At 69.2% G+C, this 109,844-nt stretch carries 116 protein-coding genes, 2 tRNA genes and 1 pseudogene (2 of these 119 only partly in view); 46 read left to right on the top strand and 73 right to left on the bottom strand.

The annotated features are described in order from the left end of the window. The 4 genes and pseudogenes from AB0O65_RS07485 to AB0O65_RS07500 form a co-directional block, all read left to right on the top strand. Positions 1–8, top strand: a pseudogene (locus tag AB0O65_RS07485) (sulfite exporter TauE/SafE family protein) (its annotated part extends 298 nt beyond the left edge of the window); the annotation flags it as partial. Between the two features lie 125 nt (positions 9–133). Continuing rightward, positions 134–388, top strand: a complete 255-nt coding sequence (locus AB0O65_RS07490; protein ID WP_363384052.1) for a rhodanese-like domain-containing protein — start codon at positions 134–136, stop codon at positions 386–388. Positions 389–433: 45 nt separating this feature from the next. Beyond that, complete coding sequence (locus tag AB0O65_RS07495) at positions 434–811, top strand: thioredoxin domain-containing protein (RefSeq protein ID WP_016465083.1); 378 nt, start codon at positions 434–436, stop codon at positions 809–811. After that, entirely contained in the window at positions 808–1,089 is a 282-nt protein-coding gene (locus tag AB0O65_RS07500; protein WP_071644393.1) for a YgaP-like transmembrane domain, read from the top strand. Before AB0O65_RS07495 ends, AB0O65_RS07500 begins: the two co-directional genes overlap by 4 nt. 331 nt (positions 1,090–1,420) lie before the next feature. Here AB0O65_RS07500 and AB0O65_RS07505 read toward each other — a convergent pair whose 3' ends face one another. Together AB0O65_RS07505 and AB0O65_RS07510 are read right to left on the bottom strand one after the other, a co-directional pair. Beyond that, a complete protein-coding gene (locus AB0O65_RS07505; protein ID WP_363383894.1) occupies positions 1,421–1,648 on the bottom strand; it encodes a hypothetical protein in 228 nt (75 codons plus the stop codon). A 76-nt stretch (positions 1,649–1,724) separates the two neighbouring features. Further along, on the bottom strand, positions 1,725–2,348 hold the full coding sequence (locus AB0O65_RS07510; protein WP_083428857.1) for a cytochrome c oxidase assembly protein: 624 nt from the start codon (positions 2,346–2,348) through the stop codon (positions 1,725–1,727). 150 nt (positions 2,349–2,498) lie between these two features. Between AB0O65_RS07510 and AB0O65_RS07515 the strand changes: the two genes are divergently transcribed. Genes AB0O65_RS07515 through AB0O65_RS07525 form a run of 3 tightly spaced genes read left to right on the top strand, consistent with a single transcriptional unit; the run spans position 2,499 to position 4,730 of the window. Continuing rightward, entirely contained in the window at positions 2,499–2,900 is a 402-nt protein-coding gene (locus AB0O65_RS07515; RefSeq protein WP_016465080.1) for a DUF302 domain-containing protein, read from the top strand. A gap of 49 nt (positions 2,901–2,949) precedes the next feature. Next, entirely contained in the window at positions 2,950–3,270 is a 321-nt protein-coding gene (locus AB0O65_RS07520; RefSeq protein WP_363383896.1) for an SHOCT domain-containing protein, read from the top strand. After that, on the top strand, positions 3,270–4,730 hold the full coding sequence (locus AB0O65_RS07525) for a multicopper oxidase family protein (RefSeq protein ID WP_071645090.1): 1,461 nt from the start codon (positions 3,270–3,272) through the stop codon (positions 4,728–4,730). The genes AB0O65_RS07520 and AB0O65_RS07525 overlap by 1 nt, the downstream gene beginning before the upstream one ends. Before the next feature lie 394 nt (positions 4,731–5,124). Here the strand turns inward: AB0O65_RS07525 and AB0O65_RS07530 are convergent, their stop codons facing one another. Further along, entirely contained in the window at positions 5,125–5,955 is an 831-nt protein-coding gene (locus AB0O65_RS07530) for a phosphatase PAP2 family protein (RefSeq protein ID WP_033107199.1), read from the bottom strand. A gap of 197 nt (positions 5,956–6,152) precedes the next feature. On the opposite strand from AB0O65_RS07530, the gene AB0O65_RS07535 reads away from it, so the two are divergent. From AB0O65_RS07535 to AB0O65_RS07545, 3 genes are all read left to right on the top strand, one after another. Continuing rightward, on the top strand, positions 6,153–6,671 hold the full coding sequence (locus AB0O65_RS07535) for a PepSY domain-containing protein (RefSeq protein WP_016465076.1): 519 nt from the start codon (positions 6,153–6,155) through the stop codon (positions 6,669–6,671). Positions 6,672–6,756: 85 nt separating this feature from the next. Further along, positions 6,757–7,389 (top strand): VTT domain-containing protein, encoded by a 633-nt coding sequence (locus AB0O65_RS07540; protein WP_016465075.1) that lies wholly within the window; start codon positions 6,757–6,759, stop codon positions 7,387–7,389. A gap of 40 nt (positions 7,390–7,429) precedes the next feature. Beyond that, positions 7,430–8,104, top strand: a complete 675-nt coding sequence (locus AB0O65_RS07545) for a response regulator transcription factor (protein ID WP_071645095.1) — start codon at positions 7,430–7,432, stop codon at positions 8,102–8,104. A 40-nt stretch (positions 8,105–8,144) separates the two neighbouring features. Here AB0O65_RS07545 and AB0O65_RS07550 read toward each other — a convergent pair whose 3' ends face one another. From AB0O65_RS07550 to AB0O65_RS07560, 3 genes are all read right to left on the bottom strand, one after another. Then, positions 8,145–9,575, bottom strand: coding sequence for an ATP-binding protein (locus AB0O65_RS07550; protein ID WP_363383899.1), 1,431 nt, complete (start codon positions 9,573–9,575; stop codon positions 8,145–8,147). Between the two features lie 154 nt (positions 9,576–9,729). Then, the gene (locus tag AB0O65_RS07555; RefSeq protein WP_200881029.1) at positions 9,730–9,975 is read right to left on the bottom strand and encodes a hypothetical protein; all 246 of its coding nucleotides are present in this window, start codon (positions 9,973–9,975) and stop codon (positions 9,730–9,732) included. Positions 9,976–10,106: 131 nt separating this feature from the next. Then, entirely contained in the window at positions 10,107–10,379 is a 273-nt protein-coding gene (locus tag AB0O65_RS07560; RefSeq protein ID WP_363383901.1) for a hypothetical protein, read from the bottom strand. A 374-nt stretch (positions 10,380–10,753) separates the two neighbouring features. Between AB0O65_RS07560 and AB0O65_RS07565 the strand changes: the two genes are divergently transcribed. From AB0O65_RS07565 to AB0O65_RS07575, 3 genes are read left to right on the top strand one after another with little or no spacing between them, the layout of a single operon-like run. Further along, on the top strand, positions 10,754–11,098 hold the full coding sequence (locus AB0O65_RS07565; protein WP_071644113.1) for a metallopeptidase family protein: 345 nt from the start codon (positions 10,754–10,756) through the stop codon (positions 11,096–11,098). Then, positions 11,095–11,385: an ATP-dependent Clp protease adapter ClpS gene (clpS, locus tag AB0O65_RS07570; protein WP_071644112.1), complete on the top strand. Its 291-nt coding sequence runs from the start codon at positions 11,095–11,097 to the stop codon at positions 11,383–11,385. The genes AB0O65_RS07565 and clpS overlap by 4 nt, the downstream gene beginning before the upstream one ends. Next, positions 11,382–11,864: a DUF2017 family protein gene (locus tag AB0O65_RS07575; protein ID WP_363383903.1), complete on the top strand. Its 483-nt coding sequence runs from the start codon at positions 11,382–11,384 to the stop codon at positions 11,862–11,864. Before clpS ends, AB0O65_RS07575 begins: the two co-directional genes overlap by 4 nt. Here AB0O65_RS07575 and AB0O65_RS07580 read toward each other — a convergent pair. Genes AB0O65_RS07580 through gatC form a run of 5 tightly spaced genes read right to left on the bottom strand, consistent with a single transcriptional unit; the run spans position 11,854 to position 17,107 of the window. Continuing rightward, positions 11,854–12,438: a hypothetical protein gene (locus tag AB0O65_RS07580; RefSeq protein WP_071644096.1), complete on the bottom strand. Its 585-nt coding sequence runs from the start codon at positions 12,436–12,438 to the stop codon at positions 11,854–11,856. The two genes, AB0O65_RS07575 and AB0O65_RS07580, sit on opposite strands and share 11 nt — an antisense overlap. 30 nt (positions 12,439–12,468) lie before the next feature. Further along, positions 12,469–13,728: a DNA polymerase IV gene (gene dinB, locus AB0O65_RS07585; protein ID WP_071644098.1), complete on the bottom strand. Its 1,260-nt coding sequence runs from the start codon at positions 13,726–13,728 to the stop codon at positions 12,469–12,471. 51 nt (positions 13,729–13,779) lie between these two features. Continuing rightward, positions 13,780–15,294, bottom strand: a complete 1,515-nt coding sequence (gene gatB / locus AB0O65_RS07590; RefSeq protein ID WP_313480900.1) for an Asp-tRNA(Asn)/Glu-tRNA(Gln) amidotransferase subunit GatB — start codon at positions 15,292–15,294, stop codon at positions 13,780–13,782. Then, complete coding sequence (gene gatA / locus AB0O65_RS07595; protein WP_071644102.1) at positions 15,294–16,811, bottom strand: Asp-tRNA(Asn)/Glu-tRNA(Gln) amidotransferase subunit GatA; 1,518 nt, start codon at positions 16,809–16,811, stop codon at positions 15,294–15,296. The genes gatB and gatA overlap by 1 nt, the downstream gene beginning before the upstream one ends. Continuing rightward, a complete protein-coding gene (gatC, locus tag AB0O65_RS07600) occupies positions 16,808–17,107 on the bottom strand; it encodes an Asp-tRNA(Asn)/Glu-tRNA(Gln) amidotransferase subunit GatC (RefSeq protein ID WP_071644104.1) in 300 nt (99 codons plus the stop codon). Before gatC ends, gatA begins: the two co-directional genes overlap by 4 nt. A gap of 48 nt (positions 17,108–17,155) precedes the next feature. On the opposite strand from gatC, the gene AB0O65_RS07605 reads away from it, so the two are divergent. Beyond that, positions 17,156–18,856: a long-chain-fatty-acid--CoA ligase gene (locus AB0O65_RS07605; protein WP_363383907.1), complete on the top strand. Its 1,701-nt coding sequence runs from the start codon at positions 17,156–17,158 to the stop codon at positions 18,854–18,856. A gap of 122 nt (positions 18,857–18,978) precedes the next feature. Next, entirely contained in the window at positions 18,979–20,742 is a 1,764-nt protein-coding gene (locus AB0O65_RS07610) for a DEAD/DEAH box helicase (RefSeq protein ID WP_256221116.1), read from the top strand. 61 nt (positions 20,743–20,803) lie between these two features. Here AB0O65_RS07610 and AB0O65_RS07615 read toward each other — a convergent pair whose 3' ends face one another. From AB0O65_RS07615 to AB0O65_RS07630, 4 genes are read right to left on the bottom strand one after another with little or no spacing between them, the layout of a single operon-like run. Beyond that, a complete protein-coding gene (locus AB0O65_RS07615) occupies positions 20,804–21,250 on the bottom strand; it encodes a GNAT family N-acetyltransferase (protein ID WP_225211370.1) in 447 nt (148 codons plus the stop codon). Continuing rightward, positions 21,247–23,562, bottom strand: a complete 2,316-nt coding sequence (gene ligA / locus AB0O65_RS07620; RefSeq protein ID WP_363383910.1) for an NAD-dependent DNA ligase LigA — start codon at positions 23,560–23,562, stop codon at positions 21,247–21,249. Before ligA ends, AB0O65_RS07615 begins: the two co-directional genes overlap by 4 nt. Before the next feature lie 59 nt (positions 23,563–23,621). Continuing rightward, positions 23,622–24,719 (bottom strand): tRNA 2-thiouridine(34) synthase MnmA, encoded by a 1,098-nt coding sequence (mnmA, locus tag AB0O65_RS07625; protein WP_071644110.1) that lies wholly within the window; start codon positions 24,717–24,719, stop codon positions 23,622–23,624. 38 nt (positions 24,720–24,757) lie between these two features. Then, complete coding sequence (locus AB0O65_RS07630; protein WP_363383912.1) at positions 24,758–25,912, bottom strand: cysteine desulfurase family protein; 1,155 nt, start codon at positions 25,910–25,912, stop codon at positions 24,758–24,760. 98 nt (positions 25,913–26,010) lie between these two features. Here AB0O65_RS07630 and glgX point away from each other — a divergent pair, with 98 nt between their 5' ends. The 3 genes from glgX to glgB are packed head-to-tail and all read left to right on the top strand — an operon-like array spanning position 26,011 to position 32,400. Continuing rightward, positions 26,011–28,080, top strand: coding sequence for a glycogen debranching protein GlgX (glgX, locus tag AB0O65_RS07635; protein WP_363383914.1), 2,070 nt, complete (start codon positions 26,011–26,013; stop codon positions 28,078–28,080). A gap of 31 nt (positions 28,081–28,111) precedes the next feature. Continuing rightward, positions 28,112–30,196, top strand: coding sequence for a maltotransferase domain-containing protein (locus tag AB0O65_RS07640; protein ID WP_363383916.1), 2,085 nt, complete (start codon positions 28,112–28,114; stop codon positions 30,194–30,196). Beyond that, positions 30,193–32,400: a 1,4-alpha-glucan branching protein GlgB gene (gene glgB, locus AB0O65_RS07645; RefSeq protein ID WP_071644738.1), complete on the top strand. Its 2,208-nt coding sequence runs from the start codon at positions 30,193–30,195 to the stop codon at positions 32,398–32,400. Before AB0O65_RS07640 ends, glgB begins: the two co-directional genes overlap by 4 nt. Positions 32,401–32,457: 57 nt before the next feature. Here the strand turns inward: glgB and AB0O65_RS07650 are convergent, their stop codons facing one another. Then, entirely contained in the window at positions 32,458–33,402 is a 945-nt protein-coding gene (locus AB0O65_RS07650; RefSeq protein WP_071644737.1) for a tetratricopeptide repeat protein, read from the bottom strand. Next, positions 33,399–35,282, bottom strand: a complete 1,884-nt coding sequence (locus AB0O65_RS07655) for a glycosyl transferase (protein WP_363383919.1) — start codon at positions 35,280–35,282, stop codon at positions 33,399–33,401. Before AB0O65_RS07655 ends, AB0O65_RS07650 begins: the two co-directional genes overlap by 4 nt. A 182-nt stretch (positions 35,283–35,464) precedes the next feature. Between AB0O65_RS07655 and AB0O65_RS07660 the strand changes: the two genes are divergently transcribed. Beyond that, complete coding sequence (locus tag AB0O65_RS07660) at positions 35,465–36,544, top strand: AI-2E family transporter (protein ID WP_363383921.1); 1,080 nt, start codon at positions 35,465–35,467, stop codon at positions 36,542–36,544. A gap of 16 nt (positions 36,545–36,560) precedes the next feature. On the opposite strand, the gene AB0O65_RS07665 is transcribed toward AB0O65_RS07660, so the two are convergent. The 8 genes from AB0O65_RS07665 to rpsB all read right to left on the bottom strand — a co-directional run bounded on the left by AB0O65_RS07665 (position 36,561) and on the right by rpsB (position 42,544). Continuing rightward, positions 36,561–36,848 carry a hypothetical protein gene (locus tag AB0O65_RS07665; RefSeq protein WP_071644734.1) on the bottom strand — a complete coding sequence of 96 codons (288 nt, stop codon included), beginning with the start codon at positions 36,846–36,848 and terminating at the stop codon, positions 36,561–36,563. 9 nt (positions 36,849–36,857) lie between these two features. Then, positions 36,858–37,469, bottom strand: a complete 612-nt coding sequence (locus AB0O65_RS07670; protein ID WP_363383923.1) for a transglycosylase SLT domain-containing protein — start codon at positions 37,467–37,469, stop codon at positions 36,858–36,860. A gap of 114 nt (positions 37,470–37,583) precedes the next feature. After that, positions 37,584–38,171: a DivIVA domain-containing protein gene (locus AB0O65_RS07675; RefSeq protein WP_363383925.1), complete on the bottom strand. Its 588-nt coding sequence runs from the start codon at positions 38,169–38,171 to the stop codon at positions 37,584–37,586. Continuing rightward, positions 38,171–39,334: a phosphatidate cytidylyltransferase gene (locus AB0O65_RS07680; RefSeq protein ID WP_083428808.1), complete on the bottom strand. Its 1,164-nt coding sequence runs from the start codon at positions 39,332–39,334 to the stop codon at positions 38,171–38,173. The genes AB0O65_RS07675 and AB0O65_RS07680 overlap by 1 nt, the downstream gene beginning before the upstream one ends. Positions 39,335–39,338: 4 nt before the next feature. After that, complete coding sequence (frr, locus tag AB0O65_RS07685; protein ID WP_071644732.1) at positions 39,339–39,893, bottom strand: ribosome recycling factor; 555 nt, start codon at positions 39,891–39,893, stop codon at positions 39,339–39,341. A gap of 74 nt (positions 39,894–39,967) precedes the next feature. Next, positions 39,968–40,684, bottom strand: a complete 717-nt coding sequence (gene pyrH / locus AB0O65_RS07690) for a UMP kinase (RefSeq protein ID WP_191713071.1) — start codon at positions 40,682–40,684, stop codon at positions 39,968–39,970. 90 nt (positions 40,685–40,774) lie between these two features. Beyond that, positions 40,775–41,602, bottom strand: coding sequence for a translation elongation factor Ts (gene tsf / locus AB0O65_RS07695; protein WP_071644730.1), 828 nt, complete (start codon positions 41,600–41,602; stop codon positions 40,775–40,777). Between the two features lie 42 nt (positions 41,603–41,644). After that, entirely contained in the window at positions 41,645–42,544 is a 900-nt protein-coding gene (gene rpsB / locus AB0O65_RS07700; RefSeq protein WP_071644729.1) for a 30S ribosomal protein S2, read from the bottom strand. A 295-nt stretch (positions 42,545–42,839) separates the two neighbouring features. Here rpsB and AB0O65_RS07705 point away from each other — a divergent pair, with 295 nt between their 5' ends. Next, positions 42,840–43,331, top strand: a complete 492-nt coding sequence (locus AB0O65_RS07705) for a M23 family metallopeptidase (protein ID WP_083428809.1) — start codon at positions 42,840–42,842, stop codon at positions 43,329–43,331. 30 nt (positions 43,332–43,361) lie between these two features. On the opposite strand, the gene AB0O65_RS07710 is transcribed toward AB0O65_RS07705, so the two are convergent. The 9 genes from AB0O65_RS07710 to AB0O65_RS07750 all read right to left on the bottom strand — a co-directional run bounded on the left by AB0O65_RS07710 (position 43,362) and on the right by AB0O65_RS07750 (position 50,364). Continuing rightward, on the bottom strand, positions 43,362–44,264 hold the full coding sequence (locus AB0O65_RS07710) for a tyrosine recombinase XerC (RefSeq protein WP_363383929.1): 903 nt from the start codon (positions 44,262–44,264) through the stop codon (positions 43,362–43,364). A gap of 54 nt (positions 44,265–44,318) precedes the next feature. Beyond that, a complete protein-coding gene (dprA, locus tag AB0O65_RS07715) occupies positions 44,319–45,494 on the bottom strand; it encodes a DNA-processing protein DprA (RefSeq protein ID WP_363383931.1) in 1,176 nt (391 codons plus the stop codon). Beyond that, positions 45,491–47,020: a YifB family Mg chelatase-like AAA ATPase gene (locus AB0O65_RS07720; RefSeq protein WP_071644725.1), complete on the bottom strand. Its 1,530-nt coding sequence runs from the start codon at positions 47,018–47,020 to the stop codon at positions 45,491–45,493. The genes dprA and AB0O65_RS07720 overlap by 4 nt, the downstream gene beginning before the upstream one ends. Further along, positions 47,017–47,379 (bottom strand): YraN family protein, encoded by a 363-nt coding sequence (locus AB0O65_RS07725; RefSeq protein WP_363383933.1) that lies wholly within the window; start codon positions 47,377–47,379, stop codon positions 47,017–47,019. The genes AB0O65_RS07720 and AB0O65_RS07725 overlap by 4 nt, the downstream gene beginning before the upstream one ends. Positions 47,380–47,471: 92 nt before the next feature. Further along, entirely contained in the window at positions 47,472–47,798 is a 327-nt protein-coding gene (locus AB0O65_RS07730; protein ID WP_071644723.1) for a DUF2469 family protein, read from the bottom strand. A 43-nt stretch (positions 47,799–47,841) separates the two neighbouring features. Continuing rightward, positions 47,842–48,501, bottom strand: a complete 660-nt coding sequence (locus tag AB0O65_RS07735) for a ribonuclease HII (protein ID WP_313480877.1) — start codon at positions 48,499–48,501, stop codon at positions 47,842–47,844. Further along, positions 48,498–49,229, bottom strand: a complete 732-nt coding sequence (gene lepB / locus AB0O65_RS07740) for a signal peptidase I (protein WP_313480876.1) — start codon at positions 49,227–49,229, stop codon at positions 48,498–48,500. The genes AB0O65_RS07735 and lepB overlap by 4 nt, the downstream gene beginning before the upstream one ends. A gap of 117 nt (positions 49,230–49,346) precedes the next feature. Next, positions 49,347–49,694 (bottom strand): 50S ribosomal protein L19, encoded by a 348-nt coding sequence (rplS, locus tag AB0O65_RS07745; protein ID WP_071644740.1) that lies wholly within the window; start codon positions 49,692–49,694, stop codon positions 49,347–49,349. A gap of 175 nt (positions 49,695–49,869) precedes the next feature. Then, the gene (locus tag AB0O65_RS07750; RefSeq protein ID WP_191711678.1) at positions 49,870–50,364 is read right to left on the bottom strand and encodes an MFS transporter permease; all 495 of its coding nucleotides are present in this window, start codon (positions 50,362–50,364) and stop codon (positions 49,870–49,872) included. A 102-nt stretch (positions 50,365–50,466) separates the two neighbouring features. Between AB0O65_RS07750 and map the strand changes: the two genes are divergently transcribed. Further along, positions 50,467–51,249, top strand: coding sequence for a type I methionyl aminopeptidase (map, locus tag AB0O65_RS07755; RefSeq protein ID WP_313480873.1), 783 nt, complete (start codon positions 50,467–50,469; stop codon positions 51,247–51,249). Between the two features lie 141 nt (positions 51,250–51,390). Beyond that, a complete protein-coding gene (locus AB0O65_RS07760) occupies positions 51,391–52,098 on the top strand; it encodes a DedA family protein (RefSeq protein ID WP_313480871.1) in 708 nt (235 codons plus the stop codon). Positions 52,099–52,110: 12 nt separating this feature from the next. On the opposite strand, the gene trmD is transcribed toward AB0O65_RS07760, so the two are convergent. The 4 genes from trmD to rpsP are packed head-to-tail and all read right to left on the bottom strand — an operon-like array spanning position 52,111 to position 54,050. Further along, the gene (gene trmD / locus AB0O65_RS07765) at positions 52,111–52,803 is read right to left on the bottom strand and encodes a tRNA (guanosine(37)-N1)-methyltransferase TrmD (protein ID WP_313480869.1); all 693 of its coding nucleotides are present in this window, start codon (positions 52,801–52,803) and stop codon (positions 52,111–52,113) included. Between the two features lie 16 nt (positions 52,804–52,819). Further along, complete coding sequence (gene rimM, locus AB0O65_RS07770; protein ID WP_071644716.1) at positions 52,820–53,383, bottom strand: ribosome maturation factor RimM; 564 nt, start codon at positions 53,381–53,383, stop codon at positions 52,820–52,822. 1 nt (position 53,384) lies between these two features. Beyond that, positions 53,385–53,615, bottom strand: coding sequence for an RNA-binding protein (locus AB0O65_RS07775; RefSeq protein ID WP_071644715.1), 231 nt, complete (start codon positions 53,613–53,615; stop codon positions 53,385–53,387). A gap of 6 nt (positions 53,616–53,621) precedes the next feature. Beyond that, the gene (rpsP, locus tag AB0O65_RS07780; protein ID WP_071644714.1) at positions 53,622–54,050 is read right to left on the bottom strand and encodes a 30S ribosomal protein S16; all 429 of its coding nucleotides are present in this window, start codon (positions 54,048–54,050) and stop codon (positions 53,622–53,624) included. Positions 54,051–54,259: 209 nt separating this feature from the next. On the opposite strand from rpsP, the gene AB0O65_RS07785 reads away from it, so the two are divergent. Then, positions 54,260–55,408 (top strand): glutamate--cysteine ligase, encoded by a 1,149-nt coding sequence (locus tag AB0O65_RS07785; RefSeq protein ID WP_363383938.1) that lies wholly within the window; start codon positions 54,260–54,262, stop codon positions 55,406–55,408. Between the two features lie 41 nt (positions 55,409–55,449). Here the strand turns inward: AB0O65_RS07785 and AB0O65_RS07790 are convergent, their stop codons facing one another. After that, positions 55,450–56,418, bottom strand: coding sequence for a sugar-binding domain-containing protein (locus AB0O65_RS07790; protein WP_313480865.1), 969 nt, complete (start codon positions 56,416–56,418; stop codon positions 55,450–55,452). Positions 56,419–56,518: 100 nt separating this feature from the next. Here AB0O65_RS07790 and AB0O65_RS07795 point away from each other — a divergent pair, with 100 nt between their 5' ends. From AB0O65_RS07795 to glpK, 3 genes are all read left to right on the top strand, one after another. Next, positions 56,519–58,237: a glycerol-3-phosphate dehydrogenase/oxidase gene (locus AB0O65_RS07795; protein ID WP_313480863.1), complete on the top strand. Its 1,719-nt coding sequence runs from the start codon at positions 56,519–56,521 to the stop codon at positions 58,235–58,237. Between the two features lie 87 nt (positions 58,238–58,324). Beyond that, positions 58,325–59,077 carry an MIP/aquaporin family protein gene (locus tag AB0O65_RS07800; protein ID WP_071644710.1) on the top strand — a complete coding sequence of 251 codons (753 nt, stop codon included), beginning with the start codon at positions 58,325–58,327 and terminating at the stop codon, positions 59,075–59,077. A 28-nt stretch (positions 59,078–59,105) separates the two neighbouring features. Then, positions 59,106–60,620, top strand: coding sequence for a glycerol kinase GlpK (glpK, locus tag AB0O65_RS07805; RefSeq protein WP_313480861.1), 1,515 nt, complete (start codon positions 59,106–59,108; stop codon positions 60,618–60,620). Positions 60,621–60,683: 63 nt separating this feature from the next. On the opposite strand, the gene ffh is transcribed toward glpK, so the two are convergent. Both ffh and AB0O65_RS07815 read right to left on the bottom strand, forming a co-directional pair. After that, a complete protein-coding gene (ffh, locus tag AB0O65_RS07810; RefSeq protein WP_071644708.1) occupies positions 60,684–62,237 on the bottom strand; it encodes a signal recognition particle protein in 1,554 nt (517 codons plus the stop codon). A 39-nt stretch (positions 62,238–62,276) separates the two neighbouring features. After that, positions 62,277–62,861, bottom strand: coding sequence for a TetR/AcrR family transcriptional regulator (locus AB0O65_RS07815; protein ID WP_363383942.1), 585 nt, complete (start codon positions 62,859–62,861; stop codon positions 62,277–62,279). A 103-nt stretch (positions 62,862–62,964) separates the two neighbouring features. Between AB0O65_RS07815 and lipB the strand changes: the two genes are divergently transcribed. Together lipB and lipA are read left to right on the top strand one after the other, a co-directional pair. Further along, positions 62,965–63,615, top strand: a complete 651-nt coding sequence (lipB, locus tag AB0O65_RS07820; RefSeq protein WP_363383944.1) for a lipoyl(octanoyl) transferase LipB — start codon at positions 62,965–62,967, stop codon at positions 63,613–63,615. Continuing rightward, positions 63,612–64,604 (top strand): lipoyl synthase, encoded by a 993-nt coding sequence (gene lipA, locus AB0O65_RS07825; RefSeq protein ID WP_363383946.1) that lies wholly within the window; start codon positions 63,612–63,614, stop codon positions 64,602–64,604. Before lipB ends, lipA begins: the two co-directional genes overlap by 4 nt. 3 nt (positions 64,605–64,607) lie before the next feature. Here lipA and AB0O65_RS07830 read toward each other — a convergent pair whose 3' ends face one another. From AB0O65_RS07830 to smc, 3 genes are read right to left on the bottom strand one after another with little or no spacing between them, the layout of a single operon-like run. Continuing rightward, on the bottom strand, positions 64,608–65,108 hold the full coding sequence (locus tag AB0O65_RS07830; protein WP_071644704.1) for a DUF2004 domain-containing protein: 501 nt from the start codon (positions 65,106–65,108) through the stop codon (positions 64,608–64,610). A 48-nt stretch (positions 65,109–65,156) separates the two neighbouring features. Next, the gene (gene ftsY, locus AB0O65_RS07835) at positions 65,157–66,032 is read right to left on the bottom strand and encodes a signal recognition particle-docking protein FtsY (protein WP_363383948.1); all 876 of its coding nucleotides are present in this window, start codon (positions 66,030–66,032) and stop codon (positions 65,157–65,159) included. Positions 66,033–66,067: 35 nt separating this feature from the next. Continuing rightward, a complete protein-coding gene (smc, locus tag AB0O65_RS07840; RefSeq protein WP_363383950.1) occupies positions 66,068–69,592 on the bottom strand; it encodes a chromosome segregation protein SMC in 3,525 nt (1,174 codons plus the stop codon). 535 nt (positions 69,593–70,127) lie between these two features. Here smc and AB0O65_RS07845 point away from each other — a divergent pair. Genes AB0O65_RS07845 through AB0O65_RS07860 form a run of 4 tightly spaced genes read left to right on the top strand, consistent with a single transcriptional unit; the run spans position 70,128 to position 73,126 of the window. Next, positions 70,128–70,409, top strand: coding sequence for a hypothetical protein (locus AB0O65_RS07845; RefSeq protein WP_363383952.1), 282 nt, complete (start codon positions 70,128–70,130; stop codon positions 70,407–70,409). A gap of 10 nt (positions 70,410–70,419) precedes the next feature. After that, entirely contained in the window at positions 70,420–71,514 is a 1,095-nt protein-coding gene (locus AB0O65_RS07850; RefSeq protein WP_363383954.1) for a GNAT family N-acetyltransferase, read from the top strand. Then, positions 71,511–72,608: a GNAT family N-acetyltransferase gene (locus AB0O65_RS07855; RefSeq protein WP_363383956.1), complete on the top strand. Its 1,098-nt coding sequence runs from the start codon at positions 71,511–71,513 to the stop codon at positions 72,606–72,608. The genes AB0O65_RS07850 and AB0O65_RS07855 overlap by 4 nt, the downstream gene beginning before the upstream one ends. After that, positions 72,608–73,126, top strand: a complete 519-nt coding sequence (locus AB0O65_RS07860) for a GNAT family N-acetyltransferase (RefSeq protein WP_313480848.1) — start codon at positions 72,608–72,610, stop codon at positions 73,124–73,126. Before AB0O65_RS07855 ends, AB0O65_RS07860 begins: the two co-directional genes overlap by 1 nt. Positions 73,127–73,135: 9 nt before the next feature. On the opposite strand, the gene mutM is transcribed toward AB0O65_RS07860, so the two are convergent. The 6 genes from mutM to AB0O65_RS07890 form a co-directional block, all read right to left on the bottom strand. Then, on the bottom strand, positions 73,136–74,038 hold the full coding sequence (mutM, locus tag AB0O65_RS07865) for a bifunctional DNA-formamidopyrimidine glycosylase/DNA-(apurinic or apyrimidinic site) lyase (RefSeq protein WP_313480846.1): 903 nt from the start codon (positions 74,036–74,038) through the stop codon (positions 73,136–73,138). Between the two features lie 6 nt (positions 74,039–74,044). After that, positions 74,045–74,737, bottom strand: coding sequence for a ribonuclease III (rnc, locus tag AB0O65_RS07870; protein ID WP_313480844.1), 693 nt, complete (start codon positions 74,735–74,737; stop codon positions 74,045–74,047). An 11-nt stretch (positions 74,738–74,748) separates the two neighbouring features. Next, positions 74,749–74,958, bottom strand: a complete 210-nt coding sequence (rpmF, locus tag AB0O65_RS07875; protein ID WP_040165203.1) for a 50S ribosomal protein L32 — start codon at positions 74,956–74,958, stop codon at positions 74,749–74,751. Positions 74,959–74,960: 2 nt separating this feature from the next. Continuing rightward, positions 74,961–75,455: a DUF177 domain-containing protein gene (locus AB0O65_RS07880; RefSeq protein ID WP_191712871.1), complete on the bottom strand. Its 495-nt coding sequence runs from the start codon at positions 75,453–75,455 to the stop codon at positions 74,961–74,963. Positions 75,456–75,564: 109 nt separating this feature from the next. Further along, the gene (gene coaD / locus AB0O65_RS07885) at positions 75,565–76,062 is read right to left on the bottom strand and encodes a pantetheine-phosphate adenylyltransferase (RefSeq protein ID WP_191711693.1); all 498 of its coding nucleotides are present in this window, start codon (positions 76,060–76,062) and stop codon (positions 75,565–75,567) included. 89 nt (positions 76,063–76,151) lie between these two features. Further along, positions 76,152–78,323, bottom strand: coding sequence for an ATP-dependent DNA helicase RecG (locus AB0O65_RS07890; RefSeq protein WP_363383959.1), 2,172 nt, complete (start codon positions 78,321–78,323; stop codon positions 76,152–76,154). A 55-nt stretch (positions 78,324–78,378) separates the two neighbouring features. On the opposite strand from AB0O65_RS07890, the gene rsmD reads away from it, so the two are divergent. Further along, on the top strand, positions 78,379–78,954 hold the full coding sequence (rsmD, locus tag AB0O65_RS07895; protein ID WP_191711695.1) for a 16S rRNA (guanine(966)-N(2))-methyltransferase RsmD: 576 nt from the start codon (positions 78,379–78,381) through the stop codon (positions 78,952–78,954). Between the two features lie 18 nt (positions 78,955–78,972). Here the strand turns inward: rsmD and thiL are convergent, their stop codons facing one another. Next, a complete protein-coding gene (gene thiL, locus AB0O65_RS07900) occupies positions 78,973–79,977 on the bottom strand; it encodes a thiamine-phosphate kinase (RefSeq protein ID WP_363383961.1) in 1,005 nt (334 codons plus the stop codon). Between the two features lie 23 nt (positions 79,978–80,000). Between thiL and AB0O65_RS07905 the strand changes: the two genes are divergently transcribed. Continuing rightward, on the top strand, positions 80,001–80,480 hold the full coding sequence (locus AB0O65_RS07905; RefSeq protein ID WP_363383963.1) for a DUF3515 family protein: 480 nt from the start codon (positions 80,001–80,003) through the stop codon (positions 80,478–80,480). A gap of 12 nt (positions 80,481–80,492) precedes the next feature. Here AB0O65_RS07905 and AB0O65_RS07910 read toward each other — a convergent pair whose 3' ends face one another. From AB0O65_RS07910 to AB0O65_RS07940, 7 genes are all read right to left on the bottom strand, one after another. Beyond that, entirely contained in the window at positions 80,493–81,575 is a 1,083-nt protein-coding gene (locus tag AB0O65_RS07910) for a D-alanine--D-alanine ligase family protein (protein WP_191711698.1), read from the bottom strand. Beyond that, a complete protein-coding gene (locus tag AB0O65_RS07915) occupies positions 81,481–82,617 on the bottom strand; it encodes an NAD(P)H-dependent glycerol-3-phosphate dehydrogenase (protein ID WP_363383965.1) in 1,137 nt (378 codons plus the stop codon). The genes AB0O65_RS07910 and AB0O65_RS07915 overlap by 95 nt, the downstream gene beginning before the upstream one ends. After that, complete coding sequence (locus AB0O65_RS07920; protein ID WP_071644360.1) at positions 82,607–83,356, bottom strand: lysophospholipid acyltransferase family protein; 750 nt, start codon at positions 83,354–83,356, stop codon at positions 82,607–82,609. Before AB0O65_RS07920 ends, AB0O65_RS07915 begins: the two co-directional genes overlap by 11 nt. A 4-nt stretch (positions 83,357–83,360) precedes the next feature. After that, the gene (gene murA / locus AB0O65_RS07925) at positions 83,361–84,725 is read right to left on the bottom strand and encodes a UDP-N-acetylglucosamine 1-carboxyvinyltransferase (protein WP_071644358.1); all 1,365 of its coding nucleotides are present in this window, start codon (positions 84,723–84,725) and stop codon (positions 83,361–83,363) included. A 104-nt stretch (positions 84,726–84,829) separates the two neighbouring features. Then, entirely contained in the window at positions 84,830–85,450 is a 621-nt protein-coding gene (gene leuD, locus AB0O65_RS07930) for a 3-isopropylmalate dehydratase small subunit (RefSeq protein WP_363383968.1), read from the bottom strand. Next, positions 85,450–86,880: a 3-isopropylmalate dehydratase large subunit gene (gene leuC, locus AB0O65_RS07935; RefSeq protein ID WP_071644354.1), complete on the bottom strand. Its 1,431-nt coding sequence runs from the start codon at positions 86,878–86,880 to the stop codon at positions 85,450–85,452. Before leuC ends, leuD begins: the two co-directional genes overlap by 1 nt. A gap of 182 nt (positions 86,881–87,062) precedes the next feature. Then, the gene (locus AB0O65_RS07940; protein WP_071644352.1) at positions 87,063–88,049 is read right to left on the bottom strand and encodes a TerC/Alx family metal homeostasis membrane protein; all 987 of its coding nucleotides are present in this window, start codon (positions 88,047–88,049) and stop codon (positions 87,063–87,065) included. 229 nt (positions 88,050–88,278) lie between these two features. On the opposite strand from AB0O65_RS07940, the gene AB0O65_RS07945 reads away from it, so the two are divergent. The 3 genes from AB0O65_RS07945 (at position 88,279) to AB0O65_RS07955 (ending at position 90,814) form a co-directional block, all read left to right on the top strand. Continuing rightward, complete coding sequence (locus AB0O65_RS07945; RefSeq protein WP_071644350.1) at positions 88,279–88,836, top strand: sigma-70 family RNA polymerase sigma factor; 558 nt, start codon at positions 88,279–88,281, stop codon at positions 88,834–88,836. Continuing rightward, a complete protein-coding gene (locus AB0O65_RS07950) occupies positions 88,833–89,942 on the top strand; it encodes a DUF4349 domain-containing protein (RefSeq protein WP_191711701.1) in 1,110 nt (369 codons plus the stop codon). The genes AB0O65_RS07945 and AB0O65_RS07950 overlap by 4 nt, the downstream gene beginning before the upstream one ends. A 65-nt stretch (positions 89,943–90,007) precedes the next feature. After that, complete coding sequence (locus tag AB0O65_RS07955; protein ID WP_071642829.1) at positions 90,008–90,814, top strand: SDR family oxidoreductase; 807 nt, start codon at positions 90,008–90,010, stop codon at positions 90,812–90,814. Positions 90,815–90,872: 58 nt separating this feature from the next. Here the strand turns inward: AB0O65_RS07955 and AB0O65_RS07960 are convergent. The 3 genes from AB0O65_RS07960 to AB0O65_RS07970 form a co-directional block, all read right to left on the bottom strand. Further along, positions 90,873–90,945, bottom strand: a tRNA-Glu gene (locus AB0O65_RS07960). Between the two features lie 62 nt (positions 90,946–91,007). Next, positions 91,008–92,033, bottom strand: a complete 1,026-nt coding sequence (locus tag AB0O65_RS07965) for an LLM class flavin-dependent oxidoreductase (RefSeq protein WP_071642831.1) — start codon at positions 92,031–92,033, stop codon at positions 91,008–91,010. A gap of 114 nt (positions 92,034–92,147) precedes the next feature. Further along, positions 92,148–92,220: transfer RNA gene (locus tag AB0O65_RS07970), tRNA-Glu, on the bottom strand. A 146-nt stretch (positions 92,221–92,366) separates the two neighbouring features. Here AB0O65_RS07970 and AB0O65_RS07975 point away from each other — a divergent pair. Then, complete coding sequence (locus AB0O65_RS07975; RefSeq protein WP_071642833.1) at positions 92,367–93,005, top strand: MBL fold metallo-hydrolase; 639 nt, start codon at positions 92,367–92,369, stop codon at positions 93,003–93,005. 157 nt (positions 93,006–93,162) lie between these two features. Here AB0O65_RS07975 and pepN read toward each other — a convergent pair whose 3' ends face one another. Both pepN and AB0O65_RS07985 read right to left on the bottom strand, forming a co-directional pair. Continuing rightward, the gene (pepN, locus tag AB0O65_RS07980) at positions 93,163–95,667 is read right to left on the bottom strand and encodes an aminopeptidase N (protein WP_363383972.1); all 2,505 of its coding nucleotides are present in this window, start codon (positions 95,665–95,667) and stop codon (positions 93,163–93,165) included. A gap of 27 nt (positions 95,668–95,694) precedes the next feature. Then, positions 95,695–96,885: a PLP-dependent aspartate aminotransferase family protein gene (locus tag AB0O65_RS07985; RefSeq protein WP_313480824.1), complete on the bottom strand. Its 1,191-nt coding sequence runs from the start codon at positions 96,883–96,885 to the stop codon at positions 95,695–95,697. A gap of 114 nt (positions 96,886–96,999) precedes the next feature. On the opposite strand from AB0O65_RS07985, the gene AB0O65_RS07990 reads away from it, so the two are divergent. Then, positions 97,000–97,479: an Lrp/AsnC family transcriptional regulator gene (locus AB0O65_RS07990; RefSeq protein ID WP_225211015.1), complete on the top strand. Its 480-nt coding sequence runs from the start codon at positions 97,000–97,002 to the stop codon at positions 97,477–97,479. A gap of 3 nt (positions 97,480–97,482) precedes the next feature. Here the strand turns inward: AB0O65_RS07990 and AB0O65_RS07995 are convergent, their stop codons facing one another. Beyond that, a complete protein-coding gene (locus tag AB0O65_RS07995; protein WP_363383975.1) occupies positions 97,483–98,823 on the bottom strand; it encodes an APC family permease in 1,341 nt (446 codons plus the stop codon). Positions 98,824–98,909: 86 nt separating this feature from the next. Beyond that, the gene (gene msrA, locus AB0O65_RS08000) at positions 98,910–99,467 is read right to left on the bottom strand and encodes a peptide-methionine (S)-S-oxide reductase MsrA (RefSeq protein WP_363383977.1); all 558 of its coding nucleotides are present in this window, start codon (positions 99,465–99,467) and stop codon (positions 98,910–98,912) included. A 175-nt stretch (positions 99,468–99,642) separates the two neighbouring features. Here msrA and AB0O65_RS08005 point away from each other — a divergent pair, with 175 nt between their 5' ends. Continuing rightward, complete coding sequence (locus AB0O65_RS08005) at positions 99,643–100,116, top strand: carboxymuconolactone decarboxylase family protein (protein WP_071642843.1); 474 nt, start codon at positions 99,643–99,645, stop codon at positions 100,114–100,116. Then, positions 100,113–100,463, top strand: coding sequence for a GNAT family N-acetyltransferase (locus tag AB0O65_RS08010; protein WP_071642845.1), 351 nt, complete (start codon positions 100,113–100,115; stop codon positions 100,461–100,463). Before AB0O65_RS08005 ends, AB0O65_RS08010 begins: the two co-directional genes overlap by 4 nt. Position 100,464: 1 nt before the next feature. Here the strand turns inward: AB0O65_RS08010 and AB0O65_RS08015 are convergent, their stop codons facing one another. Next, positions 100,465–101,460, bottom strand: a complete 996-nt coding sequence (locus AB0O65_RS08015) for a pirin family protein (protein WP_071642847.1) — start codon at positions 101,458–101,460, stop codon at positions 100,465–100,467. 211 nt (positions 101,461–101,671) lie between these two features. Between AB0O65_RS08015 and AB0O65_RS08020 the strand changes: the two genes are divergently transcribed. Together AB0O65_RS08020 and AB0O65_RS08025 are read left to right on the top strand one after the other, a co-directional pair. Next, the gene (locus AB0O65_RS08020) at positions 101,672–102,307 is read left to right on the top strand and encodes a hypothetical protein (protein WP_313480814.1); all 636 of its coding nucleotides are present in this window, start codon (positions 101,672–101,674) and stop codon (positions 102,305–102,307) included. Positions 102,308–102,365: 58 nt separating this feature from the next. Next, positions 102,366–102,974 (top strand): PRC-barrel domain-containing protein, encoded by a 609-nt coding sequence (locus tag AB0O65_RS08025; RefSeq protein WP_363383981.1) that lies wholly within the window; start codon positions 102,366–102,368, stop codon positions 102,972–102,974. Here the strand turns inward: AB0O65_RS08025 and AB0O65_RS08030 are convergent. After that, complete coding sequence (locus tag AB0O65_RS08030; RefSeq protein WP_363383983.1) at positions 102,898–103,620, bottom strand: AmiS/UreI family transporter; 723 nt, start codon at positions 103,618–103,620, stop codon at positions 102,898–102,900. The genes AB0O65_RS08025 and AB0O65_RS08030 overlap by 77 nt on opposite strands. A gap of 251 nt (positions 103,621–103,871) precedes the next feature. Between AB0O65_RS08030 and AB0O65_RS08035 the strand changes: the two genes are divergently transcribed. Further along, on the top strand, positions 103,872–105,464 hold the full coding sequence (locus tag AB0O65_RS08035; protein ID WP_363383985.1) for a molybdopterin-dependent oxidoreductase: 1,593 nt from the start codon (positions 103,872–103,874) through the stop codon (positions 105,462–105,464). 17 nt (positions 105,465–105,481) lie between these two features. After that, the gene (locus AB0O65_RS08040) at positions 105,482–105,991 is read left to right on the top strand and encodes a hypothetical protein (RefSeq protein ID WP_363383987.1); all 510 of its coding nucleotides are present in this window, start codon (positions 105,482–105,484) and stop codon (positions 105,989–105,991) included. Positions 105,992–106,060: 69 nt separating this feature from the next. On the opposite strand, the gene AB0O65_RS08045 is transcribed toward AB0O65_RS08040, so the two are convergent. The 5 genes from AB0O65_RS08045 to AB0O65_RS08065 all read right to left on the bottom strand — a co-directional run bounded on the left by AB0O65_RS08045 (position 106,061) and on the right by AB0O65_RS08065 (position 108,822). Then, positions 106,061–106,321 carry a DUF3892 domain-containing protein gene (locus tag AB0O65_RS08045; protein WP_363383989.1) on the bottom strand — a complete coding sequence of 87 codons (261 nt, stop codon included), beginning with the start codon at positions 106,319–106,321 and terminating at the stop codon, positions 106,061–106,063. Positions 106,322–106,405: 84 nt separating this feature from the next. Further along, positions 106,406–106,561 carry a hypothetical protein gene (locus AB0O65_RS08050; protein WP_363383991.1) on the bottom strand — a complete coding sequence of 52 codons (156 nt, stop codon included), beginning with the start codon at positions 106,559–106,561 and terminating at the stop codon, positions 106,406–106,408. Between the two features lie 67 nt (positions 106,562–106,628). Further along, positions 106,629–107,642 (bottom strand): ImmA/IrrE family metallo-endopeptidase, encoded by a 1,014-nt coding sequence (locus tag AB0O65_RS08055; RefSeq protein WP_363383993.1) that lies wholly within the window; start codon positions 107,640–107,642, stop codon positions 106,629–106,631. Continuing rightward, positions 107,642–108,304, bottom strand: a complete 663-nt coding sequence (locus tag AB0O65_RS08060) for a hypothetical protein (protein ID WP_363383995.1) — start codon at positions 108,302–108,304, stop codon at positions 107,642–107,644. Before AB0O65_RS08060 ends, AB0O65_RS08055 begins: the two co-directional genes overlap by 1 nt. Before the next feature lie 2 nt (positions 108,305–108,306). Beyond that, a complete protein-coding gene (locus tag AB0O65_RS08065) occupies positions 108,307–108,822 on the bottom strand; it encodes a sigma-70 family RNA polymerase sigma factor (protein WP_363383997.1) in 516 nt (171 codons plus the stop codon). 350 nt (positions 108,823–109,172) lie between these two features. Here AB0O65_RS08065 and AB0O65_RS08070 point away from each other — a divergent pair, with 350 nt between their 5' ends. Continuing rightward, positions 109,173–109,676 (top strand): hypothetical protein, encoded by a 504-nt coding sequence (locus tag AB0O65_RS08070; protein WP_363383999.1) that lies wholly within the window; start codon positions 109,173–109,175, stop codon positions 109,674–109,676. Positions 109,677–109,684: 8 nt separating this feature from the next. On the opposite strand, the gene AB0O65_RS08075 is transcribed toward AB0O65_RS08070, so the two are convergent. Then, positions 109,685–109,844 carry the 3' portion of a hypothetical protein gene (locus AB0O65_RS08075; protein ID WP_363384001.1) on the bottom strand. The gene runs 173 nt beyond the window's last position, so the window shows 160 of its 333 coding nt (coding positions 174–333); the start codon falls outside the window, past its right edge — the gene reads right to left on this strand; its stop codon occupies positions 109,685–109,687.

Genomic DNA, 109,844 nt, shown 5'->3' on the forward strand with positions numbered 1-109,844 from the left:
TCACCTGAACGACACCGCTCACCGGAGAACACCATGGCTCGCCGGCCTCGCCGGCCTCGCGCTCGCCGCCGTCACGACAGGCTGCGCATCGACGCCCCCTGGCAGCGTCGCAGCTCCAGCGGACGCCGTCGTCATCGACGTGCGCACCGCGCCCGAGTTGGCATCCGGTCACCTCGACGGCGCGGTCCTCCTCGACGTGTCGAACGGCGACCTCGCCGCGGCACTGCCCTCGCTCGACCCTGATGCGCCCTACTTCGTCCACTGCAGGTCCGGCAGCCGGTCAGCACAGGCGGTCGCGCTCATGCGCGAGGCCGGCTTCGCGGACGTCACCGACCTCGGCGCGCTCAAGAGCGCGTCAGCGGCGACCGGCCTCGCAATCGGGCGCTGACGCCGGCCCATCCGACCATCACCGATCCAGGGAGCAACCCCGAACATGACCACGCGTGACATCACCATCGAAACGATCGACTCGACCATCGCCGGCGACGGCATGGTGCTCCTCGACTTCTGGGCGGCATGGTGCGGCCCCTGCCGCAGCTTCGCGCCCGTCTTCGACCGAGCTGCCGCGTCGAACACCGACATCGTGTTCGGTAAGGTCGACACCGAGGACCAGCAGCAGCTGGCCGCGGCGTTCCGCATCACGTCCATCCCGACGCTCATGGCCTTCCGCGACGGGATCCTCGTCTTCTCGCAGCCCGGCGCGCTGGGCCAGGCCCAGCTCGACAGCCTCATCGCCGGCGTCCGCGCGCTCGACATGGACGACGTGCGCCGCCAGGTCGCCGAGCAGCGCGCAGCCGCCGAGGCGCCGTGACTTCCCGCCGCCGCGCCCCGGTCTGCGCTCCGGGAAGCATCGAACGCGTCGTGCGGGCCGCTGTCGGCGCGCTGACCGGCGCGTTCGCGCTCAGCAACCTGCACGACGCGCCGCTCGCCATCGCCGCCACGCTCGGCGCTGCGCTCCTCCTCACCGGCGCAGTCCGCGGCTGGTGCCCGGCATCGCTGCTCGCGCGAGTCAGTGCCACCGCCGCAGAGCACAACACGCTTGGCATCCCCGAAGCCCGCCAGCCGCTCGACCAGCGAGGCCCCCGCTAGAGCGCAGGCTTCAGCCGCCCCCTCGTGCTGCCTCGCCGATTGCTAGGTGCGTGGGTCAGTAATGGAGTCGAGACAAGAATGCTGCATCGCTACCGCGGCTAAGCGCGGTTCATGCACGAAAACGGGTCGCAACACAGGCATCTCAAGCGCGGTTCAAGATTCCTGCGCGCGCGTCGAATACTGACCCACGCACCTAGTCGTCGAGGACGTGTCGTGGGCCGTCGGTTCCGATGACGAGGGCTCCGGCGCAGTGCGCCGAGACGCACTCGCGCCAACGCCGCGGCGAGCTCGCGTGCAGATCGGCCCGCCAGCGCGGCCGAGCAGGATCAGTTCATCGGCCACGATCCGATGCCGTCACCGCATCCGCTCCGGCTGGCGGTGCGGATGCTGCGCGGTGTCCGTGGCGCGCCAGCGCGATCGTCCAGGCGACGCCGGCGAGGAGCAGTAGCCCGCCGGCGGCATTCCACGCGACGTCATACGGCAGCAGCTCCCCCGCCTCGGCTCGCGCGGCGCGCGGCATGCAATGGGGGACGGCATCGACATGCGCCCAGGGTTGCACGGGTACGGATCCTGGCTATCGGCGGACGCTCAGATCCCCATGGCGCCCGAGGCATTCTGCGCTCGTCCGGACGTCCTTAACACTCCCGGCTCCGACACCACGTCCAAGACGCTCCACCGCGAATCGGAGAGCGATGGCGCGGCATGCGCCGGTACGACGCGGTCTCTTTGAAGCGACTCGATCGCCGGTCCGGGCCGCGGCGTCCTGCCGCTCCGGTGACGGCTCCCTCCGCCGGGGAGCTCAGCGCACTTGGCTTACCGCCACGCCGCCGGGCCGCCGGCGGGACGCATGACGTCCGGCTTCTCGGTACCAGCGCGCGCAGAAGAGCGCCACGATCGCGGCCTCGATCAGCTGCCCGCGTAGTACGTGAGCTGCGCGCCGGCTGCACGTCACCGACGGCATACAGGTCGGGAGGAGTGGCGAAGAGCGTCTTGGCGAGGATGCTGTGCGACGCCATCGTGGCGAGGGGTGCGACTGCGGTGATGAGGTGAGGCGCTCGATGCGGTGTCGAGTCGAGGCCGATGGCCGCGGTCGTCAGGAGGTAGCCCGCGAGGAGCAGGTGGGCGTGGACCGCCACGTGCACCAGCGAACCGGACTGCATCCAGCCGACCAGGGGTGTCGAATAGATCTGCCACAGTCCGCCGGCATTGAGACACGCTGCGGTGACGGCTCGCGTGTCGCCTCTCGCCTGGATGGACAGACGCGGGTCGGCGGGCGCCGCCCTCGCTCATCCACTCTTGTTCTCGAATACTCCTGGGGGTATAGTTGGATGCATCAGCGGGGACCGCGGATCGTGCCGGCACAAGCCTTCGGCCGACTGCCGCCCGCCCCGAGTCGCTTGGAGCAAGTCATGAGCTACGGCATCACCACGACAGTCGCCCTCCCCTTCGACGAAACGGTCACCGCGATCCGCGCGGCGCTCGCCACGCAGGGATTCGGCGTGCTGACCGAGATCGACATGGCGGCGACGCTCAAGGCGAAGCTCGATGTCGACATGCCCCCGCAGGTGATCCTGGGCGCGTGCAATCCTCCGCTCGCGCTCCGCGCGCTCCAGGCGGAGGAGTCCATCGGACTGCTACTCCCCTGCAACGTCACGGTGCGCGACGCCGGCGACGGTACGTCGGTCGTCGAGGCGCTCGACCCGAAGGTCATGGTCGGCGTCACCGGGAACGAGGCGCTGCGAGCGGTCGCAGACGAAGCGGCGGACCGCCTGGGCGCAGCGCTGGCCGAAGTCGGCAGCGGCAACGAGTGACGGCGCGACTGCGCCTTAAGCACGAGAACGGGGAGGTCGAAGCATGTTGATGGGCAACTGGAGCGGCATGGGCAACTGGAGCGGCATGGGCAACTGGAGCGGCATGGGCAACTGGGGCGGCATGGGCAACTGGGGCGGCATGGGCCCCGGAATGGGGTGGGTGTTCCTGCTCTTGATGATCGCGGGCATCGCGGCGCTCGTCGTCCTGACGGTGCGGCTCGCGACCGGCGGTCTGAACCGCGGAGGCCACCGGCCACCGGAGCCGCGAGGCGGATCGGCGCGCGCCATTCTCGACGAGCGCTACGCGCGTGGCGAGATCGACCACGCTGAGTACGACGAGCGAGTCGCACGCCTGCGCGACGCTCCTTGATGGAGCCGATCACCCGCCGCCAGGCTCTGCTGCTGGGCGCCTGCGGCGCCGCGGGCGTGGTACTCGGTGGGCTCGGGCTCAGCAGCACGGGTCTGCCCTGGACCTCGCCCGATGCAACGCCCTCCGGGCCGCTGGCCGAGCCGAGCTCGCTGCGAAGCCGCGGGGGCGTGCTCCGCACCGAGCTGGTCGCCGCGGAGCACGAGAACGAGATAGCCGGCCGCAGGGCGCTCGTGCTCGGCTACAACGGCAGCGTCCCGGCCTCGACGTGGCGCGTGCGCCCGGGCGACCGCATCGAGGTCCGCCTCGAGAACCGTCTTCGCGAGCCGACCAATCTCCACACGCATGGGCTCCACGTCTCCCCGACAGGGAACGGAGACAATCCCCTCATCAGCCTCGCACCCGGCGAGGTGTTCGACTACCGCTTCGACCTTCCTCCCGACCACCCCAGCGGCGTGTTCTGGTATCACCCCCACCACCACGGCAACGTCGCCGATCAGATCTTCGGCGGCCTCTTCGGTGCCATCGTGGTCGAAGGCGACGCGCTCCCGGTCGCCCGCGAGCGGGTGCTCGTGATCTCGGACATCTCGTTCGCCGGCGGAGCCGTCGCTGCCGCTTCGGAGGCAGATCGCATGATGGGCCGGGAGGGCGACTTCCTGATGGTCAACGGTCAACTGCTGCCCGAGATCGTCGCGCGGCCGCGGGAGCGGGAGCGCTGGCGGATCGTCAATGCCTGCACGGCGCGCTACCTCCGACTCGCGCTGCCTGGTCAGCGGCTGGAGCTCCTGGGCATCGACTCCGGGCACGAACCGCGGCCCCGCGCCGTCGATGAGGTCCTGCTGGCTCCCGGCAACAGGGCGGATCTCCTGGTGACGATGCAGGCCGGAAGTGCCCAGCTGCGCACACTCGGCTACGACCGGGGCGCCGCCATGATGGGCGGGATGATGGCCGGCGGGGGCAGCTCCTCCGGCCCGGCGCTGCTCGCCTTCGTCGAAGTTCGCGGGCCCGACGCCGCGGTGCTGCCCGCCGTGCCCCCGCGCGCGCCCGACGCCGACCTGCGCTCCCGCACTCCCGACGCGCTGCGCGAGATCTCCTTCACCATGACCATGGGGATGGGCATGCCGCAGCAGGGCGGGATGATGGCCCTGGGTTTCGACGGGCGCGCATTCGACGCGGGGCGCATCGATCAGCGCGTCGGCGCGGAGACCGTGGAGGAGTGGACGATCCGCAACCCCACGCCGATGGATCATCCGTTCCACCTGCACGTCTGGCCGATGCAGCTGATCCAGGTGAACGGATCGGCGATCGACGGCACCCAGTGGCGGGACGTCGTGAACGTCCCGGCTCAGGGCTCGGTCGTGGTGCGCATCGACTTCGCACGGTTCACGGGCCTCACGGTCTACCACTGCCACATCCTCGATCACGAGGACCTAGGGATGATGGGAACGGTCAAGGCTGCATGAGCGGCGGCCAGCTGCTGGACACCGAGGTTCGCTACCTCACCGAAGACGACGAGTCGATCGATAGCCGGAGCGTTCGACCAGTTCAAGTCCGGTGGGCGACGGACCTATTTCCGTCCCCACTCTCCAATCAGTCACTTGCGTGGGCTCCCTCATCAGCGCCTGCCCAGCACGCTTACAGGACACCGAGGCCAGCTCTCGAGCGTGCAGCCCTTCGCGGGGTACCCTCAGCGCATGCCATGCCCATGACCCCCCGCCGAACTGGCTGCACAACTCGGCCACGATGCCGACGGGCGCGCAATCCGCGCCTTCTTCGTTACCCGACGACGGACGCGGGCACTTCAGCACACATCCCCTGCAAGCTGACGCCCGAGCAGGCCGAACGGGTGCGCGAGCGCTACGTCGCAAGGGCTGTCTGCTGTCGATGCCGCGCGGTGAGATAGAGCCGGTGCGCGGTGATGACGACCGCGAGCCAGCCCACTCCCAACATCCATGCGACGAGCACGTCGGTGAACCAGTGGTGGCCGAGGTAGATGCGGCTGATGCCGATGCTGACGGCGAACACCACGGCCACGGCGATGGTCGCGACCTGGACGACACGGCTCGACTGCCGCAGGAGCAGCATGTAGGCGATCGCGCCCGCAATCGCTGTGGCGTTGAGCGTGTGCCCACTTGGGAACGAGGGCGAATGCTCGAACGGTGGCACGGCGTCGTTGAACCCCGGCCGCACCCGCGCGACGAGTCCCTTGCCGACGACCGTCATCAGCAGCGATCCCACGCCCGCGGCCCCGATGATCAGAACCGGCGCCCAGTTGCGGCGACGCAGCGTCAGCACGACGATGGCGAGCACGGCGATGATCGGCATCACGATCACGCCGCCGATGTTCGTGTACCACGTCACCGCCGTATCGAGCCACGGCGACCTAACCGTCACGAACGCCGCGAGCACCGGACGGTCCAAGCCTGCGACGCCGTCGGATTCTGTCACCGCGTCGTAGACCCAGGCCGCCGCGAGCGTCGCGAGCGCTGCGACCACCGCGCCGACCGCCAGGATGAGGACGAGAGCCGCGTGAGGCCCGAGCAGCTCGCTCAGGCGGTGGACCATCAAAGCGCCGACCCGGCCGGCGCGCGACGGCCAACGGGTCAGATCCTTCGTGCCCAGGTGGCGCTCGACCTCGACTTCCGCGTCGGGACCCGTCTGCTTCGGGTCCTCGCGATCCCGCTGCATCGATGCTCCTGTCCGCCGGCCTGGAGCGATCCTGGCACGGCGTTCCCGATCGAGCACGCCTGCGGCGCTCGCACCTGAGAGCGCTCTCAGGTGGTCTCAGAGTCGCCACAGTGCCGGACCGGGAGTCTCATCACATCGACTCGATCACCGGGTCGGCCCGGACCGGCAAGGGTTCGGAAACCGAACAGGAGCACACCATGAAGAACCTCAAGAAGAAGGCAGCCGTGACCGGCATCATCGCCACGACGCTCGCCTTCGGTGGAGCCGGCCTCGCCATGGCGGCGAACCCCGACAGCACGCAGCCGTCGTCCTCGGCGACCGACGAGCAGGAACCGTCGTACACGGGCACCGTGCAGGCGCCGCAGGACGCGACCTCCCCCGACGGCACCGACACGGAGCTGTCCGAGGCCGACGAGGCCGCGAGCCTGCAGAGCCTCGCCACGGTCACGCCCGAGGAGGCGACGGCAGCAGCGCTCGCAGCGGTGCCCGGCACCGCCGGCGACGCGACGCTCGAGGACGAGAACGGCTACGTCGTCTACGAGGTCCAGGTGACCGCGGCCGACGGCTCCGTGATCGAGGTCAAGGTCGACGCCGGCGACGCGAGCGTGCTCGCGCAGGAGGCTGACGAGCCCGAGTGCACCGACGAGGCCACCGAGAACGGCACCGAGCAGCAGGACGAGACGGGCGAGAACGGCGCCGAAGACCCCAACACCTGACCCCCGACCACCGCCGGCGGAGCAACGCGCTCCGTCGGCGCTGTCGCACGCTCAGCGTCAGTCCGATGAATCAGGAGAATCACACGTGCCCGACGTCTTCCTCGCAGGCCTGCTCGACCCGGTCTCGCTCCTCACCGGAGCAGGGCCGTGGGTGCTGCTCGCCCTCGCCGCCATCATCTTCGTCGAGACGGGACTGCTGTTCCCCTTCCTGCCGGGCGACAGCCTGCTGTTCGCCGCCGGACTGCTGAGCCCGCAGCTCGGCCTTCCCATCCCGCTCGTGCTGGTCGTCGCGGCGGCCGCAGCCATTGCCGGCGATCAGATCGGCTACCTGCTGGGTCGGCGCTACGGTCGGCGGCTGTTCTCGCCTGACGCGAGGATCCTCAAGTCCTCATATCTCGAGCAGGCGGACGCGTTCTTCCTCAAGCACGGCGCGAGAGCGCTCGTGCTGGCTCGCTTCGTGCCGATCGCGCGCACCTTCGTTCCACCGGTCGTGGGAATGTCCCGCCTGCCGTACCGCACCTTCGTCCTCTGGAACGTGCTCGGGGCGGTCGCGTGGGTCGCGATCGCCGTGCTCGCCGGGCGGTGGCTCGGCGGCGTGCCGCGGGTCGCGCACAACGTCGACGCCATCGCCCTTGCGGTCGTCGCGATCTCTGTCGTCCCGCTGGTGATCGAGGTGGTGCGCGCTCGCCGAGCGGCACGCCTGCGCGACGCGGACTGAACGACCACGGGAGTGGAGCGCGGCAGTCACAATGGAACGCATGCGGGTGCTGCTTGTGGAGGACGAACGACGGCTGGCCGAGGCGGTCCGACACGGGCTGATCGCCGAGGCGTTCAGCGTCGACTGGGCCGACAACGGCATCGACGGACTGTGGAAGGCCAAGGAGCAGCAGTACGACGTCGTGGTGCTGGACATCATGCTGCCGGGCCTCAACGGCTACAAGGTGTGCGAGGGCATGCGCGCAGCCGGCATCTGGACGCCCGTGCTGATGCTGACGGCGAAGGACGGAGAATACGACCAGGCGGATGCCTTCGACCTGGGTGCCGACGACTGCCTGATCAAGCCGTGCTCGTTCATCGTGCTCGTCGCGAGGCTGCGAGCGCTCGTGCGCCGCGGCGCGCCGGAGCGGCCGGTCGCGCTCAGCGTGGGCGACCTTTCGCTGGATCCGGTGCGCCACCGCGTCGAGCGCGGCGGGACGGAGATCGCGCTCACGCCGCGGGAGTTCGGGCTGCTCGAGTTCTTGATGCGGCACCCCGGCGAGGTCGCCACGAAGACGCAGATCGTGGAGGCGGTCTGGGACGCGGCCTACGAGGGCGACCACAACGTGGTGGAGGTCTACATCGGCTACCTGAGGAAGAAGATTGACCAGCCGTTCGGACGCACATCGATCAGGACGGTGCGCGGTGTCGGCTATCGACTCATTGCTCGGGACTGACCTCTCGAGTCCGGGTCCGTCCGCGTCGTCACGCCCGGCGTCACGCCTCGCACTGCCGCGGCAGCGTGACGCGCAGCGCAGCTCCGGTGCCGCTGTCGACGACCTCGACCTTGCCGCCGTGAGCGAGCACGATCTCCTTGACGATCGCGAGGCCGAGTCCGGTGCCGCCCTCGTCGCGGGCCCTGCTCTCGTCCAGCCGCACGAAGCGGTCGAACACGCGCTCCCGGTCGGCGGCGGGGATGCCCGGCCCGTCGTCGCGCACTTCGATGACGGCAATGCCGTCCTCGGCTCGCACACTCAGCGCCACCACCTCGCGCGCGTGCCGCACGGCATTGTCGACGAGGTTCCGGACGGCCTGGGCCAGCTGAGGCGACGACCCAGAGACGCGCACCGCCTCGATCCTCGCCTCGACCGTCAAGGCGGTGGTGGAGCGGATGCGGTCGCGCTCGGCCGCGAGCAGATCGTCGAGGTCGACGTCATGCTGCTCTCGGGCGAGCCCCCGCTCGTCAGCTCGGGCGAGCAGCAGCAGCCCGTTCACGAGCCGCTCCATCCGTGTCGCCTCCTCGACGAAAGCCTCCGCGGCGGTCCCAGAGAGCGCCCCGTCGGGATGGGCGACGACCGTCTCCCCCATCGCCTTGATCGTGGCGATCGGGCTGCGCAGCTCGTGGCTGGCGTCGGCGACGAACCGCCGCTGCGAGAGCTGAGCCGCCTCCAGCCGCCCCAGCATCCCATTCATCGTCACGGCCAGCCGGCCGATCTCGTCCTGCGCCGCGGGGACGGGCACGCGCTCGGTCAACTGCCGTCCGCCGATCGCGGCCACCTTCGCACGGATGGCCTCCACCGGCTGCAGCGAGCGACCAACGAGCCAGTACGTCGAGACAGCGACGACGAGCACAAGGATGGGGTAGCCGATCGCCAGCAGCGGCAGCACTGCGGCCGTGCTCTCGTCCACCGACTCGAGCGACTGCGCGACGAGGACGGTGTACGTCCCGGTCGGCGTCCCGATGGCGGCGCGCGCGACTCGGTACGCCTCTTCCTCCTCCACCGGCAGCGTCGCATCGTCCCAGACGATCCCGTCGGCGGGGTCGAGGGGCTGGCCGAGCGCAGGCTCACCTTCCAGGTCGGCCGACTGGCTCGCCACGTCGCCGTCGGCGGTGAGGATCTGCACGACCGTGCCCTGGCGCGACGCGCTCCGCGCGGTCGACCCTAGCGACCGCGCCAGCGCGTCGGCGCTCGTTCCAGCCGGGATCGCCTCGAGCTCGACGAAGACCTCCTCGACGCGGTCCTGCACCGACGCCTCGACACTCGCGCTCAACGAGCGCCGCAGCAGCAGTACGAGCGCCGCCGAACCCAGCGCGAGCGCGACGGCGACGATGATGGTGGCGGCCAGCGCTGCTCGGGCTCGAACCCCGATGACGCCGCGCAGCGGCTCCGGCGCGCGAGACGAGCTCGTGCTGGTGCCGTGATTCATCGCTCCGCCCTTGCCATGGCCGAACGATATCCCAGCCGATTCAGCGGTGTGCTCGCGCCTGAGAGCGCTCTCAGGTGGCCAGGTCGGCCCGGATCGGCAGCGGTCCGCCGTGCCGCTCAGCCAATGGACGCGGGCACCTCGTAGTCGGTTGCGGCTAGGTCCAGCTCATCCGGTCCCGAATCGGCGTCGACGATCGAGACGGCGCTCGGACGTCAGACTGCTGAACCTGGGCGATGCTCATAGCCACGTCCTTCGCCTCCGGTGCGCTGAAACGGGCGCGCCAGACCTGCGCATCCACGGCGAGGCGCACCACCGCTCCATCGCGTTCGGCGAGCGGCTCAACAGCTCCGAGGCGAGCCAGGATGCGGCCCATCACCGGATCGTTGGGTTCGACGAGCATAGACCGCGCCATTCGCGCCGTTCGTTCGTCGGTCGCCAGTTCACTCAAGCTCGGCATCGTCGGTTCCTCTCGGCGTTCGTCACCGACGACGTGCGCCGACAGCCCTGGGGGATCAGCGGCGCGGAGGTGCGTTATGAACCGTCGCTGGCGTCGTCCATGATGAGCCCAGCCTCGACCAGCGCCGCTCGCACGGCCGTGCGGTGGACACCCATCCGGCGACCGATCGCCCGCATCGAGACTCCCGCTCGCGCAAGGCGCACGGCCTCCGCTTTCTCATCAATGCCGAGCCCGGGCCGACGGCTCGGTACGTTGCGACGACGGAGGTGGGAGAACACCGTGGCACGATGGATTCCGTACCGCTCCGCGAGGTGCTTGACGCCCATCCCGGCCAGGTAGTCGCCCACGAGAGCGTCCACCTCAGCAGCGGTCAGAAAAGTTTGAGCCGTCTCGACAGTCCTTACGACTGGCCCCCGATCGTCCCTCGGAGCGCTACTCAGGGGACGCCGCGAGACCTCGTACACACCACGATTCATGCGGTTGACTAGGGTCTTCGTCTTCGGGGAGGAGTTGCCGAACGTGCTACCCAGGCACCCCAGAGAAGCCCCCGGGTTCGTCATGATCCCGGGGGCTTCGTCGCGTCAGCCGTGCTTCTTCAGCGGCAGCATGGTGATGCAGGTCGGGTCATGGCAGGACCGCCCGGCACGGGGCACGCCCCGGCTAGCATCGAAGCATGTCCTCCTCACTCGATCACGACTCGCCGGCTCCGTCCGCCGGCGGCATGGACATGACGGCCGAGGAGTTCGAGGCGCTCGTCGTGGACGAGCTCGACAGGCTGCCGGACGACATGGTCGACGGACTCGACAACGTCGTGTTCGTGGTCGAGGACGAGCCCGAGGACGGCAGCGACCTCTTCGGCCTGTACGAGGGGGTCGCCCTCACCGAGCGGGGCCAGTACGGCACCGGCGAGCTGCCCGACCGCATCGTCGTGTACCGGCACGCGCACCTCGTTGCCTGCGAGGACGAGGCCGGGCTGCGTGACGAGATCCACACAACGCTGGTCCACGAGATCGCGCATTTCTACGGCATCGACGACGAGCAGCTGCACGAACTGGGGTGGGCATGAGCATCCCGGCATCCACACCGCTGCTCGACGATCAGCTCACGGTCGCCCCGCTCGTGCCCTGGCAGCTGGTCGTGTGGGACGACCCGGTCAATCTCATGAGCTACGTCGTGCGCGTGTTCCGCCGCTACTTCGGCTACCCCGAAGAGCACGCGACGGCCCTCATGCTCGCGGTGCACCACGAAGGACACGCCGTCGTCGCCACCGGGCCGCGGGAGACGATGGAGGTGCACGCCCAGGCGATGCACGACTTCGGGCTGTGGGCCACCATCCGACGGGTTCCGCAGTGAGCGTCTCGATTTCGATCGCCCGGATCGAAGGACGCAACCTGCTGCACCTGATCGACGAGTTCCTCGAGCTCGTCGGCGGCCCGCGCACCAGCGCCGACCCCGCGCTGGCGAGACTCGCGCCGACGGCGTACCCCGACGACGACGCCGCCGCAGCGGAGTTCCGCCGCGGCACCAGGGACGAGCTGTTCGACCGCCGGCGCAAGGACGCCCTCGTCATGCGCGAGGACCTCGTCGAATTCGACACCGCCGGCGATGGGGACCCCCTCGCCCCACACGACGTCGTCATCCCCGACGCGCGCATCGACGCCTGGATGCGCACGCTCGCCGCCATCCGGCTGGTGGTCGCGTCGCGCCTCGGCGTCGACCACGACGACCATCACGACCCTGAGGACGCGCGGTTCCACGTGTACGACTGGCTCGGGTATCGGCTGGATGACCTGATCCAGCGCGCTGACGATGCGGACGCCGCTACGGCGTAGCGACCCGCACGTGCGCGAGTGTCTGCGGCTCGTGCCGTGCGATGTGGGCGTCCTCCTGGTCCGCCCACATGTCCCAGTGGTTGCGGAAGCCGTCGCCGTCGCGTTCGAGCGCGCGTCGACGCCGTGAATCCTTCGGGCCGTCGACCCAGACGGTGACGTCCGCGAGGGCCGCAGCGGCGCGCGTCAGCGCACCGCATCCCTCGACGATCAGGCCCAGCGCCGGGTCGACGGCGTGGGCCTCCGCCTCTTCCTGCAGCTCCCAGTCCCACCGGCGCCAGATGCCGATCAGGCCACGACCGTGCGGACGCAGCACCTGCTCCCGGGCGATCTCCGCACCACGCTCGAGTCCGCTCCATCCGGGGTACACCGAATCGAGCGCGAGCAGCTGCACGGGCGTGCTCAGCGGCCACGCCCTGGCGACGCGAGCGGCGAGACTGCTCTTGCCCGCCCCGCTGCGGCCGTCGATGACCACGACCGGGTTCGATGCCGACACCGCGGTGACCGCGTCGCAGATGCGCAGCGTCGCGGCGCTGAGGCGCTCTCCGAAGGGATCAGGGGCGGCGGATGACGGCATGACCCCACGCTATCGAACCGGCGACGCCGGTCACTCGCGACCGAACGGCCGTGGCTCGACGCCGCCACCGGACCGCCGTTCGGTCGCACCGACGTGGCGCGCGCGGGTGATCATGCCGACGCCGAACCGCGCCCGCGCGTCATCGAGCGTGCCCTCGAGCCGTCGCTGGTCTTCGTCGTCGTCCCACAGCGCCATCGCCGATGCGCCTGCCGGACGCAGCTTCTCGGCCCGCACGCCGACCAGGCGCACGGGGTCGCGGCGCTCGATCTGCGCGAACAGTGCGATGGCGGTCTCGCCGATGCGCTGGCCGACATCGGTCGGCTCGGGCAGCGATACGGTGCGGCTCAGCGTGGTGAAGTCGGCGAAGCGGACCTTGATCGCCACCGCGCCCGCATGCCATCCCGAGGTGCGCAGCCGTGCACCGACGCGGTCGGCGAGGCGCAGCAGCTCCGAGCGGAGCAGGTCGCGATCCTCGATGTCACGGTCGAAGGTCTCCTCGTGACCGATGCTCTTCTCCGCGCGCTCCGTCTCGATCTGGCGGGCATCGAGCCCGCGGGCGAGATCCTGGATCCGCTGCCCGAGCGCAGGGCCGACAGCGCGCTCCAGCGCCTCGGGCGACGCCTCGCGCACATCGCGGATCAGACGGATGCCGCGGCGTTCGAGGGCTTCGGCCGCCTTCGGCCCGACGCCCCACATGGCGCCGACCGGACGCGGATCGAGGAACTCCTGTGTCCGCATCGCAGGCACCACGAGCATCCCGTCGGGTTTCGACACGGTGGATGCCATCTTCGCGACGTGCTTCGTGGCCGCGACCCCGACGCTGCACGTGATCCCGACCTCGTCGCGCACCCGCCGCCGGATGAGGGCCGCGATCTCACCGGGGCTCCCCCACAGACGGCGCACTCCGCGCACATCGAGGAACGCCTCGTCGATCGAGAGCTGCTCGACGAGCGGCGTGATGCTCTGGAAGACCGCCATGACCTGCGCCGAGACCGCCCGGTAGCGCGTGAAATCCGGCGACACCACGCGGGCGGTGGGACAGAGCCGGAGCGCGTGGGCGACCGGCATCGCGCTGCGCACCCCGAAGCGACGCGCCTCGTACGACGCGCTCGACACGACCGAGCGCCCCTCGCGGCCGCCGATGATCAGCGGCAGCCCCTTCAGCGAGGGGTCGTAGAGCACCTCGACGGCCGCGTAGAAGGCATCCATGTCGACGTGCAGGATGCCCGTGCCGGTGTCGTCCGCGCCCGCGGGCGAGACGATGCGGCCCGATCCGTCACCGCGTCCCATGCATCCATCCTGACCGGTGCCACCGACATCGCGTCGGTGGCACCGAAGCGGTCACTGCGCGGCGCGCTCGAGGACCAGCTCGCGTACGCGCGCGGCGTCGGCCTGGCCCTTCATCGCCTTCATCACGGCGCCGATCACCGCGCCTGCCGCCTGCACCTTGCCGTCCTTGATCTTCGCCAGCACATCGGGCTGAGCGGCCAGGGCGTCGTCGATCGCGGCGATCAGCGCGCCGTCGTCAGAGACGACCGCCAGGCCGCGGGAGTCGACCACCTGCTGCGGCGAGCCCTCACCGGCGATGACTCCCTCGAGCACCTGACGGGCGAGCTTGTCGGTCAGGGTTCCGGCATCCACCAGGCCCTGCAGCGCCGCGACGTCGGAGGGTGAGACCAGACCGGCGGCGTCGCGATCCTGAGCGTTGGCGATTCGGGTGATCTCCCCCGTCCACCACTTGCGCGCCGCGGCCGGTGCGGCACCGGCCGCGATCGTGGCCTCGACCTCGTCGATCAGCCCGCCGTTGCGCACGTCCTGGAACTCCAGGTCGGTGAAGCCCCAGTCGGCCTTCAGACGACGCCGACGCGCCACGGGCTGCTCGGGCAGCGCGGCGCGCAGCTCCTCCACGAGCTCGCGCGACGGCTGCACGGGCAGCAGATCGGGCTCGGGGAAGTAGCGGTAGTCGTCGGCATCCGACTTCGGACGGCCCGGCGAGGTGGTGCCGGTGTCTTCGTGCCAGTGGCGCGTCTCCTGGATGATCGTGCCGCCGTCGGCGAGGATCGCGGCCTGACGCTGGATCTCGTAGCGCACGGCCCGCTCGACGGACCGCATCGAGTTGACGTTCTTCGTCTCGGTGCGGGTGCCCAGCTTCTCCTGGCCACGGGGACGCAGCGACACGTTTGCGTCGCAGCGCAGGTTGCCCCGCTCGAGACGCGCCTCCGAGATGCCCAGTCCGCGGACGATGTCGCGGATCGCGGCGATGTACGCCTTCGCGTACTCGGGAGCTCGGTGCTCGGCGCCGAAGATCGGCTTCGTGACGATCTCGACCAGCGGGACACCCGCGCGGTTGTAGTCCACCAGCGAGTACTCGGCACCCTGGATGCGGCCGGTCGCGCCGCCCATGTGGGTCAGCTTGCCGGCATCCTCCTCCATGTGCGCCCGCTCGACCGGGATCGTCACGAGCGTGCCGTCCTCGAGCTCGACCTCGACCGACCCCTCGAACGCGATCGGCTCGTCGTACTGCGAGATCTGGTAGTTCTTGCCGAGGTCGGGGTAGAAGTAGTTCTTCCGCGCGAAGCGGCTGGACTCGGCGATCGAGCAGCCGAGCGCGAGGCCCAGGCTGATCGACGAGCGCACCGCCGTGGCGTTGACGACGGGGAGGGAACCGGGCAGGCCGAGGTCGACAGGGGCGATGAGCGTGTTCGGCTCGGCACCGTGGAACTCGTCGTTCGCCGGGTTCGGGGCATCCGAGAACATCTTCGTGCGGGTGTTCAGCTCGACGTGCACCTCGAATCCGAGCACGGGCTCGAACATCTCGAGAGCCTTGTCGAAGTCCATGAGCTTGGCGGTGGCCATCAGCGGGTTCCTCCCAGCAGCTGCGGAGCGCGGGCGAGCAGCGGCTCACCCCACGAGTCGAGCAGCGCGGCTTCGAGAGCCGCGCCGACGCGGTACAGACGAGCATCCTCGTGCGCGGGGGCGAGGAACTGGATGCCGACGGGCAGGCCGTCTTCTGCCGCCACGCCCGACGGGATCGAGATGCCGGGCACCCCCGCCAGGTTCGCCGGGATCGTCGTCAGGTCGTTCAGGTACATCTGCAGCGGGTCGTCGATCTTCTCGCCGATCTTGAACGCGGTCGTCGGCGCCGAGGGCGTCGCGATGACGTCGACCTGCCCGAAGGCGCGGGCGAAGTCCTGCTGGATGAGCGTGCGCACCTTCTGCGCGCTGCCGTAGTAGGCGTCGTAGTAGCCGGCAGACAGGGCGTAGGTGCCGAGGATGATGCGGCGCTTGACCTCGGGGCCGAAGCCGGCTTCGCGGGTCGCCGACATGACGTCCTCCACCGTCGGGTTGCCGTCGGGGGTGACGCGCAGGCCGAAGCGCACCGAGTCGAACTTCGCGAGGTTGCTCGACGCCTCCGCGGGCAGGATCAGGTAATACGCGGCGACACCGTATTCGAAGTGCGGAGCGGAGATCTCGACGATCTCGGCGCCCTGCGCCTCCATCAGTGCGAGCGAGGCGCGGAAGGATGCGGCGACGCCGGCCTGGAAGCCGGAGTCGGGCAGCTCGGTGATGACGCCGACCTTCAGTCCCTTGAGCACCTGACCCGACGCGCCCTCGCGGGCGGCTGCGGCGAATGACGGCCACTCCTGCGGAAGCGAGGTGGAGTCCTTCGGATCGTGACCGCCGATCACATCGTGCAGCAGACCGGCGTCGAGCACGGTGCGGGTGACCGGGCCGACCTGGTCGAGGCTGGATGCCAGCGCGATCGCGCCGTAGCGGCTGACGCCGCCGTAGGTCGGCTTGATGCCGACGGTGCCGGTGACGTGCGCGGGCTGGCGGATCGATCCGCCGGTGTCGGAGCCGAGCGCGAGCGGGGCCTCGAAGGCCGCGACGGCCGCGGCGGAGCCGCCACCCGAACCGCCGGGGATGCGGTCGAGGTCCCACGGGTTGCGGGTCGGACCGTAGGCGGAGAACTCCGTCGACGAGCCCATCGCGAACTCGTCCATGTTCGTCTTGCCCAGCGGCACGAGGCCTGCGGCGCGCGAACGAGCAACGACCGTGGCATCGAACGGCGACATGTAGCCCTCGAGGATCTTCGAGCCGCTCGTGGAGGGCATGTCGGTCGTGACGAGCACGTCCTTGACCGCGAGCGGCACACCGGCGATCGGGCCGAGCTGCTCGCCCGCGGCACGGCGCGCGTCGACCTCGGCGGCCGCAGCGAGGGCGTGCTCGTTGACGTGCAGGAAAGCGTGCACGTCACCGTCGACCGCGGCGATGCGGTCGAGGTGGGCCTGCGTCGCCTCGACGCTGGAGATCTCGCCGGCGGAGATCTTCTCGCCGAGTTCCGCGGCGGTCAGCCGGATGATGTCGCTCACTGCTCTTCTCCCAGGATCGCGGTCACACGGAAGCGGCCATCGGCGGCATCCGGGGCGTTCTTCAGCGTCTGCTCGAGGGTGAGCGTCTCGCCGACCTCGTCGGGACGGAAGACGTTGCTCATCGCGATCGGGTGGCTGGTGGCGACGACGTCTGGCGTGGCCACCTCCGACACCTTCGCAATGTTGTCGACGATGGCGTCGAGCTGACCGGTCAGCTGAGTCACCTCGTCGTCGGAGAGCTGGATGCGCGCGAGCACGCCGAGATGGCGTACGAGATCAGGGGTGATTTCAGACACCACCCCAGTCTACGAGAGCGCGAGGTGCGCAGACGTAAGCTGGAACTCGTGACCGAGTTCGTTCCCCCGCGCCCATGGACCGCAAGCTACGCCGAAGGTGTCCCGCAGGACCTGCCGCCGGTGACCGGTTCGCTGATCGACATCGTCGAGGCGTCGGTGCGCGACTATCCGGATGCCCCGGCGCTGCAGTTCTTCGGCCGCGAGACGACCTACCGCGAGATGCAGGATGCCATCGAGCGGGCAGCCGCCGGCCTGCGCGACCTCGGTGTCGGCCCGGGCGATCCGGTGGCGATCGTGCTGCCGAACTGCCCCCAGCACATCATCGCGTTCTACGCCGTGCTGCGTCTCGGCGCCGTGGCGATCGAGCACAACCCGCTGTACACCCCGCGTGAGCTGCGCAAGCAGTTCGAAGACCACGGCGCCCGCCACGCGATCGTGTGGAGCAAGGTGGTCGAGACCGTGCAGGAGTTCCCCGCCGATCTCGCGGTCGCGAGCCTGGTCTCGGTCGACGTGACGACGGCGATGCCGCGCAGGATGCAGCTGATGCTGAAGCTGCCGATCGCGAAGGCCCGCGAGTCGCGTGCGGCGCTCACCTCGAAGGTGCGCGGCGCGATCAGCTGGGACTCGCTGGTGCAGTCCGCACCGCTCCCGGCCACGCACCCGCGTCCCGCAACCGACGACCTCGCGATCATCCAGTACACCTCAGGCACCACGGGCACGCCCAAGGGTGCGGCCCTCACCCACCGCAACCTGCTCGCCAACGCTGCGCAGGCTCAGGCGTGGGTGCCGTCGATCACGCGCGGCGACGGCTGCGTCGTCTACGCGGTGCTGCCCATGTTCCACGCGTACGGGCTCACGCTGTGCCTCACCTTCGCGATGTCGATGGGCGCGCGGCTCGTGCTGTTCCCGAAGTTCGAGCCCGACCTCGTGCTGCAGGTGACGAAGAAGCATCCGGCCACCTTCCTGCCGCTCGTGCCGCCGATCGCCGAACGGCTGCTGGCCGTGGCGAAGGAGAAGGGCGTGTCGCTCGCCGGCACCGAGATCGCGATCTCGGGGGCGATGGCGCTGTCTCACGATCTCGTCGTGCCGTTCGAAGAGGCCAGCGGCGGCTATCTCGTCGAGGGCTACGGGCTGAGCGAGTGCTCGCCCGTGCTGATGGCCAACCCCGTCGCCGAGAACCGGGTGGCCGGAACCGTCGGCCTGCCGCTTCCCGGTACCGAGTGCCGCGTGGTCGACCCCGAGAATCCGACCGTCGACGTGCCGGCAGGCTCTGCCGGCGAGCTGATCGTGCGCGGTCCGCAGGTGTTCTCCGGCTACTACGGCAAGCCCGAGGAGACCGAGGCGGTGTTCGTCGACGGCTGGTTCCGCACCGGCGACATCGTCACGATCGACGAGGCCGGCTTCGTGCGCATCGTCGACCGCATCAAGGAGCTCATCATCACGGGCGGCTTCAACGTGGCGCCCACCGAGGTCGAGGTGGCCCTGCGCCAGCATCCGGATGTCGTCGACGCGGCCGTCGTGGGACTGCCGAGCGACCGCTCCGGCGAGGAGGTCGTCGCCGCGATCGTCGTGGAGGATGGCAAGGACGTCGATGTCGAGGCCATCCGCGCGTTCGCGCGCAGCATCCTGACCCCGTACAAGGTGCCGCGTCGCGTCTTCGTCGTCGACGAGCTGCCGAAGTCGCTGATCGGCAAGGTGCTGCGCCGGCAGGTGAAGGAGCGCCTGCTGGCGCTGACCTCGGGCAACTGAACGGCCAGCACTCTCCCATCCGCACCCACTATCGTTGACAGGTGACTGCCGACGACATCGCCCCTGCCCCTGACGCGCCCGAGACCCCTGACGAGGGCGCGACCGCTCCCGGATTCGAGGAGCTGGGCATCACCGGCTCGCTGCTCAGGGCGATCAAGGATCTCGGCTACGAGACCCCGTCGCCCATCCAGGCGGCGACGATCCCGCTGCTGCTGCAGGGGCGCGATGTGCTGGGGACGGCGCAGACCGGCACCGGCAAGACCGCCGCATTCGCGCTGCCCGTGCTCGAGAACCTCGACCTCGGTCAGAAGACGCCGCAGGTGCTCGTGCTCGCCCCCACACGCGAGCTCGCCCTGCAGGTGTGCGAGGCGTTCGAGGCGTACTCGGCCCGGATGAAGGACGTGCGCGTGCTTCCCGTGTACGGCGGCCAGGCGTACGGCGTGCAGCTGTCGGCGCTGCGCCGTGGCGTGCACATCGTCGTCGGGACGCCGGGCCGCATCATGGATCACCAGGCGAAGGGCACGCTCGACCTCTCGGAGCTGAAGTATCTCGTGCTGGATGAGGCCGACGAGATGCTGAAGATGGGCTTCGCCGAGGATGTCGAGCAGATCCTCGCCCAGACCCCCGAGGACAAGCAGGTCGCGCTGTTCTCGGCGACGATGCCCGCGACGATCCGTCGGCTCGCTCAGCAGTACCTGAACGAGCCCGAAGAGGTCGCCATCAAGGGCAAGACGACCACCAATCAGAACATCACCCAGCGCTACCTGGTCGTCTCGTACGCGCAGAAGGTGGATGCCCTCACCCGCATTCTCGAGATCGAGAACTTCGACGGCATGATCGTGTTCGTCCGCACGAAGAACGAGACCGAGACCCTCGCCGAGAAGCTGCGCGCCCGCGGCTACTCCGCCGCGGCCATCAACGGCGACGTGCCGCAGGTGCAGCGCGAGCGCAGCGTGAACCAGCTCAAGGACGGCAAGCTCGACATCCTGGTCGCCACCGACGTCGCCGCGCGCGGTCTCGACGTCGAGCGGATCAGCCACGTGATCAACTTCGACATCCCCACCGACACCGAGTCGTACGTGCACCGCATCGGACGCACCGGACGCGCCGGTCGCACCGGGGATGCGATCAGCTTCATCACCCCCCGCGAGCGCTATCTTCTCAAGCACATCGAGAAGGCGACCCGCCAGGCTCCGGCCCAGATGCAGCTGCCGACCACCGAAGACGTGAACACCACGCGCCTCGCCCGCTTCGACGACGCGATCACGTCCGCTCTCGAGGAGACCCGTCGCATCGAGGCGTTCCGCGACATCATCGCCCACTACGTGCGCAACCACGACGTGCCCGAGGCCGACGTCGCCGCAGCTCTGGCCGTCGTCGCCCAGGGCGATACCCCGCTGCTGCTGGACCCGGAGAACGACGAGCTGTCTCGGGCGGTGGAGCGGGACAGCCGTCCCCCGCGCGAGCGTCAGGACCGCACGTCGGACCGTGCCGATCGCGGCCCCCGTGAGCGCCGCGGTCGCGGCGACTACGCGCCGTACCGCATCGAGGTCGGGCGTCGCCACCGTGTCGAGCCGCGTCAGATCGTGGGCGCCCTGGCGAACGAGGGCGGGCTCGGACGCGACGACTTCGGCGCGATCGCCATCAAGCCGGACTTCTCGATCGTCGAGCTGCCCGTGAACATGGACCCGTCGGTGCTGGACAGGCTGCGTGACACCCGCATCTCGGGCAGGCTCATCGAGATCCGGCCCGACCGTGGCGTGCCGAACCGTCGCACGCCGCGCGACCGCGATGATCGGGGCGGCTACGACCGCGGCGGACGCGACGACCGCGGCGGATATGCGCGTGACGACCGCCCCGCGCGCAAGCCGCGGCACAAGGACTGACGCCGCAGACACCAGACGCCGTGCGGGACGCGAAAATCCGTCGTCGAGCGTCCCGCCGGCGTCAGCCGAGACGTTGCGCGAAGTGGTGCGAGACGATGTCCATTCGCTCGCGCAGGTAGAAGCGGTGCGCGGCGAAGCGCTGCACCCCGGAGTCCAGGTCGAGCACGTGGCATCCCGCGTCGATCGCCCGCTCCCGCAGATGGTCGAGCAGCATCCGCCCGTATCCGCGGGATCGCTCGGATGCCGAGGTCGACAGATCGTCCACATGCAGCTTGCGGATCGCACTCGTGTTCGCGATGATCCGCCAGCCCGCGACCGCCACGCACCGCTCCCCCTCGAAGACCGCGGTGAACGTGAGCCCCTGCGGGGCTCCCTCGTGGAGCACCTGGTCGAGCAGTTCCGCGGAGAGATGCGGGCGCAGCTCCTGCAGAACCGGCAGCGCCTGACTCCAGCGGTCGTCGGCGGCAGCGAGATCGACGCAGACCGCACTCCTCATCTCGTCGCTCATCCGAGCGCCTCCGGCCCCTCCGTGACGAGCAGGTGGAACTGTGCGGCGTCGATGATCCGCACGCCGAGCGCCTCGGCCTTGGCGAGCTTCGACCCGGCACCGGGGCCGGCCGCGACGAAATCCGTCTTCTTCGAGACGGAGGATGCCGCCTTGCCCCCGGCCTTCATGATCGCCTCCTGAGCGCCCTCGCGCGAATAGCCCTCGAGGCTTCCTGTGGCGACGACGGTGAGCCCGTCGAGCACTCCGCCCTCGGTCGCCGCGGCTCCCGGCCCGGGATGCCCTGGTGTGGACCACTGCACACCGGCATCCGCCCACTGCCGCACGATGTCCTGGTGCCAGTCGACCTCGAACCAGCTCAGCAGCGAGTCCGCGATGATCCCGCCGACGCCTTCGACGGCGGCGAGCTCGTCTCTGCTCGCGGCGCGGATGGCGTCGAGTGAGCCGAACCACTGGGCGAGGGCCCGGGCGGCGACCGGACCGACGTGGCGGATGTTCAGCGAGACGAGAAGCCGCCAGAGCTCCTTGGTCTTCGCCTTCTCGAGTTCGGCCAGCAGCTTCACCGCCTGCGACGAGGGCTGCGGACCCTCGAGTCCGTTCTTCTTCTCCGCCGCGGTGGGATTGCGGCGGAACGGCGCACGGGTCTTGACGACCCCGTCGTCGTCCTCCTTGGGCAGCCCCGTCTCGGAGTCGCGCACGATCACCTCGATCGGCACGATCTGCTCGAGGGTGAGATCGAAGAGTCCCGCCTCGGTCTCCAGCGGCGCGAGGGCCGGGCGGTTCGGCTGAGTGAGCGCCGCGGCGGTCACCTCGCCGAGGGCCTCGACATCCAGCGAGCCACGAGAGCCGATGTGCTCGACCCGGCCGCGCACCTGGGCAGGGCACGAGCGCGCGTTCGGGCAGCGCAGATCGATGTCGCCCTCCTTCATCGGGCGCAGCGGCGTACCGCACTCGGGGCACGCCTGCGGCATGACGAACTCGCGCTCGGTGCCGTCGCGCCTGTCGACCACCGGCCCGAGCACCTCGGGGATCACGTCCCCCGCCTTGCGCAGCACGACGGTGTCGCCGATCAGCACGCCCTTCGCCTTGACCACGTCCTTGTTGTGCAGCGTCGCCTGACGCACGACCGACCCGGCCACGTGCGCCGGCTCCATCACCGCGAACGGGGTCGCGCGTCCGGTGCGGCCGACCGAGACGACGATGTCGAGCAGCCGGGTCTGCACCTCCTCCGGCGGGTACTTGTACGCGATCGCCCATCGCGGCGCGCGGCTGGTGATGCCGAGCTCGTCGTGCAGCGCCAGCTCGTCGACCTTGACGACGATGCCGTCGAGTTCGTGCTCGACGTCGTGCCGGTGCTCACCGAAGTACGCAACGAACTCCTCGACCTCGTCGATGCCGCGGCACACCTTCGTGTGCGGACTGGTCGGCAGGCCCCACTCGGCGAGCAGCTCGTACACCTCGCTCTGCGCGGCGACCGGCGGCCGCGTCCATGCGCCGATGCCGTGCACGTACAGCGACAGAGACGCGATGCGAAGCAGGCCGGCTTCGAGCTCGAGACCGCTCTTCTTGTCGATCTGCTGGCGCAGTCCGCCGCTGGCGGCGTTGCGCGGGTTCGCGAACGCGGGGAATCGGCGCGCGGCGGCGGTGCGCGCCTTCTCGTCATCGAACGGCTTCTTGGCCCCCGGTCGCGCCTCCCACCGATCGCGTGCGTCGGCGTGCGCCCGCTCGCGGAACGACGCCTGGGCGGCGTTGAGCCGCTCGAAGGCCGCGACGGGGATGAACACCTCGCCGCGCACCTCGACGATATCCGGGTGCCCCTCACCGCGCAGACGCTCGGGGATGTCGGCGAGACGCAGGGCGTTCTCGGTCACGATCTCCCCCACCCGCCCGTCACCGCGGGTGGCGGCCGAGGTGAGCACGCCGTTCTCGTACCGGAGGTTGATGGCCAGCCCGTCGATCTTCAGCTCGGTGAGCCAGGCGATCTCCCGCCCGGCGGATGCCGTGGCCTTCGCCGCCCATTCGCGCAGCTCGTCGACGGAGAACACGTTGTCGAGGCTCAGCATCCGCTCGGCGTGCTCGATCGTCGCCAACCCGGTCGACTCCGCTGCTCCGACCATCTGCGTGGGCGAATCCTGGCCCTGCAGCTCGGGATGCAGTCGTTCGAGCTCTTCGAGTCGCCGCATCCACCCGTCGTAGGTCGTGTCGTCGACGAGCGACGTGTCGCGGCCGTAATAGGCGTCCTTCGCCTCGAGGATGCGAGTCGTGAGCTCTTCGGCTTCGGCGCGGGCGTCGGTCAGCGAGATGTTCTCAGGCACCCGGCAAGTCTACGAGCGAGCACCGACAGGCCACGGGACGCGCGTCCGGCGGCGGATGCTCAGGCGTCGACGGGGACGGCCGACACGGTCGTGTCGATCGTGAACTGCCCGAGTACGCGGGTGCCGACGTAGATGACGGCACTCTGGCCCGGCGCCACGCCGTCGAGCGGCACGTCCGGCACCACGCGCACACCGCCATCGCTCACGTGCGCACGGGCGGGTACGGGATCGGCGTGCGCGCGGATCTGCACCTCGCACGCGAAGTCGGATGCCTCGGGGGCGGCCCCCGCCCAGGAAAAGCGCTCCCCGGCGATCTCGGCGATCGCCAGCGCCTCCTTCGGACCGACGACCACCGTGTTCGACACCGGCCGCACCTCGAGCACGAAGCGCGGCTTGCCGTCGGGGGCGGGCACTCCCAGTCGCAGACCGCGGCGCTGCCCCACGGTGAACGCGTGCGCGCCCTCGTGCGTGCCGACGACATCGCCGTTGCGGTCGACGACGTCACCCACGGCGGTCCCGACCTTCTCGGCCAGCCAGCCGCGGGTGTCTCCATCGGGGATGAAGCAGATGTCGTGGCTGTCCGGCTTCTGCGCGACGGTGATGCCGCGTTCAGCCGCCTCGGCGCGCACCAGTGCCTTCGAGGGCGTGTCACCGAGGGGGAAATAGGTGTGCGCGAGCTGCTCGGCGTTCAGCACACCGAGCACGTAGGACTGGTCCTTCGCGGAGTCCGACGCGCGGTGCAGCTCGAGCCCTCCGGCGCCGTCGACGAGACTCGCGTAGTGACCGGTGCAGACCGCGTCGAAGCCGAGTTCGATCGCTCGCTCCAGCAGAGCCGCGAACTTGATCTTCTCGTTGCAGCGCAGACACGGGTTGGGGGTGCGGCCCGCCCTGTACTCCGAGATGAAGTCCTCGATGACGTCGTCGCGGAACCGCTCCGAGAAGTCCCACACGTAGAAGGGTATGCCGAGCAGATCCGCCACGCGCCGGGCATCCAGGGCGTCCTCGACGGTGCAGCAGCCGCGGCTGCCGGTGCGCAGCGTGCCGCCGGCGCGGGACAGCGCGAGGTGCACGCCGACCACCTCGTGTCCGGCGTCGACGGCGCGCGCGGCCGCCACCGCCGAATCGACACCGCCGCTCATGGCCGCCAGAACTCGCATGGGCTCCAGTCTACGAGCGCCCGGCTGGACGGCTCCCGTCAGCGCGAGGCACGCGCCACGGCATCCGGGATCGCGACGAGAACGGCGTCGACGTCCGCCTCCGTCGACGTCGCCCCGAGGGTTAACCGCAGCACGCTTCGGGCGTCCTGCTCGCTGCGCCCCATCGCCAGCACCACGTGGGAGGGCTCGGCGACGCCGGCCTGGCAGGCGGATCCGGTGGATGCCGAGATGCCGGCCATGTCGAGCAGGAACAGCAGGATCTCCCCCACCGCTCCCGGGAACAGCAGGTGCGCATTGCCGGGCAGGCGATCGAGCGGATCGCCGAGCAGCGCCGCGGAGGGGACCGCGGCCAGGACGCCGGCGATGAGCCGGTCGCGCAGCGCGGCGAGCCGGGTGCTCTCGCGCTCGCGTTCGGCCTCGGCCTCCTCCAGCGCGACGGCGAGGGCCGCCGCCCCCGGCACGTCCTGCGTCCCGGCGCGGAGACCGCGCTGCTGCGACCCGCCGTGCAGCAGCGGTGCGATCCGGGCGCTGCGGGACACCACCAGCATCCCCGTTCCGACGGGGGCCCCGATCTTGTGGCCGGCGATGCTGATCGCCACGAGACCCGTGCCGGCGGACGCGTCGCCCCGCAGATCGCGGAAGACGAGGGGCACGTGGCCGCAGGCTGAGACCGCGTCGAGATGCAGCGGAACCCCGGCCGCCGCAGCCGACAGGCTGAGCGCCCGCGCATCGTTGACCGTGCCGACCTCGTTGTTCGCGACGAGCGCGGTGGCGACAGCGGCACCGTCCAGCGCGGCGGCGAACATCGCCGTGTCGATCCGCCCGAGGGCGTCCACCGGCACCGGGCGCACCACGGCTCCCTCCCGCGCCAGGGCCGCGACCGTGTCCGTCGTGGCGTGATGCTCGGCATCCGGCAGCACGATCGCCGCAGCCTCTGCGGTGCGGGCACCCCACAGACCGCGCAGGGCGGTGTTGATCGACTCCGTGCCGCCGGACGTGAACACGACCTCGATCGGATCGCAGCCGACGACCGCGGCAGCGCGCTCCCGCGAGTCCTCGAGCAGACGACGCGCGGCCTGGCCGGCGCCGTGGGTCGACGAGGCGTTGCCGACGATCTCGGACGCCGCGAGCCAAGCGTCGCGTGCACCGGGGCGCAGCGGGGTCGTCGCCGCGTGATCGAGGTAGTGCCGCATCACCCCATCCTCCCACCGCGCCGGCGGCGGGACTGAGGATCACGGCCTCGGAGACGCAGATTCACCGCCGGGAGGTCTGCACGCCTAGGCTGGTGCGCATGCCCGCTCTGCCCGCATCACCCCTCGGCGGCGACGCTCTCGACCACCTCGGCGTGCGCCTGCACGAGGGCGGCGGGACGCTGCGCGTCTGGTCTCGGAACGCGTCGTCCGTCGAGCTCGTCGTCTTCGACGAGGACGACCTCGACTGGGAGACGGCCACGCTGCCGCTCGAGCGGCAGACCGCCGGGATCTGGGAGGTGACGAGTGAGCTGCTGCGGCCGGGAACGCGCTACGCCCTGCGCGTGGACGGCCCGCTCGGCCCTGGCAACGTGTTCAACTCCGAGACCCTGCTGCTCGACCCGTACTCGCGCGGACTCGCGCAGGGCGGCGGCTATCAGGAGTGGCGCTCGGTGGTCATCGCCGACGGCTTCGACTGGGGAGACGTGCGCAAGCCCGCCGTGCCGATGGACGAGACCGTCATCTACGAGGGCCACATCAAGGGCCTCACCAAGCGCCACCCCGGCGTGCCCGCCGCGCTGCACGGCACGTACGCCGGCCTCGCGCATCCGGCGATGACCGACTACCTGACGCAGCTGGGCGTCACGAGCGTCGAGCTGCTGCCGGTGCACGCGTTCGTTCCCGAACCGCGACTGCTCGAGCGCGGCCTGACCAACTACTGGGGATACAACACCCTCAACTTCTTCACCCCGCACGCCGCCTACGCGACCGAGGCCGCCCGCCGCGGCGGGCCCGAGGCCGTGCTCGCCGAGTTCAAGGGCATGGTCAAGCTGCTGCACCAGGCCGGTCTCGAGGTGATCCTCGACGTCGTGTACAACCACACCAGCGAGGAGGGCCTCGGCGGGCCTCGCTCCAGCTTCCGCGGCATCGACAACGCGCTCTACTACCGCCAGCTCGAAGACGGTGCGTACGTCGACACCACCGGCTGCGGGAACACGCTCGACACGTCGGCCGACGCCCCGGCGCGGCTCGTGCTCGACTCGCTGCGGTACTGGGCCACCGAGATGCAGATCGACGGCTTCCGGTTCGATCTCGCGACATCCCTCGCCCGCGACGGCGGCCACGAGTACGACCCCGAGCATCCGCTGCTGCGCGCCATCGCCGAGGATCCGGCGCTGGCGGACGTGAAGATCATCGCCGAGCCGTGGGATGTCGGACTGGGAGGCTGGCAGACGGGCAACTTCCCCGCCGGCTGGAGCGAGTGGAACGATCGCTACCGCGACCGTGCCCGCAACTTCTGGCTGAGCGACATCGACTACGCCCGGCGCGCGTCTGCACCGGTCGGCGTCGGCGGATTCGCCAACCGCCTCGCCGGCTCCGCCAACACCTACTCGCCCGAGCGCGGCCCCCTGGCCAGCGTCAACTTCATCACCGCGCACGACGGCTTCACGCTGCACGACCTCGTCAGCTACGACGTCAAGCACAACGAGGCCAACGGCGAGCACAACCGCGACGGCGCCGACGTGAACCGGTCGTTCAACCACGGGGTCGAGGGCGAGACCGACAGCCCCGGGATCCTCGCCACACGACGCAGGGCCATGCGCAACCTGATGGGCACCCTGCTGCTCTCCGCCGGCATCCCGATGATCACCGCCGGCGACGAGTTCGGCCGCACCCAGAAGGGCAACAACAACGCCTACTGTCACGACTCCCCCCTCACCTGGCTGAACTGGTCGCACGAGCCGTGGCAGCGGGATCTGCTCGCGCATGTCACGCTGCTCACGCGTCTGCGAGCGGAGAACCGCGCGCTGCGACCTGCGCGATACGCCGTGCTCGGCGAGCACGTCCCCGAGGCCTCGGAGATGGAGTGGTTCGATCAGAACGGCGAGACGATGGCCGCCGAGCAGTGGAACGACCCCCGTCACCGCACCCTGCAGTACGTCGCGACGAGCGATCCGCGCGACGGCGAGAGCAACCGCATCCTGCTGATCGTGCACGGCACCGAGGCTCCGATCGACGTCCGGCTGCCCGAGGGGCTCGACGGCGCCACCGTCTTCACGTCGCTGTGGTCGAGCGCCGACGAGGCACCGCGTGCAGAACAGCGGCGATACGCACCGGGCGAGGTGCTGCCGATCGCGGGCACCTCGATGCAGCTCTTCCGGGTCGAGTGACGCGCACCAGCCGGCACGGTACATTCGAGGTGTGGCAGCACCGACAGCACGTGACTCTGCGGGTCTGAGAAGCCCCGCCCAGATCCCTCTGCGCCCTGCCGCCGAGACGACACACCTCGCCGGTCTCAGAGCCGGGCGGATCCCGGTGTTCTCGCCGACGCCGCATGTGCCGCAGGGATACCCCGCGAAGGCCTTCGTCGGAGAGGCCGTGCCCTTCGACGTCGTGGCCTTCCGCGAGGGGCATGATCTCATCGGCGTGCATCTGCGCCTGGCCTCTCCGGATGGGCGCGAGACGCTGCACCGGCTCAGCCCGCTCGAGGACGGCACCGATCGCTGGCGCACGACCGTCGCGCTCGACCTGCCAGGCGACTGGCGCTACCGCTTCGAGGCGTTCTCAGACGACTTCGGCACCTGGGCGCACGCCGCCGACGTGAAAGCGGTGGCCGGCGTCGACGTGCCGGTGATGTGCGCTCTGGGCGTGCAGCTGCTCGCGGCGGCCGCCCGGCAGGCCGACCGGCCCGCCGCAGAGATCCGCATCCTGAAGGCCGCCGCGACGACCCTGCGGAAGGCGCAGAAGACGGCGGATGCCGTGTCGCTGCGCGCCGTGGCCGTCGACGCGGCGCTGGCCGAAGCGTTCACCGCTCGCCCGCTCGCCTCGCTCGGATCGGTGATCGACTGGCTGCCGCTGCGCGTGGAGCGTCACCGGGCGGGCGTCGGCGCCTGGTACGAGTTCTTCCCCCGCTCCGAGGGCGCGGTGCGTCGCAAGGACGGCACGGTGAAGAGCGGAACGTTCCGCACCGCAGCCAGGCGTCTGCCTGGCGTCGCCGGCATGGGCTTCGACGTCGTCTACCTCGTGCCGATCCATCCGATCGGCACGACCAACCGCAAGGGTCGCAACAACACCCTCACCACCGAACCCGGCGATCCGGGCTCGCCGTACGCGATCGGCTCCCCCGACGGCGGACACGACGCGATCCACCCCGAGCTCGGCACCGAGAAGGACCTGCGCGCCTTCATCCGCGCCGCCGCGAAGGAGGGCCTCGAGGTGGCCCTGGATCTCGCGCTGCAGGCGTCTCCCGATCACCCCTGGGTGACCGAGCATCCGGAATGGTTCACCACCCTCCCCGACGGAACCATCGCGTACGCCGAGAACCCGCCGAAGAAGTATCAGGACATCTACCCGATCAACTTCGACAACGACCCGGCGGGCAGCTACGCCGAGATGCTGCGCGTGGTCATGCACTGGGTGCGGCTCGGAGTGAAGATCTTCCGGGTCGACAACCCGCACACGAAGCCGCTGCAGTTCTGGGAGTGGCTGATCGCCGAGGTCAACGCCCAGGATCCCGACGTCATCTTCCTGGCCGAGGCGTTCACCCGCCCCGCGGTGATGCGCGCGCTCGCCGCGGTGGGCTTCCAGCAGAGCTACTCGTACTTCACCTGGCGCAACACCAAGGCCGAGCTCGAGGAGTTCCTCACCTCGGTGTCGCACGAGACGAGCGACTACATGCGCCCGAACCTGTTCGTGAACACGCACGACATCCTCACCGAGTACCTGCAGTACGGCGGACGGGCCGCCTACCGCATCCGCGCCTGCATCGCCGCCACCGCGGCGCCGATCTGGGGTGTGTACGCGGGTTACGAGCTGATCGAGAACGTGGCCAGGCCCGGCTCCGAGGAGAACATCGACAACGAGAAGTACGAGTACAAGTTCCGGGACTGGGAGGGTGCCGAGCAGCGCGGCGAATCCCTCGCGCCGCTGCTGCGACGCCTGAACGAGATCCGGCGCGAGCATCCGGCGCTGGGTCAGCTCCGCAGCTTCGCCGCGCACTGGAGCGACGACGACGCCGTGCTGGTGTACTCCAAGCATCTGGATGCCGCATTCACCGGCACCGGACGGGCCGACACCATCATCGTGGTGGCGAACGTCGACCCCCACTCGGTGCGCGAGACGACGGTGCACCTGGACACCACGGTCTGGGGTGTCGAACCCGGTGACGAGTTCGAGGTCGAGGATCTGCTCACCGGAGCGGTCTGGATCTGGCGCGATCACAACTACGTGCGACTCGACGCGTTCGCCGAGCCGGTGCACATCCTGAAGGTGAAGGAGCGATCATGAGCTATCTCGAAGACGTCTCTGCATCGGCGGAGTGGATCGCGGTGGCGCAATCCACCCATCACGATCCGCACGCTGTGCTGGGGGCGCATCCGCGCACCGACTCCGTGGGGCGCACCACCACGGCGATCCGTGCACGTCGGCCGTTCGCCGAGGCCGTTCAGGCGGTCTTCGACGACGGGTCGCGGCTGGACCTGGCGCATGTCGCGCACGGGATCTGGGAGGGCAGCCACAGCGGGCCGCCGGTGCCGTACCGCATCGCGACGACCTACGAGGGCGGTCACGAGGACATCGTCGGCGACCCGTACCGACACCTCAGTGCGGTCGGGGAGCTCGACATCCACCTCATCGCGGAGGGGCGCCACGAGCGACTCTGGGAGGTACTCGGATCGCACCCGCGCGCTCTGGACGGGGAGCAGGGGGTCGACTTCGCGGTGTGGGCTCCGAACGCCAGGTCGATGCGCGTGGTCGGCGACTTCAACGGCTGGAACGGCGAAGGCCACAGCATGCGCTCGATGGGTGGCAGCGGCGTGTGGGAGCTGTTCGTCCCCGGCGTCGCGGTGGGCGCGCGCTACAAGTACGAGATCCTCGGCGCCGACGGGCACTGGCGGCTGAAGGCCGACCCGATGGCGCAGGAGGCTGAGCTGCCGCCGGCCACCGCCTCCGTCGTCACGCTGAGCGCCTACCGCTGGAACGACGACGCCTGGCTCACCCGGCGGGCCGCCGGCCACGCCGTCGCCCAGCCGATGTCGGTGTACGAGGTGCACCTCGGTTCGTGGCGTGCGGGTCTGACCTACCGCGATGCGGCCGACCCGCTCATCGAGCACGTGCTGGCCACCGGCTTCACGCACGTCGAGTTCATGCCCCTCGCCGAGCACCCGTTCGGCGGATCGTGGGGATATCAGGTGAGCGGCTACTATGCCGCGACGAGCCGATTCGGCACACCCGACGACCTGAGGTATCTGGTCGACCGGCTGCACCAGGCCGGTATCGGCGTGATCATGGACTGGGTGCCGGGCCACTTCCCGAAGGACGCGTTCGCGCTGGCGCGCTTCGACGGCACCGCACTGTACGAGCATGCCGATCCGCGACGTGGCGAGCACCAGGACTGGGGCACCCTGGTCTTCGACTACGGCCGCAGCGAGGTGCGCAACTTCCTCGTGGCGAACGCCCTGTTCTGGCTCAGCGAGTTCCACATCGACGGCCTGCGCGTCGACGCCGTCGCGTCGATGCTGTACCTCGACTACTCACGCAGGGCCGGCGAGTGGGAGCCGAACATCCACGGCGGGCGCGAGAACCTCGAGGCGATCCACTTCCTGCAGGAGGTGAACGCCACCGCCTACCGCACGCACAAGGGCATCGTGATGATCGCCGAGGAGTCCACCGCCTTCCCCGGCGTGACCGCCCCCACCGACCACGCCGGACTCGGCTTCGGGTTCAAGTGGAATATGGGCTGGATGAACGACTCGCTGGAGTACATGAAGCGCGATCCACTGCACCGATCGCACCACGAGGGCGAGATGACGTTCTCGTTCGTCTACGGCTTCGGCGAGAACTACATGCTGCCGATCAGCCACGACGAGGTCGTGCACGGCAAGGGCAGCCTCGTCTCGCGCATGCCGGGTGACCACGCGCAGAGGCTCGCGAACCTGCGCGCGTATCTCGGCTTCATGTGGGGGCACCCCGGCAAGAAGCTGCTGTTCATGGGCCAGGAGTTCGGTCAGATCGGCGAGTGGTCGGTCGACCGGGAGCTGGACTGGTGGCTGCTCGATCAGCCGTCGCACGCTCAGCTGCAGCAGCTGGTGGGCTCACTGAACGCCGTGTACCGCGCGCAGGCGCCGCTCTGGGAGCGCGACAACGACAGCTCGTCGTTCTCGCGACTGGGGGCGCCCAGCTGGGATCCCAGCGTGATCGCGTTCGAACGCCGGGATGCCCACGGCGGCCGTCTGGTGGTCATCTCGAACTTCGCGGGCGTGACCCGCACCGGATACCGCCTCGCGCTGCCGGTCGAGGGATCGTGGCAGGAGATCCTGAACACGGATGCCGCTGCCTTCGGCGGAGGCGACGCGGGCAACCTCGGCATGATCAGCGCGCACCGGGAGGACGACGACGCTCCGGCGATCGCCACCGTCACGCTTCCGGCGCTGTCGACCCTGTGGTTCCGGTATCAGCCCGACCCGCACCTGCCGACACCGAGCCGCTGGTGAACGACGAGCGCCCGGCCCCTGAGGGGCCGGGCGCGGTCGTTCGGGCACGGCGTGCGGTCAGAACAGCAGCGAGGTGAGCCTGGTGCGCGCGGATGTCACGCGCGGGTCGGCGGGGCCGATCAGCTCGAACAGCTCGACCAGCCGCTCGCGGATGCGCGTGCGGCTGTCGGCGTCGACGGCGGTGAACAGGTCAAGCAGTCGGTCGAACGCGTCATCGACATGCCCGCCGGCGAGGTCGAGGTCGGCGACCTGGAACTGCGCGTCGACATCCGTCGGCGCGGCAGCCGCGGCTGCGCGGACCTGCTGCAGGTCGAGGCCCTGCACACGGTGCAGCAGGCGCACCTGGCCGAGACCCGCCTTCGCATCCTCGTCACGCGGGTTCTCCGCCAGGGCCTTCTCGTACGCGCCGATGGCGCGCGCGTAGTCGCCCGCTTCGATGGCCTCGAACGCCTCCGCGTGCAGAGGCGGCAGCGGCGCCGGCTCATCGTCCTCCGCCGCGGGTGCCTCGTCGCCGAACGGGACCGACCCGGTGACGCCGTTCTGCGCGGCCACCTCGAGCAGGCGTGCGAAGACCTCGCGCACCTGCTCCTCGGGGACCGCTCCGGTGAACATCGGCACGGGCTGTCCGCCGATCAGTGCGACGACCATCGGGATGGACTGCGCCCGGAAGGCCTGAGCGATCTGCGGGTTCGCGTCGACATCGACCTTCGCGAGCACGACGCGTCCGCGCTGCTCGCGCGCCACCTTCTCGATGATCGGGCTCAGCTGCTTGCACGGCCCGCACCACTCCGCCCAGAGATCGACGACGACGGGAACCGAGCGGGACAGCTCGAGGATCTCGCCGAACGACTGGTCCGTCACATCGACGACGACATCCGGCCGGCCGTCACCCGGCGAAGCCGGGGCTGGTGCGCCCGCCGGTGCCTGGTCGGCGGCCGGACGGCTGCGCAGAGAGGACAGGTCGACTGCGCCGCGGAGCGCGGCAGCGGAGATCTCGGTCACTTGTTCACCTTCACGCTGAGGAGGTCCTGATGGTACGCGAGGAGACGGATCTGCTCCTTGGAGCCCTGCGCGGGCACCGAGAAGAAGAGCTGGATGCCGTAGGTCGTCGTGAAGCCCTTCGCGGACTCCTTCACTCCCGTCAGCACACTCGCCTCCTGATTCTCGCCGATGCGGATCACCGCATCGGATGAGGTCGGGGTGATCGTCTCGGTGTCGTCGACCCGCACGGCCACGACCGCACCGCTGCCCAGAGTGGCGAGGGAGAGCGGCGTCTCCTCCGGTGCGGTCATGTCGAACGCGACCGACGACGTGGTGTCGGCCTTCTTCTCCTTGAGCCCGGTGAGGATGGCCGTGCGGCTGTCGCGGATGCTCTGGGCCAGCTTCTCGGCCGTGGCGTCGAAGCGACCGGCGAACTCGCTCTTGTCGCCGCTGTCGACGAAGTCGGAGAACGCCTCGGCCAGCTGCTCCGGTGCGAGCGCGAGGAACGGCGACTCGGCCGGGATCCGCGTGGTGCCGAGCCACGCCGGGGCGACGTCGGGGAACTCGGCAGCCGCCGGCATGTCGGCCATCTCGGTGATGCGGTAGTTCGACCACGGGTCGTCCTGCGTCATCGTCAGCAGCACGGGCGCTGCGGTGTCGTCCTTCTCGGAGACGGTCAGGGCCAGCACGGCGCGCGGCCAGCTGTCCGTCGCCTCAGGCAGCACGATCTTGACCTTGTCACGCGGTGCCGTCAGCGGCTCCGTGCGCTCGGCGATCTTCGCGCGGAGGGCGTACTCGGTGCGCCGGCCTTCGAGCACGGCGCCGGCGAGGCGGGTCTCCGCGCGCGCGATGTCGAGCTCCGCGTCTGCCTGCTGCACGACTTCGGTGATCTCGGACACGATGCGCTGGCCCTGCTTCTTCGTCACGACCGGCGGCTTCTGGTCTTCGGGGGTCACCACCGTCGGCGTGGGGGTCGGCGTGGGCGTCTGCGCGCCGAACTCGGGCCAGGACTCCGCTGAGCAGCCCGTCGCGAGCACTGCGGTCAGCGTCAGAGCCGGCAGCCCCAGAGCCAGACGACGGCGCAGCGCGGTGCGCGGCGCACGCCCGGATGACTGTTCCTCGCCTTCGGAGGTCGGGGCGGGTGGGTCCGTTCGACCGGTCGCCGCGCCGTCGGGATCGGCGGCGGTGCCGTCACCGGCCTCGATGGGTTCTCTGCGCGGGCCGCTCTGCATCTCGATGGGCTGCGTCTCCGGCAGCGGCCCTGGGCCCTTGCGCAGCGGACCGCGTCCGCGACGCTGGTGGCGGATGGCCAGGATGTAGAGCACCAGGCCGGCGAGCAGCAGCACTCCCCCCGCGGTCATCAGCGGACCCGCGAGCGGTGTGCGCGTGTCCAGAGCCCAGCTCACGGCGATGTCCTCGGGCGCGGGCTCGACGCCGTCGCGCGCGATGAGCACGCTGTGTCCAGGGGTCAGCTGCATCTCGGTCACGAGATAGTCGTCTTCGACGAACGAGTCCAGCCAGAGATCGGATCCTGCCGGGTTGCGCCCCGACGTCTCCCCGCCGCCGGCCGGTGCCTGCTGCGCGTCGACGGTCTCGCTGACCGGCTCATCGCCCTTGCCGAGCGTGACCTTCGTGTAGCTCGTGTCGGACAGCCACGCCTCGGCATCGCCGGTACGGGCGTAGGCGACGAAGATCTGGCCCTCACCGCGCACGAGCAGCGTCTGCAGTCCCGGGTGCGCATTGAGCACCTCGGCGTCGACGAGCACATAGGGCTGCGCCTCGTCGGCTGACAGCTCCATCGTCTGCTCTGTGGGGCCCATGAAGATGGTGCGCTGAGCAATTCCGGCTCCGATGAGAACCGTGGCCAGCACGAAGGCCACGACGGCCCATACGAAACGCACGAATCAACTCCTTACGTGACCGGGCATCCGCCGCCGGTCCGCTCGACGTTTCAGACTAGCGAAACCACCTGGGCATTGCCCACGAAGCCCACCGTCTGCGCTGCGCCGGATGCGCTTCGGCCCGTCGCGCCGCCGCCGCACCGTGCAGCAACTAGGATCTTCGCAGATCGACCGGGAGAGCCATGAAGATCCACAGTCCCTTTCGCACCGCGCTGGTGGCGACACTCGGCGTGGGTCTGGGCCTTCTGCTGCTCACCGGCGTGCAGACGCTGTCGACCGTCATCCTCTACATCGGCACGGCTCTGTTCCTGAGTCTCGGACTCGACCCGCTCGTCACGTTCCTCGAGCGCCGCGGACTGCCGCGATGGGCCGCTGTGCTCTTGACCATCCTCGCCGTGCTGAGCGTGTTCGCCGCCGTCATCCTGATCGTGCTGCCCGTCTTCACCGATCAGATCACGCAGCTGGTGGCGCGCACCACGCCGCTGTTCGTCAACGGCGAGCAGACCGTGAGCGACATCAAGGCCTGGCTCACCGACGCCTTCCCCAATCTCGAGGTCAACCTCGTCTTCGACTACATCGACAGCTGGATCACCTCCGATCAGTGGACCAACAGCGTGACCGAGTGGAGCACGACGATCGGCGAGGGTGTGTGGGTCGTCGGCGGTGCGGTGCTGGCCGGGGCGTTCGGCGCCTTCATCGTGCTGATCCTCACGATCTACATGACGGCCTCGACGCCTTCCCTCAAGCGGGCCGTGTACCAGCTGGTGCCGGCATCGCGGCGCGAGCGCTTCATCGACATCGCCGACCAGATCACCGATTCGGTCGGCCACTACGTGATGGGCCAGGTCACGCTCGGTGTGATCAACGGATTGCTGAGCATGGTGTACCTGTCGATCATCGACGCGCCGTTCACCGCGGTGCTCGCCGTCGTCGCCTTCTTCTTCTCGCTCATCCCCCTGGTCGGAACCCTGACCGGGTCGACGATCATCGTGCTGGCCTGTCTGCTGCCCGGGGTCGGCTCGCCGGGGACGGCGCTGGCCGCGGCGATCTACTACCTCATCTACATGCAGGTCGAGGCGTACTTCATCGCCCCGCGCATCATGAGCCGAGCGGTCTCGGTGCCCGGGGCGGTGGTCGTCATCGCGGCGCTGTCCGGCGGCGCCCTGCTCGGGCTCCTCGGTGCGCTGATCGCGATCCCGGTCGCGGCGAGCGTGCTGATCATCTACCGCCAGGTGCTGATCCCTCGGATGAACGAACGCTGAGCCGGGGCAGCCGCTCTCAGGCGACCCGCCAGCAGTGCGAATGCCAGTGCCGGCGGGCGGCGAGGTCGGCGCTCTCGCCCATCACTCCGTCCGCACGCCAGACGACGACGTGGGCGGTACCGGGCGCGATGATGCTCGTGCAGCCCGGGCACCGGTAGTCCTTGAGCGCCTGCGTCGCCGAGATCGGCTGCACGGTCCACTCCCGGCCCCGTTTCGTCTCGGTGCGCTTCCACCCCGCCAGAAGCCGGTCGAAGGAATCGCCGGACGCGGGACGCTCAGGCCGGCGTCGACGGGATCGTGGCATGACGCCCGATCACCACCAGTGGTTGCGCGTCCAGAAGTCGTACGCTCCGGCCCAGCTGCCGTAGCGGCCGACGGCGTAGCCGTTGCCCCAGCGGAGGTTGTCGACCGGGTCGTATCCGTTGCCGGGCACCTTGCTGCAGGGCAGCGCCTGCACGAGCCCGCACGCGCCGGACGACTGGTTGGTCGCGTTCGGATTCCAGCCGCTCTCCTTGGAGACGATGTAGTCGACGTACGCCCAGTCGCCGCTCGCGATTCCGGCCGCAGCCATCCACTGCTCCTTGGAGCCGCCACCCGTGTACCGCGGCTGCGCGGGTGCACTGCTCTTCTGAGCCGATGCGGTCTTCGCCACCGGTGCGGGCGCTGGTTTCGGCTTGGGTTTCGGCTTGACGTAGACCTCGAAACCATTGCGGGCCACGGGCGCGATGTCCGCGCCCTCGACGGAGACCGTGATGCTCTGCGTGTCGGCGGTGGCGAGCGAGAAGGCGGTCACGGGTCCGTCGGTCGGCTCGGGGTCGGCGACGGCCACACCGCTCGGCGCCATCATGGCGGCGGAGATGCCGACGACGGCGAGCCCGGCCAGCACGGCGCTGACGGGGCGATGGGTCTGAGTCTTCTTCTTCAAGCGAGAGGCGGCCCGGCGCGTCTCGTTCGAGATCAATTCGTTATCGGGGGTCACGATGGCCATCAGTCTACGCACACCTGCACACCTCATCCATGAGAACTCACCGAGAACGCCTCAGCGCACCGAGAGAATGACTTCCACCGTGGCGTCGAGCAGGGCATCCACCTGCTCCTCGCGATACCCGCCGCGCTGCATGCGGAAGGCGGCGCCGCGCACCTGATCGACATCGAGCGGCTCGCCGTCCCGCAGGAACGCGGCGATGCGGTCGCCGACGTGGTCGACCTCGTCCACCTGGTAGCCGAACGTCAGGATGCTGGTGCGCGCGAACCTCTTCTTCCGCGGCCGACTCAGGTGATCGAGCACCTGCTGAGCGTCCTCCCGCGCCTGAGCCACCCAGGCGTCCACTCCGACGCGGGCGATCGCCCGTTCGCGGGCGCGCTGGGCGAACGCATCCTCCACCCGCGAGAGCGCGGCGTCGACCTCGGCGATGACGTACCCTCCCCTGACCAGCGGGAAGGATGCCGCGCGCACGTCGTCCGCGCCGAAATCTGCACGCGATTCCTCGAACGCCGCTCGGGCGGAGTCGAGGAAGCTGTCGACCGCAGCACGGTGGTACCCGCGCTGGCGGCCCTGTGCCAGGGCGAACACCGGCGGCGTCTCGTCGTGCGGCCGTGTGAGCGTCTCGAGGTCGGGATCAGTCATCAGGATCCGATCAGAGGAGTAAGGAGGTGATACAGCGCGAGCGCGGGAACAGTCGAGGGCAGGATGCTGTCGAGGCGGTCGAGCAGCCCGCCGTGGCCGGGAAGCCAGGAGCTCATGTCCTTGATGCCGAGGTCGCGCTTGAGCATCGACTCGCCGAGATCGCCGAGCGTGGCGCAGATGAGGATCGCCGCGCCGAAGATCAGGCCGCACCACCAGGGCAGCTCGAGCAGGAAGATCGCCAGGAGCACGCCCACCGCGAGCGACCCGACGACGGCACCGCCGAAGCCCTCCCAGGTCTTCTTGGGGCTGATCCGCGGCGCCATGGGGTGCTTGCCGAACGCGAGTCCGGCCGCGTACGCGCATGTGTCGGCGGCGACGGCGACGGCGATGAAGCCGAGCACCCACCATTCGCCGTTCTCACGGCTCAGCAGCATGAGCGCGACCGAGGTCAGGAACGGCACGTACACCTGCACGAACGCCCCGACGACGACATCGGCGAGCACCGCACCGTAGGTGCGACCGTCGCCGGCGATCATCTGGCCGATCATCCGCCACACGCTGACGAAGGCGACGGCGGCGATGAGCACGACCCAGCTCAGCCACAGCGCCGCGAACGGCCCGGTGAGCAGCACCGCCGCACCCGCGATCAGCTGGGGGGCGATGTCCACACGGCGACCGCCCGCGCGAAGTGCCCGGGTGAGCTCGTAGGTGCCGAGCAGACCGGCCGCGATCGCGATCGGCAGGAACAGCCACTTGATGAAGAGCAGGGAGGCGATCAGAACCGCACCGAACGCGACGCCGATGAGGATGGCCACGATGAGATCGCGGCCGGTGCGCTGTTTGATCCGCTCGTTGGCCTGATCGAACTGCTCGCGAGCCTGCGTCACGTGCGACTCGAACTCGCCGCGCCTGGCGCGCCACTGCTCACGCAGCGCGTGCGAGTCCGCGCCGTCCTCAGCGGGCATCGGCGGGCGCGGGGGGATGCGGGCGGTGTCGAAGACCGGGAACGACGCACCCGCGAGCGGGCGCGTCGAGTCCGATGCGCCGACACCCGAATCGCCGAGAGCGCGGCGCGATGACTCATCGCCCTCAGCGGGAGCATCGCCCTGCCGGGCTTCTCTTCGCGTCAGCGGCTGTTCGCCGGAATCGCTGTCGCCTGCCATGCCGTCAGACCTCGAGCAGCTCTGCCTCTTTGCGCTTGAGCGCGTCGTCGATCGCGTCGACGTACTGACGGGTCAGCGCGTCGAGCTCCTTCTCGCCGCGAGCGATCTCGTCTTCGCCCACGTCGTTCTTGAGCGCGTCGAGCTGATCCTTCGCCTTGCGTCGGATCCCGCGCACCTGCACCTTGGCGTCCTCGCCCTTCGAGCGCACGAGCTTGACGTACTCCTTGCGACGCTCTTCGGTCAGCTCGGGCATCGTCACGCGCACGATGTTGCCGTCGTTGGTCGGGTTCGCGCCGAGGTTCGGCATGTCGCGGATGGCCTGCTCGATCGCCCGCAGCGCGCTCTTGTCGTACGGGGTGACGATCAGCGTGCGCGCCTCGGGGTTGGCCATCGAGGCGAGCTGCGCGATCGGCGTCGGGGAGCCGTAGTAGTCGACCATCAGCTTCTGGAAGAGCTGGGGGTTCGCGCGCCCGGTGCGGACGGTGGCGAAGTCCTCCTTGGCGGCGTCGACCGCGCGGGTCATGCGTGCGGTGGTATCTGCGAGGACGTCCGCGATCACGGGTGCTCCTTAGGTCGTGGTTTTCGAACGATTCTATCCGGCGATGTGCCGCAGAACCCTGAGCGACGAGGCGGTCAGGGCGTGACGAGCGTTCCGATGGGCTCGCCGAGCAGCGCCTTCGTGACATTGCCCGCCGGCTCCATGCCGAACACGCGCATGTCCATGTTGTTGTCCATGCACAGGCTGAACGCGGTGGAGTCGACCACCTTGAGGCCGCGCTGCAGAGCGTCGCGGTAGGTCACGCGGTCGATGCGCTCGGCGCTGGCGTCCTTATTCGGGTCGGCCGTGTAGATGGCGTCGACGCCGTTCTTCGCCACCAGCACCTCGTCCGCTCCGATCTCGAGGGCGCGCTGCGCGGCGACCGTGTCGGTGGAGAAGTACGGCAGGCCCGCACCGGCACCGAAGATGACGACGCGCCCCTTCTCCATGTGACGCTCGGCGCGACGCGGGATGTACGGCTCGGCGACCTGGGTCATCGAGATGGCGGACTGCACCCGGGTCGCGGCGCCGGCCTGCTCGAGGAAGTCCTGCAGGGCGAGGGCGTTCATGACCGTGCCGAGCATGCCCATGTAGTCGGCTCGGCCGCGGTCCATCCCGCGCTGGCTGAGCTCGGCCCCGCGGAAGAAGTTGCCACCGCCCACGACGATCGCGATCTCGACGCGGTCGACGGCCGCGGCGATCTCACGCGCGATCTGTCCGACGACGTCGGGGTTGACGCCCAGCTGGCCTGCGCCGAACGCTTCGCCGGAGAGCTTCAGGAGGACGCGCCGGCGTCCGGTGCCTTCGGTCATGGGTGGGTTCCTCTCGTCCCGATTCAAGATAGTGCCTTCTGGGCATGAAGAAGGGGGTTCGGATCGCAGATCCGAACCCCCTGGAGGTTGTTACGCGCCGACCTTGAAGCGGGCGAAGTCGGTGACGGTGATACCGGCATCCTTCGCGACCTGGGCCACGGACAGCTTGTTGTCCTTCGCGTAGTCCTGCTCGAGAAGCGCGACCTGCTTGAAGTAAGCGGTGACGCGACCCTCGACGATCTTCGGCAGAGCAGCCTCGGGCTTGCCCTCGTTGCGGGAGATCTCGGTGACGATCTCGCGCTCCTTCTCGACCTCGGCGGCCGGGACGTCCTCACGGGTGAGGTACGACGGGTTCGCGAACGAGATGTGCTGGGCGATGCTGCGCGCGGTCTCGGCGTCCGAGCCGCTGTACGCGACGACGACACCGATCTGCGGCGGCAGGTCCTTGCTGGTGCGGTGCAGGTACACCGACACGGCGTCGCCGGTGATGGTGCGCACGCGACGCAGTTCGACCTTCTCGCCGATGATGGCTGCCTCGTCCGAGATCAGCTGCTCGACCGTCTGGTCGCCGGCCGGGGCTGCGAGGGCCGCCTCGATCGAGTCCGCGGAGACGGCCGCGACGGCGTCGGCGACCTTCTCGGCGAGCGTGATGAAGCGCTCGTTCTTCGCGACGAAGTCGGTCTCGCAGGCGAGCTCGATCAGCGTGACGGCACCGTCGGTCTCACGAGCGACGACGAGGCCCTCGCTGGTGGAGCGGTCGGCGCGCTTCGCGTTGCCCTTCGCACCCTTGAGGCGAAGGATCTCGGTGGCCTTCTCGACGTCTCCGTCAGCCTCCTCGAGCGCCTTCTTGGTGTCGACCATTCCGGTGCCGAGCTGCTCGCGCAGCGCCTTGATGTCGGCGATGGTGAAGTTGGCCATGTGTGGTGGCTCCTTGCTTCGTATCTGAACGTGTGGGGGGACTTACTTGGCGTCTGCCTCGGCGGCGGGCTCAGCCGTCGCGTCGGCGGCCGGAGCCTCATCGGCGGGTGCCTCGGTGGCTGCAGCCTCGGTGGCCTCGGCCGCGGGTGCCTCGTCGGCGGCCGGAGCGTCAGCGGCGGCCGGAGCCTCGCCGCCCTCGAGCAGCTCGCGCTCCCACTCGGCGAGCGGCTCGGCGTCACCGGCGTCGGGGTTGTGCTTCTGCTGCAGGCCCTCGGCCGCGGCGTCGGCGATGATGCGGGTCAGCAGCGAGACCGAGCGGATCGCGTCGTCGTTGCCGGGGATCGGGTACTGGAAGTCGTCCGGGTCGGCGTTCGTGTCGAGGATGCCGATCACGGGGATGCCGAGCTTCTTGGCCTCGTCGATGGCGAGGTGCTCGCGCTTGGCGTCGACGACCCACAGAGCCGACGGGGTCTTCGACAGGTTGCGGATGCCGCCGAGCGACTTGTGCAGCTTGTCGAGCTCGCGCTTCTTGAGAAGGAGCTCCTTCTTCGTGAAGCCGGAAGCCGCGGGGTTGTCGTAGTCGAGCTCCTCGAGCTCCTTCATGCGAGCGAGACGCTTCGCGATGGTGGAGAAGTTGGTGAGGAGGCCACCCAGCCAGCGCTGGTTGACGTAGGGCTGGCCGACGCGGTCGGCCTGCTCGGCGAGGATCTCCTGCGCCTGCTTCTTGGTGCCGACGAAGAGGATGGTGCCGCCGCGCGCGACGGTCTCCTTGACGAAGTCGTAGGCCTGGTCGATGTACGACAGCGACTGCTGCAGGTCGATGATGTGGATGCCCGAGCGCTCGGTCAGGATGAAGCGCTTCACCTTCGGGTTCCACCGGCGGGTCTGGTGTCCGAAGTGCACGCCGCTGTCGAGCAGCTGGCGGATGGTGACCACAGCCATGGTCGTCTCCTTGTTCTGACGCTCTCGCGTCGTTGAGGTTGATACGCCGATCGATTCGACCGGCAGTCCTGGTACCCGGCGCACACCCGCCCGCTCGAAGAGCGGGACCTGTGGGAGTGGATGCCACGACCTGAGTCGCTGTGGGCACGCGTAGTCACCTCGATTTCGAGGTGCTCCCCCAGTGTACAGGATCGGGCCACCGCGAACGTCCTGCACAGGAGCGTGAATCGGCGGCTTATCCCCGGCCGTCGCCATCCCGCGCACGCGGCGACGCGGCATGGGCGAGGGTGAGTCGATGCGCTCCAGATCGGCCGCCCTCGTCCTCTCGCTCGCCCTGTCCCTCGGCGGCAGCGCGAGTCCCTCCGAAGCCGACGGAACGTGGGAATGGCCGGTGCGCGGCGCCCGCTCGATCGTCGCTCCCTTCCGCGCCCCGGCGCACGAGTACGGGTCAGGTCATCGCGGCATGGACGTCGCGGTCGGCGCGAGCCCTGACGTCATCGCTCCCGCTCCCGGCGTCGTGGCGTTCCGCGGAACGGTGGTCGACAGGCCGCTGATCACGATCGACCATGGCGGGGGTCGGGTGAGCACGTGGGAGCCGGTGTCGTCGGCCTTGTCCCCCGGCGATGCGGTGGCGGCCGGGGATCTGATCGGCACGGTGGCGGCAGGTGGTCATACCGCGCGCGGCGCGCTGCATGTCGGCGTCCGGCTCGACGGGCGCTACGTCAATCCCCTGCCCCTGTTCGGCGAAGTGCCGAGGGCTGTCCTGCTTCCCTGCTGCGAAGGGTGAGGGGGCGCGCACCGGGTCATCCGCCGGGTGTCACGCGCGCGGATGCGCGAGGCGGTATCCGGCGAGCAGACGCTCAGCCGACACGTGCGTGTAGATCTGCGTCGTGCCGAGGCTCGCGTGACCGAGGATCTCCTGCACCGCGCGCAGATCGGCCCCGCCGTCGAGCAGGTGCGTGGCTGCGGAGTGCCGGAGGGCATGCGGGCCGACGTGCTCGGCGCCGACGATCGGGCTCAGAACCCGGGCCACGAGGGCGTAGACGGTGCGCGCGCCGATGCGCGCTCCGCGCGCACCGAGGAACAGCGCCGGCGTCGACTGCGCGGCGCGCGCCATCAGCGCCGGGCGCCCTCGGCTCAGGTAGGCGCCGATGGCGTCGGCGGCGGGTGCGCCGTACGGAACCACCCGCTCCTTGGCGCCCTTGCCCAGCACCCGCACGGTGCGACGATCCATGTCCACGTCGTCGACGTCGACGCCGCACAGCTCGGACACGCGCATGCCGCTGCCGTACAGCGCCTCGAGGATCGCGTGGTCGCGCAGCGCGAGGGGATCACCGGCGGCCGCGGCCGCACGAAGCTGGTCGAGCAGGTCGCGCATGCCGTCCTGGGATGCGACGACCGGCAGCGTCTTGGAGCGCTTCGGCGTCACGAGGCGCAGGCTGGGATCGACCGGGATGAGTTCGCTCTCGTGCGCCCACCCGAAGAACGAGCGTGCGGCCGCCGCGCGTCGAGCGAGCGTCGACCTCGCGTCGCCGCGTCGGGTGGCTCGCCACAGCCACTCGCGCAGCAGCTCGAGGTCGATCTCGCGCAGGTCCACGTCGGCGACGACGGCGCCGAGGTCGGCGAGGTCGGAGCGGTAGGCGCGCACGGTCGCCGGTGACAGCCGTCGCACCCGCTCGAGGTACGACGTGAAGGATGTCACCGCGTCCGCATACCGCACCGCTCCAGCATGCCGCTCCTCGGCGGCATCGCCGACTGCCGCGCCGTGATGCGGTCAGTCGCTGCGCACCCACCCGTCCTCCCGCTGTGCGACCGCACCCTCGAGGGCCAGCACGCCGAGGAGCGAGCGCACGCGTTCGACGGAGAGTCCGCTGCGGCGCGCGATGTCCGCCGGGTCGCGGGGGCTGCGGGCGCTCATCGCGTCGAACAGCCTGGTGCGGTCGTGATCCGGGGCGGTGGAGGGACGGGCCGTGACATCCTGCTCCCCCCACAGCTCTCTGACCTCCTGAGCGCTCGTGACGCACACCGCGTCGTACTCCCGCAGCAGCCGATGGCATCCGGCCGATGCCGGGGAGGTGATCGGCCCGGGGACCGCACCGATCGGGCGTGCCAGCGACGCCGCGTGCCCGGCGGTGTTCAGCGTGCCGCTGCGCCAGCCCGCCTCCACGACGACGGTCGCCATGGTCGCGGCCGCGATGAGCCGGTTGCGGGCGAGGAAGCGCCACTTCGTCGGCGCCGATCCGCAGGGCACCTCGCTGAGCACCACGCCGGACTGCCTGATCCGATCGAAGAGCTGCTGATGTCCGATCGGATACGCCCGGTCGACACCGCCCGCGAGGAACGCAGCCGTCGCGCCGCCGACGCCGAGCGCTGCGCGGTGCGCGGCGCCGTCGATCCCGTAGGCGCCTCCCGACGCGATCAGGGTGCCCCCGGTCGCGAGGTCGCCCGCCAGCTCGGCGGCGGTGCTCTCGCCGTACCCCGTGGCGGCCCTCGCGCCGACGATCGCCGCGGCCGTCTCTGCGCGCAGCACGTCGACATCGCCCCGCGCCCACAGCAGCACGGGCTGGTGGACCTCGAGGTCGTCGAGTCCGTCCGGCCAGAGCTCGTCGCCGGGAAGCAGCAGGCGCGCTCCCACACTGTGCGCGGCGAGCATGGCATCCCGCACCGCGCGGGTGCTCGCGCGAGGCCGCCACCTCGCCAGCGCCTCCGCCAGAGGCCGGGGCGCTGTCACTCCGGGAGGGACGAGACCCGACTCCCCGAACGCGGTGCGCAGCGCCTGCACCGCACCCAGAGCCTGCAGCAGCGCACCGGCCACACCATCTCCGGGTTCGACGAGCACGGACCACGCGACCCGCGCTGCCACCTCTGCGGGGTCCGCATCGGCACGCAGCAGGCGAGCGCTCGAACGCAGCTCCGGGTCGTCGATCAGTTCGAGTCCTGTCGCGATCATGCCAGAAGTCCTTTCTTGAGGAACAGAGCGTGCCCGAGCTGATCGGCTCCGGGTGATGACAGACCTGCCAGATCGCTCAGGGTCCACGCGATCCGCAGCACCCGGTCATACGCCCGCAGCGTGACCGCACCTCGCTCGAGTGCGCGGTCCAGCGGTGCGCGCACCGCCGGCGGGAGGCGCAGCGCACCCTGTCGCAGCCGCTCCCCCGGCACCTCGCCGTTGACGCGCCAGGGGCTGGCACGCCATCGCTCCGCTGCGGCAGCGCGTGCGCGGGCGACGCGCTCGCGCGCCTCGGAGGTGGACATGGTCGACCGCTCGCCGGACGTCGCCCGTGATGCAGACACGCGCGCGACCTGCAGGTCGATGTCGACGCGATCGCGAAGCGGGCCCGACAGTCGCCCTGCGTAGCGGCGGATGGCGGCCGGCGGACACGCGCACTCCGCGCCTCGCACCCCGTAGTTGCCGCACGGGCAGGGGTTCATGGCGAGCACCAGCTGGAACTGCGCGGGAAAGCTGGCGGCGAATCCGGCACGGACGATCTCGATGCGCCCCGACTCGAGCGGCTGGCGCAGGGCGTCCAGGGCGGCTCGCTGGAATTCCGGAGTCTCATCGAGGAACAGCACGCCGCGATGCGCGCGCACGATCGCTCCCGGCCGCGGGGCGCGAGAGCCGCCACCGACCAGCGCGGCGGCCGACGCCGTGTGGTGCGGGGCCTCGAACGGGGGCAGGGCGTCGAGGCGGGTGACGGCATCCCCCGTCAGCGACCGGATCGCCGCCACCTCGAGCGCCTCGGTCTCGGTCAGCGGCGGAAGGATGCCGGGTAGGCGCCGAGCCAGCATGGTCTTGCCGGCACCGGGAGGACCGCTGAGCATCATGTGATGTCCGCCGGCCGCGGCGGTGATCAGCGCGTCCACCGCTTCGTCCTGGCCGATCACATCCGCGAGATCCACGGTGTCATCTGCCGCGTCCACGCGGGCCGGGAGCACGACGGGCTCCGTGTCATCCACCTCGAGATCGGCGCCGTGCGCCACCGCGACCTCCGCGAGCGACACCGCGGCGTGCACCTCGACGCCGGGCACGAGACGAGCCTCGGTGGCGTTGGCGTGGGGCACGATCACGCGTGTGAATCCCGCGCGCGCCGCGGCGTAGACGGCGGGCAGCACGCCGGGCACCGGGCGCAGCCTGCCGTCGAGGCCCAGCTCGCCGATGTGCACGGTCGAGCGCACGGATTCGCGACGCAGCGCTCCCCCGGTCGCCAGCGTCGCCACAGCGACGCTCAGGTCGAAGCCGCTGCCCGCCTTCGGCAGGTTCGCGGGTGACAGATTCACGGTGAGTCGCCGACGCGGGAAGTCGAGCCCTGCGTTCACGCAGGCGTTGCGCACGCGCTGTGCGGCCTCACCGAGCGCCTTGTCGGGCAGGCCGATGATCTGGAACCCCGGGGTCTGGTTGCTGAGATCCGCCTCGACCTCGACCATGTGCCCGTCCACCCCGGTCAGCGCGACAGCCCAGGTGCGCGCCGTGCTCATCGCAGGTCCTCGAGATGCTCGAGTCGTGCGTCACGGACGTCCGTCCCGGTGAGACCGATGATCTCGACCCTGATGCGTCTGCCCCTGGACAGCTCGGGGTGGGCTTCAGCCCACGCGAACGCCAGGCGCCAGAGCCGCTGATGCTTGCGCTCGTCGATCGCCTCGAACGGGTGCCCGAAGCGCTCGGATCGGCGCGTCTTCACCTCGATCATGCAGAGCAGGTCGCCGCGCGTCGCGACGATGTCTATCTCGCCCTGCGCGCACCGCCAGTTGCGCTCCAGGACCTCGTAGCCGGACGCGCTCAGATGCTCTGCAGCGCGCTGTTCGCCCGCTCGCCCGAAGTCGTCTTTCGCTGCCATGACGACAGCCTGCGTCGCGACGCCGACCTCGGCGGCCGGGTTTCACAGTGATTGTGGAGAACCCGCCGACATCCCCGAACTGGGGATGATCATCACTTGCCGTCGAGCGACAGCTCTTCGGGCAGCTCGAATTCGCGCCGCTGCAGCTCTTCGACGTTCACGTCCTTGAAGGTCAGCACGCGGACGGCCTTGACGAAGCGATCGGCGCGGTAGATGTCCCACACCCACACATCGGTCATCGAGATCTCGAAGTAGAAGTCGTGCTCGGTGTCACGACGGACGACGTTCACCTCGTTCGCGAGGTAGAACCTGCGCTCCGTCTCGACGACGTACTGGAACTGGCCGACGACGTCGCGGTACTCGCGGAACAGCGCGAGCTCGAGCTCGCGGTCGTAGTCGTCGAAGGCATCCTCATCCATGATGTCTCCATCCTATGAGGACAGAGCCTGTTATGCGGATTCCTCAGAACAGCGTCGGCGCGTCCGCGATGGCCCACGACGATCGGTGCAGGGGCGACAGGCCCTTCTCCCGGATCGCCTGGCGGTGCTCCGGGCTCGCGTAGCCCTTGTTCCGCTCCCACTGGTAGTCCGGATGCTCGGGATGCAGGGCGGCCATGTGCGTGTCGCGCGCCACCTTCGCGATGACGGACGCGGCCGACACGGAGGCGCAGTCGCGGTCGCCCTTGACGACGGTGCGAACGGTGAGCGGCGCGGGATGCACGCGTGAGACGTAATCGTGGTTGCCGTCGAGGATCACGAGCGTCCGCTCCAGGCTCGCGCCGGCGTCGACGACAGCCTGCACCGCCCGCGACGCGGCCAGGCCGAGAGCGCGCATGATCCCCACCTGGTCGATCTCCGCGGCGCTGGACCAGCCCACGGCCGACAGCGGCACCCACCTGCTGGCCCGCTCGGCCATCTCGGGTCGACGCTTCTCGGCGATCAGCTTCGAGTCCCGCAGCCCCTCGAGCACCCGACGACGAGAGCCTGCGGCATCCATCACCGCCGCCCCGACGGCGACGGGACCCGCGAGCGCTCCCCTGCCGACCTCGTCCAGCGCGATGATGAGGTCGAAGTCCTTGAGCAGGCGACGCTCGAGCGTGAGCGTCGGGGCCACCACGGTCATTCGGGTGCGGGCACCGCGCGGAACACGTCGTCGTGCGTGTCCACGGACCCGAATCTGTCGAGGGGCCAGGTGGTCAGGAAGGCACGGCCCACGACGTTCTCCAGCGGCACGAAACCGCCGCCGGGCAGCTCCTGATGCGCGCGGGAGTCCTGCGAGCGGTCGCGGTTGTCGCCCATCACCCAGATGCGGTCCTCGGGCACGGTCACGTCGAACTCGATGTCCGAGGCCGCGGTGTCGCCCTCGGGGAGGTTGAGGTACCCCAGCTCGTTGATCGGCGAGCCGTTCACCGTGATCTGCCCGAGCGCGTTGCAGCAGACCACGTGGTCACCGGGCATGCCGATCACCCGCTTGACCAGGTGATCCTGGGCATCGGTGGTCGAGATGCCCACGAAGGTGAGCGCCCAGTCGACGGCCTCGACCAGCGGTGGCCGTGCCGGCCGCTGCGGAGCCGGGGGCAGCCATCCGCCTGGGTCCTTGAACACGACGACATCACCGCGGTCGTACCCGGTGAAGCGGGGAGTGAGCTCGTCGACGAGGATGCGGTCGTTGACGAGCAGGGTGCGCTCCATCGATCCCGACGGGATGTAGAACGACCGCACGACGAAGGTCTTGACCACGAACGACACCAGCGCGGCGATGACGATGATGACCAGGACATCGCGCAGGAAGACCAGTGCGCCCCGACGCCGCTGCGGTGGCTGGACTGCCGCGGGGGCATCGGATGTCATGTGTTTCCTCTTCATCGACTCACCGCGCACGCGGCAGTACAAGGTTCGCACACCCGCGAGTGAACGAAAGAACCCCGGGACGAGTGTCCCGGGGTTCTTTCGCAAGGATGCGACGGATCAGTTGTCGCGCTTCTCCTTGATCTTGGCCTTCTTGCCGCGCAGGTTGCGCAGGTAGTACAGCTTCGCGCGACGGACGTCACCGCGGGTGACGACCTCGATGTGGTCGATCACCGGCGAGTGCACCGGGAAGGTGCGCTCGACGCCCACCTGGAAGCTGATCTTGCGGACCGTGAAGGTCTCGCGCACGCCATCGCCCTGACGGCCGATGACGACGCCCTGGAACACCTGGATACGCGAGCGCGTGCCCTCGGTGATGTTCACGTGCACCTTGACGGTGTCGCCGGGGTGGAAGACAGGAATGTCGGAACGGAGCGAAGCCGCGTCGACGGCGTCGAGGATCTGCATGATCGTCTCTCTCTGCACTCGCCACAGGTCGGATGCATGATTCAAAGGGATGAGAACGGGTGTGTGCCGAGCGGCGCGCGAGGCGACCGCGGGTTCCCCTGAGGCAGAACCGGATCACGGCACAAACAGCTATTCTGCCACGAACCCGCCCCCCGCGCCACTCGAGGGGCGCCGGTCAGAACTCTCGCGAACGAGACTCCTCGATGATGACGACGCTCGGCTCGCTGCGCGTCGAGTCGCTGCGCTGCTGCGGGGCGATCGTCGACCACGTCAGCGTCTCGCGCAGCCGCGCGCCGGCGTCGCGCGCCTCGTTCCAGAGCTGCCAGATCTGCATCCAGAACAGGGCGACCGCGGCGACGATGGCGGCCGCGAGCAGCCACGGGAACGCCCCCTCGATGAAGAAGCCGACCAGGATGGTCAGGACGTGCCACACCGCGAAGCCGGCGATGTCCAGCCACGACACCGCGCGCTCGGCGCGCACGGACGGGCGCGAACGTGTCAGCAGCGTGAGCACGAGCTGAGTGACGAGAACGCCGGGGATCGCCATCAGCAGCACCCAGAGCAGCGCCCAGCCGCTCTGGCCGAAGATGGCCCAGCCGACCAGCATCCACGCGGGAAGGGCGAGCGATGCCGGTAGCAGCCAGCGGAAGAACAGCCGTCGCAGGTCCATACTCCGATGCTACGTGCGCACCCGCCTGTGCGGGCGAGTGTTCGCTGTGGGCATCGCCGAGGTGCGCATCGGGGAGAATGGATGCTGACGAGAGGAACCTCCATGATCGAACTGCGCACCCCCGCCGAGATCGACGAGATGCGCGCCGCCGGCAGCTTCGTCGCCGAGACCCTGGCGACCCTGCGCGATGAGACGAAGGTGGGGACGAACCTGCTCGCCATCGACGCCAGAGCACACGATCTGATCCGCCGCGCCGGCGCCGAGTCCTGCTACATCGACTACGCGCCCTCTTTCGGTCGCGGTCCGTTCGGGAAGGTGATCTGCACCTCGGTGAACGACGCGGTGCTGCACGGACTCCCGCACGACTACACCCTGCGCGACGGCGACCTCGTCTCACTCGACTTCGCGGTGTCCCTCGACGGCTGGGTGGCCGACTCGGCCGTGTCGTTCGTGGTCGGCTCCCCCCGCGACGAGGATCTGCGGCTCATCGACACCACCGAGCGCGCTCTGGACGCCGCCATCGCCGCCGCCGTCGTCGGCAACCGGATCGGCGACATCTCGGCATCCATCGCCGCGGTCGCGCACGGCGAGGGCTACTCGATCAACACCGACTTCGGCGGCCACGGCGTCGGCCGCATCATGCACGGCGACCCGCACGTGCCGAACGACGGCCGCGCCGGGCGCGGATTCCCGCTGCGAGAGGGTCTCGTCTTCGCGCTCGAGCCGTGGTTCCTCGCGACGACCGACGAGCTCGTCACGGACGACGACGGCTGGACGCTGCGCAGCGCCGACGGGTCACGCGGCTCGCACTCCGAGCACACCGTGGCCGTCACGAAGGACGGCCCGATCGTGCTGACGGACCGCAGCTTCCTCGGCGTCGACTGATCGCACGACATCGGCGCAGCCGGCCCGCTCGGCTCGCCGCGCGACCGCGGGCACGCCGCGAGCCTTCCCAGAACTCTCGCATGCGTCCTGCCTAGACTCGCGTGCGACCCCACCCGACGACCCCGAGGGATGCGCCGCACGATGACGACCTCCACGACCGACACCTCCTGGCTGGGCTCACTCATCGATGCGGTGATCAGCCTGATGGACATCATCGGTCCGATCGGGGCCGGCGTCGCGATCGCCCTCGAGAATCTGTTTCCGCCGCTGCCGAGCGAGGCGATCCTCCCGATGGCGGGGATCGCCGCCCACGACGGCGCCTTCGGACTGTGGGAGGCCGTGGCGTGGACGACCGCGGGATCGCTCGTGGGAGCTCTCGCCCTGTACGGTCTGGGAGCGTGGCTGGGCCTGAGTCGACTGCGACGCATCGCCGATCGTCTTCCGCTCATCGACGTCTCCGACGTCGACCGCACGGTGGCCTGGTTCCACCGTCACGGCGGGAAGGCCGTCTTCTTCGGTCGGTTCGTGCCGATCTTCCGCAGCCTCATCTCGATCCCGGCCGGCGTGGCACGCATGCCGCTGTGGCGCTTCGGCGCGCTGACCACGCTCGGCAGCCTGATCTGGAACACCGCGTTCATCCTCTGCGGCTGGTTCCTCGGCTCGGGCTGGCACATCGTCGAGCAGTACGTGGATGTGGTGCAGAACGTCGTCATCGTGGTCGTCGCGGTGACGGCCGTCGTGTTCGCGGTCGTCCGCATCCGCTCCCTGCGGGCGAAGAAGCGGCACGGCGCATCGCCGGAGCCGAGCGACACGCGCACCGGCGAGCTGCCGGTGCGCTCCGGGCGCTGACCGGCCGCGAGCTCAGTCGGAGAGCAGGTCCGGACGACGCGCGCGGGTGCGCTCGATCTGCTGCTCACGGCGCCAGGCCGCGATCGCACCGTGGTTGCCGCTGAGCAGGATCGGCGGCACCTCGCGGTCTCGCCACACCGACGGCTTCGTGTAGGAGGGATACTCCAGCAGTCCGTCCTCGTGCGACTCCTCGACCAGGCTCTCCGGGTTGCCGACGACGCCGGGGATGAGTCGCCCGATCGCCTCCACCATCGCCATCACGGCGACCTCTCCCCCGTTCAGCACGTAGTCGCCGAGGCTGATCAGGCGCACCTCGCCGAGCTCGGCGGCGTACTCGAAGACGCGCTCGTCGATCCCCTCGTAGCGCCCGCAGCCGAAGATCAGATGCTCGCGGGTGGCGAGATCGCGCGCGGTCGCCTGCGTGAAGACCTCGCCGGCGGGGGACGGGAAGATGATGGTCGGCCGGTCGGATGCCTCCGTCGCCGCGAGCTGATCGAGTGCGAGCCCCCAGGGCTCGGGCTTCATCACCATGCCGGCGCCACCGCCGTACGGGGTGTCGTCGACGGTGCGGTGCCTGTCGGACGTCGAGTCGCGCAGATCGTGGATGAGCAGATCCAGGATGCCGGAGTCACGCGCCTTGCCGAGAAGCGAGAGAGCGAGACCGTCGAAATACGACGGGAAGATCGATACGACGTCGATTCTCATCCGCGGAGGCCGTCGCTCACTCAGATGGCGCGTCGTCACCCGAATCCGCTGCCGGAAGCTCCTCGAAGAGCCCGGCGGGCGGCGTGACGGTGACACGGCCGGCGGCGACGTCGACGGTGGGAACGATGGCTTCGACGAACGGCACCATCACCTCGCCCGACTCGGTCTTCACGATCAGGAGATCCTGCGCCGGCAGATGCTCGACCCTCGCGACGCGACCGACGACGACGTCGTCACGCAGCACGTCGAGACCGACGAGCTGGTGCGCGTACCACGCGTCGTCCTCGACCTCGTCGTCCTCATCCATCCAGAGGATGGCGCGGACGAGCGACTCCGCCGCATCGCGGTCGTCGACGCCGTCGAGGAACACGACGGAGTTGCCGTTCATCACCCGGTACTCGCGGATCGTGACGGTCTTGCCGTGCCAGCTGGATGCCTCAGGCACCTGCAGCGTGAACTCGGCGCCCGGGACGAAGCGGCGCTCCGGATTGTCGGTGTACAGCTCGAGCTTCAACGCGCCCTTGAGGCCGTGCGCCTTGAGCAGCCGGCCGACGCGGAGCTGATTCTTCTCGGCGGCCACGTCAGTCGTCCGCGACGTCGACGCGGACGCGACGTCCGTCGGCGAGGGCGGAGATGAGGGTGCGCAGCGCCTTGGCGGTGCGGCCGCCGCGCCCGATCACGCGACCACGGTCATCCGGGTGCACGTGCACCTCGAGGAGGTCGCCACGGGGCGACGCGGATGCGGTGATGCGGACATCGTCGGGGTGATCGACGATCCCCTTGACGACGTGTTCGAGCGCGGCGGCGAGCACAGCGGATTACTCTGCGTCGGCGGCGGGAGCCTCAGCGGCCTCCGCGTCGGCGGGAGCGTCGGCCGGGGCCTCCTCGGCCTTCTTCTCGGCCTTGGGCTTGATGACCGACTTCTTGGCGGAGTCGATCTCGAACGGCGCCTTCGGCTCGGCGACCTGAACCGTGGACTTCGCGTCCTTGTCGCCCTTGAACTTGCCCCAGTCGCCGGTGAGCTTCAGCAGCGCCGCGACCTGCTCGGTCGGCTGAGCGCCGACGGACAGCCAGTACTGCGCGCGCTCCGAGTCGACCTCGATGAACGAGGGGTGCTCGGTGGGGTGGTACTTGCCGATCTCCTCGATCACGCGACCGTCGCGCTTGGTGCGCGAGTCGGCGACGACGATGCGGTAGTGCGGTGCACGGATCTTGCCCATGCGCTTGAGACGGATCTTGACAGCCACGATTCTCCTGAATGGTGTGGAAAGAAAGATGAACCGGTCGCCTGGAGAGTGGGGTGCACATCCGGCGGAAGCTCTGTACGGGGTGACGAATGCTGGATAGAGGGTCGAGCAGCCGTCCGACCCTCTATTCTGCCAGATCCGGCCGCCGTCCGCGAAACGACACGACACGGTGCGCGCAGCGAGTCGGCCGTGCGTGTCAGACTGTGCGCGTGCCGATCGAATTCGCCTCCTCCGCTCGTTCGACAGTGGGGCTGGAGTGGGAGGTCATGCTCGCAGACCCCACCACCGGAGATCTCGTCGGCCGCGCACCCGAGCTGCTCACCCTTCTCGAACGGCAGAGCGCCCCGGAACGCCACACCGTCACCGGCGAGCTGCTCACGAACACCATCGAGGTGACCAGCGGCGTCGGCGCCACGGTAGCCGACGCGGTCGACGATGTCGCCGCCGCCATCGCGGCGGTGCGCCGATCGACCGATCCTGCCGGGATAGAGCTGCTGTCGGCCGGCAGCCATCCCTTCGCCCAGTGGTTCGATCAGCGCGTGACCGACAAGAACCGCTATCGCAAGCTCATCGAGCGCACCCAGTGGTGGGGTCGGAACATGATGATCTGGGGCATCCATGTGCATGTCGGTGTCGACGACCGGGCGAAGGTCCTGCCGATCATGGGCGCGCTGGCGGGATTCCTCCCCCACCTTCAGGCGCTCTCCGCCTCGAGCCCGTACTGGGCCGGCGAGCGGACGGGCTACGCGTCGAACCGGGCGCTCGTGTTCCAGCAGCTGCCCACCGCCGGGCTCCCCTGGTCGATATCGAGCTGGCAGGAGTTCGAGACCTTCGTCGACGACATGACCCGCACGGGGGTGATGGAGGATCCGTCCGAGATCCGGTGGGATGTCCGGCCCGCACCGAAGTGGGGCACGATCGAGGTCCGCGCGTGCGACGGCATGTCGACGTTGAGCGAACTGGCTTCCGTCGCCGCACTCACCCAGACGCTCGTGGAGTTCTTCTCCCGCGAGCTCGATGAGGGCAGCCCTCTGCCGACGCTTCAGCCCTGGTTCCATCGGGAGAACAAGTGGCGGGCGGCTCGATACGGCCTGGATGCCAGGGTGATCGTCGATCGCGCCGGATCGCAGGTGCCGGTGCGCGAGCACATCACCGCCGTCGTCGAGGATCTGATGCCGATCGCCGCCGATCTGCGCTGCACGCAGGAGCTGCAGGGTGTGCGCACGATCGTCGAGCAGGGGGCGAGCTATTCGCGCCAGCTCGCGGCGGCCGACGCGGCGGGCGGCGACCTGCGCCAGGTCGTTCGGCATCTCATCCGGGAGTTCCGAGCGGGGCCCGACCGCTCGGTCCTCGTCTGAGGCGCCGCGCGCTCCGCCATCGGAGCGGCGGTCCTGATGGATCAGTCGCTGTCGAGCAGCCTGCGAGCCAGCGCGTCATCGAGGACGACGTCCGTGATGAGTCCCGCTCCGATCGCGGCCTTGAGCGAGCCGAGCTTCGCCGCGCCCGAGACGACGCACACGCGGCGCGGCACACGCCTCAGCCGGTCGAGTCCGGGGCCGGTAGAACGTGCATTGAGGCGCACATCGCGCCAGGTCCCGTCTGCGCGGAAGAACACCGTCGCGACGTCGCCGATGACGGCATCCTCCTTCAGGCTCCGGTAGTCGTCGCGGCCGAGATAGCCGCCGACGTATACGCGGCTGGGAACATCCGCCTCGGGAGAGCCCAGACCGAACACGGCGATGTCCATCTTGGCCTGGAAGGCGAGCACCCGCCGGGTGCTGCGCTCGCGCCACATCGCCTCTCGGGTGTCGGGACTGTCGAAGAACGCGGGGACGGGGAACTGCTCGACCTGGGCGCCGAAGGCGTGACCGAAGCGCTGCAGGATGTCGCTGGAGTACTCCAGACCGCTCGTCTGCGTGTTGCCTGCGCCGTTGAGCTGCACGAAGGTCGTCCCGTGGGTCTCCTTGGGGATCAGCGCCCGACTGACGGCGCTGATCGTGGAGCCCCAGGCGACCCCCGCGACCATGTTCGAGTCGATGAACTGCGACAGCAGGCGCCCGGCGGTGAGCGCGACGCGCTCCAGTCGCTCGACCTCGCTGACCCGCTCCGGGATCGGGGCGATGTGAGCGGTGATGCCGTGCCGATCGTTGAGTCGCTGCTCGAGCATTCCCAGCCGCTCCAGCGGCGAATGGATCCGGATGTCGACGAGGCCGACCTCGCGGGCGAAGCTGAGCAGACGGGACACCGATGATCGGGAGGTGCCGAGCTCGCGAGCGATGACCTCCATCGTCTGATCCTGCATGTAATACAGCTGAGCCGCGGTCAGCGCCGCGATCAGCTTCCGGTCGCGTGCGGCGTCTGTGGTCATGTCGTCCTCCGCGCCGATTCTTGCACATATGTGCATCCGGGTTGCACGTGGCGCTCTTCGGGTCGATGCTGAGAACATCCAGAGAAGAGGAAGGTCGAAGATGATCGAGTCGACGCACTCATCACGTGAACGCCAGCAGGTCGAAGCCGTCCGCGAGTCGGGACGCACCACGGTTCTCATCATCGGTGCGGGGATCAACGGCATCTCCACGTTCCGCGATCTCGCCCTCCAGGGCGTGGACGTGCTTCTCGTCGAACGCGGCGACTTCGCGTCCGGGGCCTCGGCAGCTTCGAGCCACATGATCCACGGCGGCATCCGCTATCTCGAGAACGGCGAATTCCGCCTCGTGCGGGAATCCGTCCAGGAGCGCAACGGTCTGCTCAAGATCGCGCCGCACTACGTCAAGCCGCTGCAGACGACCATCCCGATCTATTCGACCTTCTCCGGCATCCTCTCCGCCCCGCTGCGCTTCCTCACGCACCGCAGCGGAAAGCCGCAGGAGCGCGGCGCCTTCCTGATCAAGGTCGGGCTCACGATCTACGACACGTTCTCTCGCGATGGCGGGGTCGTCCCCCGCCACCGATTCCTCGGACGCAAGCGCTCGCTGGCGGAGCTGCCGTCGCTGGACCCGAAGATCAAGTACACCGCCACGTACTACGACGCGTCGATGCACGATCCCGAGCGTCTCGCGCTGGACGTGCTGCAGGATGGTCGCGCCGCGCACCCGGGTGCTGTCGCGCTCAACTACGTCGAGGCCATCGGACGCACAGCCGACGGCGTGCTGCTGCGCGACCGCGAGACCGGGACGGAGTTCCCCGTGTCCGCCGACGTCGTGGTCAACGCATCCGGTCCGTGGACCGACCTCACCAACGACGCCCTCGGCGAGCAGACCCACTTCATGGGCGGCACGAAGGGCTCGCACATCGTGCTGGATCACCCTGAGCTGCTCGACGCGACCGCGGGGAGGGAGATCTTCTTCGAGCACTCCGACGGCCGCATCGTGCTCATCTACCCGCTCAAGGGCCGCGTGCTCGTCGGCACGACCGACATCGACGCCGATCCGCGCGAGGTGCCGGTGTGCACCGACGAGGAGATCGACTACTTCTTCGAGCTGATCCACCACGTGTTCCCGTCGATCCCGGTCTCCCGCGACCAGATCGTGTACACCTTCTCCGGCATCCGTCCGCTCCCCCGCCACGAGGACACCGCTCCCGGGTTCGTATCGCGCGACTACCGCGTCGAGGTCGACCGCGACGGCGAGGTGCCGCTGGTCAGTCTTGTCGGCGGCAAGTGGACGACGTTCCGCGCCCTCGGCGAGTCGCTCTCCGACGTCGTGCTCGAGCTGATCGGCCGCGGCCGCCGGGTCTCGACGGTCGGCCGGGCGATCGGCGGCGGCCAGGGCTTCCCGCGCACCGCGCGCGCCAGACACAGCTGGATCGAGCAGAACCTTCCCGGCGCGGGCGACCGCGCCGAGCGCCTGCTGACCCGATACGGCACCCGCGCGGCTGACGTCTGGCAGTTCGTCCGCGGAGGCGACGACGCGCCGCTCGCCGACGGTGATCTCTCGACGCGAGAGCTGATGTGGATGGTCGAGCGCGAACACGCCGTCCGCCTTCAGGATGTCATCCTGCGTCGCACCAGTCTGGCGTTCACCGGTGAGGTCACCGGCGAGGTGCTCGTCGAACTGGCCGATGCGATGGCGCCTCTCCTCGGTTGGGATGACGGACGTCGCATCGCCGAGCTCGAAGACACGCGCTCGCTGCTCAACGACCGACACGGCCTCGACGTTCCCGCTCTTCCGTCGCATCAGAACGGCTGAAGCACCGACCGTCGCCTCCCCGCGACATGAATTCACCCATTGCCCGCGCCGGGGAGAGCGCGCGCAGCACGAAAGGTCAATGAAGACATGACTGATGTCAATCTCGGGTTGTACTTCCTCTCCGAGTTCGTCGGAACAGCGATGCTGATCCTGCTCGGATGTGGAGTCGTCGCCAACGTGGCTCTCGCCAAGAACAAGGGCTTCGCCGGTGGATTCCTCATGGTCAACTGGGGCTGGGGTCTCGCCGTGTTCGCGGGTGTACTCGTGTCGGCGTACTCCGGCGCGATCATCAACCCGGCCGTCGGGCTCGGTCTGCTGATCGCCGGCAAGATCACTTTCGTCGCCTTCCTCGTCGCGACCGCTGCGGAGCTGCTCGGCGCCATCGTCGGCGCGGTGCTCGCATGGCTGGCGTACAAGCAGCACTTCGATGAGGAGCCGGAGGCGGCGAACAAGCTCGGCGTGTTCTCGACCGGGCCCGCGATCCGTTCCTACGGCTGGAACCTGGTCACCGAGATCATCGGCACCTTCGTGCTGATGTTCGTCATCTTCGCGTTCGCCGATTACGGCGACATCCAGGTCGGCACCCCCGGCGGCCTCGGCCCGCTCACCGCGCTGCCCGTCGCGCTGCTCGTGGTCGGCATCGGCGCCTCCCTCGGTGGTCCGACCGGCTACGCCATCAACCCCGCCCGTGACCTGGGCCCCCGTATCGCGCACGCGATCCTGCCGATCAAGGGCAAGGGCTCGAGCGACTGGTCGTACTCGTGGGTGCCGGTCGTCGGTCCGTTCATCGGCGCGGCGATCGCCGCGCTCCTCGCACCGGCTCTGCTGAGCCTCGCCTGACCCGTATCGATTTCAAAGGAGAGACACCATGGCTGAATACATCATCGCTATCGATCAGGGCACCACGTCGAGCCGTGCGATCATCTTCGACCGCAAGGGCAGCATCATCGCTACCGGTCAGAAGGAGCACGAGCAGATCCTGCCCAAGGCCGGCTGGGTCGAGCACGACGCGCTGGAGATCTGGCGCAACGTGCAGGAGGTCATCGGCCTGGCGCTGAGCCGCGCCGACCTGACCCGCCACGACATCGCCGCCGTCGGCATCACCAACCAGCGCGAGACCGCGGTGGTGTGGGACAGGAACACCGGCAAGCCGATCTACAACGCGATCGTCTGGCAGGACACCCGCACGCAGGAGATCGTCGACCGACTCGCGGCCGACGGTGGTGTGGAGCGGTTCAAGCCGGTCGTCGGTCTGCCGCTGGCCACCTACTTCTCGGGAACGAAGATCGCCTGGATCCTGGAGAACGTCGAGGGCGCACGCGAGAAGGCGGAGGCCGGCGACCTGATGTTCGGCACGACCGACTGCTGGGTTCTCTGGAACCTCACCGGCGGCGTCGACGGAGGCGTGCACGCGACGGACGTCACCAACGCGTCGCGCACCATGTTCATGGACCTGGAGACCCTGGAGTGGCGGGACGACATCCTCGAGGCCTTCGGTGTGCCGCGCTCGATGATGCCGGAGATCCGCTCGTCGTCGGAGGTGTACGGCACCGCAGAGGACTCCTCGCTGCTGCGCGAGACCCCGATCGCCGGCATCCTGGGCGACCAGCAGGCCGCCACGTTCGGACAGGCCGCGTTCGACAAGGGCGAGAGCAAGAACACCTACGGCACGGGCTGCTTCCTGATCTTCAACACGGGTGAAGAGGTCGTGCACTCCAAGAACGGTCTGCTCACCACGGTCGGATACAAGCTGGGCGACGGTCCCACGCACTATGCGCTGGAGGGGTCGATCGCGGTCACCGGATCGCTGATCCAGTGGCTGCGCGACCAGCTCGGGATCATCGGCTCGGCACCCGAGGTGGAGGATCTCGCCCGTCAGGTGGACGACAACGGCGGCGTGTACATCGTGCCGGCGTTCTCGGGACTGTTCGCGCCGTACTGGCGTCCGGACGCGCGCGGCGCGATCGTGGGCCTGACGCGGTACTCCAACAAGAACCACATCGCGCGCGCGGCGCTCGAGGCGGTCGCGTTCCAGACGCGCGACGTGCTCGACGCGGTGAACGCGGATGCCGGAGTCGATCTCTCCGAGCTCAAGGTCGACGGCGGCATGGTCGCGAACGACGCGCTCATGCAGTTCCAGGCCGATGTGCTCGGTGTGCCGGTCGTGCGCCCCGTGGTCGCCGAGACCACCGCACTCGGTGCCGCCTACGCGGCGGGGCTCGCCGTGGGCTTCTGGAACGGGCTGGATGACCTGTCCGCGAACTGGCAGGAGGACAAGCGCTGGGAGCCGACCATGGATGCCGAGGAGCGCGACCGTCAGCTGCGCCTCTGGCGCAAGGCCGTCTCGAAGTCGATGGACTGGGTCGACGCCGACGTGAGGTGATCCGCGAATGACGAAGCGGGCCCGGAGAGCGATCTCCGGGCCCGCTTCCGTCTGCGCGGACGATCAGCCCTTGCCGAACAGCTTCTGGATCTCTGCGAGGTCGGCCTCGCTGGGCGCCTTCTGCCCGCCGAGCCCGAAACCGGTTCCGGTCGGTGCGGCGTTGGAGGTCGCCCGTCCCGCGTTCTCCGCGGCGCGCTTGGCGGGGTTGCCGGAGCGCGAGCCACCGCTCTTGGCCTTCGCGCCCTTCTTGCCCCGCTTGCTCGACGCGCCGGGCTTGCCCATGGGACCCATGCCGGGGATGTTGGGGGTGCCGCCGCGGGCGACGGTCTTCATCATCTTGGCCGCCTGCTCGAAGCGCTGCACGAGCTGATTCACGTCCGTGACGGTCATGCCGGAGCCCTTGGCGATGCGCAGCCGGCGCGAGCCGTTGAGGATCTTCGGGTTGCGGCGCTCTCCGGGCGTCATCGAGCGGATGATGGCCTCGGTGCGGTCGATCTCGCGCTCGTCGAAGTCCTCGAGCTGCTGCTTCATCTGCCCCATGCCCGGCAGCATGCCGAGCATCTTCTTCATCGAGCCCATCTTCTTCATCTGCTGAAGCTGCTCGAGGAAGTCCTCGAGGGTGAACGCCTCGTTGGCGAGCTTCTCGGCCATCTTCATGGCCTCTTCCTCATCGAAGGCCTGCTGGGCCTGCTCGATGAGGGTGAGGATGTCACCGAGGTCGAGGATACGGCTCGCCATGCGGTCGGGGTGGAAGGGCTCGAGATCCTCGAGGTTCTCCCCCGTCGAGGCGAAGATGATCGGGCGGCCGGTGACCGACGCCACCGACAGCGCGGCGCCACCGCGCGCGTCGCCGTCGAGCTTCGACAGCACGACGCCGGTGAAGTCGACGCCGTCCTGGAACGCCTTCGCGGTGTTGACCGCGTCCTGTCCGATCATGGCGTCGATGACGAACAGCACCTCGTCCGGACTGGTCGCCTTGCGGATGTCGGATGCCTGCTTCATCAGCTCGGCGTCGACGCCGAGGCGTCCGGCGGTGTCGATGATGACCACGTCGTGCTGGTGGCGGCGCGCATAGTCGACGCCGTCCTTCGAGACGCGAACAGGGTCGCCGACGCCGTTGCCCGGTTCGGGCGCGAAGATCGTCGCGCCTGCACGCTCGGCGACGACCTGCAGCTGGTTCACGGCGTTGGGACGCTGCAGGTCGGCGGCGACGAGCAGCGGCGTGTGCCCCTCGCCCTCGAGCTGCTTGGCGAGCTTGCCGGCGAACGTGGTCTTTCCCGAGCCCTGCAGGCCTGCGAGCATGATCACCGTCGGCGGGTTCTTGGCGAACTCCAGACGGCGCTGCTCACCGCCGAGGATAGCCACGAGCTCCTCGTTGACGATCTGGACGACCTGCTGCGCGGGGTTCAGCGCCTTGTTCACCTCGTCACCCAGGGCGCGCTCACGAACCTTCGCGGTGAAGTCCTTCACGACGACGAGGGCGACGTCGGCGTCGAGCAGGGCGCGCCGGATCTCGCGCACCGTGCCGTCGACATCGGCGGGTGTCAGCTTTCCCTTCGTGCGCAGGTTGCGGAAGGTCTCGGTGAGCCGATCGGAGAGCGTGCCAAACGTAGCCATGGTGCCTCCGATTCTACGCGAGCGGCGCGTGTCGTCCGATCAGCGCCAGGGAAGGTCGTGAACGACGCGCATCGCATCCTCGAACCGTGCCTCGAGCGATGCCTGACCCGCACCCTGCTCGGCCCACACCCGCACGGAGGAGAGCACCGCCGTCGCGAACGCGGAGCCCAGGATGTCGGCTCGGATCACCTCGATTCCGGCGCTGCGCGCTGCGGCGGCGATCGCGGACGCGAGCCGGGCGTGTCGAAGCCCGGTGTCGCGGATCAGCTCGGCTTCGACGCCCATCGCACTCGCGTGGCGCAGCGCCAGCGCCAGCGGGTCCGGTGCCAGCTCGTGCAGCATCGGACGCAGCGCGTCTCGAACGACCGGGCCGTCGGCATCCGTCCCCAGACGTGCCAATGCGATCAGTGCCGCGTCGATCCTGGCGTCGAAGCCCGACCAGATCACATCGCTCTTCGACGAGAAGTAGTTGAAGAAGCTCGATCGGCTCACACCGGCGCGACGGGTGATGTCGACGATGGACGTCGCCTCGTACCCCTGCTCGAGGAACAGCTCGCACGCGGCCTCCGCGAGGGTCTCGCGAGACGACGCTCGGGGGCGCCCTGCTCGCGAAGCCGAACTCATAGCGATCAGCGTAGCCGCGCGTCGTGTCCGCCGACGGCGCGAAGGGCGTATGGTGAATGCCGTACCGTTTCTTGGACGGCATCCAACAATGGGAGAAGCTTCGATGCTCGACATCCAGACACCCGGTCTCGCACCCGACTACGTGCCCTACCTCGAGGGATGGGATCTGCAGCGCAGCGTCCACGCCGAGGTCGTCGCCGGCACGAGGCCCGACACGCTGCTGCTGCTCGAGCACGAGGCCGTCTACACCGCAGGCAAGCGCACCGAGGATCACGAGCGCCCCCACGACGGCACTCCCGTGGTGGATGTCGACCGCGGCGGGAAGATCACCTGGCACGGCCCCGGCCAGCTCGTCGGCTACCCGATCGTCCGTCTTCACGAGCCGATCGATGTGGTCGCCCACGTGCGTCGCCTCGAGCGGCTGCTGATCGGCATCCTGAAGCCGCTGGGGGTGGACGGCTATCAGGTCGACGGTCGCAGCGGCGTGTGGGTGCGTCGCCCGCTCGGCGAGGACAAGGTCGCCGCGATCGGCGTGCGCGTGCAGCAGGGCGTGACCATGCACGGATTCGCGATCAACTGCGACAACACCCTGGCCGGCTTCCGCGGGATCATCCCCTGCGGCATCACCGACGCCGGCGTCACGACCGTGAGCGAGGTCACCGGCAGACGGATCGCGCCGACCGACATCGCGCGGGCCGTCGCCGACGCCTTCGCCGCCGAGTACGCGACCGCCCAGGAAGGAGTCGCCGCATGAGCGCCGCCCACCCCGACGGGCGCAGGCTGCTGCGTCTGGAAGTGCGCAACGCCGAGACCCCGATCGAGCGCAAGCCCGAGTGGATCAGGACCAAGGCGAAGATGGGCCCGGAGTACACCGCGCTGCAGTCGCTGGTCAAGAGCGAGGACCTGCACACGGTCTGCCAGGAGGCGGGCTGTCCGAACATCTTCGAGTGCTGGGAGGACCGCGAGGCGACGTTCCTCATCGGCGGATCCCAGTGCACGCGCCGCTGCGACTTCTGCCAGATCGACACCGGCAAGCCGGACGCCTACGACACCGACGAGCCCCGGCGGGTCGCCGAGAGCGTGCAGCGGATGGGCCTGCGCTACGCGACGGTGACGAGCGTCGCCCGCGACGACCTGCCCGACACGGGCGCATGGCTGAACGCCGAGACCGTGCGGCAGATCCACACGCTGAACCCGAACACCGGGGTCGAGCTGCTCGCGAACGAGCACAACGCCGACCCCGCCTTCCTCGGGCAGATCTTCGACGCCCGGCCGGAGGTGTTCGCGCACAACGTCGAGACGGTTCCGCGCATCTTCAAGCGCATCCGGCCCGCCTTCACGTACGAGCGCTCGCTGAGCGTGATCACGCAGGGGCACGACGCGGGTCTGATCACGAAGTCGAATCTCATCCTCGGCATGGGCGAGGAGCCGGAGGAGGTCGTGCAGGCGCTGCCGGACCTCCGCGATGCGGGATGCGACATCATCACCATCACGCAGTACCTCCGCCCGACACCCCGCCACCTGCCGGTCGCCCGCTGGGTGAAGCCGGACGAGTTCGTCGAGTTCAAGGCCGAGGCCGAGCGCATCGGGTTCCTCGGCGTTCTGGCTGGTCCCCTGGTGCGCTCGTCGTATCGCGCCGGACGCCTGTGGGCCCAGTCGATGATCTCGAAGGGCCGCGAGATCCCGCCGCATCTCGCGCACATCGCCGAGGGCGCCGACCTCGGATTCGCGCAGGCGGTCTGAGGATCAGTCCGCGCTGGTGACCGACTGCACCGAGCCGTCGGATGCGAGGTTCACCAGCAGCACCTCGTCGGTCTCGTCGGCGTCGAGCGCGTACTCGAGCACCGCGAACGGCTCCGATCCGCCGTGCTCGTCGGCGAGGATCGTCATGCTCGACAGCCGCAGCGACCGGATGATGTCGACGGCGGCGTCACCGCTGACGTCGACCAGCACGTCCTCGAGGTCCTCGCCGAACGCCTCCTGCTGCTGCAGGATGTACTCGGTCACCTCGCTGGTGCGATCGTCGACCTCGGTGAGCATGGCGCCGCGCACCGTGGCATCCAGATCCTCGATGCCGGCGATCAGCGCCGCCGCGACGTCCAGCGCTGCCATCGACACGTCGTCCTGATCCGGCGCGGTGAGGTCGACGGTGACCGACTGGTCGCCGAAGTCGACCCGCTCGGTCCAGAAGATGGCGCCGTCGGGGCCCGAGGAGAGAACCCCGAAGTAGTCGTGTTCGATCGCCATATCGCTATGAAACCAGCCTCTCCGCTGCGGCGGTAGTCCCAGGTCGTCTCATGCGCCGACCAGCGACGACACGAACACGTGCGGCGTGAAACCGGTCAGATCGTCGATCCCCTCGCCCTGGCCGAGAAGCTTCACGGGGATGCCCGTGCGCTCCTGCACGGCCAGCACGAAACCGCCCTTGGCCGAGCCGTCGAGCTTGGTGATGACCAGCCCGGTGACACCGGCGTGCTGCAGGAACGACTCGGCCTGCATCACGCCGTTCTGGCCGGTCGTCGCGTCGAGCACGAGCAGCACCTCGCTGATCGGCGCCTGCTTCTCGATGACGCGGCGCACCTTCGACAGCTCGTCCATCAGACCGCTCTTGGTGTGCAGGCGCCCGGCGGTGTCGATGATCGCGATCTCGATGCCCTGGTTCTTGGCGTACTCGACCGTCTGGAAGGCGACGGATGCCGGGTCCTGGCCCTCGTGCTGCGGGCGGACGATGGCCGCTCCCCCGCGCTGCGCCCAGGTCGCGAGCTGCTCGACGGCGGCCGCGCGGAACGTGTCAGCGGCGCCGACCACGACACTGCGCTCGAACCCGCGCAGGAACTTCGTGAACTTGCCGATCGTCGTGGTCTTCCCGACGCCGTTGACGCCGACGACGAGCACGACCGCGGGGCGCTCGGTGAGCTTCAGGGTGGTGTCGAACTTGGCGAAGCGCTCTTCCAGCGTCTCACGCAGCATGCGCTGCAGGTCGCGCGGGTCGGTGGTGCGGTAGCGGTCGACCTTGGCGTGCAGCTCGTCGAGCAGCTGCTCGGTGATGTCGGGTCCGAAGTCGGCCGTGATCAGCGCGGTCTCGAGGTCTTCCCACGTGGTCTCATCGATCGTGGGCTTGACGAACATGCCGCGCAGCGCGCGACCGAGGGACCAGGACTTCTCCGCCATGTCTCCAGCCTAGGTGCTCGCGGCGCCCGGCCGGATCAGGCGGATGCCGCCGTGCGGTCGCCTACGCGCTGTCCGACCACGGCCGAGACGCCGTCCTGGCGCATGGACACGCCGTACAGGGCGTCGGCGATCTCCATCGTGCGCTTCTGATGCGTGATCACCAGCAGCTGGGAGCTCTCGCGCAGCTGCTCGAAGACCGTGAGCAGTCGACCGAGGTTGGCGTCGTCGAGTGCGGCCTCGACCTCGTCGAGGATGTAGAACGGGCTGGGTCGCGCCTTGAAGATCGCGACGAGCAGCGCGACTGCAGCCAGCGACCGCTCGCCGCCCGAGAGCAGCGAGAGCCGCTCGATCTTCTTGCCGACCGGACGCACGGAGACCTCGATGCCCGTGCTCAGCATGTCGTCGGGGTTCGTGAGCGAGATGCTGCCAGAGCCGCCGGGGAACAGCAGCGGGAACACTTCGCCGAATGCCTGCCTGGTGTCCTCGAACGCCGAGGCGAAGATCGTCTGCATGCGCTCGTCGAGCTCGGCGATGATCGTGAGCAGATCCTGGCGCGTCTTGGTCAGGTCGGCGAGCTGCTCGGTCAGGAAGGCGTGCCGCTGCTCGAGCGCGGCGAACTCCTCGAGGGCCAGCGGGTTCACGCGCCCGAGCTGGGCGAGCTTGCGCTCGGCGTCCTTCAGACGCCTCTCCTGCACACGCCGGTCGAACGGCGTGCCCCTGTCGTCGTCCTCGTCCGGCTCCGCACCGGGATCGCGGGGAATCAGCTGATCCGGACCGTACTCCGCGACGAGGATGTCCTCGTCGAGCGCGAGCTCCGACGCCACCCGATCGAGGAGGCTGCCGAGGTGCAGCTTCTTCTCGTGGATCTGCAGCTCGAGCCCGTGCACGCTCTCGGTGAGGCTGGCGAGGCGATCCCGCAGCGAGCTCTCCTGCGTGCGCAGACCCACGAGCTCCTCGTTGTGCGCCGAGCGCTCGGCCTCGGCTGCGGCGAGGGCGACGCGCGCCTCGCTCACCGATCGGTCGATCGAGTCCAGCACGCGGGGCAGCTCCTCCGCGACGGCGGACGCGGCCGCGCGCTGAGCGCGACGGATCACGGCCCGACGCGCGGCCTCAGCCGCGGCATCCCGCTCCTGCTCGCGCTGACGCTCGAGAGCGACCACTCGCGCCTGAGCCGCCCGCACGCGCTCGCGCAGGGTCTCGATCTCGAGACGAGCACGAACCTCGCCCTCGCGTGCCGACTCCAGCGCGTCGAGAAGACCGTCTCGGGCGGAGGCATCGAGCACCGGGCGCGGCTCCGACTCGGCGGACTGCAGCTCGTTCTTGGCCGCCGCGGCCTTCTGCTCAGCGTCAGCGACAGCGGACTGCGCCTGGGCAAGACTCGATTCGAGCCTGTCGCACTCGGCCACCGCGGCCTCGTGCTGCACGGTGACGCGGTTGACCCGCTCGGCATGGTTCGCCAGCGCGGCGTCGTGCTCACGCAGGGCGCGCAGGGCATCCTTCGCGGCTCGCCGCGCCGTCTCCACACGGTCGGTGGCGTCGACCCGGCCCGCGCGCAGCGCGTCGACGACGGTGCGCACCTCGGCCAGACGATCGCTCGCCGCGTCACGCTCCGCCATCAGCTCCAGGCGCGATGTCTCGCCGGACCCGGCACGGAGGGTGTGGGCGGTGACCACCTCCCCGGTCCTGGTGACGATCGTGGTGCGGTCATCGCCGATCGCATCGAGAGCGCGGCGAACCGTGCGCGCGGCCTCGAGATCGTCGGCGATCAGCACCGTCGCGAGCAGCGACCGCACCCCGTGCGGCGCATCCACGACCTCGCCCGCGCGGACGGCTCCGTGATGGCTCGGCATGGCGACGTCCGAGGCGACCGTGCCCTCGGCGATCACCAGATCCACGGTGCCGCGAGCACCCTCAGCCACGAGCGCGAACGCGTCGTCGGCGGCGTCGACCAGCACGCCTTCTGCGAGAGGGCCGAGCACGGCGGCGATGGCGCCCTCGAAACCCGGGCGGACCTGCACGGAGTCTCCGACCAGCCCGCGCACCCCTGGGGCTCCGGATGCGACGATCTCGGCTGCTCCGCCCGAGAGCGACAGCGCGCTGGTGAGCGCCGCGGCCTTCGCCGTCAGGGCGTCGGCTTCACGTTCGGCCTCATGCAGCCGCTCCCGCAGCGCGTCACGCTCGGACTCCGCGGCGGTGAGCTCCTTCTGCGCCAGGTCGTAGGCGGCGGCGTACTCCGCCGCGGAGCCCTCGGGAGCGTGCGCGTCGTCGATCGCCTCGAGGGATTCGGCCGCCTCGCGGCGACGCTGGTGCGCAGCCTCCAGGGCCTGCTCCTGGCGCAGCACGGCGCCGCGCACGGCGGCGAGGGCGGATGCCGCCGCGTCGGCGTTGCCGCGCAGCGTGTTCAGTCGCATGTCGTACTGCGACACCAGCGCGCTCTGCTCGGCGATGTCGACGTCGAGGGTGTCGAGCTCGGCTCGGGCGTTCACGACCTCCCGGCTCGCGGCCACTGCGGCGTCCTGCGCGTCGCCGAGCCCTTCCGAGATGCGCGTGATCTCGTCGGATGCCTCGTCGATGGCGTCCTGGGTGACGGTGATCGCGGTGACCGCGTCATCGTCTTCGCTGCCGAGCAGCGCGAGACGCTGGTTGGCGAGCGTGTAGAGGCTGCGCATCCGCTCCTGGGCCTGTTCCAGAGCGAACGCGATGCTGCGCGCGCGGTCGACGGCGGCGGAGTTCTGCTGCTGCTCGAGGCGCTGGATGCCCGCACGCACGCCCTCCGCCTGCTCGGAGAGCACGAGTCGCTCGGTGTGCCGCTCGTGTTCGGTGCGGGTGTGATCGGCGAGGGCCGTGCGCAGCGCGACCACGTCGTCGGCGAACAGCCGAGCCTTGGCATCGCGCACCACCGCCGCGATCGTCTGCGCCTCGCGCGCGATCTCGGCCTGCCGTCCCAGTGGCTTGAGCTGTCGACGGATCTCGCCGGCGAGATCGCTGAGCCGCGTGAGATTCGTCTCCATCGCGTCGAGCTTGCGCACCGTCTTCTCCTTGCGGCGACGGTGCTTGAGGATGCCGGCAGCCTCCTCGATGAAGCCTCGGCGGTCTTCGGGCGATGCCTGCAGCACGGTGTCCAGGCGCCCCTGGCCGACGATGACGTGCATCTCGCGGCCGAGACCCGAATCGCTGAGCAGCTCCTGCACGTCGAGCAGCCGGCAGCTCGAGCCGTTGATGGCGTACTCGCTCGAGCCGTTGCGGAACAGCGTGCGGCTGATCGTCACCTCGGCGTAGTCGATGGGCAGAGCACCGTCGCTGTTGTCGATTGTCAGCTGCACCTCCGCGCGGCCGAGAGGGCCACGGGTCGAGGTGCCGGCGAAGATGACGTCCTCCATCTTCCCGCCGCGCAGCGTCTTCGCGCCCTGCTCGCCCATCACCCAGGCGAGCGCGTCGACGACGTTCGACTTGCCCGACCCGTTCGGGCCGACGATGCACGTCACCCCGGGCTCGAACACGAAGGACGTGGGCTGCGCGAACGATTTGAAGCCCTTGAGCGTCAGGCTCTTCAGATGCATGACGGCGCCTTCGGGGTCAGGGGGTTCACGGGTGAGACGCTACCGGAGATCGACCGGAACGACGCGGATTCCGCGCCGTTCTCGCCGGGTTCTGACGCCGCCGGCGCCGATCGCGACACGCCGCGTCGAAAGGAAATGCTTGACGCGGGCTGTGAAACTTCACTAGCGTGTCCTCCGATCACAAGAGAGGAGGTCACCGATGATCACGAACAACAACGACGCATGGTTCTTCACCACGTCGCCGATGCGTGCGCCACGCGCCGCCGTGTCGGTGACCTTCGCCCGTTCTCAGGGCTAGAACCACCCCGCCTCTCCCGATCTCTCTGACGCCTCTGTGCGTCTGATCGATGATCGCCGTCGCCGCCTTCCCGGCAGCCGACGCCCGCCCGCATCGCGGGCCACGCCCGTCAGCATCCTGACGTCTCGGTCGAACCGCGTGTCGGCCGGTCCGTTGCGATGCTGCGCCCCCGGGCGCCGACTCCGCCGGCAACGGCGGTGGCTTCGCCCAGCCATCACCACAGAAAGCGCACACATCGTGAGCACCGTTCTGCTGACCGATCACCGGCAGCTGTCCACATCCATCCACCCACCGGATACCGAGGGTCGTCAGACCATCAGCATCCCCGACCGAGACGGTCTGCAGCGCCTGACGGCGGCCGACCGGCTCTCCTTCCGAATCGGACTCTGGCTGCTGCGGCGCAGCACTCGGGTCCGTGCGACCGCCCCCTCCGCGATCCCGGATCTCGACCGCCGGCCGATCCGCGAGACCGGGGCGATCAACCTGCTGGTCTGGGGCCTGCAGCGCAACATCCTCTGAAAGGCCGATGATGAGCATCTCCCTTCCCGCCGGTGCGACCCTGCGTCCGCTCGAGCTCTCCGCCCGAGCGGACGCGGGGCCGTCCCCCGCAGTGCGTGCCTACGCAGCCGTGCGCAACGAGCTGCTCATCGAGACCACCGGTCGCGATGACGACTGCCTCACCGCGTCCGAACTGCTCTCGACGCTCTCCCCCACTCCCGACCGCGACCGACGTCACTGGACGATCGAACTCGACGGCGACGCTGTCGGGCGCTGCGCGCTCGACATCCTGCGCGACGACGGCGGTGAGACCGGATTCGTGACCGTCGCTCTGCTCCGCCGCGCACGGGGCCGCGGTATCGGACCGGCCGCATACGCTGTGATCGAGCAGGCGGCACGCGATGCGGGGGTGCGCAAGCTGCTCAACTGGTCGGAGCACCACGACGAGGCGGCGCCGCTGCCGAGGATCGACTCGCCGACCGGTGCCGGGTCTGCTCCCCTCGATCACACCGCGCGCTTCCTGCAGCGCACCGGCTTCCGGCTGGAGCAGGTCGAACGCGGGAGCGCACTGATCTGGGACGAGAGCACCGCGAAGCGCCTGGGCGATCTGCGCGACGGTGCCGCGGCGCACGCCACTGCCTACCGCGTCGTGCAGTGGGCGATGCCGACACCGGACGAGTATGTCGACGGCTACGCCTGGATGAAGTCGCGCATGTCGACCGACGTGCCCGATGCGCAGCTCGGCATGCCGGAGGAGATCTGGGACGCCGATCGCCTGCGCCGAGAGGAGTCGCGACTGACGCAGCGCGGCTGGACGCTTCTCGTCACCGCGGCGCAGCACGTCGCCACCGGGGAGCTCTGCGCATTCAACGAGCTCGCCATCGGGCAGGACGACTCTGCGGGCACGCACCAGTTCGACACCCTCGTGCTCGCCGAGCATCGCGGACACCGACTCGGGACGCTTGTGAAGACGGCTGGCCTGCTCGCCTGGCGCGACCGACATCCGCTCTCGCCCCGAGTCACCACATGGAACGCCGAGGAGAACCGGCCGATGCTCTCCATCAACGAAGCCATCGGCTTCGCCCCGATCGCCTACGAGGGCGCCTGGAGAAAGGACCTCGCATGAGCATGACGACGCCGACCGGCACACCCGCACTGTCCATCACCGCACTGACCGTTCCGGAGGCGCTGGACGCTCCCGACGCGGCGGACTTCCACACCTTCGTCGGGCTGAACAACGCCATCTGCCTCAGCGACACGGGATTGCACGACCTGGATACCACTGCGGAGGAGATGCTGCCGCACTGGCGTGCGACGACCGACTACGTGCAGCGGACGCTGCTCGCCCGCGAGAACGGCGAGATCGTCGGCGCGGTGACCGTCACCCACGCCACCGCCGAGCCCACGAGCGCCGAGATCGACCTGATGGTCATGCCCGCGAACTGGGGGCGCGGCATCGAGCGGGCTCTGCTCTCCGCTGCGGAGAAGGAGGTGCGCGCGCTCGGCCGCAAGGTCATCCAGACCTGGACGCTGCACCGCCCCGACCCCGGCGACGCGCCGCTGGTTCCGAGGACCGGATGGGGGCGGGTTTCGCGCACCCCGCTCGCACAGCTGCTCGTCGATGACGGCTTCACCCTGGAGCAGGTGGAGCGCAACAGCGCTTTCGATCTGCAGGGTGATCCGGCGCCGATCGAGAGGATGCTCGCCGACGCGCTCACGATCGCCGGCGCCGAGTACCGGCTGGTGGAGTGGAGCGTACCCACCCCGCCCGAGCTGCGCGCGGGATACGCCTGGGCGCTGTCGCGCATGTCGACCGACGCCCCCAGCGGAGACCTCGAGGTGGACGAGGAGATCTGGGACGCCGATCGGATCGCGCGGCGCGACGCACGGTTCGTCGAGGGCGGCCAGACCGTCTCGGTCGCCGCCGTCGAGCACGTGCCGACCGGAACGCTCGCCGCGTTCAACGAGCTCGTGACCGGCACCGATCCGGAGGGCGTCACGCACCAGTATTGCACGCTGGTGCTGAAGGAGCACCGCGGACACCGACTGGGGCAGATCGTGAAGTGCGCCAACATCCTGCGCTGGCGCGGCATCGCCCCGGGCTCGCCGCGGATCACCACGTTCAACGCGGAGGAGAACCGGCCGATGCTCGACATCAACGAGGCGATGGGCTTCGTGCCCGCCTCGTATGCGGGCGCCTGGCAGAAGAAGCTGGCCTGATGATCCTGCGCACACGACGTCTCGACCTGCGTGAACTGACCGACGACGACCTGCCGGCGCTTCGCGCCATCCTGCAGGACGGCGACACCATGACCGCCTACGAAGGCGCGTTCGACGAGCAGATGGTGCGGGCATGGCTCAGCCGGATGCGCGAGCGCTACCGCGACGACGGGTTCGGGCTCTGGGCGGTGGTGCTGCGCGAATCCGGACAGATGATCGGCCAGTGCGGACTGACCAGGCAGCACATCCTCGGCGAGGACGTGATCGAGGTCGGCTATCTCTTCGATCGCGCGCACTGGCGGCGGGGGTACGCCACCGAGGCGGCGGCCGGGTGCCGTGACCATGCCTTCACGGCCCTCGGTGCCGACCGCGTGTGGGCGCAGGTGCGCGACACGAACATCGCCTCGATGAACGTCGCGATCCGGCTGGGCATGACGGTGCGGGGACGCTTCATCAAGCACTACCGCGGTGTGGACATGCCGCACCTGGCGTTCACGATCGACCGTCCGGCGGAGTGACCGTCGGGCTCAGCGCCTGCGCTGGCAGCGCGGGCAGTAGTGACTCGAGCGGTTCATGAACGCCTCGCGACGGATGTGTCCACCGCAGCGCGGGCACGGCTTACCGCCGCGACCGTAGGCGTTCAAGGAGTGCGCAAAATACCCCGCCTGGCCGTTCACGTTCACGTACTGCGCGTCGAAGCTCGTGCCGCCTTCGGCGAGGGCCTTCTCGAGCACGAGGCGCACCTCGGCCATCAGTCGGCGCAGCGCCTGCACCGATATGGCCGTGCCATGCGTCTCAGGGTGGATCCGTGCCGCCCACAGCGACTCGTCGGCGTAGATGTTTCCGATGCCGCTGACCAGCGACTGGTCGAGCAGGATGCGCTTGATCGCGCTGGATCGGCGGCGGATGCGGGTGATGACGTCCCGCTCGTCGAACGCGGGATCGAGCGGATCGCGGGCGATGTGAGCCACCTGCGAGGGCACGAGTGGGTCCGCCGTGCCGTAGCCGCCCGGGGCGGCATCCGGGGTGGGCAGCAGCGCGTCGACGGCCAGCGAGCCGAACGTGCGCTGATCGGCGAAGACGACGGCGAGCACGCCATGACGGGCGTGCTCGACGCGCAGTCGCACGCGCTCGTGCCGCTCGAGCGGGGCATCCGGATCGCGCAGCAGCATCTGCCCGCTCATCCCGAGATGCGCGACGAGGGCCTCGGGCTCCCCCGCACGCTCGTCGAGCGGCAGCCAGAGGAACTTGCCGCGCCGGGCGGCGGCGCGCACCTCACGTCCTTCCAGGCGGCCCACGAAGTCGGCGGCGTCGCGTGGATGCCGGGTGAGAGCACGCTCATCGAAGACGTCGACCGAGAGCACGCGCGCTCCGGTGACCGCGGGCGCCAGCCCGTGACGGACGACCTCGACCTCGGGGAGCTCGGGCATGCGGGATCAGACCCGGTCGCTGAGCAGTCGCCACGCCGTGAGCGCGGCTGCCATCTCGGCGGTCTTCTTGCTCGTGCCGACGCCGTCGCATGCCACCTCGCCGACCCGCACGGTCGCCGTGAAGACGCGATTGTGGTCGGGGCCGGCCGAGTCGATGGCGTACACGGGCGGAGGCGATCCGAGACGGGCGGCCAGCTCCTGCAGGCTCGTCTTCGGATCCATCGCCGCGCCGTAGCGCTCGGGGTCGGCGAGCAGCGGCTCGGTCAGCCGCAGCACCAGCTCGGTCGCGGCGTCCGGGCCGGCAGACAGGAACGTCGCCCCGAAGACGGCTTCCATCGTGTCGGCGAGGATCGAGTCCTTGTCGCGACCACCGGTCTGCTCCTCGCCCCGGCCGAGGCGGAGGTGCTCACCCAGGCCGATAGCCCGAGCGACCTCGGCGAGGGCGACGGTCGAGACGACGCTTGCGCGCCGCTTGGCCAACTCGCCCTCGTCGAGGTCGGGAAGCGTGGTGAAGAGCATGACGGTCACCGCGAGACCGAGCACCGAGTCCCCGAGGAACTCCAGCCGCTCGTTGTTCGGGATGCCGCCGTGCTCGTACGCGTAGGAACGATGCGTGAGCGCACGTTCCAGCAGCTCAGGATCGATATCGACGCCGAGCTTCTCGATCAGCGAGGCACGCCCCGTGAGAATCTCGGTCATGACCGATCCGATCAGATGTCTGCGACCTTGCGGCCCTTGTACTCGAGGAACAGCTCGGTGCCCTGCGAGTCGGTGACGACCTTCGCCTGGTGCGGGCGGCTGTAGACGACCTTGCCGTTCTCGACGGTCTTGACCAGCGCGGGAGCCTCGGCCTTCCACTGCGCGCGGCGCGAGCGGGTGTTCGAACGGGAGACCTTGCGCTTCGGGGGGTTACCAGCCATGACTAGCTCTCTTCTTTCTCGGCGGCGTGACTCTCTGCCGCGCCGTCCTGGTCTGTGATCTGTCGGAGCGCGCTCCACCGAGGATCGATGGGAGCAGGGCTCTCTGCACCGGCGCTCTCGGTCAGCCTCTCGCCCGTGTTCGGGTCGAGACCCGGGCAGTCCGGCTGACACACCGGCTGGAATGGAAGCGACAACACGATCGCATCCCTGACCAGAGTTTCAAGATCCACGTGGTCGTCTTGAACTTCGAAGTCAGTTTCTTCCTCACCAGGATACGCGAAAAGCTCCTGGAACTCGACTTCGACAGGCGCAGAGATCTCGGTGAGGCACCGGCCGCACTCTCCGGAGTAGTCCGCGTCGGCCGTTCCCGATACGAGGATCCCCTCGTGCACCGACTCGAGACGCACGTCGAGGTCGAGCGTCTCGCCGGCTTCGACCGAGACGATGCCCTCACCCCACTTCTCGCGGAGGGTCACTTCGAAGCGGTGCTCTCGCATCTCGCCCGGCTTGCGGACGATGTCGCGGACAGGGAGGAAGAAGGGGCCGTTGACTCGGGATTTCACCCCGCCATGCTACCCGCCGCCACGTGGACGCGGGCCGAACGGCTCAGAGCCCGCGTGCTCCGGTGTCGAGGAACGAGGCGACGACGGGCGGCACGAACGGCGAGACATCGCCGCCGAGGGCCGCGACCTGACGCACCAGCGAGCTCGAGACCATCGCGTGCGCCGGATCGGGCAGCAGGAAGACCGTCTCGATGTCGGCCAGGTGACGGTTGACGATCGCCATCGGCGACTCGTAGGCGACATCGACCTGCGATCGGATGCCCTTGACCAGCACACCCGCATCGACATCGCGCGCGTAGTCGACGAGCAGGCCCATGCTCCACGACCCCACGATGACATGCCCGTCGATGCCGGCCTCGCCGATCGACTGCTCGAGCAGACTGAGGCGCTGCGCGATCGGCAGCATCGCCTCTTTGCCAGGGTTGTGCACGACCAGCACGTGCAGCTCATCGTAGAGACGCGCAGCCCGCGAGATCACGTCGAGGTGCCCGAGCGTGGGCGGGTCGAACGATCCGGGAACGACGGCGATCCGAGAATTCACTTCGACTCACTCCGTTCGCTCAGCACAGGCACGTCGACTCACTCCGTTCGCTCAGTACAAGCACGTGCTCAGCCTATGCCACCGCACCCTCAGTTCTTGCTGAGCGCCGCCCGATCGGCGTCGCTCACGCGGCCGGCGATCGCGACGCGCAGACCCGGGTGCGCGACCAGCATGGGGTCGTCCTCCAGGATGCCGGCGGCGACGTCGCGCGCGTAGGCGATGAGCCCGGCATCCTTCACCACCCGAAGCAGGCGCAGCGACGACTTGACGCCCGCCTGCGCTGCCCCCAGCACGTCTCCCTCGCCGCGCAGCTCGAGATCGACCTCCGCCAGCTCGAAGCCGTCGAGCGTGGCGGCCACCGCCTCAACCCGCTCACGCGCGAGGGAACCGCCCTCCGCCTCGGTGACGAGCAGGCAGAGCCCGGGGTGCTCCCCTCGGCCGACGCGGCCGCGCAGCTGGTGCAGCTGCGACACGCCGAATCGATCGGCGTCCATGATGACCATGGTGGAGGCGTTCGGCACGTCGACACCCACCTCGATCACCGTGGTCGCGATGAGCAGGTCGATCTCGCCGCGCGCGACGGCGCGCATCACGGCATCCTTCTCCTCGGCCGGCATCTTCCCGTGCAGCACCGCACGCCGCACGCCCCCCAGCACCGGATGCGTGGCCAGCAGCTCGTCGAGCTGCACCACCCCCCACCGAGGGCCCTTGCCCTCGACGTCGGGCGGCGGCTGGTCGTCGACCTCGACAGACTCCTTGGTGGTGTCGATCGCCGCGCAGACGGCGAAGACCTGACGCCCGTCCGCGATCTCCTCCGCAGCACGCGCCCACACCCGCTGGAACCACTCCGGATGCTCGGCCAGAGGTGCCACATGCGTGGTGATGCCGGCGCGTCCGGCGGGCATCGAGCGGATGACCGAGGTGTCGAGGTCGCCGAACACGGTCATCGCGACCGTGCGCGGGATGGGGGTCGCCGTCAGCACGATCGCGTGCGGCGCCGTGCCCTTCGCGCGCAGCATCTCACGCTGCTCGACGCCGAACCGATGCTGCTCGTCGACGACGACGAGAGCCAGGTCGGCGAAGGTCGTCTTCTCGGAGAGCAGCGCGTGCGTGCCGATCACGATGAGCGCCTGACCGGATGCCACGCGCAGGGCGGCCTTGCGCCGTGCCGGCGCCGACATCTGCCCGGTGAGCAGGGTGGGGATGAGCTCGGCGGCCATGTCGGGGCCGAGCATCTTCGTGATCGATCGCAGGTGCTGGGCGGCGAGAACCTCGGTGGGGGCGATGAGCGCGGCCTGTCCCCCGGATTCGGCCGTCTGCAGCATCGCACGCAGGGCGACGAGGGTCTTGCCCGAGCCCACCTCGCCCTGGATCAGGCGGTTCATCGGCCGGTCGGCGCTCAGATCGGCCGCTATCTCCGCACCGACGCGCTGCTGGTCGGGGGTCAGGGTGAAAGACAGGTGAGCGTCGAAGCGCTCGAGCAGACCGCCGGGCTGAGCGACGCGCGGCGTCGCGGTCAGCGAGCGCACCTGGATGCGCTGCTGCAGCAGCGCGGTCTGCAGCACGAGCGCCTCGTGCATCCGCAGCGTGCGCACGGCGGGGTCGATGTCGGCTCGGCGACGAGGGCGGTGGATCGCGTCGAGCGCCTGCCGGGCGGTGAGCAGCCCCTCTCGGGTGCGGATGTCGTCGGAGAGGGGGTCGGGCACATCGCCGAGCTGGTCGAGCACGACGCCGATCAGCTTCGCGATCTGCCAGCTCTGCATCGCAGAGGTCGCCGGGTAGATCGGGATGGGGACGTCCTGCAGAGCGTCCGCCTGACGGTAGGCGCTCTCGGTGTCGTCGAAGAGCTGGTAGTCGGGATGCGCGAACTGCACCCGGTCTTTGAACATCCCGACCTTGCCCGAGAAGATGCCGCGGCGTCCGACCGACAGCTCCTTCCTGCGCCATTCGGCCTGGCCGAGGTTCTTCGCGAAGAACGTCAGCGACATCTGGCCGACGCCGTCGCCGATGACGACCTCGAGCATGGCGCCGCGTCGATTGCGCATCTCGCGGGCCGTGGCCGAGATGACCTCGCCGACGATGGTGACGGTCTCGCCGATCGGCAGCTCGAGGATGGGCGTCAGCTCGCCGCGGTCGGCGTACCGCCGCGGATAGTGACCGAGCAGATCGGCGACGCTCGCCATCCGGAACGCCTTCTCGAGGGTCTTGGCCGTGGACGCCCCGACGGCGGTCGTCAACGGCGTGTCGAGCTCGAAGGACATGGTTCGAGTCTAGGGAGCACGGCGGACATCGTCGGCCGTGTCGTATCGTGATCGGGTGACGAGGATCATCGCCGGCGACGCGCGCGGCGCGCGGCTCGACGTGCCGGACGCCGGCACCCGCCCCACCAGCGACCGGGTGCGCGAGTCGCTGTTCGGGGCGCTCGAGTCGATGGATGCCATCCACGGCGCCCGCGTACTCGACCTGTACGCCGGCAGCGGTGCTCTCGGACTCGAGGCGTGGAGCCGCGGAGCGCAGCATGTCGAGCTCGTCGAGATCTCCCGGTCGGCCGCGACGGTCGTCGGTCGCAACGTGACCGTGGTCGCCAAGGCGATGGGCGTCCCGCCGGCCGCCCGCGTGCACCAGAGCGCGGTGCGCGCCTTCCTGTCCCGCGCGCGCGGCCCGTTCGACCTCGTGTTCACCGATCCGCCCTACGACCTCGACGATGCCGCGATGACGGCAGACCTGGTCGCGCTGGCTCCGCTGCTCGCGGAGCACGCCGTGGTCGTCATCGAGCGCGGCAAGCGCGCGACACCGCCCGACCTCGATGCTGCCGCGCTCAGCCTGCTGAGGGAGAAGACCTACGGGGACACCCGCGTGTGGTGGGCGCAGCCGGCGGTCGACGGGACCTGACGGATCGCGTGCTGCGGCTCAGCGCGCGTGGTCCCAATCCCGGTACGGATCCCATCCGGTCTCGACGACCGGCTCGCCGTCGACGAGCACCGGCGCGTGCGTGCGGGCGGTCACCGTGCCGATCTGCGCGAACCCGTCGGGCAGCGGGCCCGGAGCGAAGGTGGCCAGCAGGCCGTGGTCCTCTCCCCCGCCCAGCGCGCGCCCGCGGTCACCGTGGAACGCGAGCGCATCCAGCGCCGCGCCGCTGAGTGCGATCGTGACGCCGGAGGCATCCGCCAGACGGGAGGCGTCCAGGGCCAGGCCGTCCGAGAGGTCCATCATGGCCGTGGCGCCGGCATCCGCCGCAGCAGGACCGAGCGCGAGCGGCGGCACCGGACGCAGCTGGCGATCGACCGCGCGCTGCTGCACGTCATCCAGCGACGAGCGATCGAACGGCACGGGGGTCGCGCCCTCGCGGAAGCGGGAGAACAGCAGCCCGAGACCCGCGGCAGCCACACCCAGCTCCCCTGCGAGAGCGACGACATCGCCCGCTCGCGCGCCCGCACGCGTCACCGCTGAGCGCCCGCCGAGATCCCCCAGCGCCGTCACCGCGATCACCAGCAGATCGGACACGGTCAGGTCACCGCCGACGACCGAGCATCCAGGAGCGAGCTGAGCGCAGCACTCGCGGAAGCCGTCGGCCATCGCCTCGACGAACGACAGCCGGGTGTCGGCCGGCACCGCGAGCGACACGAGCAGGGCCGTGGGGACCGCCCCCATCGCGGCGATGTCGGAGAGGTTGACGGCCGCGGACTTCCAGCCCAGGTCGTAGCCGCTCGACCAGGCGAGCCGGAAGTCGGGCCCCTCGACCAGAGTGTCGGCGCTGACGACGACCGACCCGGACGGCGCGGCGATCACCGCCGCGTCATCGCCGGGACCGAGCACGGCATGCGCGGCCGGCGCGGTCCGAGCGAGGATGGCACGCAGCACCGTCCCCTCCGAGATGTCGCCGATGCGCGGGTCGTCGTCGGAACCGGATGCCATGCCGACAACGGTAGCCTGGAATCATGCTCCGCCGTCTCGCCCTGATCACCGGTGCGGCCGCGATGCTCGCCCTCACCGGCTGCTCCAGCACCGTCGCCCTCACGCCGGCCGAGGACGCGAACAACCCCGCCTGCGCGGAAGTCACGGTGCGCCTGCCGCAGAGCGTCGCCGGGCAGGATCGCCGCTGGACCGACGCTCAGGCGACCGGCGCGTACGGCGAGGACAGCAGGACGAGCGTCATCCTGACCTGCGGCGTCGCCGTGCCCGGTCCGACCGCCGACCTGCAGTGCGTCACGCTGGAGGGCATCGACTGGCTGGTCGACGAGTCCGACGCACCCAGGATGCGTATGACCACCTATGGCCGAAACCCCGCGGTGCAGGTCTTCGTCGACACCGAGATCGTCAGCGCCAACGACGTGCTCACGAGTTCCGGCATCGTGTCGGGCGTGCGGATGATCGAGTCCGACGGTGCCTGCACCGCGCCCGACGAACTGCCCGGGTAGGCCTCGCCGCGATCAGCGGCGCAGCCCGCCCTCGATCAGCTCGGTGATCAGCTCGCCGTAGCTCATTCCCGACGCGATCCAGCACTTCGGGAACATCGAGATCGGGGTGAACCCCGGCATGGTGTTCAGCTCGTTCACGACGATGTCGCCGTCGGCGGTGAGGAACACGTCCACCCGCGCGAGGCCCTTGCCGTCGACGGCCTCGAACGCGCGCACGCCGACCCGCTGCACGGCCGCGATCTCGGCATCCGACATCTCCGCCGGGCAGACGACGTCGACGCCGTCGCCGCCGAGGTACTTGCCCTCGAAGTCGTAGAAGCCGCGCGACGTGAGCACGATCTCACCGGGAAGCGATGCGCGCACGCCGTCCGCGGTCTCGAGGATCGCGACCTCGATCTCCCTGCCGACGATGCCGGTCTCGACGAGCACCTTCTCGTCCTCCGCGAAGGCCACCTCGAGAGCCGCATCGAGCTCGCCGAGGCTCTCGACCTTCGAGACGCCGACACTGGACCCTGCCCGCGCAGGCTTGACGAACAGCGGCAGGCCGAGTTCGGCGATCGCCGCGCGCAGCGACGCCGAGTCCTGCCGCCAGGCACGCTGCCTGACGGTCACCCACGGGGAGACGGCGATGCCGTCGGATTCGAGCGCGACCTTCATGAAGTGCTTGTCCATGCACATCGCCGAGTCGAGCACTCCGCCGCCGGCGTAGGGGATCTCGAGGATGTCGAAGAAGCCCTGGATCGTGCCGTCCTCGCCGTGCGTGCCGTGCAGGATCGGCAGCACGACATCGACGACGCCGAGCTCGACCGCGGAGCCGTCGGGAACGATCACGCGCAGAACCCGGTCGCCGCCGGCTTCAGGCCAGCGGATCCGGGTGCCGTTGTCGATCACCTCGGGCATGCTCTGCGCATCGAGGGCGAACTTCGCGGGATCATCCTGCTCGAGCACGAAGGCGCCGTCGCGCGTGATCCCGACCGGGATCACGTCGTAGCGATCGCGGTCAATCGCCGCCAGCACCCCTCCCGCCGTGGCGGAACTGATCGAATGCTCGCTGGAACGCCCGCCGAAGAGCACCACCACCGTCTGCTTGTCCATGTTTGGTCATCTCCTCCTGGGGAGTGTCGTCGTCGGTGGTGAGGTGCGGTGCGATGTCGCGCGGGTCCATGCGCCCGTCGAGCACCATCTTCACCTGCTCGACGATGGGCATGTGCACTTCTGACTCGTGCGCGAGCTGAAGGATCGGGGCGACGGATGCCAGGCCTTCGGCTGTCTGGTTCATCTGCTTCACGACGTCGTGGAAGTCGTAGCCCTGACCGAGCAGCCGGCCGGCGGTGTTGTTGCGGCTGAGCGGCGACTGGCACGTCGCGATGAGGTCGCCGAGTCCGGCCAGGCCCTGCAGCGTCTCTGGGCGGGCCCCGTTCGCGACGGCGAAGTCGGTCATCTCGACAAGGCCGCGGGTGATGATCGACGCCTTGGTGTTCTCGCCGTATCCGACGCCGTCGACGATCCCGATCGCGACGGCGATGAGGTTCTTCAGCACCCCGCCGAACTCGGTGCCGATCACGTCGGTGTTCACGAACGACCGGAAGTAGCGGTTGCGGGCCGTGCGCGCCACGGCATCCGCCGTCTCCTGGCTTCGAGAGGCGATCACGGCGGCGGTGGGCTGCTCGCGCGCGATCTCGAGCGCGAGGTTGGGTCCGGATGCCACGGCGATCCGATCCGGATCGCACCGCAGCTCCTGCTCGATCACCTGGCTCATCCGAAGACCCGACGAGCGCTCCACGCCCTTCATCAGGCTGATGATCGGGATGTCCCGGCCGGCGAGCAGCGGACGCAGCGCCTTCAAGTTCTCACGCAGCGTCTGACTGGGCACAGACAGGTACACCTGCTCGGCGCCGTCGAGGGCGTGGGCGAGCTCGTGCGTGGCGTCGATGCTGCGGGGCAGGTTGATGCCGGGCAGGTACTTCGAGTTGCGCTTGGCCTCGGCGATCTCGTGCGCGAGCTCGGGCCGACGCGCCCACATGGTGACCTGCGCGCCGCCGTCGGAGAGGATCTTGCCGAAAGTGGTGCCCCAGCTGCCGGCGCCCACGACGGCTGCGCGGACCCCGGACGGCTGCAGCGAGCGCTTATGACTCAAGACGCCCCGTCTCCTTCTGTCCGTGATCGCCCGGGTTCCAGCGCTTCTCCGGCGCCTTCTCGTCGCGCAGCTCCTCGAGCAGGGCGGTGATGGCGGCCATCAGACGCTCGGTCGCGATGCTGAGCACGCCGGGGTCGCCTGCGCGGCCGCGCAGGTCGGACAGATCCACCGGATCGCCGATCAGCACCCGCACGGGCCTGCGGGGCGGCCAGACGCTGAGCCCCTTCTGGTAGCGCCCCATGATCTGCTGGGTGCCCCATTGGGCCATCGGGATGAGCGGGATGTCGCCGGTCAGCGCGAGGCGCACCGCCCCCGACTTCCCGCGCATCGGCCACATCTCGGGATCCCGGGTGAGCGTTCCCTCCGGGTACACGATGACGCCGCGGCCGTTCTCGACGAGGTCGCGGGACTGCGTGAGCGTCTGCTTCGCACTCGATGCCGACGAGGTGCGGGCGACGGGGATCATTCCCGTCTTCCGCAGGATCCAGCCGAGCACCGGAACGCGGAACAGGCTGTCCTTCGCCATGAACCGCGGCAGACGCCCGGAGCGGTACACCGCGACCGCGACGATCAACGGGTCGAACTCGGAGTAGTGGTTCGGCGCCAGCACGAAGGCGCCCGTGCGGGGCAGCTTCTCTGCACCGCTGACGGTGATCTTCGCCAGCAGCGACACGGGCGGGATGACGATCGCCGCGAGCGGCCAGAAGATACTGGGACGGCTGCGTTCTGTTGCGGCCATCAGCTCACCGGACGACGTCGAAGTCCGCGCCCAGGGCGCGGAGCTTGTCGAGGAACTTCTCGTAGCCGCGGCTCAGGATGTCGATTCCCGAGACCTGCGACTCGCCTTCCGCCGTGAGGGCGGCGATCACGTGGCTGTAGCCGCCGCGCAGATCGGGAACCACGATGTCGGCCGCGTGCAGGGGCGTGGGGCCGGTGATGACCGCCGCCTGCTCGAGCTCCCGCCGCGGCACGCGACGGGGTCCGTCCTGCAGACCGTGCGGGTGCACCTCGATGTCGGCACCCATCTTCACCAGCGCCTGAGTGAACCCGAAGCGGTTCTCGTAGACCGTCTCGTGCACGATCGAGCGCCCCGGCGCCTGGGTCAGCGCCACGATCAGCGGCTGCTGCCAGTCGGTCATGAACCCGGGGTGCACGTCGGTCTCGACGATGACGGGCTTGAGCTCGCCGCCACGGCGGAAGAGGATGCCGTCCTCCTGCACGTCGAACCACCCGCCGGCCTTGCGGAAGACGTTGAGGAAGGTGAGCATCTCCTGCTGCTTGGCGCCGGCGACGAAGATCTCGCCGTCGGTGGCCAGCGCGGCGCACGCCCACGACGCGGCCTCGTTGCGGTCGAAGATCGCGCGGTGGTCGTAGCCGCGCAGGGTCTCCACGCCCTCGATGAGGATCACACGGTTCGGCTCGTACGAGATGATGGCGCCCATCTTCTGCAGCACGGCGATGAGGTCCATGATCTCGGGCTCGATGGCGGCGTTGCGCAGCTCGGTCACGCCCTCCGCGCGCACGGCCGTCAGCAGCACCTGCTCGGTCGCGCCGACGCTCGGGTACGGCAGGTGGATGTTCGCACCCTTCAGACCGTTCGGGGCCGACAGCCGGATGCCGCTCGGCTGCTTCTCCACGACCGCCCCGAACTTGCGCAGCGCGTCGAGATGGAAGTCGATGGGCCGGTCGCCGATCCGACATCCGCCGAGGTCGGGGATGAACGCCTGACCGAGACGGTGCAGCAGCGGGCCGCAGAACAGGATCGGGATGCGCGACGCGCCGGCGTGCGCATCGATCTCTTCGTAGTGGGCCGATTCGACATCGCTCGGGTCGAGGATCAGCGATCCCGGCTCGTCGCCCTCGGTGACGGTGACGCCGTGGACCTCGAGCAGCGAGCGCACCACGGCGACGTCGCTGAGCGCGGGGACGTCGCGCAGCGTGCTCGCGGTCTCGCCGAGCAGCGTCGCGACCATCGCCTTCGTCGCCAGGTTCTTGGCTCCCTTGACGTCGACGCGCCCGCGCAGCGGTCTGCCGCCGCGGATCGCGAGGACGGATCCGGCTGGAGCCGCCACCCGGTCGTCTACAGCAACTCGCGGCGATGTCGTCATTCGGGCCTCATCTTCCTCAGGACATCACGGCGTTCGCCGCGATGTCTTTCTCTCTCACGGCGGATGCCGCAGGGCTTGTGGCCCCCGGCCCACGATGTTCCGCCCTATCGGACTGGAAGGGTACGTGGCCGCCACGACTCGCGACGGGCCTCGAACTGCGCGATCTTGTCTTCGTTGCGCAGGGTGAGCCCGATGTCATCGAGCCCTTTGAGGAGCCGCCATCTAGTGTAATCGTCGATCCCGATGGAGGCCTGGAAGACAGCCTCGGAGGCGGGGGTCGCGCCGGGCACGGTCACCGTGCGGGCCTCGAGATCGACCGTGACCGGTCGACCAGGCTGCTCGTCGATCAGCTCCCAGATCCGCTCGATGTCGGCGTCGTCGACGGTCGCGGCGAGCAGGCCCTGCTTGCCCGAGTTGCCGCGGAAGATGTCGGCGAAGCGCGACGACAGCACGACCTTGAATCCGAAGTCGCGCAGCGCCCAGACGGCGTGCTCGCGGCTGGATCCGGTGCCGAAGTCGGGCCCGGCGACCAGCACGGATGCGCCCTGGTACGGCGCCTGGTTGAGCACGAACTCCGGATCCTGACGCCATCCGTGGAACAGGGCGTCCTCGAAGCCCGTCTTGGTGACCCGCTTGAGGAACACCGCCGGGATGATCTGATCGGTGTCGACGTTCGAGCGCTTCAGCGGAGCGGCGATGCCGGTGTGGGTGGTGAACTTCTCCATCAGATGCTCGCTTCCAGGTCTGCGGGGCTCGACAGCGTGCCTCGGATCGCGGTCGCGGCGGCGACCAGCGGCGAGACGAGGTGGGTGCGGCCGCCCTTGCCCTGACGTCCCTCGAAGTTGCGGTTCGACGTCGACGCACAGCGCTCCCCCGGGGCGAGCTGGTCGGGGTTCATGCCCAGGCACATCGAGCATCCGGCGAAGCGCCACTCGGCACCGAACGCCTCGACGATCTTGTCGATCCCCTCGGCCTCCGCCTCGAGGCGCACGCGTGCGGAGCCGGGAACGACCATGACGCGAACGCCGTCGGCCTTCTTCTTCCCGTCGATGATCGACGCGAAGGCGCGCAGGTCCTCGATGCGGCTGTTCGTGCAGGAGCCCATGAAGACGGCGTCGACCTTCACCTCCTTCAGCGGGGTGCCGGGGGTGAGGTCCATGTACTCGAGCGCACGCTCGGCGGCGGCGCGCTCGTTGGCGTCGGCGATCGCGGCCGGGTCGGGCACAGACGACGACAGCGAGCTGCCCTGGCCCGGGTTGGTGCCCCAGGTGACGAACGGCTCCAGCTGATCGGCGTCGATGAACACCTCGGCGTCGAAGGTCGCGCCCTCGTCCGTCGGCAGCGTGCGCCAGTAGGCGACCGCGTCGTCCCAGTCCTGCCCCTGCGGGGCGTGCGGCTTGTCCTTGACGTATGCGAACGTGGTCTCGTCGGGGGCGACCATGCCCGCTCGGGCCCCCGCCTCGATCGACATGTTGCAGATCGTCATGCGGCCCTCCATCGACAGAGCCCGGATGGCGCTGCCGCGGTACTCGAGCACGTACCCCTGCCCGCCACCGGTGCCGATCTTCGCGATCACGGCGAGGATGATGTCCTTCGCGGTGACGCCGGGTCGCAGGGTGCCCTCGACATTGACGGCCATGGTCTTGAACGGCTTGAGCGGCAGTGTCTGGGTGGCCATGACGTGCTCGACCTCGCTGGTGCCGATGCCGAACGCCATCGCGCCGAACGCGCCGTGGGTGGAGGTGTGCGAGTCACCGCAGACCACCGTGATACCAGGCATCGTGAGACCGAGCTGCGGGCCGACCACGTGCACGATGCCCTGCTCGGCGTCTCCGAGCGAGTGCAGTCGCACGCCGAACTCCGCCGCGTTGCGCCGCAGCGTCTCGATCTGCGTGCGGCTGGTGAGGTCGGCGATCGGCTTGTCGATCGCGAGGGTGGGGGTGTTGTGGTCTTCGGTCGCGATCGTCAGATCGAGCCGGCGAAGCGGGCGCCCCTCGGCGCGCAGCCCGTCGAACGCCTGCGGGCTGGTGACCTCGTGCACCAGGTGGAGGTCGATGTAGATGAGGTCGGGCTCGCCGTTCTCGCCCTTGACGACGAGGTGATCGTTCCAGACCTTCTCGGCCAGGGTGCGCGGCGCTGCTGTGCTGCTGGTCATGCGGTGTGTTCCTTAGATGGCTCGAAGAGTCGGCCCATGATGGACTCCGCGACGAGGAAGGCCTTAGATCGAGGTCCCGTCGCGGCTGCTAAGAAGAAGAACCACCCGCCGCATGACGGTCAGTTTACACGGCGGCGACGGGTGGCCCTCCGGTGTGTTTCACACTGCGGAACCGGTCGAGCTCAGCTCTCGACGGCTGCTCTCCTGTCACGTCGCGATGCGACCAGGCTGGCGATGGTGGCCACGGCCATCGAGGAGAAGATCACGCCGAGCGAGACCCAGTTGTTGATGTCGGGAGCCCACTCGATCGGCTGCCCGTTGTTGATGAACGGCAGCTCGTTCTCGTGCATGGCGTGCAGGATCAGCTTGACGCCGATGAACGCGAGGATGAAGGCCACTCCGTAATGCAGGTAGCGCAGGCGGTCGAGCAGGTCGCCGAGCAGGAAGTAGAGCTGGCGCAGACCCATCAGCGCGAACAGGTTCGCGGTGAACACGATGAACGGGTTGGTCGTGACGCCGAAAATGGCCGGGATGGAATCCACCGCGAACATCAGATCGGTGACGCCGAGCGAGACGAAGACGATGAGCATCGGGGTGAAGATCTTGCGTCCGCCCACCACGGTGCGCAGCTTCGGTCCGTCGTACTCGTCGCTGATCGGGATGACGCGGCGGATCTGACGGACGATGAAGTTCTCGGTCTTCGCGTCCTCCTGCTCCTTGTCGGGCATGGCCTGACGGATCGCGGTGAAGACGAGGAACGCGCCGAAGATGTAGAAGATCGGGCTGAGATGCTCGACGGCGGCGCCGACGATGAGGATGAAGATCGCGCGCAGGATCAGCGCGATGATGATGCCGACCATCAGCGCCTCCTGCTGATAGCGACGCGGCACCGAGAACTGCGTCATGATCAGCACGAAGACGAACAGGTTGTCGATCGAGAGGCTGTACTCCATCGCCCAGCCGGTGAGGAAGTCGAGCGACGACTTCGTGTCACCGAAGAAGAACAGCGTTCCGGCGAAGATCAGGGCGAGCGCGACGTAGAACGCCACCCAGAGGCTGGATTCCTTGGTCGAGGGGATGTGCGGCCGCTTGAGGATGAGCAGGAGATCCGCGATGAGGATCACGGTGAGCACGATGAGGGACGTGACTTCGAACCAGACGGGAATCAAAGGACGGGTGCCTTTCGGAGGGTGCGGTGAATGCCGAAAGTCTCTCCCCGCATGTGTGACATGCGTCACGCGGCCGGAGCAGCTTTGATGGTGCTCGTGATGACGATCCGCGCGATGTCGGGATACTCCCCCTCGCTGAATCGATCGTAGCGGATTCTGAGACGGTCGCCTGTTCCGCGACACCTTCATATGAGAGACACTCAGAGAGGCGACGGCGAACGGAAGAGGCATGCCGAACAGCACGCAGGACCGCGAGTGGGCCGCTCGAGCCGCATCGGGTGATCAGGATGCGTTCCGAGCCATCTACCGCGCCCACGTGCGCCCCGTCTACTGGATCGCGCACGGGCTCCTCGGCTCGCCCTCCGACGCCGAGGACGTCGTGCAGGAGACGTTCGTGGTCGCCTGGCGCAAGCTGCCCGGCCTCGAGCTGGCCGGCGAGTCGCTGCTGCCGTGGCTCGCGACCATCTGCCGCTTTCAGGCGGCGAATCGCCTGCGACGGCTGCGCCGCGACAGCATGAACACCGCGGATGCCGTCGACGACACGCTTCCCGGCACGGTGTGCGTCGAGGACCAGGTCATCGCGGCGTCGCTCGCGGAGCGGATCGCGGCGGAGGTTCAGCGACTCGGCGACACCGATCGGGAGATCTTCCAGCTGTGCGCGGTGGAGGGCTACGCCTACGAGGCCGCCGCCGCGCAGCTGGGGGTGAGCCACGCTGCCGTTCGCAACCGTCTCTCCCGGGTGCGTTCGCGACTTCGCGGCGCGGTGAAGGAAGTGAGAGACGCATGAACGAGCAGAACGGGCTGCCGCGGCTGAGCGACGAGAGCATCGCGGATATGGAGCAGACCATCTTCGATCGGATCGCCCGCGAGCCGCGTGCGCCCCTCGCTGCCCCGGCGGAGGGACATCGTCGTCGACGGCGGTGGGCCACGGCTCTCGGTGTGGCTGCCGCGTTCGCCGCCGGCGCGCTCATCGCGCCACCGCTGCTGAACGGACTCGGATCCCTGACGCCGGGCGGCGCGGGAGATTCGGCAGCGGTGGCGCCGGCAGCCGACGGTGTCGACGCCGCCCCCCGCAGCGGGCAGGCGGAGTACGGGGGCGATGCTGTCGACGCATCGGAGGCGTCGGGCGGGGCGGTGGCGCCGCGTGACGACAGCGGCGGCACGGGGGCGGATCTGCCGTTCGCGACTCTGGACGACACGAGGGAGATCATCGTCACGGCCGAGATGTCGCTGCGGGTGAGCGATGTCACGAGAACGGCGAGCGACATCGCCGCTCTGGCCGCCGAGCACGACGGCTTCGTCGAATCCGCCTCGCTCGGGCTGGATCCGAGCGCGGACGGCATCGCACCCGAGCAGCCGCGCGAGGCGGGCACCGGGTGGATCAGCATCCGGATTCCCGCCGCCGATGTGAACGAGGTGATGGACGCCCTGGGCGCGGATGCCGAGGTGCTGCGCTCGACGATCTCGCGAGATGACGTCACGTCGACCGCCGTCGATCTGCGCGCGCGGATCGCCTCAGCCCGCACCTCGGTCGAGCGTCTCACCGAACTCATGAGCAGGTCCGGCTCGGTGGCGGACCTGATCGCCGCAGAATCCGCGCTGAGCGAGCGCCAGGCGCAGCTCGAAAGCTACGAGCAGCAGCTCGAGACGCTCGATGAGCAGGTCGCCCTGTCGACGATCTCGATTCAGCTGACCGAGCGGACGAGCGCGGCCGACCCGGATCCGGCCGGTTTCGGCGACGGGCTGCTGGCCGGGTGGAATGGGCTGGTGGCGAGCATGAACGGATTCGTCGTCGTTCTCGGGTTCCTCCTGCCCTGGCTCGGCGTCGCCGCGATCGCGCTGCTCGTCATCTGGCTCATCCGACGCCGTCGGCGCGGGCGCACGGCCGACTGAGTCCGGCGGCCGCGCGGCCGAGAAGACCCTTCCACGCCCGTGCATCCGTCGGGTAGCGTGCGGCCATGACAGCCACGACCTTCCTTCCCCGGTACGCGATCGTCACCGCATCCGACTCCGGGATCGGCGCCGCCACCGCCCTCGCCCTCGCCGACACCGGGATGGATGTCGGCATCACCTGGCACAGCGACGAGGAGGGTGCCGAGCGGACGGCGGCTGCGGTGCGCGAGCGAGGGCGCAGCGCCGCGGTCGCACGGTTCGATGCGACCGACCTCGACCGCGTGGCCGGGGTGGTCGACTCTCTCGCGGAACGCCTGGGCGGGCTCGACGTGTTCGTGAACAACGCGGGCGCGAGCGTGCCCCGTCCGTTCCTCGACGTGCCGCTGAGCGAATGGCGAGGGACGGTAGCGTTGAACCTCGACGGGGCCTTCGCAGGGATGCAGGCCGCCGCGCGGCGCATGGTCGCCGCGGGCATGGGTGGCCGGATCATCGCCGTGACGAGTGTGCACGCGCACCAGCCGCGGGTGGGCCTGGCTGCCTACATCGCGGCGAAGCACGGGCTGTCCGGACTGATCAAGACCATGGCGCAGGAGCTCGGTGCGCACGGCATCACGGCCAACGCCGTGGCGCCCGGTGAGATCGCGACGGCTGCGAGCGGGCGCACGTCCGCCGATGCCGACCGCACCCACCGGCCCGGTGTGCCGCTCGGGCGACCGGGCAAGGCCGAGGAGGTCGCGGCCGTGATCGCCTTCCTCGCCTCAGCGGATGCGAGTTATGTGACGGGCGCGGACTGGAGCGTCGACGGCGGGATGCTGCAGATGGGCCCGCAGGCCGGATCGCACCTCGCAGATGACAGCTGGCGGGAGGGCTGAACCCGCGCCGGAACGCGATGAAGGCCCTCCGGATGCCGGAGGGCCTTCATCGTGTCGGTGACCCCAGCGGGATTCGAACCCGCGTTACCGCCGTGAGAGGGCGGCGTACTAGGCCGCTATACGATGGGGCCGTCACTGCAACCGTTCAAGTATGCCATGACGGATCTCACCGCACAAAATCAGCCCGATGCTCTCAGCCGAGCATGTCCTTCACGAGCGGGACCACCTTCTCGCCGTACAGCGCGATCGAGTCCATCATCGTCTGGTGAGTGACGGCGTTCTGGTCGTACTTCAGGTCGAAGCGGTCGACGTCGAGGGTTCGCAGGGTGCCGACGATCTTGCGCGCGACCGTCTCGGGCGAGCCGACGTACAGCGCGCCTCCTTCGATCTCGCGCTCGAAGTCGCCGACCGCGGGCGCCGGCCACCCGCGCTCCTGACCCAGCCGGGTGCGCATCGCGAGCCACCCGTCATGCGTCAGAGCGCGGGCCTGCTCGTCGGTCTCGGCCACGAGCCCAGGCGAGTGCACGGCGACCGGCTGGTGCGGCACGCCGAACTGGTCCTGGGCCCTGGTGAACAGATCGATGTACGGCGCGAAGCGTGCCGCGGGACCGCCGATGATCGCGAGGAACAGCCCGAAGTTGTAGCGCGCCGTGCGCACCACGGAGTCGGGGCTGCCGCCGACTCCGACCCAGGTGGGGATTCCGTCGGCCGTCGTCGGGAAGACCCTCTGGTTCTCCAGAGCCGCGCGCGTGCTGCCCTGCCAGGTCACCGGCTCTTCCTTCAGCAGCTGCGAGAGCAGGTCGAGGCGCTCCTCGAACAGCTCCTCGTACTGGCGAAGGTCGAAGCCGAACAGGGGGAACGACTCGATGAACGAGCCGCGCCCGGCGACGATCTCCGCGCGGCCGTTCGAGACGGCGTCCAGGGTCGAGAAGCGCTCGAACACCCGCACCGGGTCGTCCGAGCTGAGGACGGTGACGGCGGAGCCCAGCCGGATGCGGTCGGTCCGTGCGGCGATGGCGGAGAGCACGACCTCGGGGCTGGAGACCGCGAAGTCCGGGCGGTGGTGCTCGCCCAGACCGAAGAAGTCGAGTCCCACACTGTCGGCGAGCACGGCTTCGTCGACGATGTCGCGGATCACCTGAGGATGGGGAACGCTCTCGCCGTCGGCGTCGGTGGTGACTCCGCCGAACGTGTCGAGGCCGAATTGAATGCCAGTCATGTAGAACGCAACGGACTCTCGGCGGGATTCATTCCCCTGAATACAACACTCGGGAATACAGCGCCCGGGCAAGAAGAAGGCCCTCCGAGAATCGGAGGGCCTTCTGTGTCGCTGTGACCCCAGCGGGATTCGAACCCGCGTTACCGCCGTGAGAGGGCGGCGTACTAGGCCGCTATACGATGGGGCCGTTCGGCCCGAAGGGCCGATCTGGCAACCGTGCAAGTCTGGCACGGGGTGGGCCGCTGCTCCAAATCGCGGCCGCGCGAGCACGCATCACGGGCGTGTCGCGGCAAGAGGGTTGCCCGAATCCGCGCCACGAGGTTGACTCTCGCCATGCGCATCATGAGACACGAACATGCGGCCCTGCGAGTCGAGCACGCGGGCCGCACCCTCATCATCGATCCGGGGACGTTCACCGCTGCTCTCACCGACCTCGGCGACGTGGTCGCCGTCGTGATCACCCACGAGCACCCGGACCATTGGACGACGGAGCACCTCGATCGCATCCTGCGCGCTGCACCAGGCATCCCGATCCTCAGCACGGCGCACGTGGCGGCTGCCGCTGCGGACCACGACGTCACGGTCGTCCAGCCGGGCGACGCGGTGAGCGTCGACGGCTTCGAGTTGCGCTTCTTCGGCGGCGAGCACGCGGTCATCCACGAGAGCATGCCTCGGGTCGAGAATCTCGGCGTTCTCGTCAACGACGAGCTCTACTACCCCGGCGACTCCTACGCGATCCCTGAAGACGTCGAGGTGAACACGCTCGCCGCTCCGATCGGCGCGCCGTGGCTGAAGATCGGCGAGGCGATGGACTTCGTCCTCGCGGTCGCGCCTCGCCGCTGCTTCGGCACGCATGACATGACACTGTCGAGCATCGGCCTCGCCATGCATCGTCAGCGCCTGCAGTGGGCCACCGAACAGGGCGGCGGGACGTTCTCGGCGCTGGACCCCGGCGACGTGCTCGAGGGGTGAGGTGGGCGATTCGCCCCGCGCCGAGCGTCGACTCGGATCCGGTCTAGTCCGCGCGCTTCTGGAAGACCAGGCCCCGCTGCTCGCACAGATGGACGTCCTCTCCCCCGATGATCGTCCCGAGCTTCGACACCTCGGTGAGGACATCGCGAGCGCGCTGTCAGCTGATTGAGGGCTGAGCCGCCCGCACGCGCAGATCGCGGGCGAGGTCGTCGCGCGATTCGATCACGAGACGGCGCAGCGCACCCGGAGCATCCGCGTTCTGCTCGAGCCAGGCGTCGACGGCGTCAGTGCTGTCCGTCGCCGGGAAGAGACCGAGCACCAGGCGCTGGGCGAGTTCGATGCTCCGCTCGGCCCAGACGCCCCGGATCCGCTCGAAGTACTGCGCGTCGAAACCCGCGATGAGGTCACGACGCCCGCCGGCGCGGAAGCCGGCGATGGTCGCGTCGAGGTGGTCGTTGCTCAGGCTGAGGTCGTCCCACGCCGCCTCCCACGCCGCGGCGCGGGTCGAGGCGTCGGGCCGGGATGCCAGGGCGCGGATCTCAGCGGTGCGGCCCGCCGCCGTGTCGTCTGACGCGCGTTCTGCTGCGATCTGCTCGGCATCCGCGTGTCCCGTGGTCGCGAGGGCGGTCAGCAGGAGCCAGCGCAGATCGGCGTCGATGGGAAGTCCCTGCGGGGCGTCGCCGCCGAGGATCGCCCGGACATCGTCGGCGCGGGAGCCGTCGAACGCAGAGGCGGTGGCGAAGGCGCGCGCCCACGACAGCTGAGCGTCGCTGCCGGGATCGGCGCCCTGCAGCGCGGCCCAGGTCGAGTCGACCCAGGAACGGCGCTGCTCTGCGCGCTCGTCGTCGACGACGTAGTGCGTGATCGCGAACGCGGCGTTAAGCAGCGTCGCGCTGAGCAGCGCCACGTTCGGCTCGGCGGGCGCGTGCGCCCGCACGATGTCGAGGTAGCGGGTCGCGGACAGCTCGCCGTCGCGGGTGGCGTTCCACAGCGACGACCAGATGAGCCCGCGCGCGAGCTCATCCGAGACAGTCGACAGCGAGGCGGCGACGGTGTCGAGCGAGCGCTCATCGAGGCGCACCTTGGCGTAGGTGAGATCGTCGTCGTTGAGGAGCACGAGATCGGCATCCGGGATCTCGACGTCGGTGCGCTCCCGCTCGACCGTCAGCTCGATGCGCTCCCGCAGGGCGAGGCCGCCGTCGACGAGGTCGTACAGCCCCACCCGCAGCCGGTGCGGACGTGGAGCGATGTCACCGCTGTCCTGCACGAGCACACGTCGTCCCTCGGCATCCTCCTCGAGCCACAGCGCCGAGACTCCGCTGGTCTCCAGCCACGACTGCGACCACTCGCGCAGGGGCTGGCCGGAGGCAGCCTCGAGCTCGTCGAGCAGGTCGTCCAGCGTGGTGTTGCCGAACGCGTGCGCGGCGAAGTAGCGTCGGGCGCCCTCGAAGAAGGCGTCCTCGCCGACGAACGCGACCAGCTGCTTGAGCACCGAGGCGCCCTTCGCGTAGGTGATGCCGTCGAAATTCAGTTTCGCGGCCTCGAGATCGGGGATGTCGGCGACGATCGGGTGCGTGGTGGGCAGCTGATCCTGCCGATACGCCCAGGTCTTCCGACTGTTGGCGAATCGTGCCCAGGCGTCCGTGAATCGGGTCGCGGCTGCGGCGGCGTGCGTGCCCATGTAATCGGCGAACGACTCCTTGAGCCACAGGTCGTCCCACCAGCGCATGGTCACGAGATCGCCGAACCACATGTGGGCCATCTCATGCAGGATCGTGTTCGCGCGGGCGCCGCGCTGCGCGTCGGTCGCGGCTCCCCGGTTGATGTACGCCTCGGTGAAGGTCACCAGGCCCGGGTTCTCCATCGCGCCGAGGTTGTACTCCGGCACGAAGATCTGATCGTACTTGCCCCACGGATACGGGTAGGCGAACGCGTCGGAGAAGAAGTCCAGGCCCTGACGGGTGACCTCGAGGATCTCATCGGCTTCCAGGTGCTCGGCGAGCGAGGCGCGGCACAGCACACCGAGGGAGATGCTCTGATCGTCTCGCGACCATTCGCCGTCGATCCGCGCATAGGGCCCGGCCGCGACCGAGGTGATGAAGCTCGAGATGGGCAGGGTGGGCGCGAACTCCACGGTCTGCACGCCGATCCCCGGCGTCACGTGCGCCGGCGACTGGTTCGAGAGCACGTGCCAGCCGGCGGGAGCGACCACGCGGAACGTGTACGAGGCCTTCAGGTCGGGCTGCTCGAAGCACGCCATGACCCGGCGCGAGTCGGCCGGCTCGTATTGCGTGTACAGATACGTCTCACCGTCGACCGGGTCGTGGAATCGGTGCATGCCCTCACCCGAGCGGCTGTACGCCGCGACGCCCTCGACGCGCACGACGTGGGAGCCGCCGAGCCCGTCGAGCAGGATGCGGGCGCCGTCCCAGCGCACCTCCCGCTCTTCTCCGTCGACCGTGACACGGTCGACGGACTCGCCGATGAAGTCGAGCCAGGTCTCAGCCTCTGTCGCGTCGAACGTCAGCGTCGTCGCGGTGGAGAAGCCGGTGCGGGCACGCTCGGGGGCACCCGCGAGGTCGAGTTCGACGCGCACCTCGCGCAGCGTGATCGACGCTGCGCGGCGGGCGGTCTCGTCGCGGGACAGATTGGCGGAGCTCATTCGTCCATGGTGTCACGTCGCAGGCCCTCACGCAGTGGCCTGCACCCGCGCTTTCGCGAGGGCCTGCTCGAGGTCGGTCAGCAGGTCGTCGACGTTCTCGAGGCCGATGGACAGCCGCACGACATCGGCGCCGGGTCGCGCATCGGGCGCGACCGGGCGGTGGGTGAGGGCTGCGGGATGCTGGATCAGAGAGTCGACCCCGCCGAGCGATACGGCATGCGTGAACAGCCGGACCGCGCCGGTGAGCGCCTCGGCGGCGGCGTACCCGCCGGCGAGCCGGATGGAGATCATCGCTCCCCCGCCGCGCATCTGCCGACCGATGAGGCCGCGCTCGTCATCGAACTCGGGGTAGAGAACTTCACTGACCGCCGGGTTCTCGCGAAGCGAGTGAGCCAGTGCGCGTGCCGAGCTCTGCTGGGCGTGGATGCGCATCGGCAGCGTGGCGAGGCCGCGGTGCAGCAGGTAGGCGCCCAGCGGGTGCAGCAGAGCGCCGGTGATCGCCCGCACCCGCCGCAGAGCCTCGGCCGTGCGCTCGTTGCACGAGATCACCCCGGCGATGACATCGCCGTGGCCGCCGATGTACTTCGTCGCGCTGTGCATCGACATGGCCGCCCCGAGATCGAGGGGGTTCTGCAGCAGCGGCGTCGCGAACGTGTTGTCGACGAGCACCGGGATGCCGTCGGACTGCGCCACGACGGCCGCGATGTCGACGAGATCGAGCGTCGGGTTCGCCGGGGTCTCGAGTACGATCATGCCGGTGTCCGGTCGGATGCTCGCCGCCACCTCGTGCTCGTGGCAGAACGTCACCTCGGCGCCGAGCAGTCCGGAGTCGAGCAGGTGGTCGGTGCCGCCGTAGAGCGGGCGCACGGCCACGATGTGCCGCTTGCCGACAGCGGTGGTGTGGGCGAGGATCGCCGCGGTCATGGCCGCCATCCCGGAGCCGAACGCGACGGACGCCTCGGAGTGCTCGAGCTCGGAGAGCGCCTCCTCGAAGCGCGCGACCGTGGGGTTCCACAGCCGTGCGTACACGTTGCCGCCGTCGGGCAGGGGGTGACCGCCCGTGGCCATGGACTCGTACGAGTCGCCGCCGTGCAGGATGTCGGGCAGCGGATTCGTCGATGACAGGTCGATCGGGGCGGCGTGGACGCCGAGGGCGCCGAAGTCGGCGCGGCCGGCGTGGACGGCAACGGTGTCGGGGTGCAGCGGCATGTCGGACATGCCATCGATCCTGCTCTCCTCGCTCACCGCAGTCCAGCCGAGTTGTCGCGGGCAGCCGGAGAGCCCGCGTATGTTGTTTCCTGAGCAATGCGACATCGATCTCGGGAGCGCACGTTGGCAGCAGCACAGCAGGGCGCCGTCGACGAGCTCGATCTGCGCATCCTCGGAGCGCTGACGGACGACCCGCAGGCTCCTATCAAGGACGTGGCGCAGGCGCTGGGCATCCCGGCATCCACCTGCGCCTTCCGGCTTCGCACGCTCCGCGGCCGCGGCGTGATCTCGGGCTCCCGACTCGAGATCGACCCCGCCGCGGTGGGCGCGCCCGTGCAGGCGATGATCCGCGTGCGCCTGGGCAATCACAGCAGGGATGGCGTGGAGGCCCTGTTCGACGCCCTGGTGGCGACCCGAGGAGTGCTGCAGGTCTTCCACATCGCCGGCGCCGACGACTTCCTCGTGCATGTCGCCGTGGCCGACGCCGCAGCGCTGCGAGACATCGTGCTCGAGCGCATCACGGTGCACGACATCGTCAGGGCCACGGAGACACAGCTGGTGTTCGAGCTGCGCGAGGGCGCCGGCGTGCTCCCTCGCGCGTGACGCTCAGCGCTCGTCCGAGACCTCACCGGCCCGACCGTCGAGCGGCCGTGCGGCGAAGCGACGGGTGCTGAGCCACAGGATCACGCCGACGGCCAGCAGGATCCCCGCGAAGAGCCAGACGATCGGTCGCTGCTGACTGAGCAGCACGAGGCAGGAGATCACGCCGAGCACGGGCACGAACGTCCACACCCGGAAGTGCTCGTGCTGCACCCTGTCGCGGCGCAGCACCAGCACCGACACGTTCGCGCTGATGAAGACCAGGAGAAGCAGCAGCACCACGGTCTCGGCGAGGGTTCCGAGGTCGCCGACGAGGGTCAGCAGCATCGCGACGCCCGTGGTCGCGACGATCGCCACCCACGGCGTGCGCCGTCTGGGCAGCACGCGACCGAGCGGCGAGGGCAGCAGGCCCTGCTCGGCCATGCCGAACGCGAGCCGACTGGCCATGATCATGGTGAGCAGCGCGCCGTTGGCGACGGCGATGAGCGCGATGAGGCTGAACAGCCACGACGGCACGCTCACCCCGGTCGCCTCGACGACGGCCAGCAGCGGGCCGGATGACTCCTGCAGCTCGTCTGCGGGCAGCGCGGCGGCGCTGGCGACGCCGACGAGCACGTAGACGATGCCCGCCGTGACCAGCGCTCCGAACAGCGCTCGCGGGTAGACCCGACTGGGCTGCTTGACCTCTTCGATCACGTTCGCGGAGGTCTCGAACCCGACGAACGAGTAGTAGGCGACGATCGCACCGCCGAGCACCGCACCCGCGACGCCGACGCCGTCGGGCAGCTCGGTGGCGCGGCCGAGATCTCCGCCACCCCGGCCGACATACATGGCGACCACGACGATGACGATGACGAGCCCGGAGAGCTCGACGGCGGTCATCACGAGGTTGGTGCCCATCGATTCGCGGATGCCCCTGGCGTTGAGCAGACCGACGAGAACGAGGAAGACCATCGCCGCGGGGATGACGGGCACATCGATGAAGGTGGCCAGGTAGTCGCCGGAGAACGCGATGGCGAGGCCCGCCGCGCTGACCACGCCGGCCGCGAGCATGCTGAACCCGACCAGGAAAGACAGCAGCGAGCTGCGGAACGCGCGCTCCGCGAACACCGCCGCTCCCCCGGCTCGCGGGTACTTCGTCACGAGCTCGGCGTAGGAGCCCGCAGTCAGCAGTGCGAGCAGCAGTGCGACGATCAGGGGCGCCCACAGCATGCCGCCCGCGCTCTCGGACAGCACGCCCATGAGCGCGTATATCCCGGCGCCGAGCACGTCACCGAGGATGAACGCGAACAGCATCGGCCCGCTGATCGCTCGACGCAGCCGTGGGGGGTTCTCAGCGGTCTCCATGCTCCTGACGCTAGGGGCGCCCGACCGCAGCCGCACACGCCTTGACACTCGAGGGATGCTGCGGCTACGTCGTCGCCGCTGCTCGACTACACCGTCGTATCGGCCTCACGACGCGGCAGCACCCAGCCCGCGCGCGGGAAGTGGCACGTGTATCCGTTCGGGTAGCGCACCAGGTAGTCCTGGTGCTCGGGCTCGGCCTCCCAGAACGGACCAGCGGGCTCGATGGTGGTCACGGCGGGAGCGGGCCACAGCCCCGATGCGTCGACATCGGCGATGGTCTCGCGCGCCACGCGCTCCTGCTCCGCGTCGAGCGGGAAGATCGCCGAGCGGTAGCTGGTTCCGATGTCGTTGCCCTGGCGGTTCAGCGTCGAAGGGTCGTGGATCTGGAAGAAGAAGGCGAGGATGTCGCGGTACGTCGTCTGTGCAGGATCGAAGACGATCTCGAGCGCCTCGGCGTGCCCGGGGTGGTTGCGGTAGGTCGCGTGGTCGTTCTCCCCGCCCGTGTAGCCGACGCGCGTCGCCAGCACGCCGGGCTGACGGCGCACGAGATCCTCCATGCCCCAGAAGCATCCGCCGGCCAGCACGGCCGTCTCGGCGCCGTCTCGGCGGGTGATCTCTCCGGTGTCGCTCGCTCCGCTGGTCATGCGCTTCTCCTCGTAGGTCGTGACGGGACTCGCCTGTCCCCGTTCTCTCCATTCTGCATCCGCTCCTGGACTGTGGGGCCGGTCGGCGGGGTCCACCTGCCGGGAATGCGCCGCGCACCGTCTAGGTTGGTGCTCAGAGCCGCCTGCCGGCCGGTGACCGCATCTGAGGAGAGAAATGCGTCCTTATCTCGACAAGTCCGCGCCTGACGTCTGGAAGGCCGCCGGAGAGTACTCCCGTGCCGTGGCGGGCGAGGCCGAGCGACGCGGGCTCTCGCTGCAGGAGAGCGAGTTCATCAAGGTGCGCGCGTCGCAGATCAATGCCTGCGCGTTCTGCCTCGATCTGCACACCCGCGAGGCACGCAGCGCCGGCATCCCGCAGCAGAAGATCGATCTGCTTCCCGCGTGGCGGGAGACGACCCTCTACTCCGAGCGCGAGGCCGCCGTGCTGGCCGTGGCCGAGGCGGCGACGCGCATGCCGCTGACCGAGGAGTCGAAAGCCGACCTGTCCGGCGCTCGCGCCGTTCTGGGAGACGACACCTTCGCTGCCGCCGAGTGGGTCGCGCTGACCATCAACATGTTCAACCGCATCTCGATCCTCAGCGAGCACCCCGTGCGACCCCGCGGCGACGACGGCAAGGTGCTGTCATGACCGAGGAGCGCTTCATCGTGCGCCACCTTCCCGACGAGTCGCGTTACGTGCTGATCGACCGCGGCGACGACGGCACGCAGTCGACGGAGATCGGCGAGGAGTCCTATGTCGACGTCGGCGACGAACGCGTGCTGTTCCACACCGGGGTCTCCGACGAGTACGGCGGGCAGGGTCTGGGGTCGACGCTGGTGCGCGCGGTCGTCGAAGACGTGATCGCCGCGGGCAAGAGCATCGTGCCGGTCTGCCCGTACGTGGTGGCGTGGCTGCCGAGGCATCCGGAGTATCAGCAGCACGTCGTCGAGCGCCGCAGCGAGCACGGCGACGCGATCCGGGCTCGGCAGGGCTGAGCTACACGCGCGGGCGCAGCCGCACACCCGGGAGCGGCGGCGCGGGCAGCGGGGCGAGCCGGCCCTCCGGATACGGTCCGAACAGCACCGGTTTGCCCTCGTCACGCGGATCGGCCTGCTCGAAGCCGAGCTCAGCCTGATAGCGGCGGCGGAACTCCTCGATCTCATCGTGACTGCGTCCGATGAAGTTCCACCACATCACGATCTGCTCGCCCAGTGGCACACCCCCGAGCAGGATCACGCGCGCGCCCTCGGCGCCCGCCTCGATGGTCATGGTGTCGGCGCCGGTGGGCACATAGCCGAGCTCCCGGTGCTGCACCGAGGCGCCGTTCAGGACGATCGATCCGGTCTCGGCGAGGGTGGCGTGCTCGAAATCGCGACGCACCGGTAGCCGTACGCGGGCGCCGGGCTGCAACGTCAGCTCCGCGCCGAGCATGTCGGGTGTGCGGGTGTCGACCGGCGAGGTCGAGCCGAGCAGCGAACCGATGAACACTCGCACGCTCGCCCCGGGCAGGTCGACGGGCTCGGGCGCGTAGTGCGCGAACCCGTGCTCGGTGAACCGCGTCGCGTCGGGAAGGGCGTACCAGAGCTGCACGCCGTGCAGCACCGTGGTGTCGGGCGTGCTGATCTCCTGATGGGTGATGCCCTGACCTGCGACCATCAGGTTCAGCTCACCCGGCAGCACAGCCGCGGCGACCCCGTTCGAATCGAGATGGTCGATCCGCCCGGTGAACAGCCACGACACCGTGGCGAGTCCTGTGTGGGGATGGCGCGGCACCTCCATCCCGCCGGTCTCGGCGACGTCGTCGGGGCCGTAGTGATCGAGGAAGCACCAGGCGCCGACGAGCGATCGACGCTTCTGCGGCAGAGTCCGGTAGACCGTCATCGCCCGGATGCCGCCGAGCGGCACCTCCCGAGGGGTGAGGACCTCCACGGAGGTGCAGGGCTCTCCCGGGTCGAGAACGCTCAGCGAGGGGTTCTTCTCGAGATTGGTCATCGCGGCTCCTCGGGCTGTTGCGACGTCATGCGGGATGACGTCAGCGTAGCCGCGAACCACGCGGCTCGGGTCATGCCTCGGTGGCGCTGCCGCGCTGGAGGGCACTTCCGGCCGCCGAGGTCAACCCCCTCACCATCACGAGCCGCAGAGCCGACTCTGGAGAAGATCACGTGGCGCGGATCGCTCCGCCCACCCGATGTCAGGAGTCGACATGAGCACACCCGGTTCGGATCCACGTGAGCGTGAACCCGCAGCCGTCTCGGCGCAGCGAGGCCCCACGCAGCGCGAAGAGGCGCTGGAACGCGAACAGGAGCGCTTCGGTGGCTTCAAGTGGGGCTCCGCCTTCTTCGGCTGGCTCACCGCGACCGGAACGGCGGTTCTGCTGACGGCGCTGCTGAGCGCGGTCGGGGCGGGCCTCGGGCTGGGTGTCGCCGAAGGCGACGTCGAGGATGCCGCCAACGAGATCGGTGCGAACGCACAGACGGTCACCATCATCGGCGCGATCGCTCTGGCCGTCGTGCTGTTCATCGCCTACTACTGCGGCGGCTACGTCGCCGGTCGGATGGCGCGGTTCTCCGGGGCGAAGCAGGGCCTGGCCGTCTGGGTCTGGGCCATCGTCATCGCGATCGTGGTGGCCATCGTCGCCGCTGTGGCCGGTTCGCAGTTCAACGTCCTCGGTCAGCTGAACAGCTTCCCGCGTATCCCCGTGGACGAGGGCAGCCTCACGGTCACCGGCATCATCACCGCGATCGTCGTGGCTCTCGTCGGTCTGGGCGGCGCGATCCTCGGCGGCATCGGAGGCATGCGCTACCACCGCCGCGTCGACCGGGTGGGACTCGGACGATGAACCGCCGGCGCACAGGGGCGGCGACCGCCTCTGCCGCGGCCTGACAGGAGGGCAACCCATGATCGACGCATACCGGATCAACAGCCTGTTCGATGCTGAGGTGGTCGACGCCGACGGGTCGAGGATCGGCACGGTGAAGCACGTGTACGTCGACCCCGACGGCGGCCAGCCGCTCTATGCCGGCGTCACCACCGGCTGGTTCGGCAGAGCGGAGTCGTTCGTGCCGTTGCGCGACGCCGAGTTCGACGGCGAGGTGCTGCACGTCACGTACGACAAGGACACGGTCACGCACGCCCCGCGCATCGATGCCGACGGCACTCTGACCGACGACGACATCGACCGCATCCAGGATCACTACGACGGCGAACGCGAAGACGACTCGCGCGACGACGACTCGCGCGACGACGAGCACGACGCGCGTCCACGTGCGGACGAGCGTCGCACGAGCCAGGATGACGCTCGGACAGGCGCCGATGTGGTGAACGACCAGCGGCCGCCACGCAAGCGGATCCGCATCCACCGGTACGTCATCGTTGACCAGCGGGCAGACGCCGCTCCCCTGGCGCACGATGACGCGACACCGGATGGAGTCAGGGCCGATCAGGCTCGGTACGAGCCGGCGGAGCAGCCGCCGGTCGACCGGACCGACGAGCCGCGCTCCAGCTGACGCTCCGGCTCACCGGCTGACGGCGCGCGCTCGTCCGGTCGACGCGCTGCGGTGTCCTCCCGAGCCGAAGGTAGAGCACGATCAGGCCGACGGCCGCCGCCACGGCGAGAGCCAGCGCCGCGCTGCCGGAGTCGACGAACGCCCCGGTGAGCGACAGCCACGCCGGGACGGCGGCCGTGGCGATGCCCTCACCGACCGCGATGGCACCGGTGAACCGTGCCAGGTGGGTCCTGCCGAGGCCGAGCAGCAGGAAGAACAGCAGGAAGAACAGCAGCCAGAGCAGCGCCCAGAGCACCCAGATCACCGCGAAGACGCGGCCGCCCGCAGCCCAGGTCCTCTCCGCGAAGCCGATCGCCGCGACGGCGACGAAGAGCGAGAACCAGCCGAGACCTGTGGCGGACAGATCCGCCAGGGCGTTGATGCCCACCCAGAGGTAGGTGAAGCCGAAGAGGTACAGGCCGCTCGCGGCGAAGACCACCGCCGGGTCGTCGTTCGCTGTCATGACCATGACGGTGGGGGTGATGACCTGCATGGCGCCGACGAACAGATTGAGCGGAGCTGCGGCTCGGGCGGTCATCGCGCCGAGCAGCATGATGCCGTTGATGATCAGCACGGCACCGACGTAGAAGAGCCCGATGTCGGACATCTGGTCGCCCCTTCGAGAAGGGCGATGGCCGGCGTTGCGTACGAGGCCATCGCGGGTGGGGGGCATCGGCCCGACGATGGCGTCGACAACCATCTCGTACGGCGCGACCGCGATGATCGTGCAGCCTGATCGGAATGTAGTCGAAAGCGCGTCGCCGCCCGCAGGCGGCCGCGGCACTTCCGATCCGATCCGGATCTGCCTCCGAACCACTCGACAAGCGGCCCTCGGGCCGATCCGAGGATCGGGGAACAATGTCGAAACAGAATCGACGCGGCGCGTTCATCGCGTTCGCCGCAGTCGCCGGGGTGGTCAGCGGCCTGGTGTTCCTCGCCGCCGCGGAGTTGTCGGCACTGCTGGTGGCCCGCGATGCGAGCCCGCTGCTGGCCGTCGGCTCGTTCGTCATCGACGTCGTTCCGCAGCCTCTCAAGGAGTTCGCCATCTCGACGTTCGGCGAATTCGACAAGGTCGCGCTGCTGATCGGCCTCGGTCTCGCGGTCGTCATCGCATCAGCGGCCGCAGGCGTCCTGCAGCTGGTGCGGCCGCCGCTCGGCGCGATCGCGCTCGGTATCGCAGGGGCGGCATCCGTGGCCGCGACGACGACGCGAGCCGGGGTGACCCCGCTCGCCTTCCTTCCCTCGGTGCTCGGTGCGGTCGCGGGAATCGCGGCGCTCATCCTCCTGTGCCGACGGCTCCGCACCTGGCAGCGCGCCGCCGCCATCCCCGACCCCGACGCGGGTGGCGACGACAGCGCGGACGGCGCAGCCGCCGGCGTGTCGGTAGACCGGCGCCGGTTCTTCGCGCTCGCCGGCATCGCCGGTGCCTCCGCGCTGGTCGTGGGGATCACCTCCCGCGTGGTGAGCGCGACGAGCTCGTCCGTGGCGGCGATCCGCAAGGGACTACGGCTGCCACCGGCGCGGACATCCGTGACCATCCCCGACGGGGCCGAGCTCGACATCCCGGGAATCTCGCCGCTGTTCACGCCGAACGCCGACTTCTACCGGGTCGACACCGCTCTCACCGTGCCCACGGTTGACCCCGCGAGCTGGCGGCTCGTGATCGACGGCATGGTCGACAAGCGAGTCGAGCTCTCGTTCGACGAGCTGGTGGAGATGGGACTGGACGAGTACGCGATCACCCTGACCTGCGTCTCCAACGTCGTGGGCGGCGATCTGGTCGGCAACGCGATGTGGCTGGGTGTGCCGATCCGAGACGTGCTGCGGCTCGCCGGCCCGCAGACCGACGCCGACATGGTGCTGTCGCGCAGCGTCGACGGCTACACCGCCAGCACCCCGCTGTCGGCGCTCACCGATGCCGGCCGCGATGCGATCCTCGCCGTCGGCATGAACGGACAGCCGCTCCCGCTCGAGCACGGATTCCCCGTCCGCATGGTGGTGCCCGGGCTGTACGGGTACGTGTCGGCGACGAAGTGGGTCACCGAGCTGAAGGTCACCACGTTCGAGAAGGACGAGGCGTATTGGACGCCGCGCGGCTACAGCGCCCAGGCCCCCATCAAGTTCTCGTCGCGCATCGACACCCCGAAGATCGGCAAGAGCGTCGCGGCCGGACGCATCCCGATCGCCGGTGTCGCCTGGGCGCAGACGGTGGGCATCGAAGCCGTCGAGGTGCGCATCGACGACGGCGAATGGCAGCGAGCAACGCTGTCCGCTCCGATCAGCACCGACACCTGGGTGCAGTGGATGCTGGAGTGGGATGCCACCCCCGGCACCCACTACGTCACCGTGCGCGCGATCAACAAGAACGGCGAGATGCAGATCCAGGAGAGCGCCCCCATCGCCCCCGACGGATCGACAGGCTGGCAACGATCCCTGATCGCCGTGAGCTGAGTTTCGCGCGCCGCAGAATGAGGAAACCCCCGCCTGAGCGGGGGTTTTTCTCTGCTGACGTAAACGACCTCTGTTCGAACCATTGGAACCTGCCGTTCACCCCTGATGAACTGCGGAAGTTGGCCTCCCCCGGCAACCGCGACGATGGTTCGAGCACATTGCCCTTGTACCGCGCCCAGACGCTGTCGTTGCGGCTCTCCCCGGAAACCGTGGTAGAGATCGTTCGGCGATACCAGGAGGGTGAGAGCGCCCGGTCACTGGCCGAAACACATGGCGTCGCCGCATCGGCGCTCGTGAGACTCTTGCGCGAGAACAACGTCGTCGTGAAGAAGCGGAAGGTGACCGGGGTGGAGGCTCGGCGCATGGCTAAGGAGTACGAGGCTGGGGCGACAATGCGAGAGATCGAAGCGAAGCACCAGGTATCGCATGGAGCGGTGCTTCGTGCGCTTCACCGCGAGGGCGTGACGATGCGGGCCAGGGCGCCACGGAAGCTTGCAACTGGCATCACAGCCACCCTCGGCCCCTGATCGGAGCGCCGAAGAACGCACCAGGCAGGTCGCATGGTGCGTTCTTCGCGTCCGGCTGCTCCGGTGAACTCACAGGTCGGGGAGGTCGTCCAGATTGTTCCGCGTGGTGTTGTCGCGATCGGTGCGGAGGTACTTGCCAGTCGCGCCGTTGACGACGCGGATCTCGGTCCGCTTCTCGGGCCACTGCACGTGGTACGTGTTGATGCGGAGCTCGATGTCGCGGATGGCGTCAGCCTTGGCACGCGGCGACCAAAACTGGCCGGGATTGCCGATAGCGGTGATGTCGCCGTCGCGGTTCTTACGGGTGTGCGTTACTCGTCGATCTGCCATGATTATTCCTTCTCTTGATGCGGGGTGAGGTGAAGCCGGTGGCGAGTGGGGCTGGCAAGCGCAACGCCTTCAGCCCCACTCCGCTCACTTCTCGTTGCGGACGCCCTTGTGCTGGTTCGGGCTGCCGTTCATGATGCGACCCGTCGAGGTGTCGCGCTTGAACCAGGTCTTTCCGACCTGGAACTCGCTGCGTCCTTTGACCGATCCGACGCGGTGACCGCGTCCCGTGTTCTTTGCCACAACTGGCTCCATCTCCGGAGCTGACGGTCAGCTCCTCACTAAGTAGTCGGAGCAGGTGCTGAAAGAGTTAGCGGCAGTTCTCGCAGAGCCCGTCGACGAGCAGATGGCGCTGCAGCACCAAGAAGCACCCGTTGCACGTGGCCTCAGTCTTGGCTGCTCGGTCGCACTTGCAGTTCTTGCAGACCGGGCAGAACCCTTGTCCGCAGGCCGGGCAGGGGAAGCCGTGAAACGAGTGCTCTTGGCCGCAGCAGTAGACGTGCAGCAGAGGGCGCTTGTCGAAGTCTCGCGGCTGGATGACGTAGCTGGGCTCGACCTTCCAGATGTCATCGCCCGCCAGAACCGCGATGGTCCGCCGGCCGTCAGCGACGGCATCGGCGTAGAACTCCGCGGTTCTCCCCCATGAGTCACGCCACGTGATCCGGCGCGTGAAAGTCGATCCTGAGTCGAACTCTCGTAACGCGTGAGCCTCGGGAAGGACTTGGCCGCGCCAGGGATACACCTCGGGCCATCCGTCGTCGGGATCTGGGCGGATGCTGGCGTGGTGTACTTGGCCGTCGAATCGGTCGATGAGCACGACGGCGCCGAGCCCGCGGACGTGTCTCGCGACAGCGATCGCGCACGCTTGATAACTGGCCTGGCTGTTCTCATAGAGGTCTTGCACGTGCTGAGCCCGGACGAGCTCAGATCCGACGATGTCCTGCGTGAGCGCATCCGGTAACAGCAGGCGCTGAGCGATCTGATCGCAGATAGTCTCCAGGAGCGCAGCAGGGTCAGCTTGGTCGGCGATCCAGTCGAATAGACCCTGGTCCTGCTCGACGATCCAGTGCCCGAGCTCGTGCGCGAGAGTGAAGTTCTGCCGGCGGCTGTTCGGCGTCGGGGCGTAGAGAATCACGCCGTCTTCAAGGAACGACATGCCGTCGCAGAACCCGCCGTCCGCCCTGCTGCTCGAAAGCGTTTCGACGGGACGTACCGTCAAGCCGAGCTGAGAAATCAACGCCGCTTCGGGATCGAGTGCGAACTGTTCCTGCGTTGGAGCGTCAAGGATGCGGATCGCACGCTCGACCCAGGGCCCAAGCTTCATCAGCCTTCGGCGCCTTCGATGGCGCTAATCATGGCTTCGAGCGAGTCGAGCAAAACTTCCTCGTCAGGGGCGCCACCCCGGTGGACCGCGACGAGCATGCGCGACTCCAGCGCCGAAGCAGCCAACGCAGCGGTCGTGCCCTGGAGGCGCGCCCACCGCTCCGCGAGGCTCTTGAAAGCCGCTGACCCGATCACCGCAGCAAGCGTCGCGCGCTCAGGATCCTCACTCACCCGACGACGCAGCCGGTCCGCATCAACACTGGTCTCCTGAGCGAGAGCGTTGATCAGCGCAGGACCCCGCGGTGCGCCGCGGCCGCTCTCCCAGGCGAAGACGTCTTTTCCCGAGACTTCCCAGCCTCGCTCAGCGAGCAGACTGGCAAGCGAACTCACCGTCAATCCTGATCGCTTGCGCGCCGAAGCCAACGCTTTGCCGTCCAACTCAAACTCAGGATCCGGAACGAGCCCCAGCATCGCCGCAACCGGATCGTCGGCGAGCGGTGGTGCGTGCTGCTGGCTCGCCCAAGCCAGATCCGCGGCCTCGAGTAGGCCACGCAGTTCAGGGTCTCGCTCGGCAAAGGAAGCGCCGCTGTCGAGTACCGACCGACCGTTTCGCGCGTCGAGGATCTCTGCGATCTCGTCATCCCTGTCATTGTCTGAACTCATCGTCATCCTCCTTCCGCTACCGCTGCCTGAATTTCCGCTAGCACCTTCGTGGCAATCTGACTGACACGTGCCGGCGACACGCCAAGCTCACGCGCTACGTCCGCCCGCGGCCGATCCCGGACGATGTACTCGGCGAGCACGGTATGCGCCTGGGCGTCGAGCTTCGCGATCGCCGGGCGGGCGCGCGCAATCTTCTCCAGCCGCTCCAGCGTTTCATCTTCGACTGATGGCTCCGAACCCGGGAGATACTCCTCGGAGTACGCGACCCCCCGAACCATGGCAGCCGACCTGACGATGTCAAGCGCCCGGCGCTTAGCCGTCACCACAAGAAGCGCCTCCCAGTTCCGTGGCACCTCCGACGGCGGCGAATTCATCAACGACACCATGGCGTCTTGAACAGCGTCAGCTGCGAGGTCGACCCGGCCGGTTCCGCGCAGCACCGCATAGGCGACTCCATACATCGCGTTGCGATGCTTCTGGTACAGAGCCGCCCAGTCTATGGAAGCGTCAATCGTCACGCCGCTCTTCCTCTTCGCGTTACCATCGCGCCACCTCTCCACCCGCACCGCTGTTCGGTGCTTACAAGGTAGTCGGAGCAGGACGCTGCGGAGTTAGCGCGAGGGCGCGTGTCGGTCCTGTGGGCGACCTTCGTGGCGCGACGCGCGTTCGGCGGACCGAGTGCACACGCTCCGAAGCACTCATGCTTGACACGCAATGACTACTCGTTCATAGTCAGGCGCAGAAATGACGACCGTTCACCCGAAATCGCACACCGAGAGCCACGACGAAAGGCCCCGTCCGGAAAGCTTCCAGTTGCTTGCCCCTCCTCACCTCGCGGGACCGGTGATGAGGGGCCAGTAGGGGGCGCATGGAACGGTTCTCGACTCCGGAGCCGAGCGAGGCGTACCCTCGGACCTACCGCGGGCGCGTTCGCGTCTTCCTGGGACGCATCGCGCACAGGCTACTGTCAGACGAGGAATCGCAGGATCAGATGTCACGTAGGCACGTCGCTGTACTTGAGGCTGACGAGATCATCGACGAGTCACTCGAAGCGCACGTCAGTGAGGCGATGGACTGGCTGACCGCATTCACCCGCGATGTTGAGGCCGGGGTCTTGCCCGCAGCGCTTGCCAACGAGCCATTTGTGCAGAACGTGCTGTTCGAAGAAATTCGTCGAGCGGTCTATGGGTGGCGTGATGAGAACCGCACCTGGCTGGACATGGCAACGGAGTCGACAAGGCTCTGTCGACAGTTGGGTTGCAACCAGATTCGGCGAGAGAGCTTGATGGAGTACTGTGCGGACGTGCCAGCGGCGGAAGCAAGTCTCCGTGCATATCTGCAAAGCGCGCTGCGAGATGAAAGGGAGACCTGACCAGGGGGTCAGATGCGCTCGTTCCGGCGTTCGGATCGCTTCTGTGCCGGCCGGTTCTTCGGCCCATTCGGCAACGACCGCATAGGCACATGCGCCTTCATCTTCAGTTTCCTGACTGCAGGCACGCCCGCGCAGCGGAGCACGGTGTGCATGAGCGCCCAGCTGATA

Origin of the sequence: Microbacterium sp. NPDC077391, assembly GCF_040686955.1 — a bacterium.
In the GTDB taxonomy this organism is placed as follows: domain Bacteria; phylum Actinomycetota; class Actinomycetes; order Actinomycetales; family Microbacteriaceae; genus Microbacterium; species Microbacterium commune.

Excerpts from the sequence above, each read along its gene's own strand:
- AB0O65_RS07495 (WP_016465083.1), top strand. The coding sequence starts at position 434 with ATGACCACGCGTGACATCACCATCGAAACGATCGACTCGACCATCGCC.
- AB0O65_RS07515 (WP_016465080.1), top strand. The coding sequence starts at position 2,499 with ATGAGCTACGGCATCACCACGACAGTCGCCCTCCCCTTCGACGAAACG.
- AB0O65_RS07520 (WP_363383896.1), top strand. The coding sequence starts at position 2,950 with ATGGGCAACTGGAGCGGCATGGGCAACTGGAGCGGCATGGGCAACTGG.
- AB0O65_RS07525 (WP_071645090.1), top strand. The coding sequence starts at position 3,270 with ATGGAGCCGATCACCCGCCGCCAGGCTCTGCTGCTGGGCGCCTGCGGC.
- AB0O65_RS07530 (WP_033107199.1), bottom strand. The coding sequence starts at position 5,955 with ATGCAGCGGGATCGCGAGGACCCGAAGCAGACGGGTCCCGACGCGGAA.
- AB0O65_RS07535 (WP_016465076.1), top strand. The coding sequence starts at position 6,153 with ATGAAGAACCTCAAGAAGAAGGCAGCCGTGACCGGCATCATCGCCACG.
- AB0O65_RS07545 (WP_071645095.1), top strand. The coding sequence starts at position 7,430 with ATGCGGGTGCTGCTTGTGGAGGACGAACGACGGCTGGCCGAGGCGGTC.
- AB0O65_RS07550 (WP_363383899.1), bottom strand. The coding sequence starts at position 9,575 with ATGAATCACGGCACCAGCACGAGCTCGTCTCGCGCGCCGGAGCCGCTG.
- AB0O65_RS07555 (WP_200881029.1), bottom strand. The coding sequence starts at position 9,975 with ATGCTCGTCGAACCCAACGATCCGGTGATGGGCCGCATCCTGGCTCGC.
- AB0O65_RS07565 (WP_071644113.1), top strand. The coding sequence starts at position 10,754 with ATGGACATGACGGCCGAGGAGTTCGAGGCGCTCGTCGTGGACGAGCTC.
- clpS (WP_071644112.1), top strand. The coding sequence starts at position 11,095 with ATGAGCATCCCGGCATCCACACCGCTGCTCGACGATCAGCTCACGGTC.
- AB0O65_RS07580 (WP_071644096.1), bottom strand. The coding sequence starts at position 12,438 with ATGCCGTCATCCGCCGCCCCTGATCCCTTCGGAGAGCGCCTCAGCGCC.
- dinB (WP_071644098.1), bottom strand. The coding sequence starts at position 13,728 with ATGGGACGCGGTGACGGATCGGGCCGCATCGTCTCGCCCGCGGGCGCG.
- gatB (WP_313480900.1), bottom strand. The coding sequence starts at position 15,294 with ATGGCCACCGCCAAGCTCATGGACTTCGACAAGGCTCTCGAGATGTTC.
- AB0O65_RS07615 (WP_225211370.1), bottom strand. The coding sequence starts at position 21,250 with ATGAGCGACGAGATGAGGAGTGCGGTCTGCGTCGATCTCGCTGCCGCC.
- mnmA (WP_071644110.1), bottom strand. The coding sequence starts at position 24,719 with ATGCGAGTTCTGGCGGCCATGAGCGGCGGTGTCGATTCGGCGGTGGCG.
- AB0O65_RS07630 (WP_363383912.1), bottom strand. The coding sequence starts at position 25,912 with ATGCGGCACTACCTCGATCACGCGGCGACGACCCCGCTGCGCCCCGGT.
- glgX (WP_363383914.1), top strand. The coding sequence starts at position 26,011 with ATGCCCGCTCTGCCCGCATCACCCCTCGGCGGCGACGCTCTCGACCAC.
- glgB (WP_071644738.1), top strand. The coding sequence starts at position 30,193 with ATGAGCTATCTCGAAGACGTCTCTGCATCGGCGGAGTGGATCGCGGTG.
- AB0O65_RS07660 (WP_363383921.1), top strand. The coding sequence starts at position 35,465 with ATGAAGATCCACAGTCCCTTTCGCACCGCGCTGGTGGCGACACTCGGC.
- AB0O65_RS07665 (WP_071644734.1), bottom strand. The coding sequence starts at position 36,848 with ATGCCACGATCCCGTCGACGCCGGCCTGAGCGTCCCGCGTCCGGCGAT.
- AB0O65_RS07675 (WP_363383925.1), bottom strand. The coding sequence starts at position 38,171 with ATGACTGATCCCGACCTCGAGACGCTCACACGGCCGCACGACGAGACG.
- AB0O65_RS07680 (WP_083428808.1), bottom strand. The coding sequence starts at position 39,334 with ATGGCAGGCGACAGCGATTCCGGCGAACAGCCGCTGACGCGAAGAGAA.
- pyrH (WP_191713071.1), bottom strand. The coding sequence starts at position 40,684 with ATGACCGAAGGCACCGGACGCCGGCGCGTCCTCCTGAAGCTCTCCGGC.
- tsf (WP_071644730.1), bottom strand. The coding sequence starts at position 41,602 with ATGGCCAACTTCACCATCGCCGACATCAAGGCGCTGCGCGAGCAGCTC.
- rpsB (WP_071644729.1), bottom strand. The coding sequence starts at position 42,544 with ATGGCTGTGGTCACCATCCGCCAGCTGCTCGACAGCGGCGTGCACTTC.
- AB0O65_RS07705 (WP_083428809.1), top strand. The coding sequence starts at position 42,840 with ATGCGCTCCAGATCGGCCGCCCTCGTCCTCTCGCTCGCCCTGTCCCTC.
- dprA (WP_363383931.1), bottom strand. The coding sequence starts at position 45,494 with ATGATCGCGACAGGACTCGAACTGATCGACGACCCGGAGCTGCGTTCG.
- AB0O65_RS07720 (WP_071644725.1), bottom strand. The coding sequence starts at position 47,020 with ATGAGCACGGCGCGCACCTGGGCTGTCGCGCTGACCGGGGTGGACGGG.
- AB0O65_RS07725 (WP_363383933.1), bottom strand. The coding sequence starts at position 47,379 with ATGGCAGCGAAAGACGACTTCGGGCGAGCGGGCGAACAGCGCGCTGCA.
- AB0O65_RS07730 (WP_071644723.1), bottom strand. The coding sequence starts at position 47,798 with ATGGATGAGGATGCCTTCGACGACTACGACCGCGAGCTCGAGCTCGCG.
- AB0O65_RS07735 (WP_313480877.1), bottom strand. The coding sequence starts at position 48,501 with ATGACCGTGGTGGCCCCGACGCTCACGCTCGAGCGTCGCCTGCTCAAG.
- lepB (WP_313480876.1), bottom strand. The coding sequence starts at position 49,229 with ATGACATCCGATGCCCCCGCGGCAGTCCAGCCACCGCAGCGGCGTCGG.
- rplS (WP_071644740.1), bottom strand. The coding sequence starts at position 49,694 with ATGCAGATCCTCGACGCCGTCGACGCGGCTTCGCTCCGTTCCGACATT.
- AB0O65_RS07750 (WP_191711678.1), bottom strand. The coding sequence starts at position 50,364 with ATGGACCTGCGACGGCTGTTCTTCCGCTGGCTGCTACCGGCATCGCTC.
- map (WP_313480873.1), top strand. The coding sequence starts at position 50,467 with ATGATCGAACTGCGCACCCCCGCCGAGATCGACGAGATGCGCGCCGCC.
- AB0O65_RS07760 (WP_313480871.1), top strand. The coding sequence starts at position 51,391 with ATGACGACCTCCACGACCGACACCTCCTGGCTGGGCTCACTCATCGAT.
- trmD (WP_313480869.1), bottom strand. The coding sequence starts at position 52,803 with ATGAGAATCGACGTCGTATCGATCTTCCCGTCGTATTTCGACGGTCTC.
- AB0O65_RS07790 (WP_313480865.1), bottom strand. The coding sequence starts at position 56,418 with ATGACCACAGACGCCGCACGCGACCGGAAGCTGATCGCGGCGCTGACC.
- AB0O65_RS07795 (WP_313480863.1), top strand. The coding sequence starts at position 56,519 with ATGATCGAGTCGACGCACTCATCACGTGAACGCCAGCAGGTCGAAGCC.
- AB0O65_RS07800 (WP_071644710.1), top strand. The coding sequence starts at position 58,325 with ATGACTGATGTCAATCTCGGGTTGTACTTCCTCTCCGAGTTCGTCGGA.
- glpK (WP_313480861.1), top strand. The coding sequence starts at position 59,106 with ATGGCTGAATACATCATCGCTATCGATCAGGGCACCACGTCGAGCCGT.
- ffh (WP_071644708.1), bottom strand. The coding sequence starts at position 62,237 with ATGGCTACGTTTGGCACGCTCTCCGATCGGCTCACCGAGACCTTCCGC.
- AB0O65_RS07815 (WP_363383942.1), bottom strand. The coding sequence starts at position 62,861 with ATGAGTTCGGCTTCGCGAGCAGGGCGCCCCCGAGCGTCGTCTCGCGAG.
- lipB (WP_363383944.1), top strand. The coding sequence starts at position 62,965 with ATGCTCGACATCCAGACACCCGGTCTCGCACCCGACTACGTGCCCTAC.
- lipA (WP_363383946.1), top strand. The coding sequence starts at position 63,612 with ATGAGCGCCGCCCACCCCGACGGGCGCAGGCTGCTGCGTCTGGAAGTG.
- AB0O65_RS07830 (WP_071644704.1), bottom strand. The coding sequence starts at position 65,108 with ATGGCGATCGAACACGACTACTTCGGGGTTCTCTCCTCGGGCCCCGAC.
- ftsY (WP_363383948.1), bottom strand. The coding sequence starts at position 66,032 with ATGGCGGAGAAGTCCTGGTCCCTCGGTCGCGCGCTGCGCGGCATGTTC.
- smc (WP_363383950.1), bottom strand. The coding sequence starts at position 69,592 with ATGCATCTGAAGAGCCTGACGCTCAAGGGCTTCAAATCGTTCGCGCAG.
- AB0O65_RS07850 (WP_363383954.1), top strand. The coding sequence starts at position 70,420 with ATGAGCATCTCCCTTCCCGCCGGTGCGACCCTGCGTCCGCTCGAGCTC.
- AB0O65_RS07855 (WP_363383956.1), top strand. The coding sequence starts at position 71,511 with ATGAGCATGACGACGCCGACCGGCACACCCGCACTGTCCATCACCGCA.
- AB0O65_RS07860 (WP_313480848.1), top strand. The coding sequence starts at position 72,608 with ATGATCCTGCGCACACGACGTCTCGACCTGCGTGAACTGACCGACGAC.
- mutM (WP_313480846.1), bottom strand. The coding sequence starts at position 74,038 with ATGCCCGAGCTCCCCGAGGTCGAGGTCGTCCGTCACGGGCTGGCGCCC.
- rnc (WP_313480844.1), bottom strand. The coding sequence starts at position 74,737 with ATGACCGAGATTCTCACGGGGCGTGCCTCGCTGATCGAGAAGCTCGGC.
- rpmF (WP_040165203.1), bottom strand. The coding sequence starts at position 74,958 with ATGGCTGGTAACCCCCCGAAGCGCAAGGTCTCCCGTTCGAACACCCGC.
- AB0O65_RS07880 (WP_191712871.1), bottom strand. The coding sequence starts at position 75,455 with ATGCGAGAGCACCGCTTCGAAGTGACCCTCCGCGAGAAGTGGGGTGAG.
- AB0O65_RS07890 (WP_363383959.1), bottom strand. The coding sequence starts at position 78,323 with ATGTCCTTCGAGCTCGACACGCCGTTGACGACCGCCGTCGGGGCGTCC.
- thiL (WP_363383961.1), bottom strand. The coding sequence starts at position 79,977 with ATGGCATCCGGTTCCGACGACGACCCGCGCATCGGCGACATCTCGGAG.
- AB0O65_RS07905 (WP_363383963.1), top strand. The coding sequence starts at position 80,001 with ATGCTCCGCCGTCTCGCCCTGATCACCGGTGCGGCCGCGATGCTCGCC.
- AB0O65_RS07910 (WP_191711698.1), bottom strand. The coding sequence starts at position 81,575 with ATGGACAAGCAGACGGTGGTGGTGCTCTTCGGCGGGCGTTCCAGCGAG.
- AB0O65_RS07920 (WP_071644360.1), bottom strand. The coding sequence starts at position 83,356 with ATGGCCGCAACAGAACGCAGCCGTCCCAGTATCTTCTGGCCGCTCGCG.
- murA (WP_071644358.1), bottom strand. The coding sequence starts at position 84,725 with ATGACGACATCGCCGCGAGTTGCTGTAGACGACCGGGTGGCGGCTCCA.
- leuD (WP_363383968.1), bottom strand. The coding sequence starts at position 85,450 with ATGGAGAAGTTCACCACCCACACCGGCATCGCCGCTCCGCTGAAGCGC.
- leuC (WP_071644354.1), bottom strand. The coding sequence starts at position 86,880 with ATGACCAGCAGCACAGCAGCGCCGCGCACCCTGGCCGAGAAGGTCTGG.
- AB0O65_RS07945 (WP_071644350.1), top strand. The coding sequence starts at position 88,279 with ATGCCGAACAGCACGCAGGACCGCGAGTGGGCCGCTCGAGCCGCATCG.
- AB0O65_RS07950 (WP_191711701.1), top strand. The coding sequence starts at position 88,833 with ATGAACGAGCAGAACGGGCTGCCGCGGCTGAGCGACGAGAGCATCGCG.
- AB0O65_RS07955 (WP_071642829.1), top strand. The coding sequence starts at position 90,008 with ATGACAGCCACGACCTTCCTTCCCCGGTACGCGATCGTCACCGCATCC.
- AB0O65_RS07965 (WP_071642831.1), bottom strand. The coding sequence starts at position 92,033 with ATGACTGGCATTCAATTCGGCCTCGACACGTTCGGCGGAGTCACCACC.
- AB0O65_RS07975 (WP_071642833.1), top strand. The coding sequence starts at position 92,367 with ATGCGCATCATGAGACACGAACATGCGGCCCTGCGAGTCGAGCACGCG.
- pepN (WP_363383972.1), bottom strand. The coding sequence starts at position 95,667 with ATGAGCTCCGCCAATCTGTCCCGCGACGAGACCGCCCGCCGCGCAGCG.
- AB0O65_RS07985 (WP_313480824.1), bottom strand. The coding sequence starts at position 96,885 with ATGTCCGACATGCCGCTGCACCCCGACACCGTTGCCGTCCACGCCGGC.
- AB0O65_RS07995 (WP_363383975.1), bottom strand. The coding sequence starts at position 98,823 with ATGGAGACCGCTGAGAACCCCCCACGGCTGCGTCGAGCGATCAGCGGG.
- msrA (WP_363383977.1), bottom strand. The coding sequence starts at position 99,467 with ATGACCAGCGGAGCGAGCGACACCGGAGAGATCACCCGCCGAGACGGC.
- AB0O65_RS08005 (WP_071642843.1), top strand. The coding sequence starts at position 99,643 with ATGCGTCCTTATCTCGACAAGTCCGCGCCTGACGTCTGGAAGGCCGCC.
- AB0O65_RS08010 (WP_071642845.1), top strand. The coding sequence starts at position 100,113 with ATGACCGAGGAGCGCTTCATCGTGCGCCACCTTCCCGACGAGTCGCGT.
- AB0O65_RS08015 (WP_071642847.1), bottom strand. The coding sequence starts at position 101,460 with ATGACCAATCTCGAGAAGAACCCCTCGCTGAGCGTTCTCGACCCGGGA.
- AB0O65_RS08020 (WP_313480814.1), top strand. The coding sequence starts at position 101,672 with ATGAGCACACCCGGTTCGGATCCACGTGAGCGTGAACCCGCAGCCGTC.
- AB0O65_RS08025 (WP_363383981.1), top strand. The coding sequence starts at position 102,366 with ATGATCGACGCATACCGGATCAACAGCCTGTTCGATGCTGAGGTGGTC.
- AB0O65_RS08030 (WP_363383983.1), bottom strand. The coding sequence starts at position 103,620 with ATGTCCGACATCGGGCTCTTCTACGTCGGTGCCGTGCTGATCATCAAC.
- AB0O65_RS08035 (WP_363383985.1), top strand. The coding sequence starts at position 103,872 with ATGTCGAAACAGAATCGACGCGGCGCGTTCATCGCGTTCGCCGCAGTC.
- AB0O65_RS08040 (WP_363383987.1), top strand. The coding sequence starts at position 105,482 with ATGAGGAAACCCCCGCCTGAGCGGGGGTTTTTCTCTGCTGACGTAAAC.
- AB0O65_RS08045 (WP_363383989.1), bottom strand. The coding sequence starts at position 106,321 with ATGGCAGATCGACGAGTAACGCACACCCGTAAGAACCGCGACGGCGAC.
- AB0O65_RS08055 (WP_363383993.1), bottom strand. The coding sequence starts at position 107,642 with ATGAAGCTTGGGCCCTGGGTCGAGCGTGCGATCCGCATCCTTGACGCT.
- AB0O65_RS08060 (WP_363383995.1), bottom strand. The coding sequence starts at position 108,304 with ATGAGTTCAGACAATGACAGGGATGACGAGATCGCAGAGATCCTCGAC.
- AB0O65_RS08070 (WP_363383999.1), top strand. The coding sequence starts at position 109,173 with ATGGAACGGTTCTCGACTCCGGAGCCGAGCGAGGCGTACCCTCGGACC.